Source organism: Flavihumibacter sp. UBA7668 (assembly GCF_002483205.1).
Lineage (GTDB): Bacteria > Bacteroidota > Bacteroidia > Chitinophagales > Chitinophagaceae > Flavihumibacter.
The window spans coordinates 461370-576712 of record NZ_DLHM01000007.1; the positions used below are offsets into that span (position 1 = coordinate 461370).

Sequence of the window (115343 nt, forward strand, 5' to 3'; positions counted from 1 at the left end):
CACTGCCGCTCCGTTAGCCTGTAGAGCCGCAACTACTAAGGGTGAAACGTGACTGCCACCTGAAATAAATGCTATCTCAGGATTAATGAGCCTTATTATTTCCGCGTTCAGGTTATTCGCACTGCCATGGTGTGGAACTTTGAGAAAATGCACGTCTCTCAACTTGTTTTTGTAATCTGGAATGTTGAGGAATGAGTCTATCCCTGCACGCGAGGCTATTGAAAGATTCTTGCAAAAGAGTATCAGAATCAGGGTGATTCCAGTAGATTCAGTCCTCGAAGAACTTAAAAAGCTGTTAGAGAAAGAATACGATCTGGTTCCGGAAACGGTAGAAAAGTTGGTGGAGATAGAAGTGCGTCCGTTTATGGATCATCTGAGGAAAGACCTCTACGCAGTGATAGAATATCCTTATGTAGATAAATTATACCGCGATTCTTACTATATTTTTTATTCTTCAAAACATACGCATCACCATAGAAATTCGGTAAGGATATCCTTCTTTTCAAATGAGCTGGAAGAAGCTGAATTTCTCGATAAAAAAATATATGAGGAAAAGCTATTGAAGAATTATCTGGGTTATCTGGTATTACGGCCTACTTTTCCGAAAGTTATTGGCAGAACGGCTATTTCCCCCGTAGCTCTTTCCAGAAGAAACTTTGCGTGTTGCGTTGCACCCTTTAGTGCAACTACTCTTTCAGATAAGTTTAAGATACATACGTTTCCACATTCGTCACAGGATAGCCATACTATTACTTGTGCTGAAACGACCATTTGGGGAATTATGGAATATTTCTCATCAAAGTATCCTGAGTATAAGCCTGTTTTACCATCTCATATCAACAAGATCATTCAAAAGATTTCGTTCAAAAGAACATTTCCTTCTGAAGGACTTACTGCAGAGCAGGTTACTTATGCGATCCGCGAGTTGGGGTTCGGCGCTATGATCTATTCCCGTAAGAAACATAAACATATATTTAATACACTTGTAAGCATTTACATTGAGTCGGGTATCCCGGTTATTGGCGTTTTAAAAGATTTTAATGGCGGTATAGGACATGCTGTCAATATCATTGGTCGTGAAATTCCAGACGCTTCTGCTGTTGCGGTTGCTGCTCATCATGAAAATACTGAACAGGGGGGGTGAGCTGATCGACTTTAGCCAAATTGACCGGAATTATGTTTTCATGGACGATAATTTTCCTCCTTTTCAACTTGGGCCACTTGACTACCCCTGCCAAAAATATTTTACGGATGAACAGCAGCTTGAGAAATGGAAAGATGTTAATCTTACACATATTATTGTACCCTTATACTCGAAAATTTATCTTGACGCAGCACGGGCCAGAAAGAACTTTTTACAGATTTTCAATTCACCTGCATTAAAACAGGAATTAGGAATTTCCGTAATTGGCAAACATGTTATTCGAATATTTCTGGCGTCAAGCCGCTCTTTTAAGCAGCATATATCGTTGCGTACTGATCTCCCAGATAAAGAAAAGGTTCTGCTTCTGGGGGTTCCCTTGCCTAAGTTCATCTGGGTAGCGGAACTGAGTAGCCCTGATGCTTTTGCAGAAGGTAAATGCGATGGTTTTTTTGTTCAGGACGCAACGGAGCCGGGGGAGTTTTCAGTAAAATCACAAACCTTCATGCATTCTTTAATATTGGGCATATTCAATAAAGTTATTTTTCGGCAGGATTTTGGTAAGTTTATAAATATTAAAGTTAATTTTGCTGATCCATTCAACCAATATGTTGATAACTTATCTGATTATCAATGAGTAACAAATATATAAGTCTTTTAGAGCGTTACGTAACCGAATTGTACGCCGCTGGAGATATTGTAGAATTATCTCCCGAAAAGAACATGCAGATCTTGAATGAACTTAGTGAAGGCATGGATACCTTCGTAGAAGATCAAAAGGTAAAAGAGCGGCTCACAGAACAGGAACTAGCCAGTATTGTACTAAGGTAGAGGCTGATTACTTGTTGTTTTCATTTAGCCCAGGCTTTCTCCAAACATTTCGCAATCCTTTTTACTGCAAATTTCTCCAGAAAGTTCAGGAATTCTATAAAATAGTTGAAACACCCAGAGTCAACCAACAACCTATACACGCCCGGAATTCCGGTCGCAAGTTGTCCAACATTTAGCATGTTTAATGCACAAGAGTTGCCTACTCACAGACGGTAATAGTCAATTTAAACTATCCAACCTTAAGCAATTCAGAGCACTGGATCGGCTTTACCCTGCCCAACAGAATACCTGCTGGTAATTAATCTCCATGTATAGGTTCAACTTCAGTTATGGTTATTGCATGATTATACCTACATAGGGTATTTATAGGGTTTTGGTAGGGTATTTATAGGGTTTATCTAGGGTATAAAACCAATATATACCCATTAAAAACTCATTAATTTTTCTATTAAGCCTATGACATAACGCTTTCATTACCTATCTTAAGAAGATAAACCAAACCTTTACACCTATGGCAAGTAGTACAACCTCCATTCTGAAGGATTTTAGTGGTAAACTGGGCGATCAGTTTGTATTAAAGAGATACGGCAACAAATCCGTGATCTGCATGCTCCCGCAAAGGGATAAGCGAAAAAAGAGAACGGAGAAACAATTGCAGAATAACCAACTGATGGCAACCGCCAATGATTTAGCGCATGATATTATTGATGATCCGGCAAAAAGAGATGCTGCTCAACTCTTCCTAAACGTTACGCGCAACAAATTATATACAAGCCTCATACAGCTCTATTTTCAGCAGGTCAAACAGGCAAAAGAAAATGGAGAGGAGATCCCCAATCGTATTACAATTAATCCCGCCTGAGGTCACCGCATCTTTTGTAAAGCGAAAAATTGTTTAATTTCACTACTTGAAAAAAGTAATAAAATACAGGAGCTCTTTGTCGAAGCAGGAAATTACTTTTACAATTGACGAAACACTCAACCAATTAAAAGGAAAAGTTCTTGCCCCTAAAAAACTAGCAGAGGCAAATCAGTTTTTAAGAACTATTAAATCGCCTTTACCAAAAGCTTCTAAATAATTAATGACAAGCCTCCTTTTGGAGGCTTTTTAATTTCTACATTTAAAAAGGCCGGAAAGAATTCCGGCCCTGCTATATATATACTCCTGACTTTAATATTCAGGTTCTAAAAATCAAACAAATCTCCCCAGGAGCTCTTTTTCTTCCTGTACTGATACTCTTTATCAGATTTATAATCCTGCCGGGGTGGATAATTATCAGGTTGATTAGTTGGCGTGTTTTGCGAAGAACGATCAATGATCTTATCCAACTCTCCCCGATCAAGCCATACGCCCCTGCAATCCGGACAATAATCGATTTCAATTCCACTTCGTTCAGTCATAACCAGACTTACATTACAATTAGGACACTTCATGATTCTTCTTTTGCATCTAAAATCGGCAAAAGAAATTATTTAACTGTTTTCAAAATGTTATAATTAAGGCCGGAAAAAATTCCGGCCTTATTGAAAATCAAAAACACACAATAGAGACTATTTCGCCACCAGTATTTTCTTCTTCAGATCCAATCCCTTACTCCCGCGAACCTGTATGAAATACAAACCACTGCTGAGGTTCTGCACTGTTTTGTTTAGTCTTAATGCACCACTGGCTACCGATCCATTATACAACTCCGCCACGCGCTGACCACCCGCAGAATACACCTGAATAACCAATTGCTGTGCCTCCGGTATATCCAATTCCAGATTGATGGTTCCATTGGTTGGAATAGGATACACGCTCCAGTTACCTGCCGGTTGTATACCGGGCTCCTCCGGTAAGCGTACAAAGGCTTCGCCCACGGTTATTTTGTTTTCCCTGTTACCCGTATTATCCATGGCTTCCATAAAAAACCGATAGGTTTTTCCCGGATCACCAAACAGGATGATGCTGTCTCCCTGTCCGCCCTGAATGGGTACCCATTCTCCTCCATCTTCCGACATATAGAGATGGAAATAATTTACTCCGGACCCCGCATCCGTTGCCGTATACGTCAACAGCATCATTGAATCTTCCAATACCTGCGCACGTATTTGCCCGGTAGGCTGCAATGCATCAATGGTATTCTTCCAGGTATTGGTAAGTATCGGCTCATTTGTATCAAAGATGATGGAGGCCCGCGATACCATTTCCGTTCCATTCGCCAGATTCGCAACCGGATTCACGGAATAGGATACTGACCCCTCACCCGACGGGTAGTCTTTATTCGGAGGAAGAAATCCGTCAAAATCAGGCAGATCACCAGTAACCGGATCAATGGAAGTGAACTGCCAGCTAACAATACCGGTGGTCGTATCCATGGATGCATTCACCCGTACCCGCATGTTCCGGTACGGCGCCAGACTGCGTTCCATCATAAATTGTTTACGCCCCTTCGGTACACGGAATGCTTTTTTGCCGATCGTAATATTGCCAAACTCAAAACTGCTGAGGTCAAATTTGGTTTTATCGAGGGTATCCAGGATCTGAACTATCTGCGCATCCGCTTTGGCGGTATCCACATTCTCAAATAGCACAACAAATGGCTGTCGATCTTTATTGTTTACATAGCGGGCTGCTTTATAACCACCCGGACCGTAAATCGCATTTGGATCATAGGAAGTACGGGTTTCGGTTTCCTTTTCTTTTTCTTCCTGGATGTCTTTTTCCTTATTGAGCATTTCCTTCAATTTCTCCAGTTGCTCCTTGTGCTCAGGACAATTCTCTTCAATGTAAGCGATCAGTTTTTCCAATTGTCCGGCTGCTGTTTTATAATCTTTGGCTGTTTGCAATGCATCGGTCCATTTTTCAAATTTTCGTAATTCGTCAATAGTAAAATCACCGCTTGCCAGGGCATCCTTAAACAATTCCGCTTCCTGAGCGCTCAATGCTTCCAACGCTTCTTTCCTGCCGGGATTTTTAACCTTGCGCGATCTGGACATATATTCTCTCGACTTATCAGCATGATTCAACATTGATTTATTCGCAGCATCTAATTGTCCGGTTAGTTTTTCGGCACGTTTAGTTGCCAAACCACCCACACCTAAATTGATGGTCTGATCAAAAGCTAGATCTTTCATCTCTTTGATCGCAAATTCATCCGCTGCCAGGCCTTCTTTATAATAGTCATAGTATTCATCATCCGTCAGGTCATCAGCACCATACCATTTTGCCCACATCCGATGGAACAGCACATTACTCGATACATCAATATGCTTTTGCGTAACCTTCAAACTCTTCACGGCCACCTGCGCAGGAATTTTAGTAGCAGGAGGAACCTTCGCTTCATCCACCAGGATATCCAGGGTGTTTATATATAATTCCACAGCAGCCGGACCAGTAAGGGCATTGCCGATATTAAAGGTTTCGCAGGATCCGAACTGGTTGGGTTTAACTGTATATGTTTTAAATTTATGCATACCCGAAGCGGTGGAAGATGCACGGAAAGGAATCTCTACTGTTGAACCAGCCGGCACCATCGGAATAGTAAAGTATTTTACATATCCATCAAATGGCTCTACGCCAAAAGTGTCAATCGGTCTGGTTGTGTTAACATCATAAATCCATTGAACCACATCGTTTTTTGTACGGATCACTTCACCATCATCCATTGTTATTTCTGTAAACTGATTGGGGTCTGGCCGGTGTTCCTTACCCAGCCACTCTACTTTTACATCTTTTGGCCAGGCAATTGCAACAATACCGCCTCTTGCCATGGTGTTACCACGATTACCAATTACGAGGTTGAAATTGGCCTCACGCCCCGTGCGCCAGATAGATGGACCGGTTACTTCTGACCAGGTTTCCGGATAAACCATATTGTTAATGGTAAATGCTTTTTCATATACAATGGGCGACTGATTGGGGAAACCAACTGTCAGATCATACACACCTGGTTGGGCAAAATGCAGATCAAACACCGCACCCAGTTGTTGCCCTTTTGCATCATTGATGGTTTCTTTTGGTGTAAGCGTACCACCGCTGCCCGATAAGGTAACACTGGTATTGGGAGCTAATCCACCTCCATAGATCGTCATGATGAGATCACCCCCCACACCTGCTTCTGTTGGCGTAAAGGACTCCACTCCCGATACCGTTATTTCCTGCCGCACTGTATCTCTGAAATTACAAACCGAATTGGTGGCGATTAACTGAATAGTATAGAAACCCGGTCTTAATTCCTGTAAGGGATAGTTTACCGTGCTGGTAAGATTGTTTCCAAATCGCCATAGAACCGTATTCGCATTCTGGCTCTTATTGATAAATCCAAATTCATTACCCGTACGGGTATACGAAAAGGCTGCTTCCGGTTTATTGTCCTGGATCTCCATCCGGATTTTATAGGTAAAAGAGCGACTGCTGTTCTGGTACATCAGAAGATACAGACTATCAGTACTATTACAATTTACCACGATGGTATCACGCAGTGTGGCACCTGCAGCGATGGCTGATCCAACCACTGATTTTGCTGCTAACTGGCGACGATTTTTATCATAGGCATAAAAAGCGAAACTTCCATTGCTGCCACCGGTATGTTCTGCTTCAATATAAACAGTAACCGTTGATTTTTCAGGCACAGCCATTTTAAAATAATCATTCCGGTCGGTCAGTGCATTGGAAACATAGCCCAGCAATCCAATAATGGTGTCCCTGTTGTTGAATACTGCGGCTTCTCCAAAACTGTTGTTTGGTTCCGGATCACCCTGCAATGCATCGGGCATCACATACCTGATTTTGTAGCTGAAGGATTGCGATGAATTATGATAGAGCAACAGGTAGAGGCTATCAGCCGCACGAGAAGGTAATTCAATTGTATCGCGGAAGGTCTGCCCATAGGTAATTTCCTTATTCCCCAGGCTGCGTTTCACCAATATCTGCCGGCGACTGCGGTCAAAGGCATAAAAATCAATCGATCCTGCTGTACCACCAGTTTGAACACCTTCTACATAAATGGTAACGGTACCATCCACCGGCAATAATGTTTTGAAATAATCATAGCGATCGGTTACACCATTGGCCACATAGCCAATATGTCCGGAGCGGGTTTCATTGTGATCGATTGGTTTGGCAATCGGAAAATCACCGTTTGGTTCTTGGTCGTTTTCACTTTGATCCAGTACATCAAAACTGATTTGGTAAGAAAAGGACTGGCTGCTGTTTTGGTAAGGATAGAAGTAAAGGGTATCTGCGGCGCGTGAATACACTTTCAATGTATCTCTGAATTCCTCATAGAGGGAAAGCGACTTGTTGCCTATTGATCTTTTCTGACTGAGCTGCCGTTTGCCCTTATCATATACATAGAGATCAAAATTTCCGGCTGTGCCACCCGTATGTTTTCCGCTGATGTAAATGGTTAGCGTTCCGTCTGCAGGCAACACGGCTTTATAATAATCATACCGGTCGATTGCACCATTGGTTACATAACCAATATGTCCCTCTTTAATTTCTCTTACCGGGATGAATACTGCTGTTGCATAATCGTCATTAAGTTCTGCATCATTCGTGCTTTGATCTTCTACGGTATATCGGATTCCATAGTCGAACGACTGACTGCTGTTTTGATATACGTAATAATAGAGCGTGTCGGCTGCTCTTGAATACACTTTAACCGTATCTGAAAATTGCTGATTAAGGGTGTGATTTTTATTGCCGATGGTTCGTTTTGAACCAATTTCCCGACCTGCTTTATCCAATACATAAAAATCAAAGCTGCCGGTAGATCCACCTGTATGTGTGCCATTAATATAAAAAGTCAGGGTTCCATCTGCCGGCAGGATCGCCTGGTAATAATCATACCGATCTGTAACACCATTGGCTACATTACCAATGCGGCCATAGACCATTTCATTGTAGGCAGCAGGTACCGCCTCAGTTCGCGTATTATTTGGTTCAGGATCTTCTGCACTCTGGTTAATCATGGCATACTTAACTGTATAATCAAAGGATTGAGAACTATTTTGGTACAAGGTAATATATAGGCTATCCGCATCACGCGAAGGAATCAGGAGCGTGTCAGTAAAGGTTTCGCCCAATGCATGCGACTTGTTGCCCAGGGTTCGTTTAAAAGCAATTTGCCTGCGGCCTTTATCATACACATACAGATCAAAACTGCCGGCTGAACCACCGGTATGCACACCCTGTACATATACTGCAACGGTTCCACTATAAGGCAGCAGTGTTTTATAATAATCGTAACGGTCGGTAGTGCCGTTGGTTACATTCCCGATTCTTCCATATTTCGTTTCTTCCTGCGCTAACGGTAAGGCCTGTTCGAATTCATTATTTGGTTCAACATCCTCGATACTTTGATCCACCACTTCATAAGAAATGGAATAACTGAACGACTGGCTGCTGTTCTGATAAGCCAGTAAATAAATACTGTCGGCAGATCTTGAATAGATCAGCATGGTATCTTTAAATGATTCACCCAATGCATGGTTGTCTTTTCCGATGGTTCTTTTCATTTGAATGTTTCGACCGGCTTTATCATAGGCATATAAATCAAAACTTCCGGCTGAACCTCCGGTATGTTTTCCTTCCACATAAACTTTTACCGTGCCGCTTACCGGCAGCAGGGTTTTATAATAGTCATACCGATCGGTAGTCCCATTCGCAACATAACCTATCAGCCCTTTCAACGATTGTTTCGATGCAATTGGAGTGGCCTGCTTAAACTCACCATTTGGTTCCGGATCAGTGGGATATGTATCATCCATTGAATAACTGAGCTGGAAATTGAATGTTTGGCTGGAATTCTGGTAGGCCAGTATGTATATGCTGTCTATTGCCCTTGAATAAACGCTGATGGTATCACTGAATTCCTGTCCGGCTGTAAAAGACCGGTTCCCCAAGGTGCGTTTTACTGCAATCTGCCGTCGGCTCTTATCATATACATAGAGATCAAAATTACCGGCTGATCCACCTGCATGTGTGCCATTGATATAAATGGTAATGGTACCATCTGCCGGAAGCAGTGTTTTATAATACACATTTCGGTTGGCTGCAGACACTGTTCCGGATACTTGTTCATCTGCTTTTAAAGGAAGTGCTGAGCTAAAATCTGCCTGAGCAAAAACGAGTTGTGCACAAAAAAGCAGGGTCAGGAGCTGTAAAATTGAACGCATAATAAAATGAGTTTAGGGGTTGGGGCTATAGGGAGGTAAACAATAAAGAAAAGCGGAGGGTATTGGAGAGCGGGTTCTGGTAAATGCCTGAACCGGTTGGAATGAGGTAGGAAAAATTCAGACCGAATTGATTATAACGTACACCTATACCTGTAGTAAGAAAACGGCGGTCGCCTTTATTCCGGGCTTCGGTATAATATCCTGCGCGTATGGCAAGTAACTGGTTGTACCAATATTCAATTCCGGCAGAGAGGCTGGCTTGTCCGGGTAGATCCCCCAAGGAATTTCCCCAGCTTTCAACCACTGTTTTACGACGATACGAATCCAGAGCGCCCTCCTCTTGCATATTCACCAGGGGCACCAGCAGTTTATTGACATCAATTGCAAAACTGATGCTGTGTTGTTCATCCATCAGTTTGTTCCAGGAAGCACCGATAGCCAGATTAGCCGGAATAAAATCTTTCTCTGTGGCTTCTTTTGTATAAGAAATTCGGGTACCCATATTGGTTAACGCTGCGCCGAGCGTGAAACCATCGCCTTCGTTGCGGTTATCGAAATAGAGTCCTAGGTCAGTGGCAAAAGCCCTCCCGGTTTGAAAGTCGGAGCCGGGCATACCGGCATTCCCCAGCAGGGCGGAATGGATATATCGGAGACCAAGACCCAATCCCAGTTTTTCAGAAAGCCGGCGGGAGTAACCGATATCCAGCCCCCATTCACGCGGATTGGAAGAGCCCATGTTATTTACGCCATCGGTGGTGAACTGAATATTGCCAAGATTAAAATACCTCAGTCCAACACTGATGGCCTGGTTTTCATCGGGCTTATAATAACCACTTGCAGCTGCCAGGAATACATCGCTGGTCAACTGTTTCATCCAGGGAATATACGAGATGGAGGCACCTGATTTGGCTTCATTAAAAACCAGTTTACCGATATTCCAGAAAGCTGCATTTGCATCGGGAAGGGTGGCTACACCGGCATCGCCCAGGGCTCCAGCCCTTGCATCGGGGGCTATCCGTAAAAAGGGTACGGAGCTGGTGGAAAGATTCAGTGATTTTTGTGCTCTGGATTGTTGCCAGACAAAACAGCCGGCCAGTGTGCAGGTAAGTAAAAGCAGTTTTGGTAACATTTGCTGGATATAAGTGTATACCTATATCACCGCTATTCAGCAAGAGTAAACAGCAGACGGGAATTATTTTCGGGTTTTTTTCTGATACAGCCACCAGGTTGTGGCAGCCAGCAGTGCAGCAGCAAGGATCCACCACCAGAAGCGGGAAGGATATACCGGATCAGTATCACCTACCAGGGTCATACCTGCCCAGAAATAAGGGTGACTTTGTGCACTTGCTTCTTTTATATGTTGCAGCTTGGCCTGGCGAAGCGCTTCGGATTTGCTGCTGCCATTCGCCAATTCTTTATAGAAATTGGTGATGATTTCTGCGCTTGATTTTTCATCAATCTTCCACAAACTCATTACTACCGACGGACAACCGGCATACATAAAACTATGCGCCAGAGAGATTACACCCTCGCCACCCACCCAGTTTCCCTGGCCGGTTTCGCAGGCGGTTAATACCGCCAGATCTGCCTGAAGCGGGAGTCCATAAATTTCATAAGCATGCAAATAACCATCATCCTTACCCGAAGAATCCAGTGGAACCGGTTTGGCCATATAAAAACGGGATTGCAAAGGAGCGCTGTGATTTACTTCGGCATGGGTGCCCAGGTGTAAAATTGAATAGGCTGCTGCGTTTGTTTTCACCACAGATTCAAGCGCATCCTGTCCGGCAAACAGATCATGATTCAGAAGTTTGCCGATTTTTTTGGCTGCCTGCAGCGTAAAGGGCTGCCGCAACAAATTGAGATAATAGGGATCAATTGCAGCACTGTCGGAATTGGCATCGCGATAGGCTTTTTTCATTTCATCTGTAAATACCGGCGTCAGCAGCAGGGCTTTGTTTTGCTTTGCAGCTGCTACTGATTTCATAAGCAGGGCATTGGTAGCAGATAACTGATAGGAGATATTGTACGTATTCAGTAAATAGGGCATTCCGGCAAAGTCATTGGCTTTATTATCAGAAATCAGCAATTCCATATTGAGGTAAAACAATTCACCATCGGGAATCACAAGAAGGTTTTTGCCGGAGAATTTTGCTTCCACCGGTTGAATCAGTTGCTGGTATAAGCGAAAAGCCGGGGTTTTAAAATTGGCAGCGCTGATCGTATACAATTCTTTCAGCGCAGCAACATCTTTGCTGATCCTGTTAGGAAGCCGATGCACATGAAATTGTTTTGCATTCAGGGTAAATAAAAAAATATGCTTATCTGTGAGTACGTACTCCAGCAGGGTTTGATCCTGTTTTTTTAAATAGCCCTGTAATTCCGGAACAGTAGCAGGATGCAGGTTGTATTTCAATTGAATTCCGGCAGTTCCTGTTTTAAGCAGACTATCCTGAAATTTACGGTAACCTTCCATTGCGGAAGTAAGAAGAAATAAAAGGGAATCGTTTTTGCGATCCGCATCCAGGTATTGTGCATTCAGAGAGCCGATTCGTTTGCGCCAATCAAGATCTGCTTTTGTTTCTGTGGGCGATTCGGCACGGGCCACATCGTTGAGCATATTATTGGCAGAGAGTCGCAACAACAATCCTTTGCTTCTTTCTGCAAATTCGAATGCTTTATGCAGGTGGCGGAAATTTCCTGATTGTTTGTACAAATCCCAACAGGCTTCAATGGCTGTATTGTAAATGGTTTTATGGTTGGACGAAACCTGCATAACGGATCCCTGAGTACGAAGGGCTGGCAAACTATTGGAAAGAAATCCACCGTATTCACCGGCCAGTTGGATCAATTGTTTTAAGAAAAGAGTATCTTTTTTTTGTTGATAGAGACCCTCTAAAACTTCCGCACGATTGCGGATATACAAAATGATGTATTGATTATACGGCAGTTTTTCAACCCAACCCTGCTTTGGCAAAGCAGATACCTGTAATAATTCCTGAAAGGTACTGTCGGAATAAACAAGTGCTTTGTTCAGCTGTTTATTCAGGAGAAATGCCTTGCTGATTTTGTTGTATTGTCCGGCCAGCACAATATCGCCCGCCGGATAAGTGGATCGATAAAGTTGCAGGACCTCGTTCAGTATCGGCAGCGCTTCGTTTATACGTCTCTGTTGAGCATAGGTTTCGGCCAGGGTGGTGCGGGTTTGAGGAACGGTGGAGGTATTTTTTATTCCGGCTTTTTTACTGTTCTCCAGCGATTTGAGGTAAAAGATCTCGGCTTTTGCAAAGTCTTTTTTCTCGTAAAACAGGTCTCCATACTGACTTTCAACATAAGCCAGGTTGCGCCAATCCTTGGGATCCACTTCCTGTTGGATGCGATAGGCTCTTGTATAAAGACTATCCGCTTCCTCAAAGGCACCCACCGCCATTTTCATATTTGCCAGATGGGTTAGAGGACGAACTATTCCGGCTCCTTCTGAACCGAAATTGATTTCGTGTAATTTTTTAGCCTTATCGTAATAGTCGAGGGAAAGTTGTGCTTCTCCAATGTTCTGATAAAAGCTGCCCATATTATTATAGGCGATGGCCATCAGTTGCGGGTTTTTGTGTTTCGCATAATCAAGCTGAATAATTCGCACCATTTCCTGTTTGTGGTAAAGTGCTTCATCATAGCGATGCATGGTTTCATACAGAATACCAAGATCATTGTGCACCAATCCCTTGTTGGGATGATGGGCGCTGAGGTTGAGATTGGCCAGGCGAAGCAGTTCCAGCCCATAGGTTTCAGCATCAGTATATTTTCCTGAATCATGACAGATGAGCATGAGGGACTGATAAACACCCAGCAATAGCCGCGCATCTTTACCATAGAGCTTTTCAGTTATTTGCAGGGCATTTTCTGCGTATTGCAGTGCCGGTTCAAAATCCTGCAGGGTCATCAAAAGCCAGGAAAGATTTTTATAAAGGGTGGCATAGATATTATTGGGAGGAGCCGTTTTATCAATATGTTCAAGTGCCTGGTAGAGTGTTTTTTTTCCTTTTTCGGTTTCTTCGTTATGAATGAGGATCTGTCCTTTTTTATCCAGTGCGGCTACCTGTGCGGGATTAAAAAAAGGCAAGCGGGAGGCAACCTGAACGGCAGATTCAGCAGCCGATAGTCCGGCTGCGTTTCCTTTCAGGCTCCAGATCATATCGGCTTTTTGCACGAGGGCGAAAACAAGGCTGTCGGTTTGGTTCAGGCTTTTATATGCGGATACTGCCTGATCGATATAGATCATAGCGCTGTCATACTGAAGCGCTTTGTAGGCGTTTACTGATTTTTCGTAATTGGTTTGTGCGAACAGTTGGTTAACGCAGCAAATGAGTAAAAAAATCAGGCCTTTTTTCATGGGCTTTGTTCGGGATTTGATTGATTTAGTTCTTCAAGCAATTCAGTGGCTTCCGGATAGGAAGGAATTGTTTTCAACCAGTTGGCCGCTTTTTTCGGCTGGTTGAGTTTGAGGTAGGTGATAGCCAGGTACCAGGCAGCTTTATCCTTCCATTTCCCTTTGCCTTCTGCAATTGGAAGCAATTGTTGAAGCGCATCATTGTACTGGTCCGTATTAAGATAGGCTACACCAATGAAGTATTGAACAGTATCGGAACTGTTATTGTTTTGAGCAATTGATTTCCAGATGGAAATGGCTTTATCATAATCTGCTTCTTTATAGCTGACCATGCCATCATAGAATTGGTATTGGCGGGTACTGCTCATGGTAACAGGCAAACCGGGATCGGGAATAAAATAATGATTGGCCAGTTGTTGGGGACTAACTGATTTGGATTGCAGATACCAGATGCCGCTGATCAATACCAGCATAGCGGCGGCGGCCCACCACCATTTATTGATGGGTTTGACAATAGCTGACGGGTTGGATCCTGCGGATGGATTTTCTATGGTGGCTTCCTGATCCAACTTAAACGATTCGATTGTTGCAATAGCGAGGAGCTGGCGTTGCAGGTCCAGTTCTTTTTGTAGGGAAGGATCTGCAGCCAGTTGTTTTTCAAAACGGGATCTATCTTCCTGTGACAGCGTGTTCAACAGATAGGCTTCGATCTGTTCAAAAAGTTCTTGATCAATATGGTCTTTATACTCCTCCATGTTGGCGGGATTTTTCCAGGAATAATTGGCGTAGTTGCATCATGCAACGGTACTTGATGGTTTTAATACTGTTTTCTGTATTGTTCAGTTTTAACGCGATTTCATTCAGCGATTTTTTTCGGTAATAGTATAGTCCGAGAATGGTGCGGCATTTATCTCCTAATTCCTGGAAGCTTTCCTGCAGCAGGGTTGCTTTTTCCGTGTTATCTGTTTCAGTAAGGTGGAAAATGCCGGCTGCTTCCTGATCGGGAACCTGATCTGTTACGGTAGTTTTTTTCCGGGATCGGCTGCGAAGTTCGTTTAGCCATTTATGTTTGGCAATCTGTCGGATATAGGCGTTGAATTGATCGCGTGATCCCGAGAACCGGCCGGTATGCAGGTTGATCCAGGCGCTGGTAATGGTTTCCTGAAAAAGGTCGTGCGCATCGGTACCGGAGCCGGAATTTTGAAGCACATACTGTTCCAGCCAGGGAAGGTTATCTGCATAGAGCTTTTTCAATACTTTATCGGGACTATCTGTAAACCAGTCGTTTAGGGGTTCCAATACGTATACTAACTTTTCAGGAAGATACAGCTTTTAGCACCTTCGGCGGTATCAAATTTTACTGCTTTTCATAGACTTGTTTAGAGTATATCACCGGAGGGGTGAAAAGGTAAACAGGGTTATGAATATTTCAAAAGTTGACTCAGTGCGTCAAGAATTATACCTCTTTATTTCGCCTTCAGCTTGTTCTTCACCAGTTTGCCATCCTTCATGATAACGAGAAATTTATTTTCAGGGTTTGACAGTAGTGATAAATCTTTCAGTGGATCACCATCTACGAGTAAAAGATCGGCATAGGCACCTTCTTCTATTACACCCAGCTTTCCGGGATAGGGACTTCGAAGTCCGGATAACTGCAGCAATTGTGCATTATCGTGTGTTACCATTTTCAGAATTTCTGCATTGGTAAACCATTGCTGCAATTTCAGGATATAGTCGTTTTGCTGTTTATTCAATTCTGGTTCAAACAGAAAGTCGGTGCCCCATGCCAGCTTCACTTTTAATTTTTTGGCAAGCGGCCAAATTTTTGCCTGGCCTTCTATAACGGGTTTCCTCTTTTCTCTTCGTAAGGAGTCCATATCCGGTGTATCTTCTATCAGGTTTTGCAAACTCAGCCAAATACCTTTTTTAGCCATCAGGCGGAGGGTGGCTTCATCTGCCAGTTGTCCGTGCTCAACACATTTTACACCAGCTTTAATTGCTCTGTTAATAGCTCTGGAGGTATAGGCATGAACGGTTACGTAGGTGCCCCAATCTTCTGCTGCATCAACTGCAGCCTTCATTTCATCGAGTGTATACTGGGTAACATCCACCGGATCGTAAGCAGAAGAAGTTCCGCCGCCACCCATGATCTTAATCTGGCTGGCGCCAAAGCGAAGGTTTTCCCGCACGGCTGTCAGCACTTCATCTCTGCCATCAGCTATAAAATTGGCGCCAAAGGTTTCGGAAAGGGAGGGGGTTCCGAAAAAACGACGCGATTTTTCATGGGGCATCCGGAAATCACCATGCCCCGAAGTCTGGCTGATTACAGCACCGGAGGGCCAGATGCGCGGACCGGAAATCTTGCCGGCATCCACGGCTGCTTTAAAGGGGAAGATTGGACCACCTACATCCCGCACACTGGTAAAACCACGCAGCAACATTTCTTCCGCTCCCTTGCTCATGTGTTGAAGAATGAATTCCTGGCTTAAATCCGGTGAAGTCATGTCCTTCTTGCTCATTGAACCAAAAGCCAGGTGAACGTGCACATCAATTAAACCAGGCATTAAGGTCTTTCCTTTTCCATTTATTCGGATGGTGCCTGCTTCCACTTCAAAGGGAGTAGGGCTTATTTTCTGAATTTTATTTCCAACAACCAATACATAGGAAGGTGGTGTAAGTGTCTGGGCATTACCGGTAAAAAGCTGCACTTCCTCAAATAAAACAGGATGTGGTGCAGTTCCTGTAAGTAGCTGGAACCATAGTAGCAATATAGTAAGCATGGCCGTATATTATGTATTTAAGATACATAAGAAAACCTAACGACCCGCAAAGGCTTTATCTCAGACTGGTACTGCTCTCCCGTTTGTTTAAAAAAATAATTTATCGGCAGGGATGATTTGTTTTTCCAAACCGGGTCCTTTGTAATAAGCATCCAGCCAAAGACCACCACCTCCGTCGAAGTATTCAATTTTAATGGCGTGTCTTCCTTTGGTCAGTTTGATCTTGCCTGATTTTTCTTCCATACCGTGATCACCATCATTGTCCACCACCAATTGTCCGTTTATATACAGCTTACTGCCATCATCGGATCTGGTATAAAACTGGTATTCTCCTTCTTTGTCGATTTCCAGCCAACTTTCAGCTATCAAACCAAAACCTCCTTTGTTACCCTGCTGTGCAATCTCCGGTTTTTCCAGATCGAGCTGGAATTCATAATCTGTCCAATTACCGGAAGGTTTCAAAGAGGAGAAAGCAGGAAGTTTTTTCCAATTATCTCCTTTGTAAAAATTATACCGGACACCGTTTTTCCGGCCGGATTTAAGTACTCTGAAATAAGCAGTGGCGATTTTACCCGGATTTCCGTTTTCGATCACCGCAGCTTTCACCACGCTGGTGGAGCCAAGCTGGAAGGGCCCTTCATATTTGGCACTGGTTGATGAGGGATTGCTTCCGTCAGTGGTAAAATAAATTGTTCCTGAAGTTTTTTCTTCTGCCGTTGTAATTTCAACCCGAGGAAGTGAATCAATAAATAAGCCGCCGGCTCTGGCATAATACTTAGCTTCCGGATAAATAACGGGAGCTTCTGTTTGTTTAGTTGCTTTCCATACAAGGGGAGGTTCTTCAAATCCTTTGAAAGCGGCTTTCACCGGGCGGCCAATCCATTCATAGGGGGTTTCCAATTGCAGGGCAAACGCGATGGTGGCTGCGGCATCATACTGATAAATCTGCTGTTGAATCTGGTAGCCATTTTTTATACCGGCACCAAAATAGATTACGGGAACGGTCAGTTCTTCCAGGTCTGTTCCTCCATGCCCAGCGCCTATACCACCATGATCAGCCACTATCATTACCATGGTGTTATTTTCCATACCGGCTTTCCGGATAGCATCGATAATTACACCGATGCAGGAATCTGCCTTAAGAATGCCATCAAAATAGCCCTTGGTACCATGGCCGAAATGGTGGCCAGCGCCATCCACTTCATCCAGGTGAACCCAGGATAGCACCGGTTTTTTTTCTATGAGGTAATTCGCATAGGCGGCAACGGTAGCATCCTGTGTTTCATAATGTTGGCTCAGATTAACCAGGCTGGAATCAAATAATCTACCGAAGCCTTCCCAATTATAGATAGCGCCGGCTTCCTCATTGGGGCGCTGGCTTCTGAAAATAGTAAAGATGGAGGGGAAGCGATTGCTGCTGTCAAATGCAACGGGTTCAAGGGTATGATCGTTCAGCTCCCAATCATTGCTGGTTATTCCATGTTGTTCGGGTCCGGCACCCTGTAGCATGGAAGCCCAGTTGGGACTGCTTACTGTTGGCAAAACCGTTCTTACCGTCGTAGAATAAGCACCCACTCTTAATAAACTATCCAGTACAGGAGCTTTTGCTTTTTTCAGTCCGCTGGCACTGAATCCGTCAATGCCAATAACGATAACATGTTTGATGTGCTCCGGGGTTTTGTTTGTAGTTGGGGAACAGGCGGCCATCAGGCAGCAAAGCAGCAATAGTTTATTCATACCTAAATCTATTAGTTAGATTGAACTGAAAAGCTAAAGCTAGAACATTCAGCAAAGTATTATAGTACGCAGGCTGCAAATCAATCATCAAAATGAGCAGGGAATTGTCCTTAAATAGTATAACATGCATCTTTAGGTAAATACCACCAAAATGTATTTATTTTGCACACTGTTTAAATATCTTCCTTTTTTTAATAAAGCTCAATTGGTAATGAATGTCGGAGCCCTACTTTAATCCCACTCAAGATTAAATTATAAGGCGTTTAAATAAATAAGAAATGTTTCAAGCCAATCCTACTCCAAAAGGCACAGGTGCGTCAATTTATGGCAGTTATGAAGACCTATGTTTTTTACATGAGTTTATTCATAATTTAATTGATGGTCTTAAGGAATCAGTTCCAGAACAGGAGGCCCAAAGTAAACTATTATTAAATTTTGCTTATGAATTAAGGAAAGCATATGAGGGGCAAAGGATATTTAAATCTGAAGAAAGTCCCAATAATAGATCAGAAAATATACTATATGGTTTTCAAATTGTCTGGACAGATCTGATCATATATTTAATCACAATAAGAGAATTAACTGCCTATTCAATTACTGACAAAGGTCAGCAAGGTATTTTATATCTTCTGGAATTTGCTGTTGAAAAAGCACTTGACAAATATGATCCAATCGGCGGAATGGAAATTAAAGCATTACTACTCCGACGAATTCCAACTTTCACACCATACGCTTTTATTCAATACCAGGCGTTGCACCGCGAATTTACTTTTGGTAAGGGTGGTAAAACCAGGTTTAGGAAGATTCCCAAATTAATAAATGCCTATTTTAATGAATGGGATCCTGCTCACAAATCATTCATTGAGGAACTAAAAGCGAGTGCAAAAAAAATAAACTGTGAAATTACTCAACTAACAACGAAAAGCTTTCCAAAGATTGAGTGGTGATCCAAACTATGTACTTAAAAAACAAATACCCGGATTTTGTTTCCACCTTCTTTGTCATACTTCTTTATTTTTTCTGATGTGGCTACTTCTATTTATAATGCGCAATTGTGGCTAGTAACTCAGATTTGAATTTATAGATATCATCCACAGAATCAAGCAGCTTCTTCTCCCCATTATCTTTTCCATTGTGAAACAATTCCAGATATTTATTGGAGGAATTAAAATGTAAGCGGCATAAAGGTTTTCGATTGTTATCGTCCAGAAGAATTCCAAAGTAAGACTGGGTGTCACGAAACGAGATTCTACTTGCCGGCAAAGATTCCCTCATTATTGCTTTTACAATCTGAGATCCTTCCATCTCTTCAATAGTGGTTGCTATTTTGGGTTCATCTGAATTTTCATCAATTGGATCCACTGGTGTATCTTCCTTAGTTGGAACTGCTTCATTGATATGTAAGGCACTCTTTAATCGAAAACTAATTGATTCATTGATTGAATTGGTAATTGCCTTCCTCGTGTATTCTCTGAAAGTACTTAACCTTGTGGCAGTTAAGGGCTTTTCAAAAAATCGATTCACCAATAGCCGAACCAGCTCATCAGAAGGCTGCTGCACTTCCTTTTCAAACTCAGTACGTATGGCCTTGATATATTTCAGTGCTTCAGCAGAATCCAGAATATTAGACAGATTATATCCATTTTTGGTAAAGTTTTCCAGGATCATCAGATTGTTGTCCTTCAAATTGGATAAGTCTAAAGAAAAAAATGGTTTTTCATCCATTATATTTGGCTTTTCCAGATCGGAATAAAAATTGTATTGATGGCCATTGGTTAAAACACCAAACCTGGCTTTTGAAACGTGGTAATACCTGTGAAGTTGAGAATTGTGGGCGTCTACCTGTTCTTTCCAATGTTTGCATTCTATAATCAAAATGGGTTCGCCATCCTTTTTAATTACATAATCAACTTTTTCACCTTTTTTAGTTCCAATGTCACAGATGAATTCAGGAATTACTTCGGTTGGATTAAAAATATCATATCCAAGGATTTGAATAAAAGGCATTACAAAAGCATTTTTGGTAGCTTCTTCGGTGTTGATTTGTGTTTTTAATTGATCCACCCGCTGGTGCAATTGTTCCAACCGAAATTTTAAATCATTCTCCATTATTGACAATTTATTTTTCCCAACCACAGATTGTTTTTCTAATTTTTTTTGCGTCTTCGAGTGATACATGAATAATCGGATGTTTACAGGCACGCAATCCGCGGCAATTTTCCACCAGATGATACTTGGTAGCATTAGGACTATCACATAGATATCCCCCCTTCTTTTCAGCACATTTGAAACTGCTGAGAAGTATCAACAAAAACCCTATTGGCTTCACTTCATTCCTGTGTTTTACCAAATCTACTGTATGTGATAGGATAATTTTTACGGGAACCCGTATTGGCTTAATCAGATGATACCATACTCTTTACAAAAAGCAATCAATTGCTCATTGGTAGTGAACTTATGCTCCTCTTTCAGAAAATTTAATTTCTTTTCGACACTACTCAATCCACTCGGACGAATACCCTGCCGTTGCAGGTATTCCGGTATATCTTTTTGCCTTATACCCTCGGAAAGCAAGGTTAAAATGGCGATATCAAACGAAGTGAATTCATAGACATTCTTCTGCTTTAGCAACTGCATGAGATGACGGGGATAATAGCGTTGATTTTTTTCAATTTCTTCAATCGCTATTTTTAATTCTTTGGCATCATTTCTGGCTTTTCGAACATAGCCGTCAATTTCAAGTTCATTATACAGTTTCTCAATGGTGCTCAGTTTACTTTCTGCTGAAAAAACAAGGACTTTTAATTCAGGTTGCAGTATTCTGGCCTCCTGTATCAATTCCTGTCCACTGTTAATCAGCTGTTCTTGTCCGTCCATCTCAAAACACAAATCTGTAATCAGCAAATCAAAGGAGTTGCCACGGCTAATAGCATGCCGGATACTTGCTAATGCATCATCGCAATAATACATGTACTCAATCTGAGTCACCCCTATTTCATCCAATACTTTTTGTAATGAAATAGTTGACATTTCGTGATCTTCGGCAATAAGGATTTTATTTATCATGCTTGCTATTCAACTGGCAGGTGAATCTGAATTTTTAACCCATTCAAAGGATTATTTTTAAAATTAAGCCAGCCGTTCAATCCAATAATCCGGTTTTCCGTATTCCTCAACCCATTACCAAATTTCAGCCTGGCTGGAAGTCCAACTCCATTATCTGTATAGTTAATTTTTAACACCCTATCCGTTCGTTCAAATTTTACAAGTACATTACTGGCTTTGCTGTGCTTGTCCATATTGACAAGCAATTCCTGAAGTATAGGTTCTACTTCCGATTTTAAACGCTGACCTATGGATTTCCACAAATCAGGATCATTTCCCGCCACCATAATTTTGGTACTGCCGCTGCCAAAATTATTAATCAGCGCACTTATTTTTTGGTGGTACCCTGTCATTGGCTCACGTAGCTCTTCCTCATCATAGGAGATATCTCTTGATTTTTCATAGAGGTATTCAACATCATCCAGTAAGGCTGCTTTATCCAGATCGGGATTGTGTTCAATGGAAGTCATGATCCGATACAGTCCATTCGCCACCACATCATGCACTTTTTGCGAGGTTTTTAACTGTTGCTCCCGGAGAGATTGCTCAAATTGTAATTGGAGCTGTTTTTTTCTTTTGCGTTGTCTGTTCATTCCAAAAATAAACAGGCCAAGCAGTGCCAAAACCAGGGCACCACCAATCAATTGTTGCCGAAAAAGCAACGATTCCTTTTCCGCATTTGTATTTAAGAGCTCCAGGTTTTCGGCTTTACTTTTTGCGGCTTCATAGCGGATCAGCGCAAATTGGTTTCGGGCAGTGTTGCGGGCAGCCTGCAGACTGTCTGATAAGTGCATGTATTCAGCCACAAATCCCTTTACCTTATCTGTTGAAGCTAAAGGAATAAGTTTCTTGAGTGCTTCGAGTTGATCGTCCACACTGTTCAAATCAGTTGCTACTGCATACATCCTGGAGGCATAAAACAAGGCGGAATCGGGACGTCTACCGGAATAATAATCCGCCAGATGAGAATAACTGGCATTCAATCCCCACTGGTCCTTTTCAGCAGTTCGGATCTGAAGCGCGGCCCAATAATCCGGTAATAGATTAAAGCTTTTATTCTGCAGCCACCTGGTTCGGGCCAGATTGGATTGTACCCTGGCCTGATTAACCGGGTTAGATACCGTATCCTTTAGTAAAATGGAAAATAATTCAATCGCCTTATCATTATCACCCATTTTCTGGTAGGCCATCGCAAGATTGTTCAATGCAATATTCTTAAAATTACGGTCAGTGGTGAGATCTGCGGTTTGCTGGTAATAGAGAATGGCATCCACATAATTCCCCAGTGTTAGGTTGTTAGAGCCCAGCAGGTTATAAACTGCCTGGTAATAAGGTCGCTTTTCTTCTGATTCCTCTTTTAGATAGCCCAGCGCAGCCAGCAGGGTTTCAATGCTTCCGAAATAATCTCCCGCGTTGTGCTGGATAATGGCCATATAGTTGAGTGCTGAAGCTATTTCGAGCGAATCGGCTGATTGGGTGGCAATTTCATTAAAATAATAAAAAGCCGAATCGGGTTGCGAGTTCAGCAGCTCCATGGCAGTGGTAAAACCTGCATCGGTAGCAGGAGCCTGCGCCGGATCAGGTTGTTTGCAACTGATCAGGACTACGATTATTAGGAAAAGGCTGTTGAATGAACCACGTATTAAAAACATAGAACAGGGAAATTAAAAAAAATAAGGCAAGCTTTCACTTGCCTTATCTGTTCTTATCCCTTCCCTTTGGGAGGTGGAGGTGGAATATGTCCGGTTTCACCGCCGGTATCGCTGGTGGTAACCACACCAGGGTCTTCATTAATTGGATCGTTTACGGGTTGAGTCGAGGAGGCCAATCCCAATAGAAGGGATATCAATATGTAAAACATTTTGTTTAAATTTTGAAATGAAGGAATCTTGCACCGGATTTTGCTGATCCAGCGCGGGTTTTGAAAACATTCCAGGAAGCGCTTCCTGGATTTTTTGGGAAGTAGGTGAGCGCTGGAGAGGTGGCGACCGGAAACTGCTTCCCAGGTCAATCATCCGACACCAACAATCCAACTCTCTGAAATCAATTCTGTATAGAAATCCAATTAGCCAGAAAGGAATCAATTGATTTCAGGATCAAAAGTATTAGGCAATACCAGGCTGATTATCAACTGATTCCGATAATTCCGGTAATTCCGGTGAGATTCCGAAAATTCGAATTCAATCAGCTATTATTTGATATGTTTCCAGATTACAGAAACCTCATTCTAGAAGATTTTAGAAAAAAATCGGAGCAACAATTGCTTCCGAATAGCCTTTTACTACCCAGTCCGGCCAAGTTGAGAGAGGAGTGTCTGAAAATATGTGAGGAGCGATATCAACCCCGCGACTTAAAAACCCTGCGCGATTTTTTTGGGGTGGTGGATGGAAAGGATAGTTGTCTGAAAGCAATTAGTCGATTTGAAATTGATAAGTTCAAACCATTGATCAATTACCTCAAGGGCGAAACCGAGGACACGAATGAAAAAAACATTGAGCTGTTAGCCTGGCTAATTGATTTTCAACCGAGGCCATATGAGTTGGGCAGAAAGTATATTGGGGAGAAAGAAGCTATAGAGGGTTTAGAACTTGCGGCGGCGGTTCAACCATTGGCAAAAACACCTCAAATTGAACCACGTGGTTTTGAACAAAGGAAAAATCAAAGATTTTTTAAATGGTTAGTACCGGGCGCTTTAGCTATTCTGGCAGTTACAGGTTTCTCCATAATGAAATTCAGAAAAACTCCACCTACTGTGCAGTCATTTGCAGATCTGCCCAGTTCATGTATGTATTGGACAGGGGAGCTATATAAAGTTGTACCCTGTGGTACCCGTCCGGGTTCCGCAATCGTATTACCACTTGATACCTTTTTGCTCAGGAATTTTAAAAAAGTTACGCAACCAGATACGATTAGTTTAAGATCAGCTGGAAAGCTTTGGTATATCAAGCGCAATAATAATCTGGACGTTTTTACTGTTAAGGGCAATCATCCGGAAGAGCTTCACCGGCAACTGAAGCCTTTATCAGCTTACATGATCAAAAAACATATACTGGGTAAACAAAAAATTCGGCAGAATCCAGAAAATTGAACGCCGATCCCGGAATTAATAAAATAGATATTATTTCTGATTCCCCTGAAGAGATTGTATTCCCCTTTGAAAGCGATACGGTATCCTGAAATATGCTTATTTTCAGGTATCATGAAAAAGCAATTCATTCTACTGTTGCTGTTGCTCACCTGCAGCCTGTTCTCGGCCTCAGCTCAATCAAAGGATACCCGTTTTTATGAATTACGTGTTTACTATTGCAATCCGGGCCGGCTCGATGCCCTGATTGAACGCTTCTCCAACCATACCACCCGGCTGTTTGAAAAACATGGTATGGAAAATATTGGGTATTGGCTACCAATAGACAATAAGGAAAATGCCCTCTATTATGTACTTGCTTTCCCAAGCCGGGAGGCAAGAGATGCTTCCTGGAAATCATTTATAGAAGATACCACCTGGAAAGGCGTTGCTCGCAGATCAGAAGAGTCGGGCAAAATTATTGCGCGGATCAGCTCCACCTTTATGGAGACGACTGACTTTACACCGGCAATTGCACCTTCAGGCAGTGCAACCGACCGGCTGTTTGAATTGCGCACCTATACCTGTCACCCCAATAAATTACCCAATCTGCAACAGCGCTTCAGTAAGCATACCTGCAAGCTGTTTACAGATGCAGGTATGACCAATATTGCTTACTGGACCAGTCTGCCTGCCGACACATCACAACCCAAACTGATTTACCTGCTGGCTCATAAAGACAAAGCCGCAGCAAAAAAATCATGGGACAGCTTCAGACAAAATCCGGAATGGATCAAAGCACGTGATGCTTCTGAAGCCAAGGGCCTCATTGTTGAACGTGTGGAATCCATCCTGTTGAAACCACTTCCTTTTTCAACCATCCGATAGTTCAAAAATGGAAACAAATACCGTTCTTAAACGAATTGAGCTAAAGCAGTTCAGCAACCGCTTGGCGCTTGAAATGGGCCTCGCAATTATTGAACTGGTCAAAAATCGCAACCAGATCATCGGGGTTGAAATTGCCCGACTTAACCAGCCCGTTTTCTTATATATTGACGAGTCGCTGCCGGTTGACAAACACCATTGGATAAAAAGAAAAGCCAATACGGCCAAACATTTCGAGGAAAGCTCATTATCTGTTCGTTTTGAACTGGAAAGAAAGAACAGAAGCTTGGAGCAGTTTTACGGACTTAATGAGAATGAATATGTAGCAAAAGGAGGCGCCATCCCTTTATTTGTGGATGGCGCCGGTTTGATTGGAATCATCACCGTAACTGGTCTGCCAGATACAGATGATCATCAATTAATTATCGATGCATTACAGGGGCGTTTTTTCTAGCCCTTATGAATGAATTTCAAAATATCGTTATTAATGGTAGCTGCTTCCGTAGTAGGCATACCATGTGAAAAACCAGGATATAAAATAAGCTCTCCGTTTTTTAATAGCTGATGTGCTTTGACTGCCGTGGTTGCAAAAGGCACAATCTGATCGTCTTCACCATGTAAGACCAACACCGGCACCTCCACTGCTTTCAGGTCTTCCGTGAAGTCTGTTTCAGAAAACACTTTAATACAATCATACTGGGCCTTGATACCACCCATCATTCCCTGTCTCCACCAATTATCCTGAATCCCCTTTTTTATATCAGCCCCTTCCCGATTATAACCATAGAATGGAACTGTAAGATCCTGATAAAATTGTTGTCTGTTATGACGGGTGTTGTGACGGATATCGTCAAAAACTGCCAGCGGTACACCATCCGGATTCCGTTCATCCTGAATCATATAGGGTGTAATGGCACTAATCAAAACCACTTTGGCTACTCTGTCTTTTCCATATTTTGCAGCATACCGGATGGCTTCTCCACCACCTGTTGAATGGCCAATATGGATAGCATTGGTAAGATTCAGGTGCGCTGTGAGCTCAGCAACATCCGCTGCATAGGTATCCATATCATTTCCTTTATACGTTTGGGTTGACCGGCCATGACCACGACGATCATGTGCTATTACTCTAAACCCATTTTCAAGAAAGAACATAACCTGTGCATCCCAATCATCAGAAGACAGGGGCCAGCCATGGTGTAGGAAAATTGGTTGGCCTTCGCCCAGGTCTTTGTAATAAATTTCTGTACCGTCTTTTACTGTTAGCTTGTTCATTGTTAGGTGTATTACTTGTTATGAATTGTTTGATGATGTAAAATTGCTACAAATCACAATGGCCAACAATGGACAGATTTCGCTTCGGATGGTACTTTTTTCCCACTGCGTTAATTTCAACTATTCAGGCTTCCGCCAGTTCCAGGGTGCTACCGGATTTGGTTCCTTCCACAAACCGGTCCTGGCTATACGGGCTGCTTTCTCCAAATTGCTATACTCCACACTTGTGGAATATTTGACGAAGTGCCAGGCCAGGCCCGCTTTAACCAACTCCTTATTCAGGTTCAATCCGTTGAATAAGAACAGTTCTCCAATCAGTCGTTTATTACGATCGACATCATTTTTATGCAGGATACGCACCTGCTTGCCAAAGCAAAAATCAGAGCTGAACTTTTTAGCTGCGGCTCCATAGGGTTGTTTTTTCCTGATCTCCGGACAGTCAATATGTGCCAACCGGATCCTCAGGGGCTTGCCTTCATACAGGATATCGATTGTATCGCCATCAACTACTCCAATAACTTTTCCAGTCACATTATCGGGATATTTTTCGATAGAAAGCGATAATCCGGAAAAACTTAATACAAATGCAATAAACAGGTGAATCATAGTCTATTTATTATATTTTGTAGCAACTTCTATTCGATTCCCGTCTGTATCTTTTGTTTCAAATTCATAATAACCATCACCAGTAACTCTTGGTCCACTTATTATTTCAAAACCATTATTTCGCAATTCCACGGCTTTCTCATCAACTTCCTGCATTGTATTTACACCAAACGCAAAATGTGCATACCCAATAAATTCGGGTTTTGTATCTGTTACTTCTCTATCAGTTACACCCTCTTTTGACATTATTTCAAGCCTGGCACCAGCCTCAAAACTTATAAAATAACTTTGAAATTTCTTTTTCTCATTAACATATTTAGTATTGGCAATGCCTCCAAAATAGGTACAATAGAACTCTTTAAGTGGTTCCAAATTGTTTGTCCATATTGCAATGTGTTCAATTTTCATACTCCTATCAAATAAATAAAACTGGGGTTAAAGATCAATCTTTAACCCCAGTTAGTATCAGATAAATATAAGTTTAAACTTACTGTGGTATGTTTATCTTTTCTGATGTTGCTAATGGCTTCCCAAAATCCGGAGTTCCATCCTCCTTCCACGTAAACGGTTGTGCCCGGGGTGAACGAAACTCTCCACATCCCTGTCCCGGTTCATCATTGGCATGGTAGAGTATCCAGTTCTCCTGTCCACTTGGTGAAACAAAAAATGAATTATGTCCGGGTGCATATACCTTATTCTCCGGACTTTGCGTAAATACTGGCTCAGGATGTTTTGTCCAGGCCGTGCTGTCCATCAGATCTGCTCCAACTTTGGTTGACAACATGCCCAATGAATACTGATCTGTCCAACAACCACTGGCAGAATAAATCAAAAACAACTGGTCCTTGTTCCGCAACAATTGCGGCCCTTCATTTACATTCACGTGCGGTACATCATTCGGATTATTCAAATCACCATGTTTCTCCCAGGGCAGGGTTGGTGATGAAAGGCGTACTCTTTCTCCGGTTACCGTCCAGGGATTGGCCATTTTGGCAATGAAAATATCCTGCTGACCATTTACATCCCCTTCCCAACCTGACCATAACAGATACAGTTGGTTTTCATGCTCGTAAACCGTACCGTCTATTGACCACTTATCATCCGGTGTGGATAAGCGACCCTTTAACTCCCAATTTCCCTGAAACGGATCAGTTGATTCATTTTCGAGTACCCATAACCGATGGTCTACATTATTTCCGCTATCCGCAGCAAAATAGACATACCACTTACCCTTCAGGAAATGAATTTCAGGTGCCCATAGTTCTTTTGAATAGGGGCCGGTAGCAGGCGGAGTGAAAATCACTTTCTTTTCTGCGGTAGCCAGATCAGCAATGGATTTGGTTTTCCAAACAGTGATATTTTTACCTGTTGTATTGGTATAATAATAAAAGCTGTCCTTATAAATGCACCAGGGATCTGCGCCTGAAGGCAACAGCGGATTACTGAATGTTGGAACCGGATCATCACTACATGCGACAAGGCAAAATAATGCAAGCACAAAAGTCAGATGTCTTCTTAACATAGGCCAAAATTTAAACTACTATTCTCCTGAAGGTACATTAATTGAGGAGGAAATTGCAACAGGTGATCCAAATTGCGGAACACCGTTTGAACTAAATGTAAAGGGTTGAATCCGTATATTTCTTTTTTCACCACAACCATCATTGCTATTATTATTGGCATGGTAGATGATCCAGTCTTCCGCTCCATCAGCTGATTTAAAGAAGGAGCAATGCCCGGGGCCAAATGCACGTCCGCCTGTGTTTTTGGTAAACACCGGAGAATTTCCTTTGGTCCAGTCTGCAGGGTTCATCGGGTCTCCATTTTCTTTAAGCGTAAGCATTCCAAGCGCATAGTCATCTGTCCAGCAACCACTGGCTGAATACACCATAAACACTTCTCCTGATGCATTCTTAAGTACCTGCGGCGCTTCATTCACCGGTCCGCCTGCACGCTCCCAGTTAAGATCAGGTTTTGTCAACAGCACACTGTTTCCTTCTATCGACCAGGGTGTATCCATTTTAGCAATGTAAATATTCTGATTCTGTACAGACTGATCCGGTCTTCCACTCCATAAAAAATACCGCTCTTCCTTATACTCCAATACCGTTCCGTCAATTGCCCAGAAATCTGTATCCTCTGCGAAAATCCTTCCTTTCATGGTCCACTGGCCGGTTGTTGGATCAGAAGCAGAATTTTCGAGTACCCATGTACGTTGCGTTTCATCCGGGCCACTACCTGCTGTGATATAGAGATACCATTTGTTATCAAGATAATGTAACTCCGGCGCCCAAACGTTGGACGAGTAAGCACTCCCCGGCGCTGCAGTAAACACCACAGAGCCGGAAGCACTTGCCATCGTTGTTACTTTACTATTTTTCCAAAGCATTACCCTGTTTCCAAGGGTATGTGTATAATAATAGGTTGTTCCCTGCTTAACTATCCAGGGATCTGAACCACTCATTATTGGATTTTTGAAGGTATTCTCTTCAGGTCCGGGCTCAGATGGTGAATCCTTTTCACCACAACCAAGGAACAGCATGCCAATGCTCAGCAGATAAAAAATTCCGGAACGGATATACATATCTTATTAAGTTTCATTTCAGATTTCTACCAGCCCGGGTTTTGAACCAGGTTTGGATTGATATCGATTTCAGTTTGCGGAATGGGCATGTATTTATTTCGTCCGATTTGGAAATTCTCAAACTCCGGATCTCTTGCCTTTAATTCATCCAGTTTGCTGTTGTCATCAAAATAACCCCAGCGCGCCAGATCATTCCAACGCAAAGACTCTCCGGTAAGTTCCATTATACGCTCATGCTCCAGTTGTTTCAAAAACTGCGTCTGATTCATTCCGGGCATTGCTACAGAAAGTGCTGTCAATCCTGCACGCTCCCGAACACGATCCACATACTGGTAGGCTTCCGCTGTCTGACCCAGGCCGTTTAATGCTTCAGCATACATCAATAATACATCAGCAAATCGGATCACACGGAAATTCACCGGACCATTAAATACTTCAAATTCATTTATGCGGAAATAATCATTCAGGTATTTGCGATACCAAACCCGATTGCCGATATCCTCATTGTAATTCTTTGATGTGAATGAGCCACCATATACTTGTGTGAAGTCTGGACCACGTTCATCCGTTGAATCATATAATGCAGTTGCTGCAAGTCGGGGGTCACGATCACCCGAGGCGGTTTCTTCTTTCAAAAATTCACCCACTACCCAACGACGCATATTTGCATCATTGAATCCATGTCCGGGTGGTGCAAAAAATGGAGACCTACTGGTACCCACATTGGAGGTTGGTCCGTCTTCTCCACTGTTTTCAGCCCGCATCTTAAACTGAATTTCAAATACAGATTCTCTGTTGTTTTCTGTTGTATGTAAAAAATTATCTGCATAATTCGGCATCAGGTCATACAAAGATTGACCTTCACCAGTAATGAGCCAGGCAAGTGCAGAAGCTGCTGCTTCATATTCTTTTTGCTGCAGGTGTGCCCTTCCCAGCAGGGCATAAGCTGCCCCTTTGGTTGCACGGCCAACTTCTTCACCTGTGTAGGTTTCAGGAAGGTCAACTGATGCTTCCGTCAGGTCTGTTTCAATCTGTGTCCATACCTCTTCCGGACTTGACTGAAAGGGTTTATCTGCAGGAAGAGATGGTTCTAAAACCAATGGAACATTTCCCCAAATTGTAACGAGGTTATAATAGTATAGCGCCCGTAAAAATTTGGCTTCCGCTATATAGCGCTTTTTCAAATTTTCATCCATGGATATGGACGGTACATTACTGATTACCTGATTGGATCTGTAAACACCTCTGTAATGATGCCACCAGGTATCATAGTTCACTTCAAAACTGTACTGGGTAATATTTAGTGCGCCAACACTTCTTAATTCATTCCAGGGACTGGTTGAATAGCCGTCATCGGAACGGATATCAAAATAAAAGGGCGTCCATCTTGATCCGGGCGATCCGTTGCGGTAAAAATTTCCATACACTGCATTAATCCCCTGCAATGCATCTTCTCCCGTTTTCCAGAAATTTGATTCATCCTTGCGATTTGGATTTTCGATATCCAGATCAATGTATTTTTTGCAGGAACCGGCTCCGGTTATAAGTAAGCCTGCGAGACAAATATTTATAATGGTTTTCATTGCTACTTTTTTAATAGGTAAATCTCAGGCCAGCAGATACCATACGAAGTGCGGGATACTGACCATTATCCAGTCCTCTTTCAAAAATGTTGACACCAACAATATCCGGGTCAAGACCCGTGTATTTGGTGATGGTCAGCAGATTCTGACCACTCAGGAAAACCGAAGCGGATTTAAAACCAATCCGCTGCATGTTTGCAGGTGAAAAATTATAGGCCACTTCAATATTGCGCAGCCGCAGATAGCTGCCGTTTTCCAGCCAGCGATCAGACTGTGGTAATACATTGTACTGAATTCCCTGATCAGGTGCACCTATAGCCGCTCTTGGCCATTCATTACTCTGATTTTCAGGTGTCCAGAAATTGGCTCCTTTCCGGAAATTGGTATTCAGATCCATCCGGTCAACCGTGTATCGCGGACGGTTATATAATTGATTTCCTACAACAGCATACCATTGCATTGAAAACGAAAACTGTTTGTATTGTGCATTCACTATCAAACCAGTTTCCCAATCGGCCCAGGGGCTGCCTGCATAGTGACGATCTTTATCCAGATCAAGCGTCCCATCATCATCCACATCAACATAACGGATATCACCTGGTCTTGCCCAGGGCTGTAAAAGCTCGCCAGTTTTACCACGGTGTGCATCAACATCAGCCTGGCTCTGAAAAATACCATCTGTTTTAAGCACATACCACTCACCAATGGAGCGTCCCAACTCAGTACGTGCATCTCCTATTTGCGTATACTTGGTAGATTCATTACCAAATTCCAGCACTTTGTTTCGGATTCTGGTAAAATTCAGCGTGGCATCCCACTTAAAGTCACCGGTCTTTTTGGAGCGATAGGTTAATGCCAGCTCAAAACCTTTATTCTGAATGGAAGCAGCATTAACAGCGGGATTACCGCCAGCATTTCCTGTAGTCAGATTAATGGGAAGATCAACCAGTACATCCTTTGTTTTAGCTATGAAATAATCGGCTGAAAAACTAAGTGCATTATTTAGGAAGGAGGCTTCAATACCAAGGTTTGTTGTGTTTTTACGTTCCCAACGGAGATCAGTATTCGCCAATTGAGTTACAATAGCCCCAATCTGCTCTGTACTATTCGGACCAAATACCGCTCTGGGGAAAGGATTAATAACCGCATAATACATCCAGGCATTCAGGAATTCTGCATTACCCAAAGAACCATAGGAAGCGCGAATTTTCAGGTCATTAACAGCATCCACATTCCAGAATTTCTCCTTTGAAATCCGCCATGCAACAGAGGCAGAAGGGAAATTTCCCCAACGATTATTGTTGCTGAATTTTGAGCTCCCGTCTCTTCTGAATGTGAGGCTGGTAAGGTATTTATCCTGATAGCTATAGTTAACCCTTCCAAGATATCCGATAAAATTGGATATTTCTTTATATCTGTCCAATACTTCCGGGTTGGAAGCAATCTGGCTGATCCGGTCAACCGGATGATCAAAGCGTTGCATACTTACACCAGCAACAGCACCAATTCTGTGATCTCCAATTACTTTATCATAGTTAAGGGTATGTTCTAAGAGTGTCGACTGGAATTCACCCCTGCTGCGAAAACGTCCGATTTCATTGTTATTGGGAGAAGGTGTGCCCTGGCGAACCGTTCCTGGCATTCTGATGCCATCACCCCTGTCCATCGTTTTTTCAATTCCGAAATTGAACTTGTAAAAGAACCCGTCTGCAATGGTAAATTCAACAAACGCATTTCCGCGAATTTTAAAATTACGCTGCTCAAACTGATCCAGTCGTTGTAGCGCGGGCACATTGGCAGTAAGCGTGTTCAGGTATGCATTATTTAATCCAATGCCCCAGCCTTCGGGGTTTTCCGGAGACTCATACCTGCTTCCTTTCAAACCAACCACAGGTGGCATGCTGATCATATCAACAAATGGATTAACACCCACCCCAGAACTGGCAATGGGATCTTCTTTTGTCCAGCTGAAGAGGACATTTTCTCCGAAATTGAATCTGCCATGCCGCAAGCTGGTATTAATCCGAAAACCAGTTCGGGAAAAACTGTTATCAATCACCGGCCCTTTATTGCTGAAATGGTTGGCACTGATAAAGTAATTAAGTTTTTTTACAGAGCCGGAGGCTGAAAGATTATAATCGCCAATGGCACCTGAACGTAAAAATTCATCCTGCCAGTCAGTATTGATGGAGGGATCAAACTCCGAGCTGATAGACGTCGGAACAGGCAGTCCGCCAGCCTCATGCAATTGTGTCGAAAGAGCGCGATATTCCTGTGCATTCATCATATCATAACGGTTATGCACAGCCTGAATACCGGCTTTAATGCTGCCACTGAATACAGGAGGGCCCTTTTTCCCTTTCTTGGTGGTAATGATTATAACACCATTTGCTGCGCGGCTTCCATAAATAGCGGCAGCAGATGCGTCTTTAAGAATCTGAATTGTTTCAATATCAGCGGGATTGAAGTCTGGTGTGGCATCACTGTACATTCCGTCAATAATGTAGAGAGGATTGTTATTGGCAAAGGTTCCTGCGCCCCTGATATCAATTTTAGCTCCTGCACCAGGCTGACCGGTATTCCGAACCGTTACACCCGGACTAAGTCCCTGTATACTTTCAGCAACCGAATTAGAGGTGTTCTTATTTGCAGTGCCGGGGTCAATTACGCTAACAGCTCCCGTAAGATCTCTTTTACGAACTGTCTGATACCCTATCACAACCACCTCATCTGCTACAGCTATTGCATTGACAAGAGACAGGCTCAAGGGGGCACCGGTAACTTTTATTTCCAGATCCTGATAGCCAACATAACTGACCACCAAAAAGGAACCGATTGCAGCATCAATAGTAAAATTTCCGGAAGCATCTGCAATTACTGACTTTTGAGTTCCCTTTACTTTTACAGTTGCACCTCCCAGTGGTTCTCCATTGACCGATCGTATGGTGCCGGTAACGGCTTGCTGGGCATACAGTCCTATACAAATCAGTAAAGCCAGTAATGTACCGCAGGCTTTTACTAAAATGTTCCTGGTTGTCTTCTTCATATGCAAGTTGTGATTTAGTTGATTTCTGCCTTAAGAAATGGCGTAGCGGTAGTGTAATACCTTGTATTTTGGAGCAGGCAATGCACAATCGTTACAAATGTGAAGGTTTCAATAAATAAGCAGACTGAAACATTTTTTTGTATCAAAAAAGGTGCTTTTTGTCTCGATTTTGCTTCCTATTTTTGAAACTCCATGCTTCGCTTCTCCTTTATATTGTTGCTTTTGCTTGCCTGTATAAACTGCCTGCAATCCCAACATTATTTCCGGCACTATCAGGTTGAACAAGGCCTTTCAAATAATACCGTGTTCGCTGTTGTACAGGATGCCAGGGGTTTTATGTGGATGGGTACTAAAGATGGGCTGAACCGATTCGACGGGTATAGTTTTAAGGTTTTTAGAAACAATCCGGATGATGGTTTGAAAATCGGTGACAGTTTTATCAGAAGCCTCTATCTTGATCTATCAGATACCTTATATGTTGGAACCCGATCAGGACTTTACAAATACCATGCTGAATCTGAATCATTCAATCTGTTGACTTCAAGCAAAGATGAAATCAGGGATATAAAAAAAGATGGAGAGAACAATTTATGGTTCATAGCGGGACAAACATTGTATTGTTTACCCAATGGTACCAAACGATTACAAATTTATTCATCGCAACGTTATTTTTCAGCAACCAGTTTATGCATAGATAAAAAAAGAAAATTATGGATTGGCACATCTGATGGTCGTTTGTTTAAGTATGAGCCCGATTCCAATAGTTTTAAACTGACCACACTATCTTTTTGGAATACCAAGGCAGCAAACAGATGGATTGAAAAATTGTATTGTAATAGTAATGGGAAATTACTGATTGGAACAGCAAGCGAAGGAGCATTCGAATATGATCCAATTTCTGGCAATACCATGCCGGTGCTTCGCAATCAGCAAGTCACTGATATATTTGTTAGGGACTTTGCAGAAGAAAATGACGGCACCCTTTGGATAGCTACCGAAAACGGTTTATTTATTCGTGATAAGGAGGGCACAATAACCAATCTTAGAAAGCAGCTAAACAATCAGTATGCACTTTCTGATAATGCGGTATATAGTCTTTATAAAGACAAAGAAGGCGGTATTTGGGCGGGTACTTATTTCGCCGGAATCAATTACTATCGTTGGCAGTATGCCAGCTTTTATAAATACCTGCCGGGTACGGAAGCCAATACACTAAGCGGTCAGGCTGTACGGGAAATTTGTAAAGATAATAGTGGCCAACTTTGGGTGGGAACAGAAGATGGAGGTTTAAACTGCATTTCCCCTGATGGAAAAACAATTTCACACCTTAAGGCAAATGGACAACCAGGCAATCTAAGTTATAACAATATCCATGGACTACTTGCTAATGGAGATCAGCTTTGGGTTGGAACATTTGAACATGGAGTTGATGTAGTGGATATCAAAAGCAAACGGGTAATTGCCCATTATCCAAATTCCTTGGACCATCGGATGGAAAGCAGTTTTTTTGTAGTGCTATACAGACTAAAAAACGGAACACTGCTTGCAGGCACAAGAAGAGGCCTATACCATTTTAATGAAGAAAGCAAAGGATTTGAACCGGTAACTGCGATTCCAACCAATTCCTTTGTACACCATCTTCTGGAAACAAAAGATGGCAGCATTTGGATCGCAACCATAGGAAATGGTTTATATCGCATGGAAGATATAAGAGGGAAATCTGTCCAGATGGTGCACCAGCCTGCTATTTCCACATCACTGCCCTCCAACTCAATTACCACAGTTTTTCAATCAGCAGATAATAAATTGTGGATTGGAACAGAAGGGGGCGGACTCGCACTTTATAATGATTCTACGCAAAACTTCCGGAGGTTCAGTATCCAGGAGGGCTTCCCTTCCAATACCATTTTTAAAATTTTAGAAGACGATAACAGACGGCTTTGGATTACCACTACCAAAGGGCTGGTATGTATGAGTTCAGAGTTCAGCATAATAAAAACATTTACAACAGCAAATGGACTGTTAAGTAATCAGTTCAACTATAACTCAGGATTTAAAGATGCCGATGGTAACTTATATTTTGGAAGTGCCCGGGGCATGATCAGGTTTCATCCGGATAATTTTATTGCAGGAAATTTTATGCCCGATATACATATAACGGGCATCAATATAGGTGGAAAGGAAGCCGGCGTAGGAAAGGAGCTTTCAAAATCAATTCTATACAGCAATAAAATAAAGTTGCGTCATAATCAGTCGACTTTTGCCATTGATTTTGCAGCACTCTATTTTTCCGCTCCGGAAATGACAGAATATCAATACATATTGGAAGGCCTGGAGGATGAATGGACTATTTTAAAGGCAAATCGCCGGGTATATTTCACAAACCTATCACCAGGAAACTATACATTTAAAGTAAAAGCTGCCAATTCAAATGGGAAATGGACACCGGAACCGGCGAGCCTGGACATCAGAATTGATCCACCTGTATGGGCAAGCCCGCTTGCTTATCTGGTATATGCAACAGTAATTGGGTTTTTAGTTTGGTTCCTTTTTCGCACTTATCATATTGCCATGGCAAACAAGGCAGCCAGGCAACTGGAAATGATGGAACATGAAAAAGAAAAGGAAATGTATCAGGCGAAAATTGAGTTCTTTACCAATATTGCCCATGAAATTAAAACACCGCTTACCCTGATTAAAGCACCTATGGAGCAGGTATTGAAGAAGGAAAATGAATACCCGGGTATTTCTTTTGAACTGCAGATGATGAATAAGAATACGGCAAGATTGCTGGAACTCACCCATCAACTATTGGATTTCAGAAAAATTGAAACATCGGGTTGGCCTCTGCAAATATCCCCCATTTCACTTCCTGATTTTCTCGAAGAACGATACCTTGCATTTCTTCCTTTGGCGAATCAAAAGAGAATCCGATTTGACCATTCCATTCAGTTGAATAAACTGATTCTTTACAATGACGAGGATGCCCTTCAGAAAACAATTGACAACCTGCTGAACAATGCAATTAATTATGGACACCGATTTATAATCTTAAAAGCCCGTCTTAATAATATGGAAGAGGTGGAGATTTTTATTGAAAACGATGGCAAACCAATTCCTGCAGATCAATGGGATAGAATATTTATACCTTTTGTTCGGTTAAAACAGGACAAATCCCGACCAGGAAGTGGAATAGGTCTGGCACTGGCGAAATCCTGCACACAACTAATGGGCGGCAGTCTTCAGATTATTCAATCTGATCCACAGTTAACCGTATTTAAACTGGTGTTACCTATAAATCCTCCCGTTTCTAACCCAATAAATTCAACCCTATGACCAAATCAACGATTTTACTGGTAGATGATAATGATGATATCCTGGATTATCTGCGGCATTTTTTACAAACACATTTTATTATTACCATGGCACATAATGGTAAGGAGGCCATTGAGAAACTTCATGAACAGGAAGTACAATTAATTGTAAGTGATGTTATGATGCCGGAAATGGATGGTTTTGAATTATGCCGGCATATCAAAACAAGTGTAGACTTTAGTCATATTCCGGTTATACTTCTTACAGCCAAAAATACCCTGCAGGATAAACTAGAGGGACTTGAACAGGGTGCGGATGTATACATAGAAAAACCTTTCTCGCCAGAGTATTTATACCTGCAGATCAACAGCCTTTTGGTCAACAGAAATAAAGTGTTGGCATTTTATGCAAATAACCCATTGGCGCATATTAAATCAATGGCCAATGATAAAGCGGATGAAAGTTTTCTGGAGCATTTAAACAATCTCGTCCAGGAACGCATCGAAAACCCGGATTTTGATGTGGATCATTTGGCTAAGCTTATCAATGTTAGCAGGCCTACCCTCTATCGGAAATTAAAAGAGATAACCAACCTGACCCCCAATGAAATTATTCATCTGGTGCGATTGAAAAGAGCTGCAACCCTTCTTCTGGAAGGTCAATTCAGTATACAACAGATCAGTGAAAAAGTCGGATACACCAGTGCCAGCATTTTTAGCCGGAATTTTCAAAAGCAATTTGGGGTACTGCCTTCTGATTATGTAAAACATCATTAAATTCAATCCTTTTTATGGAAGTACAAGCCTTCTTCAATTCACCTATTCAGATCCCGGATGAAAAAAATTTCTGGTATTTCCTTATTGTCTTTACCACCGCCTTTAATCTATTTTTCTTAAACGCTTTTGTTCCTTTCAATATAAATACCTGGAGAAACGATACTCAGTTGGAACAGCTTATTCATCTTTCCGGATTTGCGCTATTGGGGGGAACTGTACTTAGTTTTTCTCACCTGTTTATCCGGTTACTTCGAATCCGATCATTCGTTCTTCAAACCTATCTTGTCAGGTATTTTGTGGAATTACTAATCATGTCAGTGGTTTTTGTGATCTATCAGGAAGGGCAGTGGCTACCGGTATCCGAATTACTCAAAGAGGTTCCGGTCAGTTTTAAATATAGTTTTTTAAGCACTATTCTCCCTTATTCGATGTCCTTTTTGTTGTTCAACCATTTAAGAATGAAGGAGAAAAAAATAACTTATCAAGAAAAGCTACTTACCGGAATGGTTGATTTTCCCGATGAAAAGAATCAAATCCAGTTTTCCATCTGCTCAGATCAGATTACCTATATTGAAGCAGCTGATAATTATCTATATATACATTGTCTTGAGAATGGGCAGGAAACAAGGCATTTATTGCGCAACACGCTAAAAAATATGGAACTCCATTTTGCGGAAACCGGTCTGAAACGTTGTCATCGGTCGTTTATGGTCAATTTGCAGAGGATTCAATTAGTGCGCTATGAGAAAAACAAATGCCTGCTTTACCTGAATGGAATTGATCAGGTTATCCCTGTATCACGCGGTTACCTGGCCGCTTTTAGTGAATACATTCACCCCTGAATGGTTAGATCGCTGCAATTCACCCCTGCTATTACGATTTCACCCCATTGATTTTTAAACGAAAAGCTGTTCTTCTAGATTTACTCAAAATTTAAACGATGTATATGAAAAGAAAGCTTAATGTTTTACTGCTTACTGTTATCACAGTTTGCCTAAGTTGTTTCTCAAGTTATGCTCAGTCAAATCAATTCAGTGGTACCTGGCATTTTTCAGCGCCGGATTCACCGGAACCAGGCTTCTCTGCAGGCACCATTACATTTAGTAAAAGAAGCGGGACAACAATTGCCGATTTTAATTTTACCAATGGCGAAAAACTGACTGCTGAACCGGTTGCCATCAACCGTGATACGGCATCCTTTACGCTTAACATTCAGGGTGAGCTGGTCAGATTTAAAATGGTGGCAGTAAAGGAGCTTCTTAAAGGCACCGCTACTTTGACTGATTCTGAAATAATTCCTTTCACGGCCAAAAGAAAATAACAACCGGCAGATCAGTTAATTCCCTATATACCTTGCTTTAAGCAGACGCATCATATAAATATTGATTTCCCACTGATTCGCCAGCGGCTGGCGCGTATAGGGGAGGGTAGGCATATAATCAGCGGGACCAAACTCGGTGAGTATAGTCATTTTTTCACCTTTCTGTTTTTTTCGGTTGATTATTGTGTCCCACCAGATCAGGTGTTGCTTTACGGTATTTTCCCATTCCGGAGCCCGCGGATCATTCACCTGCGGGCCTTCGGGATGCCCAATGCGCGAATGAATATGTTCTGCTCGTTCAAGGGCTAAGTTCACCGTTGCTGCCTGATCTGCGAGCAAACTTTCGTGTACGGTGCACCAGTGAGAAATATCCAGTGTAAGCCTCATTTCCGGAACAGCTTCTAAAAATTTTCGGGTGACAGGCGCAGAATAGCACATTCGGCCCCGGTGTGTTTCATGATAAACGGGTATTCCTGTTTGTTTTGTTATTTCTGTTGTAAATCGGATAAACGAAAGATTTTCTTCAAAACTGAAATAATCCCGGCCTGAATGACAGTTGATATACAATGGCTTCTTCCTGCTATTGGAAGAGGCTGCATTAATGGAGTTCTTGAATGTTTGAAGATGTTCTTTGGGATCTGACTGCCATCCGCCACATAAAAAGCCGACCAGTAATTGATGTTTATCCAATGCATCAAACAGTTTTTTTTGTGCAGCCGCGTCCTGTGGCCACCAGACTTCCACACCATCATAGCCTTCTTTTTTAGCAGCTGCACAAAAATCGTCAACGCCTCCGTTAAACCCCCAATCAGTAGCCAAAAACTGAATAGAAAATCCGGGTGCTGCAGTAAGAAGCATGGTTCCCGCTGTAAGTACCAGACCGGATTGCAAAAAATCTCGCCGATTCATTTTCGATTTTTTATCTAGCAGACTCAAGCTACTATTTTCAAGGAGGCTGAACTGCTTTGGAATTGCCTTAAGTCACTATTAAATTCACCCCACCACATCGTTTTGTTGGCTTTCCCATAAATACGTCGCACCAATCAGGGCTGCTATCTCGCCCAAAACAGCTGTTTTAATTTTATATTCCGGTCCAAGTTTGCGCTGAACAGCAGGAAAGAATAAGTGCGCAGCCTTTGCAATATTTCCACCTATCACTATGGTTGTTGGAATTTCCGAAGCATACCGGCTCCTGATCAGTGCCGCCATATTTTCTCCGAATTCTACAAAACATTCCAAGGCAGTTGCTTCCATTTCACTTTTTTCAGCCAGTTCCTTTACTCCTTTCAGTACATGCCCGGTTTTCTCCCTATACTTATTAAGAAACCATCGCGTAGAGAAATATTCCTCTGCCAGATCATCAAGAAAAGGATAACAATAAAGATCACCGTCCTCAAATTTTCCATTCCGATATAAGGCGGATCCCAATCCGGTGCCAAGTGTAATTCCCAATACCTTGTCAGCTCCTTTTCCACTTCCCATTGCAACCTCTCCCCTTAAATAGGCGGTGGCATCATTCACCATCCGGATCTCAGCTATTGTTAAACCAAGTTCCTGAGCAAGTATTGCTTTAACCGGCAGTTCAAACAATGCATCATATTTACATAATCCCTTTATCAAACTGATACCGTTTTCATAATCAAACGGACCGGGCATCGCGATGCCTATTCTGGCCTGCGAAAGGCCGGCAATTTTCCAGCAATTCCGTACAGCGGATGCCCATCCAGCTATTATTTCCTCTGCTGATTCATTTGGATTCACAGTTTGCCGTACCAATGTATTTTCCATCAGACAGCCCTCTTCCTGATTCACTAGGCAAACAGTAATATGCGTTCCTCCAATATCTACCCCGGTAATCCAATTCTTCATTGTATTAGTAACTTTCTTATGAATGACTATTCCATGCCTGGCGGCAAGCCTGCAGTTCCCCAGCTTGTATTCGGCTTATCGCCCAGCCAGAGTTCAAGCAATCCGCCACTGGCAAAATTTTCATGCGTAAACCAAAAGGTAGTTAAGTCCTTTCCATTCAGCTTGGCTGATTGAATATAATCATAGCCCGGTTGATTGCCATAGGTTCTGATTATAAACTCTTTTCCTTTATAATAGCGATTATCCAGCTTTATGCGTACCTCATCAAAGATTGGCGAAGTAATCTCATAAACCGGCGCTTGCGCCTGATTACCCCGGATATCAAACAAACCGATTGCCATCAATGCGCTTACCGCACCCATCTGCCCCTGGTCCTCATCATGTCCGCCATAGCCCAGATCCGGAGTGATTCCTCCATAGGCCTGTTCTTTTACCCTCCGCACCCAGTACTGCGTTAACCAGGGCTTACCTCCATAACTGAACACGTGTGCATTACTACAGCCAGGCTGATTCGCATAACTCACATAGCCATCCGTATAGCCATATACAAAATCAGCGGACTTCGATTGTTCAAATGCATAATTCAGTTTGTTGCAAAAACTATCAGACCCGCCCATTCGTTTTACCAGATCGGGAATAGCATGGGATAATCCCCAGGTTCCCTGCCAGGCATTGGCTTCCACCCAGCCAGCACCACTCAGCAAATCTTTATGCAACCATTTTCCATTCTTGTCTTTTGGTAGAATCAGCTTAACAGAATCATCGAAAATTGTTGTCCATGTAGACGACCGTTTTAAAAAATACTGATAGTCTTTTTTCTTTCCCAAACGGCCAGCCATCTGTGCCGTTCCCCAATCCTGAAAAGCAGCTTCAATACTGATACCGGCATTACCGGGCCACCATCCTTTTTTAATATAAAACGCTACTTCTTCTTTGGGCCCCAGCATACCTCCGGGCAGTTGATTTCTTTTTATTGTTTCATATGCATGAGGGGCCGATGTTTTGGTTAGCAATCCCTTCATATAAGTACTCACAATTAAGTTAGCTGCCGGGTTGCCGGTCATTATGTAGGAATAACCACCACCAGACGGACCTCTTGGCAACAAACCTCCATTATTTGCATATTCAACCAATGATGCCGAGAACTCATCCAGCAATTCAGGCCATGCCAGACCCCATAGTATATTAATATTCCATTGGGTCAGCCAGAATGCATCCGAGCTATACATATTAAATGCAGGTTTGCCAGAAGCATCCTTCGGTATCGATTTAATTTTAAATACTGCATCTGTAAAATTCCCTTCCCTCTTTCCGGTAGTACGATCCGGATAATCACCATTAACATCATTGATTTTCTGCCGACCCAATAATACATGCCAGAGATCCGTATAGAATTTTATTTTTTGTTCTTTTGTTCCACCACTCACCTGCATGCGGGAAAACCATTCATTCCAGGTTGCCTGGGCAGCAGTCCGCACCTGATCAAAATTCCATTCCCTGCATTCCGTATCCAGGTTGTTTCGGGCATTTTCAATGGTGGTATAGGATAGTCCGATTTTCATCTCCAGCTGTTCGCCTTTTTTCACCTTATACGCTGCCGCCAGTATCAGGCTATCGCCGCCTGCAGTTGTTACGTTTTCATATTGCTGCTTACCAGACCATGCATCAAGTGATGCAAAGGGTTTATCAAACCGGATCACAAAAAACACTTTTACCTCTTTCGGGCCTCCCCAATATCGGTTCACGGTACTTACCGAACCCTGGATTTCCGTATCTGTTACCCGCTCAATTTTTGCATCCTTCATGGTGCAATTGGAAATGTGTCCATGCAGATTAATAATGATACGCGCGTCCGTATCCTTCGTATAACGATACCTGTAATAATTCACTCTTTCGGTTGCTGTTTGCTCCACCCAAACCTGATGATCCTGCAGCATGACGCGATGATAACCGGGTTGAACAATTTCATCATCATGATTGAAGCGTGATTTCCAACTGTGTAATCCCTTTGTCAGATCAACCTTGTTGGTAGCCGGCATAATTTCCACACCCGATTGCATCCAGGCATGCAATTGCTCAAATCCAAGAATTTCTGTTTCATTGTAATTATAACCACCGCCATACTGATTTTTATTACGGGTCATCGGTGCTGAACTGGCCAGCCCAAATGGAACACTTCCGGTAATGAAAAATATATAACGGCCACGATTGGATTCTATATATGGGTCTACCCAGGATACATAATCTATATCTTCTTCCGGCGCTGCAAATACCTCGATTTCAGACAAACCCAACTCTCTTCCTGTGCCATCATGTGTTATGAATTTTATCCACTCGGTTTTTCGCGTGGGGAAATGAACCGCCTTTCCTGTTCCATCAGCCGGAATCTGATTTACCCATACAACAGATCCATCACTGAACAGCAATTTACCTCCGGCAATATTGTGGCGAAGTGTGGGGCGATCATAAAACACCACTTTATTCACCATTCTTGCCTGCTTCCAGCGAAGCTCCAACCAGGGGAGCCGGATATGCCCCCAATCGGTTGTATCGCCCGCACAGGCCCATTCACCCAGGCCATCCACTCCTATGATTCCATCTGTCAGGTGGCTACCGGAATAGGCTGGTCCATCACTGGTGGAAACGGTTACTGTTGCTTCCGGTGCAATATTACCCGGACCTGCAATGCCCTGAAAAGAGGCAAGCAGAATCGTACTTAGTACAAGTGCAGTTCGTATCATTTAGAATTGTTTTTTTGTCCGGCCAGCAACAAACCAGCCTTATCCAATGAAAGTTTCGAAATATGCCACCTGCCCAGGTTGGCAATGAAGAGATCGCTATTATTTTTTCCTCCAAAAGCAATATTGGTTGGATTGCATATGGTGTGCGACTCCCAATCATGAAGCAGAACAGACAATGTGCCTGTTTTATCGAGCGAGTAAATTGTATTTGGTGCATAACAGGAGATCAGCATATTTCCTTCCTGATCCAATGCAATCCCATCCGGACAGGTTTCCGGTAGTTCAACGACGGTTGAGCGTTCGCCGGCAGCACCATCCGGAAGAATGCTGATCGCTTCCACACCCGGAAGCCAGGTGCTTACCACATAAAGTTTATCACCATCCGCAGAGAGCGCCATTCCATTGGCAAAAGCAAAGGGGCCAGGATGCCAGATCTCCTTTTTACCATCCACCGAAAATTTAAAAATGCAGCCATTCTCTTTTCTGAATTCACCGCTATCGGAAACATATAAATTTCCCGCTGCATCAAAGACAGGAAAATTCGGCGTACGAAAATGTCTGTCTTCCATACCCTTGGTAAATACTGATAACTGTCTGGTATCCGGTTGATATCGCCATACACATTTATTTTTCAGATCGCAAACAGCCAGCCAGCCATCCGGAGAAAATGCGATACCCAATACAAAACCACCAGTATTCGCTACTTCTTCCACAGCTCCTTCTGAGGCTATCCTATAAATTTGTCCGGCTTCTCCTCCTGCCCATAGTATTCCTTCAGAATCAATAGCGATGCATTCAGGATGATCAAGACCATCGGCCCAGATGCTTATATTTTCAATGGAGTAGGTTTTCATACGCGTAATTTTGCCCAGCGGTCATTGGTACCCGTTATGCTGAACCAGTCTGGTCTGCCCATATCACGATCATAGGTATAACCACCGGCTTCTTTAAAATATTCCTGGTATTGTTTGAGTTTATCCTCATCAATCTCAACTCCAAGTCCGGGACCTTCCGGCAATTGGATAGCACCGTTCTGATACTTCATTTTGCCACCTTTAATGATATCATCTTTCAGGTGGTGATAATGTGCATCTGCCGCAAAGGAGAGCGATGGAAGTGTTGCTCCCAGATGTAACATGGTGGCCAGTTGAATACCTAATTCTCCGGAACTGTGAACTGCAATACCCAGGTTCATTTTCTGGCAACAAACGCCAGCCATCCATGCCTGCCGCAGGCCACCCCAAAAAGTCGTATCCAATAAAATAACATCGATGGCGTCGGTGCGAAAACAGGCTGCGAGCTGCTCAAAATTTACCACTACCGTATTTGTTGCTGTTGGAATGGAGCACCGGGACTTCAATCTGCGCATAGCCTCCATGCCATAACAGGGATCTTCAAAATAATCATTGGGCAGATCTTCAATGGCTTTTGCTACCCGAATGGATTCCTCCACAGACCAGATGGCATTCGGATCTATGCGCACCCGATGACCAGGCAATGCCTCTGAAACCGCCCGAAATACCTCCACTTCATGATCGGGATGAAAAACACCTGCTTTTAACTTGTGCGATGTGAATCCGTGTTCCTGATGAAGCTGCAATGCATGCCTTACCATTTGATCCACGGTTTCTTCACCACCAATACCAGTTGATTCATCGGGATGCCTGAAAAATAAATAGGAAGCAAAAGGAATCTTTGTTCTGATCGTCCCGCCTAATAAATCACAGGCCCGAACACCCAGTTTCTTTCCCATGATATCCAGGCAGGCAAATTCAATAGCTGCATGAATTTGCAAGCGGTTATTATAAAGGGAGGCAGTTGGGTTACAAATTTTCCAAAACAGCTGTTCCAATTGCATTGGATCATGTCCAATCAGATAGGATTTTAACCCATGGATCGCAGCTTCTGCAGATTCTCCGCCGCCGCCCATTTCACCCAGCCCAATTATTCCTTCATCTGTATACACCTGTACAATGGTTCTGATAAATCGTCCCCAATGACAGCCATTGGCATGCCGGATGGGCGCTTCCAGCGGTACTGCTACAGTGGTTGCTTTTATATCGGTAATTTTCATACTTACTATTTTGCTGATCCCTGAATTACAATTCCCAATCCCCCATCTATGCGGATTGCCTGTCCGGTCATAAAAGCAGCATGATCTTCGCATAAATAAACAATCAGCTTCGCCACTTCTTCCGGCTTACCTATTCGTTGGGTCAGATGCATTTGTTCACAAGCCGTCAACATCGCTTCCGGGTCATCGGATAACTCAAGTGCATCTCTTAACATGGGTGTATCAACAGTACCCGGACAAACAGCCATACATCTGATTGCCGGCGCATAATCTACGGCGATGCTTCTTGTTAAACCTAGTATGGCCGTTTTGGAAGTGGTATAGGCAGCAACCTTCTGCTGACTATGAAATGCCTGTACACTGGAAACATTAATGATAACACCAGCTTGTTGCTGCTCCATTACAGGCAGAACCGCCTTGCTGCAGAGAAACATGCTTTTCAGATTTACATTCATCACTTCATCCCAAACTTCTATATCCGTATCAGTTACAGCGCCATAACGTTGAATACCTGCATTATTGACAAGTACATCAATCCGTTTCCATTTCTCAAGAATAGCATCAACTGCCGCTTTAATGGAGGGTTCCTTCGTAACATCGCAGGTATAAAAATCTGGTAATACCGGCCAGTCATTGATTGGTACCAGATCCAGCACGGCCACTTTTGCACCTGCAGCAAGAAATACCTGAGCAGCAGCGGCTCCAATGCCCTTGCTTCCGCCGGTTATAAGTACTACTTTATCTTTCATAAGAGGATGCATTTAATGTTCAAGCAGGAATCTACCCGCAGTATGAATTATTTCCATATACCCGCTATGCATGTTTACAGCCTGAATCGTGCTGCACCCGGAAGGAATGGGGGTCAGAAAAAAATGATAAGTAAAGGTTCTGGACTCACCCGCATCCAGGAAAAAGCAAGCCGGTTTTTCCTGAAAACGGCCATTGTGCTGTGCAAATAATTCTGTCCAATTTACATGTAATGCAGCTGTTCCGAATTCCATTCCCCGGTAAACAACCTCTTTGTTTTCTTCATGAATCCAATGATGGATCCATGCATACTCAGTTGCTTTCCAACAATAACCTAATAACAGATTACTACGTTTATCCATTGCAGTTATCCAGCCGGTTTCTTTGGCATCCAGAGAATAGGAATGGATAGTTTCAACAGGTTTTTGCCCATTTTCGAATAGCACTGCTGCTCCATTTGACTGTACACAGGTATCCGGATTCAAAAAAGGTGCTGCAATAGTTGGATGCTGCACCAGGTTACAGGGCCTGAAAACACCGGAGGTATTTTTTATTGTTTCAGATACCGTACAAACCGGAGCCGATGCTGATAAATTCACTTCCCGTGTAAACTCCAACTGGTCAATTTCGCTACTGGTAGCCATAGTCAATTGAAGAGGATTACTATTGATAAATTTCCATGTTTGCAAACTGAGATCCCCATGTTTAACGGCCTGATTATTTTTTTCTCCGGCACTCGGATCTCCCCACCGGGGTGTGCAGATAAAATGGCCTTCAAAACTGGCTTCCGGATTTTCCGGACGAGGAAACGTAAAGTTCAACGGATTGATAGCTGAACTGCAATGTGTAAGTGATAGCAGGGATCCACCTACTTCATCATAGCAAAGAGTTAGGAACCTGTTCTGCAGGATCCACTCCCTTTTTGTGTATGATGTTGAATTAACCAAAGCCCTCGTTTTTAAAAAGATGAGCGGAACGGAACCGCCGGAAATCCATCGATATTCTGAAAATTGGTAACCGGATAATTAGTAAATGCATACCGTACAGCAACCGGATTTTTTACTTCTTTACTTACCAATAAAACCTGGTTATTGCGGATCAGTGCCTCGGCTGGAAAAAACTGCTTGTTCTTTCCGGCCACAAAAAAATGCCTGGGTGGCTGGCCGTCATTTGTTCCCAATCCCGAACCAATACCTTCTTTCCTGAAAGAAACTACCAGCGTGTCTTTATGTGTTGATAGAGATTCGAATTCCGGTCCTTTATGCACCAGACCGGTCATACCGTAATTTTTTGCCAGGGCAATCTGTGCGAGCCGATAGCCAACCTCCTGCTTATTTCTTGGATGAATATCGTTGGGATCAGCAATATCCATGGTTACTACCATTTCTGTTGCCGGTGTATTTGTACGTACTGCTGCCTGCGCTTCCCTTAGTTCAGCATACTCGAACGCCAGCGGATTGTTTTCCTGCCAGGTATAGGGCGCTACCTGTACATAATAAAAAGGAAGGTTACCCTGCCCGAACAATGCACGCCAGTTGCCAATCATGGTGCTTAGCAACCGGGTGTAGATCGCTCCGTCTTTCCGGTTGGATTCTCCCTGATACCAGAGTATGCCCGTTAATGCTACATGACGCAATGGGTAAATCATGGCATTATAAAGGAGGGTAGGCCTTGCTACTTTATCAAAGGTTACTGTGGCATCCAATATTTCTTTGGAACGGGAACTTGTATCAAAAGGATACAGGTATTTCGTGTGTAAGTTTTTATCTGCCTGTAAACTATCTCTGGATGTCCAGGCTTCAGCTGTTGAAGCACCGATACTGCTTACTACCAGTCCAACCGGAATTCGTTTCTGTAGATAGACATCTCGCGCGAAAAAATATGCCACCGCACTGAAATCCGGAACTGTTTGAGGTGAACAGATATTCCATTGCCCCTTTCCATAACGCATAGGTGTAGCCGAGAAATTAGTCTCCAGATCAAACAACCTGATTTCCTGGTAAAAAGCATTTGCGATTTCCTGCTGATAATGCATGGTTCCCAATAGCCAGGGCAGAAATGGTTTGAGTTGCATATCCATATTGGACTGACCGCTGCAAAACCAGACATCGCCTATAAGTATATTCATCAGCACTAATTCGGTCTCTTTCGATTTAATCCTGATGGCATTTGAAATGGCTTTCCCTGGTATCGCTGCTGGTACGGGAATACTGATTTCCCAATGCCTATTCAGATCAGCCGTATCAATTTTCCAGCCTCCTGACCAGTCTGCCTGTACTTCAAGAATGGTACCCGGAGCTGCATCACCCCATACCACCAGTGGTTTGTTCTGCTGCACCACCATATTGGATTGAAGATGTGTACCCAGCCTGAAGGATTGACCCAAGCAAACCATACCTGTAAAAAACAGGACCGCAACCATTGATGTGGATCTGATTTTATTTTTCCAGTTCATATTTCAGGCGAATAAAACGTGGGCGATAGAGTTGAGGGAAATCACCGATTTCATCAAAGAACTTAAAGGAATTGATATTATAACTGATTAGCAGTTCTCCCGGCTTGGATAATACAGGATGTGCTTTTGCATTATAGGGAAAAAAGTTTGGCGAATCTTTCAGATCATCACTAACATCATAAATATTGATGATCGGTCCAAAGGGCCCATTGGGTGAAGTTCCAAGGCGGATACCCACTTTGTTACTGATTCCTTCGCGCTGGAATACCATAATATAACGGCCATCCTCAAGTGGAGTTACGCTCAGCTCATTGGAAGCATTGGTGGCGATTGGCTGTACCGCATTGGCATCAGCTACCCATTCTGTTCCATTCCAGAAACGCCATAAATCAAAGGATTCTATATCTGCTGGCTGAACCCTTGCCACCATCACCTGCTTATTCTGTCCTCTGCAACCATAGATATATACATATCCATCGGGATTCAATGCACCCGCTTCTTTGGTGTTGACCAATATTCCGGCACCAAAACTTCCGACAGAATCAACGGCACGATTTAACCAGAAAGGAATATCCACCTGCCGTTTACCCGGAAAGGGAGGTTGTTCTCCGGCAGGAATTATAATCATGGTATTACCCATCTCCTTAAATCCAAATACCGGTTGGTTGGGGATGTTTTGAATACGATATCCAAACAGATAGATATTGTTATTTTTTGCCGTGTTTACAAAACCATCGCCCAGCCAGTAATACTCACCTGCCGATGTTGCAGGTGTTTGCGGAATGAACAAAGCTGCGGGTTTTCCCTGGTTATCTTTATCCCAATGAAAACGGATAGCGCTGCTATCAGGCTTACCACCCTGCAGTATCCCAATTGAGTTATTGATCATGCTAAAACCAGGCTGAAGAGAGTCCCCAATAATTTCACCGAGCATGGTATCACTAAACCAGATAAGGGCTTCCTCTTTTTCAGCTGCTCCCGGTGCTTCATTTCCACTCCGAACCAATGCAAAAATTCCATCTCCACCAAACCATCCGGATTTTCGCTTAAATAAATTACTCCATTCAGGGGCTGCTTCAGCAGTGAATCGAATCGAATCAATATTGGTATTTATTGATAGGGCAGTTTCAGCCGGTTTGGAATTACAACTACCAATCAAACTGGCAAGTCCTATAACAAATGCTGGTTTCATGATCATGTTTTAAATGGAAAAATCAGGGTGCAGGTTCAAAGGTGCTGATAAATACTTCTTTATCAGTAAGCCCGAAAATTGTCAGATCGATCAGCTGTTCCAGCACCAGCCGCTCACTGGATAGAGAACGAACAGTATAGGTTTCAGTAGTGCGATTGCTCGGATCAAAGAGCGATGAATAAACCTGCGTAAATGTTTTTTCGTCCTCGCTTAATTCCCAGCTTTCAAATACATTGAAACCATCAAAAGTGCAGGCTTCTGATCCGAAATTAACCGTGTAAGTACTGTCGGATCTCCAGGTGAAAATATTATCCTTTTCGCAATCCTTCATATCCTCAACAGCGGGAGCAACAGATGTCCACATCCTGCTTTTCAATACCCAACGGCGACTGTAGATAGTCTGTTGTCCTGATGTGGTGGTATATACCGTCAGGTCTTTTTCTGCAGCTAATCCTTTACTGTCTTCAAAACGAAAATTGACACCTACTAACTGGTCAACCTCATCGTCTTGCAGCTGATAGGAAAAATGATACTCATAGTTGTCCTCACCCACATTTACCGGTTGCGCGGTAATAGTGCCGGTACCGCCAAAACTATTATCTTTTTGCAGATTAACCGTTTTGTACATAGTAACTGTACCTGCGCCATTAGGTGCATAAATCGACAAAGTTGCTTCAACTGTTCTTCCGGATTTACCGTTAACATTATCCGGACTCAATTTTAATACAGGCTGATTCGGATTGCCCTTATCTTTTTCACAACTTGATAATGTGAAGATGCCAAGCAGGCAAATTGCAAGGATGAAAGAATATGACCGCATAATCGTTTATTTAAAAAATTGTAAATCAGGTTTAGTTTTTAGGTTTCCAGAGGTCCTGAATTTCTTCAAGCGTTTTTCCTTTTGTTTCCGGTACCATCCGCCATATAAAAAGAAAGGCAAGGATGGACATAATCATATAGATCCAGAAGGTGTACGCACTGCCAATTGACTCAAGTAACATGGGGAAAGTCTGTGATACGATGTATACAGAAAGCCAGAGAAAAAAGATAGCTACTCCCATTGCCCTTCCCCGAATGGAGTTGGGGAAAATTTCCGCCACTACCACAAATGTTAATGGCCCAAGAGAAATGGCGAAAAAGGAGATATACAGCAGTATTCCGCCCAACACCCAATACCCGGTAGTTGCCTGCTGGTAAAAGGCGGCTCCAACAAAAGCCAGACAGACTGCCATGCCGGCTGATCCGATCAGGAGTAGTTTTTTTCTTCCCAGGCGGTCCACATAGCGGATTGCAACCAGTGTCATCAATACATTGATACCACCCACCCAAATGGTTTGCATTAAGGCAGATGAACTACCATCGCCGGTTGCTTTAAAAATTTCGGGTGCATAATACATGATTACGTTAATTCCGGTTACCTGGCTGAAGATGGATAAGAATATCCCGATAATAAGTGCAGTTCTTAAACCAGGTCGCAGCAATTCAGAAAAGGTTCCCTGTTTTTCGGAAAGGGAAGATTTGATGGCTTTCACTTCTTCCGCTGCACCGGTTTTACCATTTACTTTTTCCAGAATATCCGTTGCACTGTCCCATTGATTTTGGGCAGCCAGCCAACGCGGACTTTCCGGTGCTCGTAACAACAGCAGAATAAATACAATGGAAGGAAGCAGACCGGATCCGAACATCCAGCGCCATCCGGTATCCACATTCCATTGATGATCATGCATTCCTGCAATGGCTGCATTAACAAAATAGATCAACAAAATGCCGATTACGATACCCAATTGATAGATAGAAATCAGTCTGCCTCTGATTGAAGCAGGCGCAATTTCTGAAATGTACATAGGCGACAGAATGGAAGCGATACCGATACCAATACCTCCGATCATTCTGAAGAAAATAAACATATTCAGACTTAATGGTATCATAATACCGACAGAAGATATGGCAAATGCCCAGGCTGATATCATGAGCACTTTTCGTCTTCCCAGTTTATCACTTAGTCCACCGGCTATCATCGCACCAATCATACAGCCAATCAGTGCGCAGGATGCAGCCCATCCGGTCATTGCTGCGCTGAGCTGATATTTTTCTTCTATATAACCAATAGCGCCTGCTACAACGGCCGTATCATATCCGAACAGCAAACCGCCAATTGCAGCAACCAGCGTACATTGATAAATAAATCTGAGTTGTGCTTGCATAGGTTAATTAATTCTGTAATCAATCAGGTTTTCTTCCCGAACAAAAGCCTTTAACGTAGCACAGGTACTGCCTTCTGCAGAGCCGTACGGCCGAATGGTATACGCGCCAACCGAAGCAGGAACAATAAAGGTTTCCGCATAGTGAATGATGAAGGGTTCAAATGCGCCAGTCGGACTTTCAACAATCGCTTCCCTTCCTTCAATCAGGTTAATCACATTCACCACATTGCCCGTATGATGGTTCACTTTTTTGGAGAACCAGTGCCGGCGTGTTTCAATAAAAGATCCTTCATGAAGTCCGGTACGTTCTTCCTTCCAACCATCACCTTCCTTAATTGTTTCGAATTGATTGATGATATTGGCACGGGTCCATTCAGTTGTTCTATCCCACTGAATCGCGTGTTTACCATGCTCCAGTGAAATCGGACGTGGTTTACCATCGAGCCCCATTCTGCCCCAATCCCACAGCTTAAATGTGAAAATATAAGGCGTGGCACTGATTTCAAGCACAACACTGTTGGCACCGGAACAATGAATGGTACCAGCCGGTATCAGGATATGATCATGTTTCTGAATCGGCCATTTTTCCACATATTTATCGGCATCAAAAGAACCGGATACTTCCTGGGCTGCTGCCAGATCCGTCAGCATTTCTGCAGGCTGGATATTTTCTTTCAACCCCAGGTAAACAAACGAGTTTTCCTGCGCTTCCAGGAAATAATAACTTTCGTCCTGCGTATAAGGCATGCCAAATTTTTCGCGGATATATGCTTTCAGGGGATGTACCTGCAGACTCAGGTTACCCCCTTCCATGGTATCAAGAAAATCAAAGCGGATAGGAAACTCAGCACCAAATGCCTGTTCCACCTTAGAACCCAGTAAGGATTCTGTTTGGAAAAATACCAGGTTGATCGACGGCGTTTCAAAAAGAATATGATCAAACCGAATCAGCAAACTGTTTTCTTCCGGCACACAATCAAAGCCCCAGGCGAAATTTTTTTCATCCCGTTTCAGATCACATACTTCTTTCAGCCATTGCCCACCCCAGGGACCAGGATCAAAAAAAGGCACAACCCGAAACGGACGATTTACCACCTGTTCCAATGCCAGCAGGAGAGCCGCACCCGTAACCATTTTGGGTTGATCGGGATGGGTGGTATCCAGAATATAATCACAGTTGCCAAGAAGCGTACGTTTTAACTTATCACATACCCGCCAGTCTACAAAGAAGGCACGTTTGTATTGATAGGCAAATGCATCCGTCTTATTATCCGTACCAAGATTGCTGATTTCATTTCTCCGGAAACGCAACTGAATTTCCCATCGCGGCATATCTGCATATACCAGTAAATCTGCATCCAGCGGAACAAGACTTGCTCCGGTTCCATAAATAATGGTAATTGGAGCGGCATTGGATCTTACAGCTTCAGCAAGCGATTCCAATGCCCGGGCATCATAAAAATCTGCCATTGTTAGTGGGCTCAAATAGCCAAAAACCGGATCATCCGTAACAAAAGGATATACCTTTTTTTCCAGCTCCTCTGCATGCAGCAGCGCAGTTGAAACATCCAAAAATGCTGCTTCCGGAAAAATTAATTTCAGTTGATCAATTATAGGCGCCACCAACACACCATGATAGCATTCCAATTTCAATACTACCTGTTTTTTTGAAAGGCTTTCTATTCTGCCAGTCAGTTCATTGGCAATTTCATTCCATCCCATAGTACCATTGTAACCATGCATCACTACTTCGGGAAACTTATCAAAATTCGAATTGTACAAGACGATTTATTTTAGGTTAACTATAATTTTATCAATAGCCTTCATTCTGTCCCAGATTGGGATTCAGGTCCACCTCCCGCTGAGGTAAGGGAAATAAATAATTTCGGGGGGCTGGCGTTACTCCTGGTTTTGCCAATGGAACCCGTTGCTCCAGCTTTCCGGTACGTGCCAGATCAAACCAGCGCTGACCTTCAAATACCAGTTCCATACTGCGTTCTTTCAGAACAGCATCTCTGAATAGTTCCTGGTTTAGTCCTGCATAATCGGGAAGTGCATTTGCATAATTGGTGCCGTCAAACCTTGCACGTTTACGAACTTCATTGATATAATCGTGCGCAGTTTGCGAATTACCCAATTCGTTCTGGGCTTCTGCATAAATAAGTAACACATCTGCATAGCGGATAACCGGGAAGTCATTGGAGGAGTTATTTCCCTGAGGTTCCATTTGCCGATCCCAGTATTTTTTTACATATGGACGAATAGTGAAAGGTCCATTTGCACCATTGATTTCAGTTATGAACGTTACCTCCCTCCTGCGGTCATCCACATCAAACTGATTGTACAGGTACTCCGTTGGAAATTGCCATCCCTGTGCATTCTGAATACCTTCAGCACTTAAGGCAGCAGGTAAGAGACGCACATTAAACTGACCCACTTCCCAAAACACGATCGCACCTCCCGCATCACCAAACCCAACAGAAAAAATTGCTTCCTTTCCACCCCGACTGCTTAATTTGAACACATCGGCAAAATCCTGCCACAATTCATACTGTTCTGAATCAATAACTTTTTTAGCATAGATGGAAGCCTGCTCCCAATTTTCACGGGTCAGATATACTTTTGAAAGAATCGCATTGGCAGCACCGGAAGTAGCACGCCCACGGCCACTACCAGGATCATAACTTAGTGGAAGAACTCCGGACGCATCACTGAGATCCTGTTCGATTTGTGCATAGATGGCATCAACGGTTGCTTTCTCTGGCAACAGCGGATTATTTTCTTCGATCAACAAGGGCACCTGACCAAAGATCCGAACCAGATTAAAGTACATCAGCCCCCGTAGAAACTTTGCCTCCCCGACCAGTCTGTTGCGGAGGGTTGCATTCATTTCAATTCCGGGTATTCTTGCTATAGCAATATTTGCAAGTGTAATGGTTTTATAATCCATGCCCCAGATTTCCTCTATTGAAGGATTCTGAGGTGTATGCGAAAAACTGGAGATCTGATCAAAGTTTGCCGCTCCGAGCTGATTATTCAGCATTTCGTCAGAAGCTAATCCCATCATAACCCAAAAAGTGCTGTGGTAAACGCCTGCAGTATTTCCACCTACAGCAAAATTATCTACCGAATTCAGGTAAGCATAAATAGCATTTACTGCAGCAATGGCATCCGATTCTGTTTTATAAAAATTGGTAATGGTAACCTGATTTTTGGGATCCTCTTCCAGGAATTTTTTACAGGAAACAATACTCATCATAGCGGTGCTTATCAGAAGCAGTGTGATGATTTGTATGCGAAATGATTTCATATTAAATAGCTTTAATCGTTTAGAAAGAAGCACTCAGTCCTATCTGGTACACTTTTGCCTGTGGATAACCACCCAGATCCAGTCCCAATAATGTGGTACTTTGTCCAAATGTGTTGGCTTCCGGATCATATCCTGAATAGTTGGTAAAGGTTAACAGGTTGGTACCACTGATGTATAACCGAAGATTACTCATCCCGATTTTCGAAATCAGACCAGGCGCCAGGTTATAGGAAAGTGTGACATTCCTAAGCCTTATGTAAGAAGCATCTTCCACAATAGCAGAGGAAACCACACCAACATCCAGACTTCCGGCTGAAACGGCCCGAGGGTATTTATTACCCGGATTTTCAGGCGTCCAGCGGTTTAATCCGGCATCAGCTAAAACATTCTGCTGTCCGTTGAAATTAAGCAGGTCCAGATTGTTGAAGTTGGCCATCTTATTACCTTCGGAACCCTGGAAGAAAAAGGAAAGTTCGAAGTTTTTGTAGGAGAGATTGTTACCAAATCCCCAGGTAAATTTCGGTTGTGCTGAACCAAGAATGGTACGGTCATTCGCATCTATTTTACCGTCTTTGTTCTGATCTACATATTTGCGATCTCCTGCACGGGCACGGGATGCCGGATTCGGTGCACCCGCTTCCTGTCCAACTAAAACCGGACTGGATGCTGCTTCTGCATCGGACTGAAAAATTCCATCAAATTGATATCCGTAAAAAGTTCCAATACTTACACCCTCACGCAACAGAATGGCATTCTGAAGAATTACATCTGTTTCACTATTCAGGTTTACAATTTTGTTCCGGTTCAGTGAAAAATTGAGTGCGGAAGTCCATTGCAGTTTTCCTTTCATGTTGATTGTACGAAGATCCAGATCTACACCCCAGTTATCAATATTGCCAATGTTTAACAGCGTTGTGGCAAAACCAGACGATAAAGGAATGGGGCTGGACAATAAAAGGTCATTCGTTCTTTTCTTGTAATAGTCTGCTGTAAACGTAATCCTGTTATTAAACAGTGAGAGATCCATACCAAGGTCCAATTGTTTGGTTGTTTCCCATTTCAGGTTGCGATTCACAAAACTCAATGGTTCACGTCCGGTGAAAACCTCGTGACTGTTACCAGCATTAAATACCCCTTCTCCAAATGGACCAACCAATGCAAGTGACTGGTAGGGAGGAATCGCCTGATTTCCGATGATACCATAACTAACCCGGAATTTCATATCACTAATGGCCTTCACATTTTCCATGAATTTTTCATTGGACACCCGCCAGGCGAATGCACCGGATGGAAAGAAGCCGTATTTATTGCCTTCTGCAAACTTGGAGGAACCATCAACCCGGCCGGTTAAAGTAAACAGGTATTTATCATCCAATGTATAATTCACACGACCCAGATAGGATACCATACTCCATTCTGATTCACTGTTGGCCGGCTTCTGAGGATTTAAAGCGGCACCAATATTATGATACCCGGTTCTGTTATCCGGAAAATCAAATGCGTATACCAAGAGTTGTTCATTTTTAAATTGCTGCATGGTATAACCTACCACTGCATTCACCTTATGTCTGCTGCCAAAATAATTATTGTAGGAAAGCGTGTTTTCATTCAACCAGGTATTTCCGATTGACTTACCAAGTGATGCTTCTCCATTACTTGCTTCGGTACGCTTCAGGAAATTAGGGCCAAAACTATTTTCGCTGTTGGTGTAAGCATCCAGACCAAAACTGGTTTTGAAAGTAAAGTTTTTATTGAATGCATACTGCGCATAGGCATTTCCCAGGAACCGGGAAAGTGAAGTGGTGGAAGTGTATTCCTTTGCTTCTGCAATCGGGTTGCCCAGGATCTTACCACGATCATTTTCAAAAGTATAACCACCATCTCTGGTTGAATCATACACCTGCAATACCGGATTAAACAATAATGCAGAAGTAACAACACCCGGAACTATTTGTCCGCCATTGGTAAGTACTCCGGTACTCGATATTCTGGAATAGGTGATGGCGGTTCCAATTGTAAGTTTATCATTAACTTTCTGTTCAAGGTTGGTTCGGAAAGAATAGCGTTTAAAATCAGAGCTCTCAATAATTCCTTTCTGGTCGAACATGGACCCTGAAACAGTGTATTTGGTTTTATCGTTTCCTCCGGCAAAAGAAAGCTGATAATTTCCCATGGGTGCATTCCGAAAAAGTTCATCCTGCCAGTCTGTACCTTTTCCAAGATTAGGCGGATTCACATACACCGGAATCTGGTTGGCATTCAATCTACCTTCATTTACAAAATCGGCGTATTGTGCAGCATTCAGCAGGTTCAGCTTGTTGGTTACCTGCTGCCAGCCGCGGTAGGTTTCAAGTGTAAGGGTTCCTTTTCCTGAACGTCCTCTTTTGGTGGTGATCAGCACCACTCCATTGGCGCCGCGTGCACCGTACATGGCAGTAGCGGAGGCGTCTTTTAATATCTCAATGGATTCGATATCACTCGGATTGATGGAAGAAAGCGGAGATATCCGCGGACCTCGGGTACCACCCACACTAAGATCTGCGCCATCACTGTTCACCAGCATTCCGTCTATTACGTAAAGTGGTTCGTTACCGGCATTGATGGAACTGGTTCCCCGAATCCGGATAGAGGTTTCCGCACCCGGTTTACCGGAGATTTGCGTAACCTGAACACCTGCAGCCCGACCCTGTAACTGTTGATCCAGACTGGTTGCCGGAATAGCTTTCAGCTCGTCTGCACGAACCGAAACAACGGAACCGGTCAGATCGCTTTTTTTGGCCGTTCCATATCCGATTACCACCACATTACTTAATTCACCGGGATTTTCTGTAAGCCTGATTTCCATAGGCCCGGCTTCAACCGGAACTTCTCTGCTGATGTAGCCAACAAACGAAATGACGAGGATACTTTTACCAGGTACGATCTGAAGTGAAAATTTGCCTTCTGCATTGGTGGAAACCGAATTGGTTTCGCCTTTAAGTGCTACAGTTGCTCCCTGCAATGGCAAACCGGAGGCCGTTCGAATGGTGCCCGAAATAGATCTTCCCGCATCCTGGGCGATGGTAGCGGAAATTAGTAAAAGCAAGGCCATACCAAGAGCGGTCAGCCGTGAGATAAGTGCAATCTTTCTCATTTAGCAAGCATTAATCGTTAATAATCGTTGTTCGTTATGTTCGTATGTCTGTACATATTAACCGACAAAATCAGGCATAGGATTCCTTCTGCCTGTACTTATCGGGCAATATCTATCGTATAAGTAAACCGGTCGGCCCGGTAATAGCCAAGATTGTATTCAAAAGGCCGGTCTCCGGGATCACAAACCACGCGTTTCCGGAACAGGATGGGATCACCGGGTTTTACATTCAGCAGTTTGCTGATCTTTGCATCAGCAAGTATAGCACTGATCCCTTCTCTCGATAAAGCTGCCACTATATGGTGCTTTTTCTCCAGGGTTTCATAAAGGGGTTTGGAAAAATCATCGTCTGCTGTAAGACCTGTTCGCGGATGGAAATAGGATACAAAATGGACCACCGGACCGGATTCCGGACCTTTTACCCGTTCCATTTTCAGCACTTTGATACCTTCTCCTATATTAAACAACTGTTGGATTTCCTTATCAGGCAATACCATACTCACTTTGATGCTGTAATTCTTAAAGACCATGCCCTTTTCATCCATCTCATGGGTGAAGCTGGTCCATTTATTCAGGTGAGTACTGATATTATTCTTGGCAACCTTGGTCCCGACACCTTTTTTGCGGATCAACAGCCGCTCGTAAACCAATTTATTAGTTGCCTGCCGTACCGTACTGCGTGAAATGCCCAGTCGCTGTGCAATATGGATCTCATTCGGCAATAGCTTACCATTCTGGTACTCGGGCTGGTCAATCAGCTTTCGCAACATTTCTTCCACCTGAACATGCAGGGGTAAAGAGCTGGTATGATCAATTGCAAAATCCATTTACTTGTCTATATGTTCGTACATACCAAATGTAATGAGTTTTAAGATTGCATCAAATTTATTTTTTGGGAGGTTAATTTGTCTAGTTTAGCGTGCCCGAATAATAATGGTTATGACAAAACTTCCTGCCCTCTTTCTTTTTTTAATCCTTTGTCAATTGGTTTTCAGTCAGCATATTGAAAAGACTGAAGCACAACCCTTCAAACTTAGCGTAGGTACTTATGGAACGACTGTAATTGGTGCTGATGAAAACTTTCTATACCTGCAATCATTGAACACAAAACTGATGTTAAGTCAAACACAGAAAGTGGTCGATGTACCCACACTTTCCAGAATCAGTAAAAAGACACTGGAGCCGCAAAAAGAAGCAACATATAAAGAGCTGATTAAAGGGAGAGACTGGGTTGGTTTTCTCATGATTAGAAACCGGATTTATTTTTTTTCCAAAGAAAAAAATGGAAAAACCGGGCTTGATGTATTTGCAGCTGAACTGGACAAAGAAAGCTTACAGCCAGTTGGTGAAACTAAAAAACTTGGCACATTTAGCTTGAATCAGCACTACGAATCTGCTCAGGTTGCAATAAAAGTGGGCGTAGATTCCAGTCGGTTTTTGCTGATTGTTGATGGAGATAAAGAAAACAATGTGATTCAGGTTGTATTGACAGATCTCGATTTGAAGACACAGCCTATAAATTCTTTAACAGTCAGACCAACAGGAAAATCATTTATTCATTCCGGAGTCTGGTTGTTGAGCAATGGATTTGTATTAGTAAGGGGGTCGGTTTTTGATGAGGTACAGGAAGGAAGAAAAACAAAAAGGAAATTGAAAGGATTCAGTTCAAAATTATATTCTGATAAAGGTATATTGATTTCCGAACAGATGGAAGAGGCCAATCTCCAGGTACCAATGGTAACCTACATCAAGGAGAATAATGAAAAGCAGGTGGAAATGATTGGATTTATTGGAAACAATCCGGAAGAAAGAAAACTGACAGGGATTTATTATAAACTCATTGATATTTTTACCGGTAATCCAAAAGCTGAAATATTTCAGCCGTTTGAAGGCTTACATCCGGTTATCGCCAAAAAACTGAACGAAGACAATTCCTTTCGCTTGAAAAGTATCTCGCTTGCACCAGATGGAAAAAACAGAGTACTGATTGCTGAAAGTTATCAGGAAATGAATATGACCAGGAGGGAATCAAATAACCGGGATTATTACCGTACCGATCTTTTTTTCCGCGATCTTTTAATAATACAATTTAATCCTTTAGATAAAATTAACTGGGTAAGTTTAGTTCCAAGGAATCAAATTACGATGATGAATTCATCCGCAGATTGGTGGAATTTTTCACCCTGGACACCCATTGATCATTTCCCCGGTACAAGTAGTGGATTATATGGTTCAACAGCTACCATACCCAGAAAGGAAGCACTCTATCTTCTTTTCAATGATAACCCGGAAAATTCCGGGGTTATTTCTCCTGATGCAAAAGTTAGCAGATCCGGCGGAGCCACAGGTGTACCTAATTTGATCAAGATTGATTACATAAGTGGTAAACTTTCAAGATCTGTTTTAACAGGTATTCCCAAAGGTATGGGTATACTGTCTCCAAAAGTTTTTGGAAAGGGAGACAACTGGTATCTTCTTTCACGTGAGCATACCGGCTTTGGTCTGGCCAAATTTGAATACCATTTTAGTCTGCTGAAATTTTAAATCAGCATTCATAATTTAAGTAGCCCGAACAGCCGGAAAATCTCCTCAAAACCCTTTTAAACCAATAGGCCGCTTTAATATTTCTGATGCTTCAGCATCTTCAAATTTCTTACTGATTTTCGTCAATTCCTTTTTCATTTTTCGGGTTATTTTTTCGTACCCGGATCGACCATAGAGGTTTTTCATTTCAGAACTATCCGTATGAAGATCATACAGCTCCCAGCTTTCCACACGCTTGTAAAAACGGATCAGTTTATATCTTCCGTTACTTATACCAAAATGCGGAGAAACAGCATGTTCACCATTCTCATAATAATGATAGTAGAGATTTTTTCTACCTTTCACCCCTTCCTGTTTTAACAAAGGAAGGATGGATTCACCTTGTAATTTATGAGTGGATTTTACACCCGCCAGATCCAGCATGGTGGGAGCCAGGTCCAGATTCATAACCAGGCTGCTGTCTACCCGACCTGCCTGAATCATACCCGGAAAGCGCATAACCATGGGTGTTCGGAAGGATTCTTCATACATGAAGCGCTTGTCAAACCAGCCATGCTCTCCCATATAAAATCCCTGGTCCGATAAATAAATCACCAGTGTATTATCAGTGAGCTTATGCCGGTCCAGGTATTCCAACGCCCTGCCAATATTGCTGTCTAAGGATGCCGCAGTTGCCAGATAATCCCGCATATAACGCTGGTACTTCCACTCCACGAGTTCTTTTCCGGTTAAGTTACGCGCATCCAGGTCCTGTTTGATAGGACCATAATAAGCATCAAATGCTGCCCTTTGATCTGGTGTCATCCGACGAATATTTCCATCCTTGTCTGCCGCCTCTTTTGATGGAAACATTTTCAGATCATAGCCCATGATCATGGTCTTGTCCACCGTCATATCCTGAACCGCTGCTGCTCTGCGACCCTGGTACTCATCATAAAAATTGGCGGGTAGTGGAAAGTTTACTGTATCAAATCGCCGCATATCCTGTATATCCGGCATCCAGGTGCGATGCGTTGCTTTATGTCCGATCACCAGGCAGAAAGGCTTGCTGGTATCTCTGCCATCCAGCCAGTTTTCAGCAATATCTTCAATGATCGTGGTGGCATAACCGTTAATACGTTCCCGGCTGTTATCCATCTTAATAAAATCAGGGTTGAAATAGGATCCCTGTCCGGGTAACACTTTCCAATAACTAAATCCCTGCGGGGCACTTTCCAAATGCCATTTCCCAATCCAGGCAGTCTGGTACCCCGATTTTGTCAGGTCTTTAATAAAAGTGTGTTGTGAGCTGTCGAATCGCCCGCTGACATTGTCTTTGAATCCATTTTTATGACTGTACCGGCCGGTTAGTAAAACAGCGCGACTTGGTCCGCAGATAGAGTTGGTTACATAGGCCCGGTTGAAAAGCATGCCCTCTTTTGCGATGCGATCGATAGCAGGTGTTTGAGTCAGCTTACTACCATAGGCGCTGATGGTTTGAAAAGCATGATCATCAGAAATGATAATCAGGATATTCGGACGTTTTTGTTGTGCGTTTGCAACCACTCCATAAGATACCAACAGATATAACAGGAACTTTTTCATCTTACCTCATTTTATTGATAAACTCTTACCCAGTCGATACTCATTTTAACTGGTAACTGCTTCATATCTACTTTTCCAACCCAATTACCACCCAGTTGCTGATCCACCAATAGATAGAAGGGTTGATCAAATGGCCACTGACTTGGATCTACATCCGTTTTTCTGGGATAAGTAAATGAAGCTTTTCCATTAACCAGAAATACCAATTTATCGGGGAACCATTCCAGTCCATATATATTATAATCCGCTCTGTTTATGGCTGCTTTACCAAAATGCGGCGGGTTTCGTTTTTCCTTTAACTCCAGTGTATAGTAGGAATGAATCGTCTGATAAATACTGTCTTCAAAATTCAGGTGTTCCATGATATCAATTTCTCCTCCTCTTGGATAGGGTCCATATTTGGTTGTTGCAGGCAGCATCCAGATGGCAGGCCAGGCACCCTGCGAAGATTCGAGTTTGGCTCTTATTTCAACACGACCATATTGCCAGGCAAACTTGTCTTTTGTATAGACACCGCCTGTAATAAAGGGTCTCGGATCTTTCAACGTATCCTTATTAACAATACCGATTAATTCCAGCACCCCACCATCAAGGTTATAACAGGCAGGCTCAACCGCCGTCATATGTCTGTTCCAGTCTGATTTACCAGGTGGAATACGGGTCCATTTGGAACTGTCAAGTTCCGGTTTATCGAACTCATCCGACCATACCAGCTTCCATTTTTTTTCTGCCCGGCCTTTGGATTGCACATACATATAATGCTCATTTTTCGTGAATGGTTTTGGTCCACAACCACTACCAATATGCAGCATTACAATTACTAAAAAAAATACGGATTGCTTCATACTACAAGTTAACGTGAAAAGTAAAAAATGGAGCCGGTAAAATAACCGGCTCCTGTCTGCAAGAAAAAAACGACTGCTAACTGACCTTCTTTATTCTATTGCGCCTACATTAGCCTCCATTGGCCAACCCGGGTTTTGATAAATAACTGAACTTCCGGTTTCTCCCTGCGTTTGCGCCGACTGCAGAAAATGATTTATAGCGATGGGTTCAAGATAATGTGCATAAGCCCATTTATAACCTTCCACCCAAAAATTACTGGATGTCAGATTCACCCGATACGGACGCAGATACTCACTCTCTGATTTTTTGGAAACATTGGCGGTTCTTCCAGGTGTACCTGCTTCAATCAGCCGCGATTCTCCGGTACCTGGATTATCATACCAGTCCTGCATTGGTCCCCAAACCTTGAAGCCTTCAATATGATAGGGCTGTGATTTTAACTGATCCAATGCACGCCAGCGCTTCAAATCAAAATAGCGCATACCTTCAGCAATCAGCTCCGACCTTCTTTCTCTTCGGATATTATAGAGAATGGGATCATTTAAAAGCTGACCCGCAGAGTATGCCCCGAAATCATTTTTAGCTTCCTCAGTCATATCAGTTGCCGCTACGGTAGTCATATAATCCGGATTTACTCCTGCCCGGTTGCGCAAGGCACGCCAGTACTGATCAGCTTTACCATTTATGGTCTTTTCTTTCATATAGGATGCTTCAATGTAGTTGAGGTAGGCTTCTGCAGCCCGAAATACAATACTTCCGGTTGCTCCCACATTACCTTCAGCCTGTGCCGACAAATAGGACATGCCTTTTTTCAATGCATAGCCAGTTACGTAGCGGGTTTCAGCCAATCCTATGATATCCGGATTTCCTTCTAAAATAGGCGTTCCACCAGATAATTGTTTATCCGTAAAACGCAATTCACCCGGAACCTTCATAAAGAGCTGTAACCGATTATCTCTTCCAACCTTCACATCATTAACCATATCATCCCCCTGGTATCCCGATCCTACAGCATATATTGGAAGTCCGTTTGCCATTAGAAAATTATCCACTAAGCCTCTTGTAAATCCGGTGTTGCCACCATTCTGATTTACATAATGTCCAACGTTATGATTGATTCCCTTGCTTGCATCATAAGCTCTCCAAAGCAACACTTCCGAATAACCACCCAGATTCATATCACCAAACATTTTGAAATAAGGGTTGGATGAAGAATTGTACCCCTCATCCTTCGTGTTGCTCACCAGCTGTACTGCATCCGCTACCTGGGAGGCAGCATCCATGGCCTGCGTAAGGAAAAAATCAATTTCAGAATCAATATTGATAGTGAAATTCTCCACTTTTCCTGTTCCGGGCCAGCCTGGTCCGCCTGGCACCTGCGCTGTACCTTTATGATAGGTTAACCAGCTTGCTTCATGTAATGCAACTCTTGATTTGAAAAGTAGCGCTGCATTTTTATTCAGGCGATTTTTAGCTCCCTGTGGTGCAGTTACACTTAGCAGTGAGATAGCAGAATCCAGATCACTCAGTATGAAACGTGCTACCTCATTGCGCGGCTTCCGTTTGGAAGCTTCCACTAAGGCCTCTCTTACATCAGGGAGTGTTTGTTTAATAATGGGAAAATCTCCGAATGCCTGAACCTTATCGAAATATTCATAGGCTCTCAGGAAATAGCCTTCTCCAATATAATGAGTGATAGCAGCTGCATTGCCACTCAGCACCCCGGACTTCCATCTCGGTACAACTGTTTCGAGATAGTAATTATGTTGCCTGATATTTCCAAAATTCCAGCTTCCTCCATCCTGCGGCACCCTCCATTCGCCCGGTGCCCAACGGGTAGCAGCACCACTGGTAGCCTGATTATCGGTATGGTTGTCAAAGCTATGGGTACCTGGTCCCCATCCACTGTGAGTTGGGAAATTATAGCGGGTAACTGTATACGCAGCAAGGTCAGCTTCCCTTAAAAGATATTGATCTGGTGTGATATTTGACAGCGGCGGACGATCTGTAAATTTATTACAGGCTGTCGCAGACAAGGCCAGCAGGGCTATTATACCTGATTTCTTTATACTTAAAATTGATTGTTTCATGATGTTTCTTTTTCCGGATCAGCATTAAAAATTCACATTCAGGCCACAGGAGATAACCTTAGCAAGCGGATAGGTTTTTCCATCGTTCCAGCCACTCAGCGCAACTGTTTCAGGATCGAAGGTTTTGATCATCTTGGTAAACGTGAGCATGTTCTCTGCAGAAACGAAAATGCGGAGGTTACTAATTCCCAGTCGGCTAAGTGTTTGTTTGGGCAATGTATATCCTACCTGAATATTTTTCACTCTCATATAAGCCGCGTTCTGCAGATACCTGGTTTGTGTTTGCTGATTTTTTCCTGTATTAAAATAGGGACGCGGGAAATAGGAGTTCGCATTGACACCAGCTACACCAGCCTGTACCATTGTAGAGTTTTCATCGCGGAAATAATCCATATGGGTTTCAAAACCGGCAGACTGCCACATACCGCCACTGGCTCCCCAGAAATAAGGACCATTGGGCATCCAGTCGCGTTTACCAACACCCTGCAGGAAGATTCTCAGATCAAAGCCCTGGTAGTCGGCACCGATATCAAAGCTGTATCTGTACCTGGGAGCTGAAGAACCGATAATTCTCCGATCACCCGGGTCTGCAAGTGTATTGGATCCGCCATCCACTTTCCCATCGCCGTTCAGGTCTGCATACATGATATCGCCAGATTGCCAGTTGCCACCCATTGGCTGCTTGATTTTCGCAAGGTGTGCGTCCATTTCCTCTTTCGTCTGTGCAATACCGATAGTGGTATAGCCCCAGATTTCACCCACTTTTCTGCCATCATACCAATTGGCCAGTGAGCCTGATGCATTCGGATATCGTGTTACCCGCTGTTGATCATCTGCCAGGACTGCCCTTAGAGAATAATTCAGTTTGCCTATACGATCTCTCCAGGTAGCTTCCAGTTCAAATCCATAAGACTCCATATCCGTATTATTGATCTGAGGAACAGAAGTGCCAAGCGTAACTGGCAGTTCCGGTGCAGGCCCCACCATATCAAATGTTTTGCGGATGAAATAGTCAAAATTCACCTGCAGGCGATTGTTCAGCATACCCAGATCAAGGCCATAGTTCCAGGTCTGTACTCGTTCCCAGGTGAGGAAGGTAGAAATAAGTCCGGGTGCACTGGCTGTATTCGGACGTTCCCCATTGATCAGCCAGCCTCCATTGTTCACTCCTACTGGTTGTGTCAGATAAAAGGGATACCAGCTATTGGTATTCTGGTTACCCAGCTCTCCAAAGGAAGCGCGTACCTTGAAAACATCTACTTTATCCAGGAACCAGAATTTTTCTTCTGCAACATTCCAGCCCACAGATGCTGAAGGGAAGAAGTTCCAGCGCTTGTCGCGCATGTATCTGGAAGTGCCATCATAACGGGAATTGATTTCCAGCAGATAGCGGCTTTTGTAATTGTAATTGATCCTTCCGAAAAAGCCTGCAGTTGACCAATGCTGGTATTCACCTCCAATACCCCGGTTTTCACCAACTGCCAGGTTCAATACCGGAATGTCAGGAGAAATCAATCCATTTCGGCTTGCACTGATTGTTCTGTACTTATTTAACTCAGAATTGAAACCAGCCATCATTTTGAAGGAGTGATCTTGCTTCAGTTTGAATTCGTAATCGGAATAGATATTCGTGTTGAAATAGTTGCCTTTGTTGTTGTATTCAGCAGCGGAAGTGTAATTGGCTGAATTCCAGCCCACAGCCAATGGAAATGGATTTCCACTAACATCATAAGAATAAGCAGGCTTGTAATTCTGATGCCAGTTATTATTCGTGATACGGAAGTTCCCATCGGCCACAATGTTCCAGCCTTTTGCTGGTGTGATCACTAACTGCGCCTGCTGGTACAACCAGTCGGTCTGATCCATGGTTCTTCCACCCTGTTCAAGCTGAGCGATCTCACTCGCATCCGTCCAGTAACCATTTGGATCTTTCGCCGGAACGGTAGGCCATCTGCGCGCTATGTTATGATAGAATAAATCAAACATATGACTCGCTTTCTGATAGTCTTCCCGGATATAACGGCTGGTATAATTCAGTTTGATGTACTGGTTCAGTTTCATATTCAGCTTACCAGTAAGTGTGTAACGCTGGAATCCATCTTTAGCATGCCGGCTTAAACCATCCTGATCAAGATAGCTGCCACTGAAGAGATAGGTAACCATATCGTTCCCGCCACTCAGGTTGAGTGCATGCTGCTGGGCAAAAGCAGCTGGTTTATATTGCTCTTTGAACCAATCGGTGTTAGCATGAGAACCGGTATACATCTGCCAGCGATCTCCGTTGGCATTGGGTACCGTTGCATAGTCGATCTCCCCTTTTTGATACGCAACAATTCGATTCAGTACTTCTTCATCAAATTTGGGTGCTTCCCCATCATTGGCGGCTGCTTCATTCCAGTAAAGTGCAAACTTGTAGGAATCCAGCATATCCGGTAGCCCAATCGGTTTTGTCCAGCGGAAGTTATTGTTGTAATTCAATGTAGGTTTACCAGCCTTTCCTTTTTTGGTTGTAATCAATACAACTCCAAAAGCTGCCCGGGAACCATATACAGCAGACGCCGATGCGTCTTTCAATACCGAAATGCTTTCCACATCCTGCATGTTGATGGCATTGAGGTTACCTTCCATTCCATCAATTAAAACAAGCGGAGAGGAGCTGGTATTGCCGATGGTACCACCTCCACGAATATTAAAACTCATGGTATTGTTAAGTTCTCCGCCTAAACCCCCAACCTGCAAATTGAGTCCGGGTATCATCCCCTGTAGCGCCTGCCCCATATTCTGCACAGGCCTGGCTTCCAGCGATTTTGCATTGATGGTAGATACCGATCCTGTCAGATTAACTTTCTTCTGTGTACCATAGGCCACTACCACTACATCATCAAGCGTATTGGTTTGTTTTTTTAGCCGGGTTACTACAGATTGTGTAGGATCGGAAATTTTGACGGTGGATTTTCCATAACCGATGATAGAAAACTCCAGCACATCACCTGGTTGTGCAGGAATGGTGAATCGACCAAATGCGTCTGTGGAAGTACCACCTGATTTCCCAATCACCGTCACAGAAACGTCTGCCAGGGGATTGCCTTCCTCGTCGGTAACTGTACCGCTGATTTCAGCAAATCGAATCACATCTGAATAGGTTTCCGGAGGTGCTGCCTGCAGGATCAGTGGCGAACCACAAACAAGAAGAGGCAGCATTTTCAAGTAAAGCAGCGAATGGCGTAGCGTTCTCCCACGCGGGGAGGTGCTCATGCAAACAATGTTTTGCATAATTTTGGTTGCGTTTTAGTTATCAATAGCGATTCTAAAATCCGGCCGTCCTGTCTCTTACACAGGGCGGCTTTTTATGAATCAATCAACAAAATAGAAATTATTATGTATTACATTATCGGAAAGTTAAATAATTTCAAGCTTCTGTTAAAGTCTAGATAACATCAATCGTTTGCGTAAATTTTTGACTATTCTTATTTTCTCTAAAATCAATAAAATGAACGTATTGGTTGTGGTAATATGTAGTGTTTTGATGATTTCAACAGGTCTTTTGCAGGCACAGGAGTCGAAAACTGATAAGCTTTTGTGGAGTTCTGCTCAAAAATTGCATTTCGCCGACTTTCAAATAAAAACAGCCGGTCCTAAAGAACCTTCTTCAAATGCAGTGTTTTCGATTACCTACAAAATCGGAGGCAAAGAGTTGTTCTCCTCCAACCTGAACAAACGTGTCCTGAATGAATTCATTCGCAGCGAATCCTGGATTGATACCACCCAGGATGTGCAACAGGCTTTGAGGTATCAGCAAACTTCCTTCGATCTCTGTGAAGTGTATGTACGCCAATTCAGAAAAGCCTTGTACGATAACAAACCCAAAATCAAGCGACTTTCTTTTGTAGATGTACTCAATGAAACTTATACCAATGCCTATTCGAAACGCAGGCTGGTATACGATCAGGAAACCAAGGCAGGTACGGATCTGGCAGCACAGGAAAAATGGGAAACTGTTATTAAAAATGAACTCGATCAATTGAAAGAATACGCTGTAGAAAAATAATCAGTATGTTTTCTTAATTATTTAAGTTTAGCGCAAAACTGGTGTATATCACAAGAGAAGACCCGAATATAATTAAACGCTAATTTAGTGTCAGGCAGGTACCCAGAAAGTTCACACCCATCCAAACATGCAAAATTACCAGAGAGTTGTATTTCATTAACAAGGGGCTGCTTAGCATATGTTATTCTAATGAAAACGATTTTGTCTTCATAGATTCCTGATAATCCCGAAAAACGCTGGAAGAAATTTGAGTCCAACCACGGTGATCTCCTACTTCAGCTACCCCATCATATGATTGCTTCCTTCCTGCGGATACCCCCGGTATCATTGAGCCGTATCCAAAAAAGGATTAAAACTGAATCCGATAATTAAAATTGGGCCAGAAGCCTAACTGATGCTGTGTACGGATTTTTTCTGATCTGCTGTCATACCATTGACTGAACACATTTTTCCGATTCGTTATATTCTGAAAATCAACAAAAAACTCCTGCATGAATTTTTTATTATTCATCCGGTAACTGAGTTTCAGGTCCATACGATAATAGGCCTTTGTCTTCAACTCAAAAGAACGGGCCTCCTCATAAATTGCCGATCCCGCCTCACGGGATGCATCCACATCAATAGGAGTATACCGCTTTCCTCCGGCAAACACCCCTTTAAAATCAACTGCAATGGTATGCATATCATTCAGGCGCCATTCTTTTCCACCCAGCAGATTCAATAGATAGGATCCATTAAACACCGTATTATGCTGAACATCATTACTGCCCTTGTATTTTGAGTCATACAGGGATAAGGTCCCCAGTACATAATATCCTTTAGAAAATGGCTTTTCAGCAGTCAACTCCAATCCATAATTATATCCGGAACCCTTATTAACCAAACTGTCTTCCAATCCTGCTCCATAACCAGCACCAATATTCAGAGCAGACCAATCTGATGCATGGCGCTCCACCGGTACATTATTCAAAAATTGTCCATACCCCTCCAGCTTATATTTCCAGTTATTACGGGAATGCTCCCAGCCTGCAACAAGATGATGGCTTTTTGTAAAACCAAGGTCCTTGTTTGTTTGGATATAGCCACCATTAACCAGGGTCTCATGAAAATAGGTCATCAGCGATTGTATCTGGCTATGGCCACCGTAAGCAAGCGTTAACGCAGAATTGTTTCGAATTGCATAGCGCAAACCAAGTCTGGGATCAACGGATGATTTTTTATTCAATGCAAGGTATTGCGTATATAGCCCGCTGTTTAGTGTAAGTTTTGTGTTAAACCGATGTTGCCATTGAAGATAGGCTCTCAGCAAAACAGTTTGATTCCTTTCCTGCAAAAATGGGATGAAACCATGTTGCCAATCGCGAATGCTATCCGAATAATTATAATGCAATTGATCAGCAGTAACACCCGCCATCAACCGATCTTTTGCAGAAAACTTTTTATTGATAACCAAACTGGCAACATAACGCCATTCCCGACCATCTTCTCTATAATTTTTATGCGGAATCCGATCTGTATCCAGAGAATCCTGGCGGGTTATTACCTGGCTTCCCGTTGCTGCCACTGTGAATATGGAGGAGGTACTGCTATTGAAAAAATAGGTATGTTTTAATCCGATTACTCCCATTTTGGAGCTATTATACAAATTGCTGTAGGGATCATTATAAAAATTGCTGGTATCCTTCAGATCGCCTTTGAAATCGATATTACTGGAACCACCCATACCGAACAGGCTGAATTGTCCCGCTTTTTTAGTAGGCAGATCAATTTTCAAACTGATATCCTGATAGGCAGGTATTGCCGCACCTGTGCCTACATCCAGGCCAAGTGAACTTATTAATCCGGGTATACTGTACCTGTAGTATATCAAATAAGAGGCTTTACTCTTCTTACTAAATGGCCCTTCCGCTCCCAATTCCAATCCATTAAAACCAACCTGGGCCGTGAATTCTTTTTTGTGGTTATTCCCTTTGCGCAAATTCAGATCAAATACCCCTGCTGTAGCATTCCCAAACTGCGCCGGAAATGCCCCGGTGTAAAAGGCAGACTGGCCAATAACATTGTTATTCAGCATGCCAACCGGACCTCCGGTTGCTCCCAAACTACCGAAGTGATTGGGATTGGGAATATCAACTCCTTCCAACCGCCAAAGTAATCCAAGTGGCGAATTCCCCCGGATAATGATATCATTTCTGCCATCATTTACACTGTTTACACCGGCAAAATTGGAAGCCATCCGGGCAATATCGTTCCGGCTTCCGGCAAAACGTCGGGTATCTTCTGCATTAAATTCGGCCGCACTTACGGTAGCCATTTGGCGACTGGTCAATTTCTCTTTTTTAGCCAGCACCAACACACTGTCCTGGGTTACATCAAGGCGCTCCATCATTTCTATTGTGATCAGCGTCTCCTTTCCGGCTTCCATTACAATATTCTGCAGCTGGCCCGGTTCATACCCAATATGAGAGACCTGAACCGTGATCCTTCCCAGAGGTATATTGAAAATCGAAAATGCGCCGGAATTGTCGGTTATTGATCCTAATGCTGTGCCTGCAATTGAAACTGAAACATCGGCTATTCCGTTTTTGGATTGCTGATCAAGTACCCTGCCGCGCAGAGTCTGAACCTGCTGCTGTCCAATTGCCGCAAACGAAACTAAATGCATCAGGAAAAACAGAAAAACAGCTTTCCGTTTAAGGTGATCCTGAATGCTATACGTAGATTTGGGGATAAGGTTTATCATCGATAGATCATTCATCCCGCAAAGATGTTCAGGCAACAACTTTGGAAATGCCCAAAACAGCATGAAGTGCCGAAAATTTTGGTTGAAATGCAATAGAACAGGTCAAACTTATTTATGTTCCAATCGTTTTTTCAATATTGTTCTCCGCTTGTTTCTTTCACCAGGGAGGATAAACAACTAATAGAAACTTATTTCAGCTTTCGACAGGTACCCAAAAAATTCACACTAATCGCCAATGGAAAAATTGCAAGGGAACTTTATTTCATAAATAAAGGGCTGCTTCGATTATATTACACAAAAGATGGCGAGGACATCACTGCCTTTATTTTTCGCGAACATTTATTCTCCGGTTCTTATGACAGTTTTCTCCGACAGGCTCCCAGTATACAGGGACTCGAAGCCCTTGAAGATTCTGATTTACTGGTCATCACCTATGATAATCTCCAAAGACTTTATAAAAAAGTACCTAAAATGGAAACACTTTCGCGCAAAATTGCGGAACAGCGTTTTATCAATGCTCAGCTGATTCTCTCTTCCTATATCCTTGACAGTCCGGAAGAGCGCTGGAAAAAATTCGAAGCTGCCAATGGAGATCTCCTGCTTCGGGTACCGCATCATATGATTGCTTCCTTTCTTGGAATTACTCCTGTTTCACTGAGTCGGATAAGGAAAAGGCTGCAGCACCCCTGATTCTTTTCTTTACAAAAGTTAATGAGTTGAGCCTCGGTTCCATATTAGTTTTGTTTCATCAAATCAGGTTATATGAACAAAGAAATTAAAACGGAGATCATCCTTAATGGCACAAAGGAAAAAGTATGGAAGGTGCTAACTGATTTTGCTTCTTATCCGGAATGGAATCCATTTATTGTGCAGATTGAAGGCCATGTTACAGAGGGAACCCGTCTAAAAAATACGTTGTTAAATGGTGGTAAAAAATACCAGTTTAACCCAGTCCTGTTAACAGTTGAGCGGGGCGAATCCTTTTCCTGGTTGGGATCCCTTTTTTTCAAAGGATTGTTTGATGGTCTTCACTCTTTCAAACTGGAAGATGCAGGCAACGGGCAGGTTAAACTGATTCATTCAGAACGTTTCAGTGGACTATTAAGCGGTTATATTCTTAAAAAAATCGGTAATGATACCCGGAATAATTTCGTGAAAATGAATCAGGCGCTTAAAGAAAGAGTGGAATCGTTGTAATATTACACATGCAGTCAGATATCATTCAACAATTTGGGAATTTTACAGACTATGAAATGAAGCTGTTCAGTGTAGCTGTTCAGGAGAGAAAAATATTCAAAAATGAATTTTTACTGCAAGAAGGTTCCATTTGTCAGTCCTTATATTTTATCAGTTCGGGCTCCTTTATCCAATACAAAATTAAAGATGAAATTGACCAGCAGATCATCGATCTGCATCTTGCAAACGAATGGATGCTTAACCCACAAAGCTTCGTACGACAACAGCCATCGGAAACCTTTATTCAGGCATTTGCTGATGCAACCATCTACGAATTGACCGTTCATGCCATGCATGATCTTATTAAACAATCACCTGTTTTCTTTCAACTTGCTAAACTATTGGAGCCTGCCCATTCACGAATTCAATTGTTCGATAACCAATTAAGTCCGGGTGAAAAATACCGGTTTGTACTGGATAATCGCCCCGGATTACTCCTGGCCTTTCCCTTAAAGATGATTGCCTCCTATTTAAAAATTACACCTGAAACCTTAAGCAGAGTGAGAGAGAAATTTGCCAAATAATCGCTTCTTGATTTGAATCAAGGGATGATCCGACCAGCACCCTATAGATTTGTTGCAAATAAATATCATGGAAAAAGAGTTCGGTAAGCTGTCTGGTTACTCGCTATTAATCGGTGCATCCCTAATGGTGCTAACAATGGTTTTACATCCTTCGGGAGGCGATATGGACCATATTGTGAAAATATCCCGCATGGCCCTCCTTTCTCATTCAATTGGTGTCTTAAGTACTGTTTTTACATGTTTCGGATTTTATGGTTTGGCAACAGCCCTAATTACGAGGTCCAGGTTATCTATTCTCGGACTAGGCTTTTCCGTATTTGCACTAATGGCTGTACTACTGGCTGCCCTTCTTAATGGAATCGTACTTCCTCTCTATGTTCTCCAACAATCCAATACAACAGGACCTGCAAGAGAAACTGTTCTTTTAATCATTCAATACGGACTAACCATAAATGCCGCACTTGCCTATACTTTTATTGGGGGTTATACGATCGCAATGCTTATCTGGTCCTTTGGCATGGTTAAAACCATGAAATTTCCGAAATGGCTGGGTTATTGGGGGATTTTATTAGTTCTTATTTCGCTGGTAGCTGCTTTTTTACAGCTTAATTTTATCAGTGTTACCGGCTTCACGATCTATGTTGCAGGAATTGTAAGCTGGATTCTTATATCTGCTTATTTTCTCATCAATTTCACTATCAATAAAACGTATGAAGAATGAGTTTACAAACCAAATCCATCCGGCCCTTTATCGGCTCTCTTAATTTTGAACGGTCGCGTCAATTTTACCGTGATCTGGGTTTTGAAGAAACCCTGCTCGACCCCAATTTATCGGTTATTAAATTTGATGCACTGGCCTTTTACCTGCAAAATGCCTACGTAAAAGACTGGGTAGACAATACCATGGTTTTTGTAGAAGTTGAAAATGTAGAAGCTTATTTTCAACATTTATCCAAACTCAATCTGAAGGAAAAATATCCGGAGTCAAAACTTTCGCCCATCCGATACAATGATTGGGGCAATGAATGTTTTCTCCACGACCCCTCAGGTATTTTATGGCATTTCGGGACTTTTAAAAAATGAGTGCGTACATTAATTCTACGCAACGTACGGCGGGCAATATGGGTCATCCAGTAAAAGCCTGCCATGAAATATTTCTTTCATTCAATTATAATTACAATCACCCTGGCTGCATGTTCTTCCTGTAATAAATCAGGCAAATCCACACAAGTAGATAAAATCATCGGTACCTGGGAACTCCGATCCGCTCAATCAGGTATGGTTCCCGGAAGTAATTATAGTCCCGGCAATGGTAACCGCCTTGTTTTCACTGAAACTGAATACCGCCTTTATTCCAATAATCAGCTCACTAAAACGGGCATGTACTACATTGATGAAATTTCACCTGCCCGGGAAGGAGAATGTCTGGATACCAGTTTGCCAAGAATAACCTACGATCAAACGTCCTCCGATACCCGTCGGTTTGAATTCAAATCTGATGATACGGTAATTTTTTATGGTGGTTGCGCTGCGCTCGATTATGGAACCTATGCTGAGTATAAACGAATTCTGTCTGAAAAATAGTTTACTTCTTAAACAAAGAATCCGCTACCCGTAAACTTTCCAGAATAGCACCTTTTACTTTGTCCACTTTTTCCTGTTCTGATTTGAGGTAGCTAAGGCGAACCTCCTGATTATCTTTAGCAGAGTCTACATTAAACTCTTCCATCCAGGTATTCATGCTGTATTCGGCATAGTTCAGATCTTCCTGTACATCCATTAATGTCTGCTGCAGGGCTTCCTTGCCGGCTCCTGTAGTTTTATTCAAACTATCCAATGCTGCCTGAGCCAGTTTCTGCGCTTCCTTGATTTTGCCCATCTTAGCCATACCCACATCATGCCCCTCCATTACCAGTTTAAACAGACTGTCTTCCGGCGTTTTTGCAGTAGCAGAAAATCCATCCATTCGATGGCCGGCATGCTCATCACTACTATTATTGCAGGCAGTTAAAACTAATATTCCCGAGGCTAAAAGAAGGATCGCTTTCATACAATGTAGTTTTCGATAGTGCAAATATGCCCTATTTTGCAAGAACAAATGCTTGCTATGAATAAACTGGAAAATTTTATTGGCGGAAAATGGATCACCGGTGATGGAGAGGGACAAACACTTTTCCATGCCGTTACTGGTGAAGCCCTTTTTCAGGCCAGTTCCAAAGGACTTGATTTCAGGGCAATGGCCGAGTATGCCCGTTCTGTTGGAAATCCTGCCCTGCGGAAAATGACCTTTCATAAGAGAGGTCGCATGCTGCGTGCGCTGGCGCAACACCTTCAGAAAGAGTTACCCCAATTTTATGAAATCTCTTATCAGACCGGCGCCACCAAAGCCGATAGCTGGATCGATCTGGAAGGTGGAATCGGTAATCTCTTTTCTTATGCCTCCCTCCGCCGCAAATTTCCCAACCAGACCTTTGCCGTTGATGGCGAAAGCCATAACCTCAGCAAAGCTTCCAGTTTTATGGGTACACATTTACTGGTTCCAAAAGAAGGTGTGGCCATCCATATCAATGCATTCAATTTTCCGGTTTGGGGTATGCTTGAAAAAGTAGCTGTCAACTGGCTGGCCGGTATGCCGGCTATCGTAAAACCCGCTACCGTTACGAGCTTCCTTACTGAAGCCGTTGTTCGATCTATTGTTTCCTCTGGTATTCTTCCCGATGGCGCTCTCCAATTAATCTGCGGCTCAGCAGGTGATCTGCTCGATCATGTTCAGTCGCAGGACGTGGTGACCTTTACCGGTTCGGCTGCAACGGGATTGAAACTGAAATCGCACCCGGCCATTTTGCGCGAATCCGTTCCATTTAATATGGAAGCCGACTCACTCAATTGTATCATACTTGGACAGGACGTAGAACCGGGATCTCCTGATTGGGAGGTTTTTATAAAAGAAGTGCGGAAAGAAATGACGGTGAAAGCCGGTCAAAAATGCACCGCTATCCGACGGATTTTTGTTCCGGAAGCAAAAATGGAAGCAGTTTGGCAGGCTGTTGCCGTTGCATTGAAACAAACCACCATCGGTAACCCTAAAAATGATAAAGTGCGCATGGGGGCGCTAGCGGGACAAACACAAAAATCTGAAGTGCTGGAGCAGGTAAGCAAATTATTGGCCGGATCGCAGCTTGTATATGGTTCGTTGGATAGCGTGGAACTGATTGATGCTGATCCCGCTAAAGGTGCCTTTATAAGTCCACTTTTATTGGTGAACGAGCAGCCTTTTCGGAATACCGCATCGCATGAAGTGGAAGCTTTTGGGCCGGTTAGCACCATTATGCCGTATAAAACTGCTGAGGAGGCCGTGGCTTTATCGCGGATGGGAAAAGGCTCCCTGGTTAGCTCGATTGTTACAAGTAATCCTTCACTGGCCCGTGATTATGTACTGGGTGCAGGTCCCTGGCACGGCCGGATACTGGTACTGAACCAGGCATGCGCAAAGGAGTCAACCGGACATGGATCCCCTCTGCCACTGTTGGTGCACGGCGGTCCGGGTAGGGCAGGAGGTGGTGAAGAAATGGGTGGAGTTAGAGGAGTCAAACATTATATGCAGCGTGTGGCCGTGCAGGGTAGTCCGGATATGATCACGGCTATTACACAAGTATATCAGGCAGGCGCAGCAGGTAAGGAAGACCGGGTACATCCATTCCGTAAATATTTTGAAGAATTGGAAATTGGCGATCAATTATTAACAGGAAAACGCACCGTGACCGAGGCAGACATCGTAAATTTTGCTAACTTAAGTTGGGATCATTTTTACGCCCATACCGATCATACTTCCCTTGAAGGAACCCTGTTTGAAAAACCGGTTGCCCATGGATATTTTGTATTGAGTGCTGCTGCCGGCTTATTTGTAGACAGCAGTGCTAAAGGCCCTGTACTCTTGAATTATGGCATTGATGAATTACGATTTGTGAAACCGGTTTATGCCGGATCAACGATTCAGGTGCGCTTTACCTGTAAAGAAAAAATTGAACAGGAGAAAAAACTGGATACCGATTTGCTTAAAGGGATCGTTAAATGGATGGTGGAAGTGATGGATGAAACGGGAGAGCAGGTCGCCATCGCTACAATTTTAACAATGGTTCAAAAGAAATCCGATGAACCAAACAAATAAGACCGCGTTTAATAAAATTAAAATAGGAATCTATGATGCATGAAGTTCAGGGCGGCTATGTACAGGCCGAAATTCATAAAGGCATTGCAACTATTGAGTTTTTTCATCCGCAGGGAAATTCCCTGCCGGGAAAGTTATTACATGAGTTGGCAAAAGAAATTCACTCAGCCGGACATAATAAAGAAGTACGTGTTATTGTATTGAAATCCGCGGGCGAGAAAGCCTTTTGTGGCGGCGCTTCCTTTGATGAACTGATGACCATTAAAACTCCGGAAGAAGGCCAGGCTTTCTTTAATGGATTTGCGCAGGTCATCAATGCCATGCGCAAAGTTCCCGTGCTGATTATTGGCCGAATTCAGGGTAAATGTGTGGGCGGAGGACTTGGACTGGCCGCGGCCTGTGATTACGCTATTGCGCTCGAAGGGGCTGAAGTGAAATTAAGCGAACTGGCTGTTGGTATCGGTCCGTTTGTAGTTGGTCCGGCTGTTGAACGTAAAATCGGCACCTCCGCTTTTTCTCAACTGGCCATTGATGCTACCATGTGGCGCAATGGCGATTGGGCTCGTCGAAAGGGCCTCTTTGCTGAATTACATCCAACTACAGAAGGGCTGGACGAGTCGGTTTTCCGTTTATCCACCACGCTGGCAGCATCTTCACCCGATGCGATGCTGGAAATGAAAAAAATGTTCTGGAAAGGTACCGATCACTGGGATCAGCTGCTGACCGAACGCGCCGCTATCAGCGGTCGTCTCGTTTTAAGCTCCTTTACCCGCTCAGCCATCGAAAAATTCAAGGCCAAGGCCGTTACTGTTTGATCTTCCATTCACCCGACCGGTCGTACCGGTCGGGTGCCACCGGTCGGGTGAAAAGTTTACCAGCGATCTTCATCATCCTCCGGTGGCGGTTGCTGAAACTGCTGCCGGGTTTTTATTTTCTGGAGCTGTCGTTCGATGATGAGGTCTGCAATTATAAGTGCAGCATCCTCTCCCACTTTTTCCTTCAGCAGAAATTTTAATTTAGGTTCACTGATATCGATCCGGTAAAGGATACGAATCAATTCCTGCATATCGTGTTGAATCAGCTCATTTACCCAAACAGCCAGTGCTGACCGAAGCTCAGCCCAGTTGTTTGTTTGAACCAACGGAACCATCCCCTCCAACTCCTTTTGCAGTGCTTGCAGTTCCCCCTGCTCTGTTAATTTATCATCTTCCATAACCTGCAGATTTTCCACCCGACCGGTGCCACCGGTCGGGTGGAAAGGGAAGTTAAAACTTTTCGATGACGCCGAGAGCAAAGAGCGCATAGTCGTATTTGACAGGATCGGAGGAGTCGAGCCGGCGGAGCCAGGCGGTAAGCTCAAGCGCAGCCTGCCAGTCGATAGCATCCCGCTGTAAAAGCCCAAACCGTTTCGCCACCCGAGCAACATGCAAATCAATCGGAATCACCAACTGCGATGGCGAAATCGAAGTCCATAAGCCAAAATCCACCCCACCATCCGCCGGACGCACCATCCACCGCAGGTACATATTCAACCGCTTGCAGGTAGAACCACGGAAAGGCGCCGCAATATGCTTTCGGGTGCGGGCAGGTATCTCAAAAGCATCCGGAACCCCAGCCCAAACTCCATCAAAAAAGTAGCCATAAAATCCATTCAAACCCCCGGTCATATCCTTATCATGGGCGTCCATTCCTCGTAAAAAAGCCGGTTCAAGTGAGGCATGCATTGAATAATGCTGCTTCAATACTTCCACAAAATAAAGCAGGTCGGTGGCATTAAACGTACGATGCTTAAAGGATAACAATCCCCGCAAATCCTCCTCCCCATGATTCATCATAAAATCATGCGGACGCATATCCATCCGTTCCATCAACTCCCGGCTCTTGGAAATAATAGTAGTCCGATTCCCCCAGGCAAAAACTGCGGCAAACAATCCGGCAATCTCAATATCCGCCCGCGCAGAAAATAAATGAGGAATACATACCGGATCCGCTTCAATAAAAGAAGGCCGGTTGTATTCCTCCACTTTCCGATTTAAAAAATCTTTTAAGCGATTAATTTCCTTTTTCCGATCAGCCACGCTGTTTGATTTTGTTCCAAGCCAGGATCAGGGATTGATTTTCAATTGCCGAACAGAGGTTGGCAGCCAAATCTGCATCTCCCCTTTCCCTCTGTTATTCCAGACAAAATAAGGAATCGCTGTAATGGTTTTATGTACAGTTGATATCGATTGCCCCTCCGCATCCACATCAAATACATTGGCATCAAAGCCGATGGTATTTATTCCGCCGAGTTTTCCCGCTTCGTATTGAACTGAAAACTTGCTGCTGGCAGGTAACACAAAGTTCATTGCCTTATTTGCATTATCAGCTCCCTCCACACAATAAACCAATGGTCCATATTGCAATGCCACCCGATCCGCATTTTGTTTCAAACCAGAATGACTAATAACCCGCTTCACTTCCATCGGCGTCTTAATTTCAATCCGGTCACCTTTTTTCCATTTACGTACCAGCACCGCATATCCATTTTCCTCAGCAAATTTCACAGGCTGCCCGTTTACTAATACCTCAAATGAGGAAGTTCCGGCACCTTCTTCATACCTGTAGAGGTCACCCGGAACAGGTGCACTTAGCCATCCCGGAATCCTTAATCGAACCGAAACCGGCAACCTGCCTGATTCTGTAACAGTAATTGTGGTAGTCCCTTTCCAGGGAAATTCCGTTTGCATCGATAAGCCCAACGATTGTTTTTTTACAGGAATCTTCACCTCACTTCCAATATAAAGATTCACCCAAACCGCATCCTCCGAACTGCTGTATATATAATTACCAAGAGAGGCAACCAATCGCGCAATATTAGACGGACAACAAGCTGTCCCAAACCATTCACTTCGCTGATGGTTACCTGATGAAGCCAAAGGATTACCATAAAAGAAACGATCTCCCTGTAAAGACAAGCCATCCAGCGCAGCATTATACAGACTTCGCTCCAGTACATCCATATACTTTGAATCGCCGGTGAGCATATTCATCCGCTGATTCCAAAATACCATTCCAACTGAAGCGCAGGTTTCGCAATAAGCCGTTTCATTGGGAAGATCATAATCCTTTCCAAATCCCTCATTGGTACCCTGCGCACCAATTCCGCCGGTGATATACATATTCCGATACACCACATCTTCCCAAATCCGGTGCATGGCATTCATATAGCCGGAATCGCGCGTAACCGCCGCCACATCCGCAGCACCCGTATACATATACATGGCCCGAACCGCATGGCCGGTTATTTCTTTCTGCTCCTTTACCGGGATTCCATCCTGGCAATAATCCGGATCTTTCCACTCCTCCCAGATTTTCCCCTTCCCATATCCCCGACCCCGCTGCTCCAGAAACCATTGCGCCAAATCCAGATACCTGCGCTGCCCGGTATGATGATAAAGCCGCATTAATGCCAGCTCTATTTCCTGGTGGCCGCTAACCCATGGACGATCAGCCATCCGGAAAGTTGAATCAATATGATCCGCAAAACGGATTGCCACATCCAGTAAAACCCTTTTTCCTGTAGTATTATAATAGGCAATCCCAGCTTCAATCAGGTGGCCGGCACAATAGTCCTCATGCCTTTCCATATCCAGCCAGCGCTTATCCAGTCCGGTTAATTGATAATAGGTATTCAAATAACCATCCGGTAATTGTGCAGCAGCAATTTTCCGGATCCAGTCGTCTGCTTTTTTCTCTATTTCCGCATCCGGATGATTCTTCAGTGAATAGGCCATGGCTTCAATTGCTTTGTACACATCGGAATCATCATAATAAATTCCTTCATGCTCACCGTTCCCTATTGCCGCTTTTTCAAAATTCCGGATACGACCCGTTTTATTTTCTGTATATAAAACGCAGGCATCTAAAGTGCCATTGGCAACTGCCTCCATTCTTCCTTTCCAAAAATTATCCGTTACCGAAACCTTTGAAAAATTTACGGGACTTAACTTTTGGAAAGATGGTTGCGCCATGGCAGAAAAGGGAACCAGCAGGAACCCCACAGCCAACTGTCTAAATTGAATCATATTTTAACCAATTGCTTTTGCCAGGTCTTCTATCAGATCATCCGCATCTTCCACACCAACGCTTAACCGAATCAGGGAATCAGATAAACCATTTTTGATGCGTTCTTCCCTTGGAATAGAGGCATGTGTCATGGAAGCCGGATGATTGATCAGCGATTCCACCCCACCCAAACTTTCTGCAAGAGAAAACAAATGAGTCGATGACAATACTTTTTTCGCAGCCTCCACAGAATTGTCAGACAACTCAAAGCTCATCATGCCTCCAAATCCGCGCATCTGTTTTTTTGCCACGGCATATCCCGGATGATCTTCAAATCCGCACCAGTATACCTTGCCCACTTTAGGATGATTTCTTAACCAATGTGCAATTTTTTCGCCGTTTTCGCAATGGCGCTGCATACGCAGGTGCAGGGTTTTAATACCCCGTAAAACCAGGAAACAATCCATCGGTCCGGGTACCGCACCGCAGCTTTTTTGAATAAAATACAGCTGATCAAACAATCCTTTATCATTCACCACCAGCGCACCCTGAATCACATCACTATGTCCACCCAGGTATTTGGTAGACGAATGCATCACGATATCAGCCCCAATATCCAGCGGATTTTGCAGGTAGGGTGAAGCAAAGGTATTATCCACACAAAGCAGGGCCCCGCCTGCTTTTGCGATATTCGAAATGGCCGCAATATCCCCGATATTCATCAATGGATTCGTGGGCGTTTCCAGCCAGATCAGTTTGGTAGCTGCACTCATGGCCGCTTCCACCGCCTCGAGCGAACCCATATCCACATACTTGAACCTGATCCCGAACCGCTCAAACACTTTGGTAAACAGGCGATAGGTTCCCCCATATAAATCATTTCCTGTTACTACTTCATCACCCGGCGATAATAATTTCAACACCGCATCCGTTGCTGCCACTCCGCTTGAAAAAGCCAGTCCATACTGACCGTTTTCGATGGTTGCCAGCGCTTCTTCCAATGCTTTCCGCGTTGGATTCTGTGATCGTGCATATTCAAAGCCCTTGTTTACACCGGGGGCTTCCTGCACATAGGTAGAGGTCATATAAACCGGCGTCATAATTGCCCCGGTTGAAGGATCCGGTTCCATACCGGCATGAATGAACTTGGTAGCTATTTTCATTGGAAAACAAATTTTATTGTGCGATTAATCTCCCCAATACGAGCACCCGCCAGTCGGCTGCTGTGCCGGTATAAGGGCGATCAAGATAGCGCTTTTGCAAGATTCCCTTATCAACCAATTCCTGTCGGGATTGCAGTACGAATTCCTGCACGCCGGGTGCTTTCATCCAATCTGTCTGCGGAGGCTCATACCCGATTTTCTTCTTCTGCCAGGCAATCGAGGCAGGAAGGCGATTATTCATCGACTGCCGCAGTATCCATTTGGTATATCCATCCCGCATTTTGAATTCGGCAGGTAAACTAAAAACAAATTCCATCAAAGCCGGATCAAGATAAGGCAGCCGGATTTCCCGACCGAATGCCATGCTGTTACGATCGGCATAGCGTAATAATTCCGGTAATCTGCCCATGGTCAGATCAAAATAAAGAATATCATTCAGCGATGTAACGAAGGGTTTGAACAGGTCTTCTGTTCGTAAAGCAGCCGAAACGTATTCCTGATTAACATAGGGAATTCGCCGCACCGATGCAGCCTGTTTTTTTATAAGCTGTTCCTGCGCGGCCTGTGGAAACCAGGCAGCCAGGCGGTTTCGCCAGCCCCAGCCTTCTTTCCAGCCATGTTCGGTAAAAGCTGTTCGCTCTTTTAAAAAAGCTGCCCGCGGACCGGAGCGCCATTTTTCCTGCAGGAACCAATGAATATAGGAGGGATATCCCCCCAGTAATTCATCTGCCCCCTGACCGTCGAGCAGTACGGTTACCCCCTGTTCTGCTGCCAGTTGCATTACTTTATATTGCACCAGGGCACTCGCCGATTCAACCGGCATTTCCTGATGGAATAGTAACCTGTCAAGATCTTTCAGCAGGTCAGCTGCTGTTGGGGTACAGGTTTGCGACTGTATGTTCAGCCTGCTCGCAAGCTCTCCAATTAGTGCCGATTCATCGCGCTCAAATCCCGGAAACACTGCCGAGAAGCCGGTCCACTTACCCACTCCCAACTCTTTCACCATCGCTGCAATGGAGGAGCTGTCTACCCCGCCGCTTAACGATGAGCCCACCGGCACATCCGATCGTAGCCGCTTCCTTACCGACGCTTTCAGCAGGTCCTCAAACTCCCCCATCCACCGCGGCAGATGGTCACCGGTCGGGTGGCACCGGTCGGGTGGCACCGGTCGGGTGAGATCCCAATAGCGGGAGAGGATCAGTTCGCCCCAAACACCGGAGACATAGGAGTAGAGGGCCGTATGAGCAGGTGGAAGCTGAAAAATTCCGGAGTAAAAACTTTGTTCTGCGCGGAGCGGGATACCTGTTACACCAGCACCAAGATAGAGCAGGAGCTGGTGCGGATCCGGCTCTTTCGGCACCCCAACCGCCCAGAATGCTTTCATTTCAGATGCAAACAGAAGCCGCCCCCCCTGCCAGCAGAAAAACAGGGGTTTCTCACCCATCCGGTCACGTGCGAGAAAAAGCTCAGACTGAACAGCATCCCAGATGGCAAAGGCAAACATGCCATCCAGCTGCTTCACACAGTCCGCACCAAATTCCTGGTAAGCGGCAAGAATCACTTCCGTATCAGATTCCGTCTGGAATGTATATCCCCGATGCAACAAATCTGTGCGTAGTTCTTTATAATTATAGATTTCCCCGTTGTAAAGGATGGTAAAACGGCCGGCATAGTGCATCGGCTGTGCGGCACCAGGAGATAGATCAATCACCGATAAACGGCGATGACCAAAAAAAACACGGGCAGAATCATCTTCCCAAAAACCCGCCCCATCCGGCCCTCGATGGGCCAGCGCTTCCGCCATCAAATTAATAGCATGAAATTGCCTGTCCGCATCAGAAGCGGCAACTTCCGTTATAATTCCGGCAATTCCACACATGGTATAAAGATCAGAAAAAGCTGATGGGAACGCGCACCATTTCAGTATCCCATCCAATAAACAGACTCACACTACCATTGGTTTTTTCAAAATACATACTGAAGGATTCCAATGCATCGGGATTATGTTGAACAGGAACATCGGTTCGGGCAACATCTTTTTTCGGATCGTACAGAAAGGCACCCCAGGTATCGGTTTCCTTGTTCAATATAATAGTCCATTTCTCGGTAGTAGGAATGGCATACATCGTATAACGGCCTTTTTTCACGCGGGTAGCGCCAATTTTTGCATCGCGGTACAATTCAATTTCAGTGGCTTCATTCGCACCCAGTCTCCAGATGCTGCCGTATTCAACCAGTTCGCCAAAAACTTTCCGGCCATTTTTCTGCGGACGGCTATAAGCTACCCGAACCATCAGCGCTTCGTTGGCTTTTTCCTGAATCCGCAGAATCGGATAATTTACCGGATAATAACTATAGTCGAGTGGCGATTTATCTACCGGAGGAAATTTGAATTGGGCATTCAGGGAAAATTGAACCAAACAGCAAACTGCCAGTAAAAATCCTGTCTTGCGCACATTAAATCGATTTGTCATGCATTGCTTCCTTTACAATCCCAAAAATAATGAAGCATTACAACAATGTTCATTGGTTTTTATGACAGGAATCAGGAAAGAGGGGCATTTCCTCCTATATTTTTGCTAAAACAATTTTCATGCGTCCACCGATCCAATATGTTTCCGCTGAAGAAGCCTTGTCCGTAATACAATCCGGTAACCGGGTATTTGTTCAGGGTAGTGCTCAAACACCTTCTTATATGATGTCAAAACTGGCAGAACAAAAGGATCGCCTGCAACAGGTGGAGCTGGTTAATATCACAGTCTATGGCGATATGGTGGTTGATAAGCCGGAATACCAGGGTCATTTTCATATCAACTCGCTGTTTGTGTCAGCCAGTATCCGCGATGCAGTTCAGGCGGGAAGAGCGGATTATGTGCCGGTTTTTCTCAGTGAAATTCCGGAATTATTCAAACAGGGCATATTGCCGATTGATGTGGCCATCGTTCATGTTTCCGTTCCGGATACACATGGTTACTGTTCGCTTGGTGTATCGGTTGATATTGCGCGTTCTGCTGTTAATACAGCCCGCTATGTAATTGCACAGGTTAATCCGAATGTACCCCGCACACATGGTGATGGTATGATCCATGTAAAACGTTTTCATGCCATGGTCTATCATGAAGCGCCCTTACACGAAGGAAATTTTTCATCAAGATTGGGTGCGGCAGAAAAACAAATCGGTCAATACATTGCAGGTATGATTGAGGATCGCGCAACCCTGCAAATGGGAATTGGTGCAATCCCCGATGCAGTGCTTCGTTGTTTGGGTAATCATAAAGATCTCGGTGTACATACAGAAATGTTTAGCGATGGCATTATTGATCTGGTTGAAAATGATGTGATCAATAACAAGTACAAAGCTATACATCCAAATAAATCAGTAGTAGGTTTTGCCTTGGGCACAAAGCGTTTATACGATTACGTGAATGATAATCCGGCTTTCGCTTTTCTTGATATTGATTATGTAAATGAAAGTTCGGTGATCCGAAGGAATCCGAAAATGGTTGCCATCAACAGCGCAGTGGAAATTGATTTAACCGGACAGGTATGTGCGGATAGTATCGGAACCTTTCAGTATTCCGGCATAGGCGGACAAATGGATTTTATGCGGGGAGCAGCCTTGAGTGCGGGTGGTAAACCGATTATAGCACTGCCATCCCGTACAGCCAAAGGAATTTCAAGAGTTGTTCCCTTTCTGAAAACCGGTGCGGGTGTAGTTACCACACGCGGACATATACACTATGTGGTTACGGAATTTGGGATTGCCTATTTATATGGTAAGAACCTGCGTCAACGTGCCAAAGCCCTGATTGATATTGCCCATCCGGATGACCGGGAGATGCTGGAGAGAGCCGCTCATGAGCGGTTTAAAGTGTTTCCGGTCGAATAAGTTGCCGCCGGTATTCATCGTTGACGAATAACAGTAATTCCGGGAAAAAGCGCTGGAAACAATCCTTAAGTAATTGATAATCCGTTTCAAATGCTTTAAATGCGGGTTGAAAGTCGTCTATAAATTTAGCGCGTCGAACCAATCCCTCCATACTGCGTTCAATGCCCCATCGATCTTTATAATTCAGTAACCAGTTTTGTTCTTTCATATAAGGAAACATACGTGCAAACTGATCAGGGAAAAATGCCGCTTGTCCTTCCAGCGAACCGTACACCCATTGACTGAAATCATGCAGGCTGTTTCCGGGAAAAGCGAGTTCATCCGTTGCCAAAAAATGATCGTACACAACATCCAGAAAAGCAGATGAATACAATCCTACTGCCGGTTTAAACACCAGTTTTGCCCTTGCATTTATCGGATGGTCATCGGTAAACTTATCTATTGCTCTGTGTAAATCAATTCCCCTAAGTATTGCCGAAGGGTAATCGAATTTCTTTTTACCCTTTACAAAATCGCTGATAAGATTACCCAACAGCAGTTCCGGCTGGCGAAAAGATAGATAGGCGTGTGCTAGAAAGTTCATTTTTTAAAATAGGTGGTTTCCACTTCTCTAATTTAACCATGGATTAACCGCATTTTACTTTTTATTTAACAAATTTTCTCAACTGGCCGTCTGGCTTGAGTTTCAGCCGATTTTTCAGGACCCGGAAGACATAATCTTTTCAGGTATTTATCAAATATTTACTTTATCTGACCATCCTTCACTATTTGCTTGACAGGGGTTGTAACCTTTTTACTTTTACATCGTCAAACTATTCGAACAAGCATTAATCATTAAACCTTTAAATGTCATTTTATGAAAAAGTTCATCTTAATCGCCGCTACAGCTTTTGTAAGTCTGGCCAGTTTCGCAAATGTTGATCCTATTACCGGAAAGGTATTGGAATCTTTCCGTACAGAGTTTGCTGATGCAAAAAATGTACAATGGAAATCGCTCGATGATGCAGGTCTTTTCCAGGCCACCTTCAACTATCGTAATACCGAGTTGAGTGCATTCTATGATGCAGACGGTGCTCTGGTTGCAACTGCACGTTATATCGACAAAGCAAATTTGCCGATCATGGTATCAAAAGCAATTCAGGAAAGATATCCTGAGCATGTAATGAAAAATGTAATTGAGCACAACGCGAACGGAGCTACCACGTATCATGTAACCTTACATGGTGTGAAGTCAAGCATGATTGTATCTGCTTCTCCTTCCGGAAACCTCAGCATTTTCAAAAAAATTAAACACAAACTGTAACCTTAAAAGACGTTCAGCGTCTTATTAGCATCACTCACTTATTTAAACCTTAAGCAATGAAAAAGTTCATGACTACTCTGTTGGTAGTAACACTCAGCATCAGTTCTCTTTTCGCAAACAACAGCAAAAATCGCAACAACGTTGATGAGCGTGTAGAAAAAAGCTTCAAAAAAACATTTGCATCCGCACAGCAGGAAAGCTGGAGCCGCGTAAACAACCTGAACAAAGTTCAGTTCAACTTAAATGGTCAGGTATTATTTGCCTACCTCGATGATGAAGGTACCCTGGTTGGTGTGTACCGTAACATCCTCTCTACGCAACTTCCGATTTCCTTAATGACAGAGATAAAAGAAGAGTATTCCGATTATTGGATCTCTACTCTGTTCGAGGTTGCCAATGAGGGCACAACTACCTACTATATCACACTGGAAAATGCCGGTCAGCAGCTTGTACTGAAAAGTGAAAACAGCTCCAGCTGGTCAGTATTCTCCAGAACTAAAAAATAAACAGGACGGTTTTTTCTCTGAGGTTTTGTTGGAAAGTCAGCCCCACCCCGTAAGGTGGGGCTTTTTTATTTTACCTTTGGCATCCAAAAACCACGTTAACATGAGTAAAGGTCCCGTTTCTCAATTCATCGAACACCATTATCGCCACTTTAATGCGGCTGCTTTGGTGGATGCTGCCAAAGGTTATGAGCAACATTTGCTGGAAGGAGGAAAAATGATGATTACCCTGGCCGGTGCGATGAGTACAGCAGAGCTGGGTGTTTCCCTGGCTGAAATGATCCGCCAGGATAAAGTGCAGATTATTTCCTGTACCGGAGCCAACCTGGAAGAAGATGTTATGAACCTGGTGGCCCATAGTCATTATAAAAGAATTCCCAATTACCGCGATCTTACCCCACAGGAAGAATGGGATCTGCTGGAACAGGGGCTGAACCGGGTAACTGATACCTGTATTCCGGAAGAAGAAGCTTTCCGTAAGATCCAGCACCATATTGCCAAAATCTGGAAAGATGCCGATGCCGCCGGCGAACGTTATTTTCCGCATGAATTCATGTACAAATTGCTGAACAGCGGTTTGATGAAGGACGATTATGAAATTGATCCCAAAGACAGCTGGATGATTGCTGCTGCTGAAAAAAACCTGCCGATTATTGTTCCGGGCTGGGAAGATTCTACCATGGGTAATATTTTCGCTTCCTACGTTATCAAAAATGAAGTGAAAGCCACTACCATGAAAAGCGGGATTGAATACATGGTTTGGTTATCAGACTGGTATCGGAATAATTCTGCCGGTAAAGGAGTAGGTTTCTTCCAGTTGGGTGGCGGTATTGCCGGTGATTTCCCCATCTGTGTGGTACCCATGATGTACCAGGATCTGGAATGGCATGATGTGCCGTTCTGGGCCTATTTCTGTCAGGTAAGCGATTCTACCACCTCTTATGGATCCTATTCAGGTGCAGTTCCAAACGAAAAAATTACCTGGGGCAAACTGGGTATCGATACGCCTAAATTTATCGTGGAAAGCGATGCTACGATTGTGGCGCCGTTGATTTTCGCGTACATTTTGGGAAAGTAAAAAATAAAAAGTAGAAAGTTAAAAGTGGGCACCCCGAAATTCGGGAATCCCTCTCACCTCTCACCTTTCACCTTTCACCAAAAAACCGCTCGCATTAGCGAGCGGTTTTTTTAATTCTTCTTGTCTCTGCGATCTTCCCGGCGATCGCGACGGTTTTCTTTACGGTCGCGCACATTTTCCTTCCGATCGGCTACATCTTCTCTTTTATCTCTCACATCTTCTTTTCTGTCTCTCACATCTTCTGCTTTGTCGAGTACACCCCCGTCATGGCGGGCATCCCGTACATCTTCCCGCTTATCGCGGCGATCTTCCTTGCGATCGCGTCGGTTCTCTTTGCGATCACGTACATTTTCCTTTCGGTCAGCTACATCCTCCCGGCGATCCGCCACATCCTCCGCACGATCCAGTTTTTTGCGGGTTGATTGAGCTGCAACATCAGAAGAAATTCCGGTAAATGCCAGCACTAATGCTGCAAATGCAATTGTTTTCAGGGTGGTTTTAGTGTTCATGGTGAAGTTTTCTAAGGTGGTTTTATATATTAATTACGTATATATTGACCGCCTATTGTTCGCCAGGTTTAAACCACCATAAAAATATTTTTTGCTTACCGCTGAATAATTTATCTGGTCATGGTCGGGATTTCCAGGTCGCGCTTCATCATCTGCTCCCGATTGGCCATTTCCCAGGCAGTGTAAAATACCAGCTGGGCTCTTTTTTTCAACAGGGTATAATTGATTTTATCGGGGGTATCGGTCGGTTTATGGTAATCCGCCTGCAACATGCCATCATAATAGAAAATAACAGGAACCCCTTTACGGGCGAAATTATAATGGTCGCTGCGGAAATAGATCCGATTGCGGTCATTCGGGTCATTGAACTTATAATCCAGCGCCAGTTTGGTATATTTCTTATTGGCTGCTTCACTGAGTGGTTTCAGCTCCGTACTCAATTTGTCATCGCCAACCACATATACATAATTCAGGGTATCGGCAGATTTGCGTTCCGTATCAACCCTTCCAATCATATCAATATTTAAATTGGCTGTTGTTTTTTCCAACGGAACAGCCGGATTATCTCCATACCAGGCAGATCCCCAAAGACCTTTTTCTTCCCCGCTAACAGCCATGAACATAATATTTCTACGCGGGCCATTACCGGCTGCTTTTGCTTTCGCGAAGGCTTCTGCCATCTCGATAACTCCAACGGTTCCGGAACCGTCGTCGTCTGCACCATAATAAATTACATCGCCTCTTTTGCCAAGATGATCGTAGTGTGCAGTAACAACCAGCCATTCGTCTTTTTTATCCGTCCCTTCCACATATCCCAACACATTGGTGCTTTCCAGGAACTGCACTTTTTTGTTCATATGAAGCATCATGTTCGCCTTGTACACCTTTGCAGGAACAGCACTGTTTTTTGCACTGGCTGAAATCGTTGTCCATTCCGATCCCAACAGTTGTGCTGCAACTTTCTGAGAGATATTATACAGTGAAGCATTCTGTTCAGCCGAATACAGGTTTACATACATGTTGCCCGCAAAAGGACTTGGTTTCCGGGGGAAATCATTGGCAACAATCAATACGGCAGCAGCGCCCTTATCCACAGCTTTCTGATATTTTCCAAACATACTGGAGGGGGCCATCATTCCTTTTTGCTCAGATTTGAAATCTGCAGGCGCTCCATCCAGCAGCAGAACTGCTTTACCTTTTACATTGATACCATTGTAATCATCACGGCTTCCTTCAACTATGCCATGTCCGGCAAATACGAATTCGGAAAAATAATAATCGCCACTTCGACTAACTCTTGGGTTGGGTTGAAAATCATCATAAAACCTGAACTCAGTGCCATTCACTTTCATCTCCGCACCAATAATGGAATCTCTGTAAACCGGAAAACTCATTTGATAGGCACCGTTATTACCGGGTATCAATCCGAGTTTTTTAAACTGCTCTTCAATATAAGCCGCTGCTTTCCGCTGGCCTTCCGTGCCGGTTTCTCTTCCTTCCATTTCCGCTCCGGCAATAATGAATAAATGGGTTCGAAGATCCTCTTCCGTAATGGTTGCCGCAAATTTTTGCGGATTGGCTTTCTTTTGCGCAAAGCCCATGGCAGCCGGGAACAACCCCAGCACTAATAGCATTTTTCTCATTGTACTTAAACTGTTGAATTGGCAATTTAAGGGAAAGAGGGGAAAAGGGGGAAGGGGAAGAGGAGGAAGGGAAGAGGGGGAAGGGTGGAGGGAGAAAGGAAAGGAAAGGACAAAGGGGGGTTGTTCGAAACCGATTAAATGGTTTATTCAGCGCAGCTACCGAATTATTTGAAATGATGCAATCAACCCTTTTCCTCCAAGGCTAACTCGTTCAGCAGTTAAACTAGTGTAAACCTTGTACTATAATAAGTCTATCTACCGTTCTTGAACCGTTGTTTAACCGTTCATCTACCGTTCATCTACCGTTTTAATACGGTTCATGAACGGTAGATGAACGGTTGATAAACGGTGGATGAACGGTTGATAGCACTTATAGGACACTATGTTAATACCAGGATTACCCTAACTTAAACCCCTTTCCACATGGCGATTCAGCGAACCAATTATTGTTTTAACCCGATCCATCCTGTATTTGATAAAATGGACTGGTGCAAAACCCTGATACAGCATATAGGAGTAAATGAGGCACTATAATAAGTATCCCAATTTGATCCGTAACAGGGTAACAAAAGATTGATTTTCAATTGATTAATTCATTCAGAAAACAGCCTTGTACTAGGATACCCAATTGATAAGTAGTGGATAGGGTCAGGTCAAAACTTAAACCGGGTTGAAATTTTGAAAAGACCAGAAGTGCCAAATTATCAAGTACGCTGATGTTTCCCTGGTTGCCACGGGTTATTTTTTCTCCTTCCCCATAAAAAAAGTCCCGCTGGACAAGCGGGACAAACTCTTTTAGACGATAGACGATACATCAACTAATGGTTGCTTTCAGTAGGATTGGATGGACGGTTTGCGAGAGATCTACTGGTACTTGGTTTTCATAAGAACAGGGAAAAATTTTCTGCTAAATCAAGGGTGTTTTTTCAAAGGATCAGGATTTGTTGCTTCTACGGTTTGGGTTTAGAGATCTCAATAGGGGGTCGATTCGGTTTTTCGCTCCGGGCTTATTCCCTTTTGCTGATACAAAGATGTACTAGAGATAGTACTATTGAAAATCATTTCGACCCCCAAACAAAAACCGTCGATAAACGGGAGTTTTCGACGGTTTTTTGGAAAATTAATTGCGTGTAATTAGGCGCTACATGCAGGCTATTTTGTTCACCCGGTTGCCGTGACGGCCGCCTTCAAATTCTGTTGTGTAAAAGGTTTCAATCATCTGAATGGCATAGGGAAGTGCTATAAAACGTGCAGGCAGGCAGATGATGTTGGAATCATTGTGCCTGCGAACCAGTTTCGCTACCTCATTATCCCAGCACAATCCGGCCCTTACCTGTTGATGTTTATTTGCCGTAATCGCCACTCCGTTTGCGGAGCCGCATAACAGTATTCCAAATGCAGCTTTGCCTTCTGCCACAAAGGAAGAAGTGGGATGTGCAAAATCAGGGTAGTCAACCGAATTTGGACTGGTGGTACCAAAATCCTTAACGGTGAAACCGGCAGTTTCCAGGTAGGTTTTAATTGCTTCCTTATACTCGTATCCGGCATGATCGCAACCAATTGCAACCGGCAATGATTTATTGAATACTGTCATACTAATTCGGTTTTATTCAATTCAAAAATCGCATTAAGCTACTTCGTCCTCTGTCTCCATCTCCTTTCCTCCCCTGTCTCCTATTCCCCCTTTTCCCCTCTCCTCTTTCCCTTGCTCCTAACTCCATTCATCCGTTGGCTTCACAAAAAACTCATCCTTCTTATTTACACGGGCGGCAATTCCAATACTGATTTCATAGAGGAACCAGAGAGGCACTGTAACAATCAATTGGCTCAGTACATCCGGAGGAGTGATTACTGCAGCCAAAACCAGGATTATAACCACGGCAAATTTACGATAGGTGCGCAGAAACTGTGCCGTAACCAACCCGATTTTGGCCAGGAAATAAACCGCCAGCGGAAGCTGGAATACAACGCCCGTTCCTACTACCAGCGAAACAATATTATCGATATAATCTGCTACTGTAAAAGTATTGGCAATCATCGGACTAAGGGTATAGGCCGCAAAGAAGTTAACCGTATAGGGGGCAATAAGAAAATAACCAAACGCAACCCCGGTAAAGAATAGGAGGGAAACCCAAAAAATCATTCCTCCGGTCCGTTTTACTTCCTTTTCAGTCAAAGCCGGACGAATAAACTTCCAGAATTCCCAAAACACATAAGGAAAGGCTATAATGAACCCACCAACAAAAGCGATGGTAAAACTCATCATAAACTGGCTGCTCATCTGCGTACTGATCAGTTTCAGATTGATTTCTTCCATACACATAGCATCACCCAGCCCAACCCAGTTGCTGAATTTGCACAAGGCACGATACGTTATAAAATCCTTATCAGCCGGACCCATAACAATTGTTCCAAAGAAAAAATCCATTTTTACGAAAACAACAACGGCGCCGATCAGAATTGCCAGCAAAGCTCGCATGATATGCCAGCGGAGCGCTTCCAGGTGGTCTATAAAAGACATTTCATTAGCCGAACCTGATCCCCGTTTAAAGATACTTTTTGCCATAATAATGTTAGGAGCCCGCTAAATTAAGGAATCAAAAGCCTGCGGAAGTGCTTATTCCCGGAATCCCTGCAATAAATTCCGAACATATTCGTTTTTTTCAAATAAAACCACTCAAACCAATTGACCTATGGACAGAAAAGCCATGTACTACAGTACACATTCCATTAAAATCAATAAGGATAGTTACAGCCACAGCCTGCGGATTTTCCATTTCTTCCGGTACCTGGTTTGTGTTTTGCTTAAAGGCGAATCACCCATCCAGCACCGTCCCGGTTATGCCCGCAATGCCCGTCGTTACTAAGTTTCTTTACTAACCCAACTCCATATTCGAAGAGTGAAGCTCCGCAAAAAAAGCGGGGCTTTTTTTGCGTGAAAGGTGAAACGTGAAAGGTGAAACCAGAGAGGTGAAACCAGAGAGGTGAAATATGAAAGATGAGAAGTGAAAGGTGAAACGAAAACCGTTAAACCCTGCAGCCATCCACCTATAATCTCACCTCTAACCTCTCACTTTTCACGTCCAACCTTTCACTTCTCACCTTTCACCTTTCACCTATGAAAACAGATATTCCACATCCTCTCTCGTCAGATTCTTCACAAAGCCTTCATCATCCGCTATCAGATCACGCGCCAATACCCGCTTACGATCCTGTAACTGAAGTATTTTATCCTCAATAGTATCCTTACAAATCATCCGGTAAGCAAATATGTTCTTGGTTTGCCCAATCCGGTGCGTCCGGTCAATTGCCTGCTGTTCCACTGCAGGATTCCACCAGGGATCCACAATATATACGTAATCCGCTGCAGTTAGGTTCAGACCCACACCCCCTGCTTTTAAAGAAATCAGGAAAATCCGGCATTTATCATCGTTCTGAAAGCGTTGTATCGCTTTCTCCCGGTCTATTGCTGAAGTGCTGCCATCAAAATATTCGTATTCCACTTCCAGTTCCGTCAGCTTTTTCCGGATCAATGCCAGCATACCCAGGAACTGTGAAAACACCAGCGCTTTGTGATTGCTGATATTCTCCGTAATCTCTCTTCCCAATTCTTCCAGCTTAATCGAATGATTCTCAAACTTCTCCTGCTCATTCAAAATGGCTGGTGAATCACAGATCTGCCTCAACTTCATCAAGCCCTGCAAAATCGTTAACTGCGATTTCTGCATACCCTGACTTTCAATAGTGCCCAGTATCTTATCTCTGAAATCATTCCGGTAGGCATCATAAATCTTGCGCTGCTCATCCTCCATTTCACACCATAGAATGGTTTCGGTTTTTTCTGGTAAATCCTTGGCTACCTGTTCTTTGGTGCGGCGAAGTATAAAAGGAAATAATATCTTTCTCAAATGATCTTTCCGGTCCTGCTCACCAAATTTATCTATTGGGATTGCAAACTCCTGTCGGAAAAACTCCATGCTTCCCAGCATACCCGGATTCAAAAAATTCATCTGGGCATAGATGTCAAATGTATTGTTCTGCAAAGGAGTACCACTCATGCACAACCGATGTTTGGCTCGTAGAAGAGATGCTGCCTTGGTTACCTTACTGGATGGATTTTTAATGGCCTGAGATTCATCCAGCACAACACAGTCAAATTCCATTTCAACCAGCATTTTGATATCACTTCTCAACGTGCCATAGGTGGTAATGATGACATTCTTATTTTCAAGTAATGCCTTATTCCTCGTCCGCTCTCCCCCATGATGTATATGGTAGGTAAGCGAAGGAGCAAATTTGCGGATCTCATTTTCCCAGTTGAACATCAAGGTAGTGGGACAAACAACCAATGCTTTCAGACCGTCATGGGTATCGCGGTAGTGTTGCAGAAAACTCAGCGACTGGATGGTTTTACCCAAACCCATATCATCAGCCAGAATTCCACCCCAGTTCACCTCACTCAGATAGTTCAGCCACTGGAATCCAAATGCCTGATAGGGACGAAGTATCGGCTGCAAATGCGCTGGAGGTTCCACTTCCCGGATACTTTTGAACCCTCTTAAGCGATCGTATTTTTCTTCCAGCTGTACAAAAAGCTCTTCTTCATTCCGTTCATTGTACAGTTCATCGATCACACTCATGTGGTATTTCGACAAACGAAGACTCTGTGCCTTACCTTCCCCAATCCGGAATAACAGAGAATATCGCTTGATCCACTCTTCAGGTAAAATCCCAAGTGAACCGTCATCCAGTTGCACGAATTGCTGCTTATTTGCCAATGCACGTTTAACCTCTGCAACCGTAACTTTCTGGTCGCCAAAAACAATGTCGACCTTAGCATCAAACCAATCCGTATTGCTGCTGATCTGGATCCTGGTTTGCGGTTTGGCTGTATTAAAACGGAAATTCTTGAGTGCCTCAAATCCGTAAACCGGAATTTTCATCTCATTCATGGCATCCACAAAGAGGAAAAACCAGTTATTCCGTAATACGTCCGGACCTTTCAACACCAGGTTTTGCGAACCATCCGGACGTATAAAATTGGAATGAAGTGCCTCCAGTTTGGAAAGAAACTGCTGCTCCACTTCCTTATTACGATGCACAATCATCACTTTATCGCCATCCGGTACCACAATTTCATCCTTATCACCGGGTCTGGTCTCATATCCTTTATAGGAAAATATGGGCTGAAAAACCAGGTATTCTCCCTTTTCCTGTAACATCAAACGACGTTCCGGCTCTCCATCTTTATAAGAGGAAATAAGTGACGGATCAAAATCAACATGATATTGTTTTGCCAGGGGTAAAACCAGTTGTTTCAGCTGCATGGGCCAAACTGATTTCGCTATGGTGATGACACCCTTTGGCATGAAGGTCTCCACCCGGTTCACATCTTCCTCATTGCGCCAGGTATAGATATGATCATTGTGAAAAAACAGGAGATTGCTACTGAATTTATTATCGGTAAGTTTTAATTCTGCGCCATTAATTTTCACCCAGCAGCTTAATTCGTACTGCCTGCCTTTGAGCTGAACTTTAAAGTAGGGAACCAGTGGTTCGGTTACAATCCCGATGGAAAGCAGGTTATCCGTTTTAAATGGCTTTCCCAATGGTAACAAATAAACAAAGGGGCTATCTGCCACATCGTTCATTAGTTTACGCAATTTGGGCTGCATATATTCCACCACCAGATGTTTGGTTTCTGCAGGCAATTCTTCACTTTCATGGTGAATAATATTTTCCCAGATACCGCTGAAAGGAGAATTTCGGTTGAGGTATTTCGTTAGTTCCGACTCCTGCATCCGACGAAGTGCCGGAATCAGCGGCCTGTCTGCTTCCGGATACAATTCCAGATTCACATACTTCGAAAGATCTACTTTCTCCACTTTACCCAGAAAGCGCTGTTGCAATTCTTCTGTTTCACCCTGAATGGCATCCACAGAAAATCCGGGATAGGTTTTTTGCTGCAGATTAAGCACCAGTCCAACCCGCAATGCCGCTCCCGGCTCGGCTTCTGCAGTTTCAACCTCCGGGGTTTCAGCAGTTGCAGCTACCTGCTCCTGTGGCCTTGGCCTGCTGGTTGCCTGAAGCGGGTTGATCCGTTTAATGGAAGTGTCCAGCACACGCAGAAAAGGCTTGCCTTCTTTGTAAGCAAACTCAAATTTTCCTTTCAGGTCATCATTCAGACTGTACCCGTATGCTTCGAGCAATTTGTTCTTTTCTTTATCCCAATTGCGGATGGAATCAAAATAGTTGGGTCCAAAGGAATTCAACAACTGGAGAAATACAATCACTTTGGGTAAACAAAGTGGATGTTTGGTATCTACATAATCGCAACTGGTATCAAAATTCCGTTCTTCATTTTTTCTGATAACCACGCGGTAACTGGTACCATCCAGTTCAACGGTTGCTTTCACCACTTCCTCAGCAGCAGAATCTATATTGGCTTTATTGGTTCGCAGGTATTGTTCTGCCGCATTATAGTTTTCTGGTCCGCTTAGCAGTTTGATCGTTTTGAGATCAATGCTTTTCATTTTGATTACCGTGTGTCGCTGATCGTATTCAACTTCTTCTGCCTGCAATAAATTTTTATCCAGTAACTCCTGCAATTGAATCAATGCGGCTGCTTCATGGCGACAGATATCGCCAAGGTTATAGGGACAACTGCAACGAACCGATAAGGCTTTCGGATCTGCAAACTTCTGAACATACACTTTATAATAAGTGCTGTAGCTGTCGTCTTTCACCCGAAACGTTACGGAACCCAGCAATTCATCATATTCCACCATCTCTACATAACCAATCGCATGTATTTTCTTCCCTCTGCGGATCACTTCATCTGTGCCATTGGTATAAACATATTTGATAAGGTGCGGTAATGCCATTCAAGCTTTTTTAAGTTACCCTGCTTGCGAACAGGCCAATCTGCAAAAGTAACGGAAACTGGAGCAGATAACCATAATAAATATTCCCTATTGCGGCACGGTATTAGCAATGGCAATAATAACTTTGTCTTTAAAGCCCGAATTGTTATGAACTGGTTTCCCCGAGCACTCCTGGCCGCTGGCCTCATCAGCACGCTGCCCGCCTTCAGTCAACGTTTAAAAAAAGCCGATAAAATAGTGGTGGCACAACTGAAAGAACATGTGTATTTTCTGGCAGATGACCGCCTTGAAGGCAGAAGAGCAGGTACAAAGGGAGAACAACTTGCGGCTGATTATATTAAAAATCAATTAACAACAATTGGTCTTACGCCAAAAGGCAATCAGAATGGATGGTACCAGGAATTCCCCATTTACGATGGCAAAGACTATTCGCAGGGCTCTTATCTTTTTATTAATGGAAATGAAATCAATAAGAAGAATTTCTTTCCGCATCCTTTGTCGCCGGAACGAATGCTGGAAGCCATGCCTTCCATAGCACTGAAAGAAGAAGGAGTTCCCTGGTTTCTTGATTTTGGTGCTGAAAAGGAAGCCAACAAATCAAACCCCCATTTTGATGAAGAGGCAGCGCTTTTGGAAAAAATCAAATTGGCCGCAGAAAAAGGCGCAACGGCACTGGTGGTTTTCAATGATCCGGCACAGCAGTACAAACCCAAACAAAAAGGGGAGGAACTGCCCATTCCGGTTTTTTTCCTCAATAAGCAGGAATCGGATAAATACCTTCATGATGAAACCGATATGCTGGAAATCAAACTGAAAACAGGTTTTAACAAACTCGAAAGAACCGGTCGGAATGTTATCGGTTTCATGGATAATGGCGCGGCAAATACCGTTGTTATTGGAGCACATTATGACCACCTTGGATATGGGGAAGATGAAAACTCCATGATTCGCACAGAAAATCCCGGACTTCATAACGGAGCAGATGATAATGCGAGCGGTACTGCAGCGCTGATTGAATTGGCCCGTCTCCTGAAAAAAGAAAAAAAACACGCATTTAATTACCTCTTTATTGCCTTTTCTGCTGAAGAACTGGGATTGTTTGGATCAAAATATTTCACTGAAAACCCAACGATTCCACTGAACACCATCAACTATATGGTGAATATGGACATGGTCGGTCGCCTGAACGACAGCAGCAAAGCACTCACTGTTGGCGGATACGGAACATCACCTGCATGGAGCACAACTTTTTCATCTATTTCTGATAACCGCTATTTTTCCCTGAAATACGATAGCAGTGGTACTGGCCCAAGTGATCATTCTTCCTTTTATCGGAAAGATATCCCGGTTCTCTTTTTCTTCACCGGATTGCATACGGATTACCACAAACCTTCGGATGATGCGGACCGCATAAACTATGTGGGTCAATTAAGAATTGTTCAGTTGATTCAGACAGTTATTAAATCAACCGCATCGCAACCCAAACTGGCATTTACCAAAACCAGGGAGCAGCAAATGGGAACATCTGCGCGCTTTAAGGTTACGCTTGGAATAATGCCCGATTATGCATTTAGTGGAAACGGCGTACGGGTAGAGGGCGTGTCTGAAGGCAGACCAGCCCAAAAAGCCGGACTGAAGACTGGAGATATCATTACAAAACTGGGTGATTTTCCGGTAGCTTCGGTTGAACAATATATGCAGGCATTGAGCAAATTCAACAAAGGAGATAAAACAACGGTTGTTTACCAGCGAGATTCAACAGAACATGCTGCTTCCGTAGAATTTTAATACTTTACGCATGAAATTGAAACTGGACGTCTCGGAAATGACCGAAGATTTTTTTGGAGACGCTCATCTGCTGGGAATCGTAGCTCCAGTTCGCGATTACCAGTTTTGCTGGAACCTGAACAGACAGTTTCGTTTTGGTTTCAGAGTTAATATCGGGCTGGAAATCCAGTTGAATAAAAAGAACCGGAATTATTTTTTTCCGGTTTATGAACATAAAGAACCTCAATCCTTTCGAACTCATTATCTCTACAAAAATCACCACGATGGGGAATACCTGTTACCGGAATTCCGACACCTCGATTTTTTATGGTTGATAAAAGGAGATGATGTGCCTGCTGAGCTGATTGCTGATATCAAACTGGGTATTCGTTCCATTACCGGTGTACAACTGGTGGTAGAACTGACAAATGAAAAAATCAAAAACAAGGAACACCTGATATTTTAATATGGCTATTACCCAACAATTTTCAAACGCAATTAAACAATATGGATTTCCAAATGCGTTATATCTGGTTTTCACCAAGATTGGTGAAAAACTGGGGTACTACCATGAAGTTTATACCGTTTTTGAACAGGAGCTGAATTCAGCCAAAACAACCCGGCCCTTAGCAGCCGGATTTTACAGCAGAGAGCTTTCAATGGAGGATATTAATCAGCTCACCAATACATGGGTTCCGCAGGAACAATTACATGGTTTTAAAAACAGACTCCTAAAACCCGGAAATATTGGATTGGGAATTTTTGTAGAAACTACGCATGAACTTGCTTATTATTTCTGGCTTTCCTTTGAAAAGATAGAATTCCCTGATTATCTGGATGCTTTTCATACACTTCAATTGGGTGCAGCGGAAGCTTACCTGTACGATGGTTATTGCCATCCAGATTACCGGGGAAATGGTTTTCACGGATTTGCTGCGGTATACCTTATGAATCGCGCCAGGGAAGCCGGCAAAACAAACGTTATTACCATCATCCGGTCCATTAATCGCGCAGCCATTCTTTCGCAGGAAAAAGTAGGATTTCGCCCAACCAAAGAAATTCGTTTTAACGGATTTAAAACAAGGATTTCAAGTTCGGTGCGAAACCTCTAATCTTCAACTTATAAACTTCATCTTATGTGGCAGGAAACCGAAAACAGCTTGTATCGAAAATTCAGCTTCGCTGATTTTTCTGAAGCATTTGCTTTTATGACAAGAGTTGCCTTACTGGCAGAACAGATGAATCACCATCCGCGCTGGACAAATGTCTGGAACACGGTTGAAGTTTGGCTGAATACACATGATGCGGGGGATATCATCACTGAAAAGGATCGCAAGCTGGCTGCCAAAATTGATACGCTGCTGAATTGATCAGATCAGCTCAACTACCCTTGTCCCCGATTCATATAAGGTTCCTATGGGCTCTTTATAGGCAGCTAATCCAAATTCTGTCAATAGTTGTTGTACCTGCTCTTTAGATTCAGGATCCGCTGCAATCAGCAAGCCTCCATTGGTTTGAGGATCGGCCAGTAACCCGGTGATCCACGCATCTTCCTTACCTGTGGAGTTCTGGACTTTGTGGTAATAACTGGCGGCATTTCGCTTGGTTGCGCCTGGTTGAATACCCTCTTCAAGATAAAAGCTGGTTCCATCCAATAGGGGGATATCATCCATATTGATTCGGGCATGCAAACCGGCACCTTCAGCAACTTCAATCAAATGACCCAACAGCCCGAAGCCGGTTACATCCGTCATTGCATGTACTCCTTCAACGGCTCCCAGGGCTGCTCCTGCTTTGTTCAGCTGAATCAACTGATTCAGCAAGCCGGCGTAATGACTGGGTGAAAGTTTTTTTCTTTTTTGTGCAGTTGAAAGAATGCCTGTTCCAATAGATTTAGTGAGAAACAAAAGATCACCGGCTTTCGCCGTGTTATTTTGTTTAAGGTTGGCAATGGACACAAGTCCATTTACTGCCAGGCCGAATATGGGTTCCGGTGAGTCGATACTATGTCCGCCTGCCAGTGGAATTCCGGCTTCTGCACAGATGGCGCGGGCGCCTTCCAGCACTTTATTAGCAAGTTCCGCAGGTAATTTATCAATTGGCCAGCCAAGGATCGCGATTGCGAGGACCGGCTTTCCACCCATCGCATACACATCACTGATCGCATTGGCAGAAGCTATTTTTCCAAAATCCACTGCATCATCCACAATTGGCATAAAAAAATCTGTAGTGGATATCAATGCCTGGCCATTTCCAAGGTTATATACGGCTGCATCATCCCGGCTCTGGTTTCCCACCAACAGGTTTTCATAAGATTCAGCTGGTTTTGCCTGGTGCAAAATGGTATCCAGCACACTGGGCGCAATTTTACAGCCACAACCACCACCATGAGAATAGGCTGTTAAAGCATAATCCGACAAATTCATAAATTATAATTGATTCGTTAAAAGTAATTGGGTTAAGCGATCAGGATCTACTGAAGCGGCATTCAGCTGTACAATGGCGGGTGCATGGGCGGAGCGGCTTGCCAATCCTTTGCGATAAAATTTATCGTAATACTGTAACAGTATGCGGAAAGCATCCGTCAGGTTGTTTTCAATTATAAACCCGATGGCAGTTTTGGTTTCCAGTCCGCCTAACCGTTTCTGAATTTTTAATACACTGTTGATCAGTTCCTCTCTGGATGCCTTTCCATAATCCTGCAAAATGTATTGCAGTCTTTCTTCAAAAGGGATATCCAGAAAATAGCAGGCAGCTTCCCGCATCTGGTTGTAGAAGGGTTGGGGGATCAGTACTGATCCGATGCGCCAGCTTTCGTCTTCCAGCCAGCAGGGTTGGGAATTGATTCGTCTGATCTCCATTCCAAGCAGGTTTTCAAACATTTCCTGACTGGGTTGTTTATCCAAACCAAGATGACCAAAAGCGGATCCTTTATGATTGGCAAGCTGTTCAAGATTAATAACAGATTCACCTAAACGTTGTAATTTTTCCAGCACGGCAGTTTTAGCGCTGCCGGTATATCCACCAAGAATTTTAAGCTTTGCCGGAAGTTGAAAGCTTTCAACAATATATTGACGGTAGGATTTATATCCTCCTTTAAGGGTATATACCTTGAAACCATATAAATCAAGCAGCCAGGCAACTCCGGATGACCGCATACCGCCTCTCCAGCAATGGACCAGCACCTCTTCAGTTTTCATGGCTTCCACCTGTTCTACCATGGCACGCATTTTCGGGCCGAAATAATCCAGACCGATTTTGATGGCCGTTTCCCTGCTTTCCTGTTTATAGGCCGTACCTACCCGTTTTCTTTCTTCGTCTGTGAATAACGGTAAGGAATAGGCACCAGGAATATGGGCATGAGCATATTCAGCGGGACTGCGAACATCCAGTATGGGAATGCCGGCAGACAATTCCAGGAATCGGGAAAGCTCAATTGGTTGTACAGCCATATTGTTTGAAATGCGATGTTATATTACATAAAAAAACTGGCCTGCGTAGTGCGGACCAGTTTGCTTGTTGAACTATCTTTTATTAGCCATTCATACTGGCCAGGAATTCTTCGTTGCTTTTGGTGCCTCTCATTCGCTTCAGTAACTCAGACATCGCTTCTTCTGTATTCATATCGTTGAGATAGAGGCGGAGCAGGTTGATGCGTTGTAATACATCCCGATCAAGCAGCAGGTCATCGCGGCGGGTAGAAGATGCAACCAGGTCAATAGCCGGATATACCCGACGATTGGCAAGGCGGCGATCCAGTTGCAATTCCATATTACCGGTTCCTTTAAATTCTTCGAAGATAACCTCGTCCATTTTAGAGCCGGTATCAATCAGGGCAGTTGCCAGGATGGTAAGTGATCCGCCATTTTCAATTTTACGGGCTGCACCAAAGAATTGTTTTGGTTTCTGCATGGCATTTGCTTCCACACCACCACTCAATACCTTACCGGAGGATGGGGCCACTGTATTATGTGCCCTGGCCAGACGGGTAATTGAATCGAGCAGGATGATCACATCATGTCCGCATTCTACCAGACGCTTGGCTTTCTGCAAAGCAATGGCCGAAACTTTTACGTGTTTTTCAGCGGGCTCATCAAAGGTGGAAGCAATTACTTCTGCTTTCACGCTTCTTTCCATATCGGTAACTTCTTCCGGACGTTCATCAATCAGCACCACCATCAGGTAACATTCAGGGTGGTTGGCAGAAATGGCGTTGGCCACTTCTTTCAGCAGAACCGTTTTACCGGTTTTTGGCTGTGCTACAATCAATCCACGCTGGCCTTTACCGATGGGGGCAAAGAGATCAATCATCCTTGTACTGTAGCCGTTTGGTTCAGTAAACAGGTTGAGTTTCTCGAATGGGAAAAGCGGAGTCAGGTAATCAAAAGGAACCCGATCGCGGACATCTTCCGGAGAGCGTCCATTGATGGTATCCACTTTCAGGAGTGCGAAATACTTTTCACCTTCTTTTGGCGGGCGTACCGAACCGTTCACCGTATCACCGGTTTTAAGGCCGAATAATTTTATCTGGGAAGGAGAAACATATACATCATCAGGAGAGGAGAGGTAATTATAATCGCTGCTGCGAAGGAAACCATATCCATCCGGCATCATTTCCAATACGCCTTCTGCGGGGATGATTCCATCAAATTCAATATTAAAAATATCTCTTTGTTCTCTGCGGGGTTGTTGGAACTGGGGTTGTCGCTGATGCTGGGGCTGTTGAGGTTGTTGAGGCTGCTGCGGTTGTTGTTGTTCCTGTGGTTGTGCCGGAGCAGCTTGTTCAGCGGTTGGTTGTTGTGGAACCTGTGCGGGTGCTGCGGTTTCCTGTGTGTCCGGAACTTCGTTTTGTGCATTTTCCTGCAGGTCAAGCTGAGGTGCGGCTGATTTGTCTTCGGCTTTCTTTCTTCCGCGTTTAGCAGGTTGCTTGTCCTGACTGGCCGGAGCTTCTTTTCGTTCTTCCTGACGGGCAACCGGCTCTTCTTTTTTGGTAATTGGCTTGCGGGGCTCTTGTTTACGGGGCTTTTCCGGCTCTGATTCTACGATTGCCTCTTCCGTAGAATTACCTGTAGTTGCTTTTACAATGCGTTTACGTTTGCCTTTATCAGCATTGTCGTTTCCTTTGTTTTCACTTGCCATAACAGCCTGCTTGTCGAGGATTTTGTAGATTAATTCCTGCTTGTCAAGTTTTTTCGCATTGGAAATTTTCAGTTGCTCCGCAATATCGAGCAACTCTGGAACGAGCATGTCGTTCAGTTGCAGAATGTCATACATACTAAGACTTGTGCGTTTTGTGAGATTTCAATCAGCCTTGCTTGTTGAAAAAAATCGAAAATTGATGATTGGTTGGGTGTACTACAAGCGAGAAGTTGGTGAGCTGGGGAAGAACTAATCAGCTTGTTTCCGACTGCAATTCTATGCTAAAATGGCCAGATTCAAAAAAAAACGAGCGTGTTTTTTCATTTTGTGCTGAAATTCAGGGGGTTTTTATCGCTTTATTTCATTTTCCAGGGGCTGCTTGTTGGCGAATGCTCTTATGTTGTTTAAAGTGGTATGGGCAATTTCAGACAGGGCTTCATCGGTAAAAAAGCCCTGATGGGCAGTAACCAGTACATTCGGGAAACTGGTCAGCAGCATGATTTGTTCATCCTGAATAATTTCTTCGCTCCGGTTATAAAAAAATAAATGTTCTTCCTGTTCGTACACATCAATTCCCAGATAGCCGAGCTGGCCTGACTGAAGTGCCGCAATTACAGCGCCTGTATCTATGAGGGCACCTCTGCCGGTATTGATCAGCATAGCACCTTTTTTCATGTGCGATAGTGTATCACGATTAATGAGGTGACGGGTTTGCTCATTCAAAGGGCAATGCAGCGAGATTATATCCGATTGTTCCAGCAGATCCAGCAGTGGCAGGTACGATACGCCGTCTGCTTCCAGGGTACGATTGGCAATCAGATCGAATGCCAGCACCCGACAACCAAATCCTTTCATAATGCTGCAAAACACCTGGCCAATCTGGCCGGTTCCTATTACCCCAACTGTTTTGCCGGCGAGATCAAATCCGGTTAAGCGGTCGAGTGAGAAATTGCCATCGCGCACCCGGTTATAGGCCTTATGTGTTTTTCTGTTTAAGGTTAATAACAATGCTACGGCGAATTCTGCAACAGCATGAGGAGAATAGGCCGGTACGCGCACCACCCGGATGCCCAGGTCTGCAGCAGCCTGCAGGTCCACATTATTATAGCCGGCACAACGCAGGGCGATAAGACCGGTACCTCCTTTTTTTAATTGTTCAAGTACCGAAGCATCCAGTTTATCGTTTACAAATGCACAGATAACAGCGAAGCCTTGCGCTAGTCCGGCTGTTTGCTCTGTTAGCTGGGTGTCGAGGTATTGCAGGTCCATATCGCCCCCCAGGCGATTAAAATAAGACTTGTCGTAAGGCTGGCTCGAATAAAACAAAATTTTCATATCAATAAGGATGAAGGTTAAAGAAGAACGGCTAAACAGGGATTCGGCTTATCTTTGCCGACCTTAAACAGATGTCATGTTCAACAATCGAGTAAAAATAAGTCATTTGCTGACCTGGGAGCCAGCACAGCAGGAAGTTACGGTAATGGGATGGGTGCGTACTTTTCGCAATAATCAGTTTATTGCCCTGAATGATGGCTCTACGAATACCAATTTGCAGGTGGTTGTTGAACTGGGACAATTTGAAGAGGCGAAGCTCAAGCGCATCACTACCAGTGCTGCATTAAAAGTGACAGGGGTTGTGATACCATCCCTTGGAAAAGGACAAAAGCTGGAGATTAAAGCCGGATCTATTGAAATTCTGGGTGATTCGGATCCGGAGAAATATCCATTGCAACCTAAAAAGCACAGCCTGGAATTCCTGCGTGAAAAAGCGCATCTCCGTTTCCGCACCAACACATTTGCGTCGATTTTCCGGATTCGGCACAGTCTGGCTTTTGCCGTGCACCAGTTTTTTAATGATAAAGGGTTTCTCTATTTACATACCCCAATAATTACCGCTTCCGATGCGGAAGGTGCCGGTGAGATGTTTCGGGTTACCACCCTGCCTTTTGACAATCCACCGCGGAACGAAGATGGCAGTATCAATTTCAGGGAAGATTTTTTTGGCCGCAGTACCAACCTGACTGTTAGTGGCCAGTTGGAAGGGGAGTTGGGGGCTACAGCCTTTGGCGATATTTACACCTTTGGGCCAACTTTCCGCGCAGAGAATTCCAATACAACCCGTCACCTGGCGGAGTTCTGGATGATTGAGCCGGAGATGGCTTTCTCTGATCTGGAAGACAACATGAACCTGGCGGAGGCATTCATTAAATATATTATCGGGTATGTGATGAAGCATAACCGGGAGGATATTGAATTCCTGGCAGGCCGACTTGCGGAAGAGGAAAAACAATTGCCCGCGGATAAACGCAGTGAGTTTGGCCTGGTGGAGAAACTGGAGTTTGTTCTCAATAACAGCTTCGAACGCATCACCTATACGGAAGCGATTGAGATATTATTACAATCGCCGGCTTATAAAAAGAAAAAATTCCAGTACGAGGTAAAATGGGGTGTTGATATGCAGAGTGAACATGAGCGTTACCTGGTGGAAAAGCATTTTAAAAAACCGGTTATCGTTACGAATTATCCCAAGGATATCAAGTCCTTTTATATGCGCCTGAATGAGGATAATAAAACGGTTGCTGCAATGGATATTCTGGCACCCGGGATTGGTGAGATAGTGGGTGGAAGTCAGCGGGAAGAGCGGATGGATGTGTTGGAAGCGCGCATGAAAGATATGGGCATTCCCGCGGATGAGCTGTGGTGGTACCTTGATACCCGCCGTTTTGGTACGGTTCCGCATGCGGGCTTTGGTCTTGGCTTCGAGCGCATGGTCCTCTTCGTTACCGGCATGAGCAATATCCGTGATGTAATCGCCTTTCCCCGAACGCCAAAATCCGCTGAGTTTTAGTAGAAAACGTCAGACAGGTGTTAGAACGCTGTTAGAGAGGTGTCAGATAGATGTTAGAACGATCTTAGACATGTGTCAGACACCTGTCTAACTGGTGTCTGACACCTTATGGAAATTCATCGCCCTCCGCATCATAGAAGAAACAATTAATTATGGCGGAAATGCAAACCAATGCTGCCCAAAACAGCAAACGGGCTGGTGTTGCCCAAAGTAAAAAACGCTCCACCCGTGTAGACCTCACACCCATGGTTGATCTCGGTTTCCTGCTTATTACTTTTTTCATCTTCACCACCACCATGTCGGAAAACACAGCCATGAAATTCAATCTGCCGGCCGATGGAGAGCAAACCAATGTCGCTAACAGTACAACACTCACCCTTATCCCAACAGAAAACAATGAACTGATTTATTTTCATGGTCAATTAACCGAAGCAATTCAGTTGAATCTGCTCGGCAAAACAAGTTTTCAATCTACTAATGGTGTTGGCGATCTCCTTCGCGAAAAACGAAAAGCACTTACCGCCCTGGGTAAATTAAAAGATTTCACCGTATTGATTTATCCCGACCAGCTGGCCTCTTATAAAAATATAGTGGACGTGATGGACGAATTGCTGATCAATGCCGTGCCTGTGTATTGTTTATCAGACAACCTCCCAACTATTGAAAAGGCAAAGCTTGCTCTGGTTTCCAAATAACAGTTTAATGCGTATGTTCCTTCTCTCTGAACGCCCGAACCCTTGCCGCCAGATTCTCCCTGATATTCAAATAAAATAAATTGATATCGCCAATATGATAATTCTTCGATTTGTATAATCGGCTGCCGGGAAATTTGGGCCGGCTCACCCACAACAGATCCTTATGGACCTGCGCATCACTTACCTTGTAATATACTTTATTGAAATTCCGCAAAACCGCTCCTTTATGCAATGTCGGATCAGCATAAGAACTATCAGCCTTCCAGGTTAACGGATTCACCACCACCGAATTACGAAAGCTCGAATCAAATTCCGGCTCGAAGCCCTGTCGAAATGTTCGCCAGCCAAGGTAACATCCGGTTTGAACTGAATCTTCGCATAAAGGTAACTGGGAGAAATAATCCGGCTCAACCGGCAATCCGATTAAATAAGCAGCAACCAATTTATTTTCCAACTCCCTCCCTTCAAAAAATTCGCGCACCAATTGCTTTGCATGAAATGCACCCTGACTATGTGCAGCAATAATAATAGGCTTACCCTGATTCCAATTAGCCAGAAAATATTCAAAAGCTGATTTTACATCAGCATAAGCCCTTCCCAGCGCAGCTGCTGAATTTTTTTTCTGATCTGTATAAAAACTATGTATATGCGCCTGCTGATACCGCGGTGCATATAAATTGAATTCATTAAACGCACTGGCCTGAAATCGAATCGTACTAGCATCCGTTTTTTTGTTCAATCCATTATCCTTTACATCTGCATTCCAACTACCGGTAAAATCACCGGTAAATGTGGTAGGATGAATAAAAAACACATCCACTGTTGTGTCTTTCAGATAACCTGCAACCAGAGGTGCCGGAACCTCATCAGACGGATCTGCTTTTTGCGGAAGGGCCGCCCAGTTATCGGAAATGGTATAATCAGTAAGCTGGTAATTACCGGAAACAACTGATTGCACTGGCAAAGATTTGGTTGTACAGGAAACCAGACTCATCACAACCAGTAAGATCCAACTGCTATTTTTCAAGGATTTAGTTATTTTCACTGCTCAAAATAACTCTTTTCTCCTCTATAAATCGATTGCATATGGCAATTCCTGTTGTAAACCTCGCAGATTTTCTTAGCGGTGACCCAATCCTAAAAAATCAATTTGTTCAACAATTGGGCAAAGCCTATGAAGAAGTTGGATTTGTGGCCGTAAAAAACCACGGTATCCCCAATGAGCTGATAGACGATATGTACAAATACGTGCAACAGTTTTTCTCCATGCCAATAGAGAAAAAAAAGCACTATGAAATTCCCGAATTAGCCGGACAAAGAGGCTATACCTCCTTCGGTCGGGAGCATGCAAAGGGTAGTGATGCTCCCGATCTCAAAGAATTTTATCAGCATGGCCAAACTGTTTCGGATGATATACCCGAAAAAGATGAGTACCCCGATAATGTGCAGATTCATGAAGTACCCGGTTTCTCAGAAACTTTCAACAAGGCCTATCGCGCTTTTGAAAAGTCAGGCAAATCACTCTTGCAGGCGATCGCCCTTTACCTCGGACTTGATGAGCATTTTTTTGACAACCCCATCACCGATGGCAATTCCATCTTACGGGCAATTCATTATCCGCCCATAACCCAGGAACCAAAATCTGCAATCCGGGCAGAACAACATGAAGACATTAACCTGATTACCTTATTGGTGGGTGCCAGTGCAGATGGATTGCAAATTTTAACCAAACAAAATGAATGGGTTGGAGTAACCTCTTTACCTGAACAAATCGTGGTAAATGTGGGCGATATGCTTCAACGCCTTACCAATAACAAGCTCCGTTCTACGACGCACAGAGTGGTTAACCCTCCCAGAGAAATGTGGCATACCAGTCGCTTTTCAATCCCTTTTTTCTTACACCCAAAAAGCAAAATGAGTCTGGCCTGTCTGCCCTCGTGTATCGACGCAAACCATCCAAAAGCCTATCCTGATACTACCGCCGGCGAATACCTGGATGAACGCCTCCGTGAAATCGGCCTAAAAAAATAAAATCTGGCGTTTAATGCTTAATTTCTAAGCATAAATTCCTTTTTTATGTGCTTGAATCGTCTGCTGACCGCTGTTCCGGTCTGCCTCTTTTCTATGTTGAGTGTTCATCCCTTATACGCTCATCCCGCCCCAAAATTCAATTACAACCAGCCTCTAACAGATACCACCAAAAAGGACAGTATTCAATATACACCTTTCAAAAACCTGCCTTTAAAAGCAGCACGTAACCTTCCCATCAAAACCAATGAAGGCACCTGGCTCTCGGTAGATATGAGTCCGGATGGCAATACCATCGTTTTTGACCTCCTGGGCGATCTCTACACCATCCCTTCCTCCGGCGGAAAAGCCACACAAGTTACCCGTGGAATGGCGTTTGATACACATCCGCGTTATAGTCCGGATGGCAAACGAATTCTTTTCACTTCCGACCGTAGTGGCGGAGAAAACCTCTGGTATATTGATCTGGAAAAGAAAGACACCGTGCAACTTACGAAAGACAATAACATGAATTTCCCTAGTGCAGCATGGACTCCCGACGGCGAATACATCGTGTTTGCAAAAGGCCGTATCAATGTTCAACTTTACATGATCCATAAAAACGGAGGCGGTGGCGTGCAGCTGATTGATGCCCCTGCATCCCTGAAAACAATCGATCCGGCAGTGAGCGCAGATGGCCGGTACATCTATTTCTCAGCCCGGAATGGAGGATGGAATTACAATGCTTCCATGCCGCAATACCAAATTGGATTGTATGATCGGGAAAAAGCCAAACACCGCACAATCACCGATCGATATGGTTCCGCCTTTGCTCCTGTTCTTTCCAAAGATGGAAAATGGATGGTTTACGGAAGCCGCTATGAAGAAAAAACCGGACTCATCCTAAGAGACCTGCAATCAGGTAAGGAATCCTGGCTGATTTATCCCTTCCAGCGGGATGAACAGGAAAGCATTGCCACCATGGGCGTATTACCCGGCATGTGTTTCACTCCTGATAATAAAGCGCTGATTGCTTCAACAGACGGAAAAATAAAACGGATTCCGCTTGATGGCAAACCCGCCACTGAAATCCCTTTTCAGGTAGAAAGCATGCTGGAACTTGGGCCACAACTTGATTTTCAGTTTCCCATCACAGACACTTCGCATGCACTCGTTACGCAAATCAGGCAGGCTGTTCCATCGCCCGATGGAAAAAAACTGGCTTTCACAGCACTGAACCGTTTGTACATTATGGATTACCCAAATGGACAACCGAAAAGAGTGACCACCAATAATTTCACCGAAGCAATGCCCGCCTGGTCGCCAGATGGCAATGATTTAATTTTTAGCACCTGGACGCCTAAAGGTGGTCATATTTATAAAGCTGGTATCAATGGGAAAAAACCTATTCAGCAACTCACGAAGCAACCCGGACTCTATCAGTTTCTGGTTTTCAATCCGGCTGGCGATCGCATAGTTTTCCAACATGCCTCAACGGAAGCCTACCAGCAGGCAATCCGGCCTTTTTATAATAATGCAGAAGAAGAGTTGGCCTGGATACCGGCCAATGGTGGAAACATAACAGTAATTGATAAAGCACTGGGGCGATATCAACCCCATTTCACGAGCAGGGATAACCGAATTTACCTCACCCAAAACGGGCAGCTGGTATCCATCCAGTGGGATGGCAGTGACGAAAAAATCCATGCTAAAATCACTGGCATTACTACCTATGGCATCAGTCATTTTCAAAATGGTAATCCGCAACTGGATGCCTGTATGCTGACTGAAGCAAATGCAGCAGCCATGGAAATGCAGCTTCCTTCCAACGCTTCTCAAATAAGGATGGCACCTGATGGAAGCAGGGCCCTTGCACAAATCAATAATGAAATATACTGGTTAACCATTCCTCTTACCGGCAAAACAGTTACAATCAATCTGGCCGATGCCGCAACCGCCGCATTCCCTGCAAAAAAACTAACCACCATCGGCGGTGAATTTCCGGCCTGGGCAGGCAATAGCAAAAAGATTCACTGGTCGATTGGGAATGCTCATTTTATTTACGATATCGACGAGGCGCAACGCATCGAGGACAGCCTGGTTGCTGCAAAAAAACGGACGGCACTTGCAAAATCCGCCACGGATACATCAAAAAATGCTAAAGACAGTATTGCTGCAGCAAAAAAAGAGGCGGCATACAAACCCGAGGAAAATGCCATCAAAATTTATTATCAGCGGGATATTCCGCAGGGTACCCTGGTTTTTCGCAATGCCCGGATTATAACCATGAAGGGGGATGAAATCATTGAGAACGGTGATTTGCTTGTGGTAAATAATCGCATCAGGGCTGTAGGTCCAGCTGGCAGCTTGAGTATTCCGAATGGAGCGAAAGAAATTAATGCGGGCGGAAAAACCATCCTTCCCGGTTTTATTGATACCCATGCACATATGTGGCCCAACTGGACCATGCATAAAAATCAGATTTGGATCTATGCGGTTAATCTGGCTTATGGTGTTACCACAACCATGGATCCACAAACCGGTACCACCGATGTACTAACTTATTCCGATCTCGTTGAATCCGGTCAGATGGTGGGACCAAGAGTTTATTCTACAGGTCCGGGTGTGGGATTCTGGTCTTATAATGTAAAAGATTCCGCACAGGCCGAAAGTATTTTGGAACAATACTCAAAATATTACCATACCAACTATATTAAGATGTACCTGACCGGCAACCGCCAGCAACGCCAATGGATTCTGAAT

At 43.6% G+C, this 115343-nt stretch carries 92 protein-coding genes (1 of these 92 only partly in view); 35 read left to right on the plus strand and 57 right to left on the minus strand.

Translation table 11 applies throughout. The annotated features are described in order from the left end of the window. The first annotated feature begins 229 nt into the window (after window positions 1-229). The 4 genes from B2746_RS19500 to B2746_RS19515 all read left to right on the plus strand — a co-directional run bounded on the left by B2746_RS19500 (window position 230) and on the right by B2746_RS19515 (window position 3051). A complete protein-coding gene (locus B2746_RS19500) occupies window positions 230-1144 on the plus strand; it encodes a hypothetical protein (RefSeq protein ID WP_290797825.1) in 915 nt (304 codons plus the stop codon). Further along, a complete protein-coding gene (locus tag B2746_RS19505) occupies window positions 1119-1778 on the plus strand; it encodes a hypothetical protein (protein ID WP_290797828.1) in 660 nt (219 codons plus the stop codon). Before B2746_RS19500 ends, B2746_RS19505 begins: the two co-directional genes overlap by 26 nt. A 705-nt stretch (window positions 1779-2483) precedes the next feature. Beyond that, window positions 2484-2834, plus strand: coding sequence for a hypothetical protein (locus B2746_RS19510; protein WP_290797831.1), 351 nt, complete (start codon window positions 2484-2486; stop codon window positions 2832-2834). 46 nt (window positions 2835-2880) lie between these two features. Continuing rightward, a complete protein-coding gene (locus B2746_RS19515; RefSeq protein ID WP_290797834.1) occupies window positions 2881-3051 on the plus strand; it encodes a hypothetical protein in 171 nt (56 codons plus the stop codon). Window positions 3052-3157: 106 nt separating this feature from the next. On the opposite strand, the gene B2746_RS19520 is transcribed toward B2746_RS19515, so the two are convergent. From B2746_RS19520 to B2746_RS19555, 8 genes are all read right to left on the minus strand, one after another. Further along, the gene (locus B2746_RS19520; RefSeq protein ID WP_290797836.1) at window positions 3158-3406 is read right to left on the minus strand and encodes a zf-TFIIB domain-containing protein; all 249 of its coding nucleotides are present in this window, start codon (window positions 3404-3406) and stop codon (window positions 3158-3160) included. A gap of 117 nt (window positions 3407-3523) precedes the next feature. Further along, a complete protein-coding gene (locus B2746_RS19525) occupies window positions 3524-9133 on the minus strand; it encodes a T9SS type A sorting domain-containing protein (RefSeq protein WP_290797839.1) in 5610 nt (1869 codons plus the stop codon). 25 nt (window positions 9134-9158) lie between these two features. Next, on the minus strand, window positions 9159-10262 hold the full coding sequence (porV, locus tag B2746_RS19530) for a type IX secretion system outer membrane channel protein PorV (RefSeq protein ID WP_290797843.1): 1104 nt from the start codon (window positions 10260-10262) through the stop codon (window positions 9159-9161). Window positions 10263-10325: 63 nt separating this feature from the next. After that, window positions 10326-13523: a CHAT domain-containing protein gene (locus B2746_RS19535; RefSeq protein ID WP_290797845.1), complete on the minus strand. Its 3198-nt coding sequence runs from the start codon at window positions 13521-13523 to the stop codon at window positions 10326-10328. After that, entirely contained in the window at window positions 13520-14275 is a 756-nt protein-coding gene (locus tag B2746_RS19540) for a hypothetical protein (protein WP_290797847.1), read from the minus strand. Before B2746_RS19540 ends, B2746_RS19535 begins: the two co-directional genes overlap by 4 nt. Continuing rightward, window positions 14262-14819: an RNA polymerase sigma factor gene (locus B2746_RS19545; RefSeq protein ID WP_290797850.1), complete on the minus strand. Its 558-nt coding sequence runs from the start codon at window positions 14817-14819 to the stop codon at window positions 14262-14264. The genes B2746_RS19540 and B2746_RS19545 overlap by 14 nt, the downstream gene beginning before the upstream one ends. A gap of 167 nt (window positions 14820-14986) precedes the next feature. Next, window positions 14987-16300, minus strand: coding sequence for a metal-dependent hydrolase family protein (locus tag B2746_RS19550; protein ID WP_290797853.1), 1314 nt, complete (start codon window positions 16298-16300; stop codon window positions 14987-14989). Between the two features lie 87 nt (window positions 16301-16387). After that, complete coding sequence (locus B2746_RS19555) at window positions 16388-18037, minus strand: alkaline phosphatase family protein (protein ID WP_290797856.1); 1650 nt, start codon at window positions 18035-18037, stop codon at window positions 16388-16390. A 278-nt stretch (window positions 18038-18315) separates the two neighbouring features. Between B2746_RS19555 and B2746_RS19560 the strand changes: the two genes are divergently transcribed. Next, complete coding sequence (locus B2746_RS19560; protein WP_290797858.1) at window positions 18316-18984, plus strand: DUF6904 family protein; 669 nt, start codon at window positions 18316-18318, stop codon at window positions 18982-18984. 88 nt (window positions 18985-19072) lie between these two features. Here the strand turns inward: B2746_RS19560 and B2746_RS19565 are convergent, their stop codons facing one another. From B2746_RS19565 to B2746_RS19580, 4 genes are all read right to left on the minus strand, one after another. Next, window positions 19073-20146 carry a type I restriction endonuclease gene (locus B2746_RS19565; protein WP_349680618.1) on the minus strand — a complete coding sequence of 358 codons (1074 nt, stop codon included), beginning with the start codon at window positions 20144-20146 and terminating at the stop codon, window positions 19073-19075. Window positions 20147-20437: 291 nt separating this feature from the next. Then, a complete protein-coding gene (locus tag B2746_RS19570) occupies window positions 20438-21103 on the minus strand; it encodes a response regulator (protein WP_290797864.1) in 666 nt (221 codons plus the stop codon). Between the two features lie 5 nt (window positions 21104-21108). Then, the gene (locus B2746_RS19575; protein WP_290797867.1) at window positions 21109-22794 is read right to left on the minus strand and encodes a tetratricopeptide repeat-containing sensor histidine kinase; all 1686 of its coding nucleotides are present in this window, start codon (window positions 22792-22794) and stop codon (window positions 21109-21111) included. Window positions 22795-22847: 53 nt separating this feature from the next. Further along, on the minus strand, window positions 22848-23003 hold the full coding sequence (locus B2746_RS19580; protein ID WP_290797870.1) for a hypothetical protein: 156 nt from the start codon (window positions 23001-23003) through the stop codon (window positions 22848-22850). 339 nt (window positions 23004-23342) lie between these two features. Between B2746_RS19580 and B2746_RS19585 the strand changes: the two genes are divergently transcribed. The 3 genes from B2746_RS19585 to B2746_RS19595 all read left to right on the plus strand — a co-directional run bounded on the left by B2746_RS19585 (window position 23343) and on the right by B2746_RS19595 (window position 25545). Then, window positions 23343-24230, plus strand: coding sequence for a hypothetical protein (locus B2746_RS19585; protein WP_290797873.1), 888 nt, complete (start codon window positions 23343-23345; stop codon window positions 24228-24230). A 111-nt stretch (window positions 24231-24341) separates the two neighbouring features. Continuing rightward, the gene (locus tag B2746_RS19590; RefSeq protein WP_290797876.1) at window positions 24342-25094 is read left to right on the plus strand and encodes an NIPSNAP family protein; all 753 of its coding nucleotides are present in this window, start codon (window positions 24342-24344) and stop codon (window positions 25092-25094) included. Window positions 25095-25101: 7 nt separating this feature from the next. Beyond that, window positions 25102-25545, plus strand: coding sequence for a heme-degrading domain-containing protein (locus B2746_RS19595; protein ID WP_290797879.1), 444 nt, complete (start codon window positions 25102-25104; stop codon window positions 25543-25545). Here B2746_RS19595 and B2746_RS19600 read toward each other — a convergent pair. From B2746_RS19600 to B2746_RS19630, 7 genes are all read right to left on the minus strand, one after another. After that, entirely contained in the window at window positions 25542-26366 is an 825-nt protein-coding gene (locus B2746_RS19600) for an alpha/beta fold hydrolase (RefSeq protein WP_290797881.1), read from the minus strand. The genes B2746_RS19595 and B2746_RS19600 overlap by 4 nt on opposite strands. Window positions 26367-26486: 120 nt before the next feature. Further along, window positions 26487-26972, minus strand: a complete 486-nt coding sequence (locus tag B2746_RS19605) for a thermonuclease family protein (RefSeq protein WP_290797885.1) — start codon at window positions 26970-26972, stop codon at window positions 26487-26489. Between the two features lie 3 nt (window positions 26973-26975). Further along, window positions 26976-27380, minus strand: coding sequence for a VOC family protein (locus tag B2746_RS19610; protein ID WP_290797888.1), 405 nt, complete (start codon window positions 27378-27380; stop codon window positions 26976-26978). Window positions 27381-27459: 79 nt separating this feature from the next. Beyond that, the gene (locus tag B2746_RS19615) at window positions 27460-28494 is read right to left on the minus strand and encodes a glycoside hydrolase family 43 protein (RefSeq protein ID WP_290797891.1); all 1035 of its coding nucleotides are present in this window, start codon (window positions 28492-28494) and stop codon (window positions 27460-27462) included. Window positions 28495-28512: 18 nt separating this feature from the next. Beyond that, window positions 28513-29556: a glycoside hydrolase family 43 protein gene (locus B2746_RS19620; RefSeq protein WP_290797894.1), complete on the minus strand. Its 1044-nt coding sequence runs from the start codon at window positions 29554-29556 to the stop codon at window positions 28513-28515. Window positions 29557-29582: 26 nt separating this feature from the next. Further along, the gene (locus tag B2746_RS19625; protein ID WP_290797897.1) at window positions 29583-31139 is read right to left on the minus strand and encodes a RagB/SusD family nutrient uptake outer membrane protein; all 1557 of its coding nucleotides are present in this window, start codon (window positions 31137-31139) and stop codon (window positions 29583-29585) included. 10 nt (window positions 31140-31149) lie between these two features. Beyond that, window positions 31150-34185: a SusC/RagA family TonB-linked outer membrane protein gene (locus B2746_RS19630; protein WP_290797900.1), complete on the minus strand. Its 3036-nt coding sequence runs from the start codon at window positions 34183-34185 to the stop codon at window positions 31150-31152. Between the two features lie 192 nt (window positions 34186-34377). On the opposite strand from B2746_RS19630, the gene B2746_RS19635 reads away from it, so the two are divergent. The 4 genes from B2746_RS19635 to B2746_RS19650 all read left to right on the plus strand — a co-directional run bounded on the left by B2746_RS19635 (window position 34378) and on the right by B2746_RS19650 (window position 39597). After that, window positions 34378-37521, plus strand: coding sequence for a ligand-binding sensor domain-containing protein (locus tag B2746_RS19635; RefSeq protein ID WP_290797903.1), 3144 nt, complete (start codon window positions 34378-34380; stop codon window positions 37519-37521). Next, complete coding sequence (locus B2746_RS19640; protein ID WP_290797906.1) at window positions 37518-38276, plus strand: response regulator transcription factor; 759 nt, start codon at window positions 37518-37520, stop codon at window positions 38274-38276. The genes B2746_RS19635 and B2746_RS19640 overlap by 4 nt, the downstream gene beginning before the upstream one ends. Before the next feature lie 14 nt (window positions 38277-38290). Next, window positions 38291-39118: a LytTR family DNA-binding domain-containing protein gene (locus tag B2746_RS19645; RefSeq protein ID WP_290797909.1), complete on the plus strand. Its 828-nt coding sequence runs from the start codon at window positions 38291-38293 to the stop codon at window positions 39116-39118. A gap of 104 nt (window positions 39119-39222) precedes the next feature. Beyond that, complete coding sequence (locus B2746_RS19650) at window positions 39223-39597, plus strand: hypothetical protein (RefSeq protein WP_290797913.1); 375 nt, start codon at window positions 39223-39225, stop codon at window positions 39595-39597. A 15-nt stretch (window positions 39598-39612) separates the two neighbouring features. On the opposite strand, the gene B2746_RS19655 is transcribed toward B2746_RS19650, so the two are convergent. From B2746_RS19655 to B2746_RS19725, 15 genes are all read right to left on the minus strand, one after another. Continuing rightward, a complete protein-coding gene (locus B2746_RS19655; protein WP_290797916.1) occupies window positions 39613-40506 on the minus strand; it encodes a sugar phosphate isomerase/epimerase family protein in 894 nt (297 codons plus the stop codon). An 84-nt stretch (window positions 40507-40590) separates the two neighbouring features. Next, window positions 40591-41466, minus strand: a complete 876-nt coding sequence (locus tag B2746_RS19660) for an ROK family protein (protein ID WP_290797917.1) — start codon at window positions 41464-41466, stop codon at window positions 40591-40593. A 26-nt stretch (window positions 41467-41492) separates the two neighbouring features. After that, the gene (locus tag B2746_RS19665) at window positions 41493-44207 is read right to left on the minus strand and encodes a GH92 family glycosyl hydrolase (RefSeq protein ID WP_290797918.1); all 2715 of its coding nucleotides are present in this window, start codon (window positions 44205-44207) and stop codon (window positions 41493-41495) included. Beyond that, the gene (locus B2746_RS19670; RefSeq protein ID WP_290797919.1) at window positions 44204-45061 is read right to left on the minus strand and encodes an SMP-30/gluconolactonase/LRE family protein; all 858 of its coding nucleotides are present in this window, start codon (window positions 45059-45061) and stop codon (window positions 44204-44206) included. Before B2746_RS19670 ends, B2746_RS19665 begins: the two co-directional genes overlap by 4 nt. Next, on the minus strand, window positions 45058-46281 hold the full coding sequence (locus B2746_RS19675; protein WP_290797922.1) for an enolase C-terminal domain-like protein: 1224 nt from the start codon (window positions 46279-46281) through the stop codon (window positions 45058-45060). The genes B2746_RS19670 and B2746_RS19675 overlap by 4 nt, the downstream gene beginning before the upstream one ends. A gap of 5 nt (window positions 46282-46286) precedes the next feature. Continuing rightward, window positions 46287-47030, minus strand: coding sequence for an SDR family oxidoreductase (locus tag B2746_RS19680; protein WP_290797923.1), 744 nt, complete (start codon window positions 47028-47030; stop codon window positions 46287-46289). A gap of 12 nt (window positions 47031-47042) precedes the next feature. Next, window positions 47043-47975, minus strand: a complete 933-nt coding sequence (locus B2746_RS19685; protein WP_290797926.1) for a hypothetical protein — start codon at window positions 47973-47975, stop codon at window positions 47043-47045. Between the two features lie 11 nt (window positions 47976-47986). Then, window positions 47987-49483 carry a sialate O-acetylesterase gene (locus B2746_RS19690; protein WP_290797928.1) on the minus strand — a complete coding sequence of 499 codons (1497 nt, stop codon included), beginning with the start codon at window positions 49481-49483 and terminating at the stop codon, window positions 47987-47989. After that, window positions 49467-50675: a DUF4185 domain-containing protein gene (locus B2746_RS19695; RefSeq protein ID WP_290797930.1), complete on the minus strand. Its 1209-nt coding sequence runs from the start codon at window positions 50673-50675 to the stop codon at window positions 49467-49469. The genes B2746_RS19690 and B2746_RS19695 overlap by 17 nt, the downstream gene beginning before the upstream one ends. A 22-nt stretch (window positions 50676-50697) precedes the next feature. Next, window positions 50698-51495, minus strand: coding sequence for a hypothetical protein (locus tag B2746_RS19700; RefSeq protein WP_290797933.1), 798 nt, complete (start codon window positions 51493-51495; stop codon window positions 50698-50700). 31 nt (window positions 51496-51526) lie between these two features. Beyond that, on the minus strand, window positions 51527-52879 hold the full coding sequence (locus B2746_RS19705; RefSeq protein ID WP_290797936.1) for a sugar porter family MFS transporter: 1353 nt from the start codon (window positions 52877-52879) through the stop codon (window positions 51527-51529). 3 nt (window positions 52880-52882) lie between these two features. Next, window positions 52883-54661, minus strand: a complete 1779-nt coding sequence (locus tag B2746_RS19710) for a class I mannose-6-phosphate isomerase (protein ID WP_290797939.1) — start codon at window positions 54659-54661, stop codon at window positions 52883-52885. Between the two features lie 31 nt (window positions 54662-54692). Further along, on the minus strand, window positions 54693-56189 hold the full coding sequence (locus tag B2746_RS19715) for a RagB/SusD family nutrient uptake outer membrane protein (protein ID WP_290797943.1): 1497 nt from the start codon (window positions 56187-56189) through the stop codon (window positions 54693-54695). 19 nt (window positions 56190-56208) lie between these two features. Continuing rightward, window positions 56209-59322 (minus strand): SusC/RagA family TonB-linked outer membrane protein, encoded by a 3114-nt coding sequence (locus B2746_RS19720; RefSeq protein ID WP_290797946.1) that lies wholly within the window; start codon window positions 59320-59322, stop codon window positions 56209-56211. A 98-nt stretch (window positions 59323-59420) separates the two neighbouring features. Next, window positions 59421-60149, minus strand: coding sequence for a GntR family transcriptional regulator (locus tag B2746_RS19725; protein ID WP_290797948.1), 729 nt, complete (start codon window positions 60147-60149; stop codon window positions 59421-59423). A 112-nt stretch (window positions 60150-60261) separates the two neighbouring features. Between B2746_RS19725 and B2746_RS19730 the strand changes: the two genes are divergently transcribed. Then, window positions 60262-61866, plus strand: coding sequence for a hypothetical protein (locus B2746_RS19730; RefSeq protein WP_290797951.1), 1605 nt, complete (start codon window positions 60262-60264; stop codon window positions 61864-61866). 45 nt (window positions 61867-61911) lie between these two features. Here the strand turns inward: B2746_RS19730 and B2746_RS19735 are convergent, their stop codons facing one another. The 4 genes from B2746_RS19735 to B2746_RS19750 form a co-directional block, all read right to left on the minus strand. After that, a complete protein-coding gene (locus B2746_RS19735; protein WP_290797954.1) occupies window positions 61912-63450 on the minus strand; it encodes a sulfatase family protein in 1539 nt (512 codons plus the stop codon). A gap of 11 nt (window positions 63451-63461) precedes the next feature. After that, entirely contained in the window at window positions 63462-64295 is an 834-nt protein-coding gene (locus B2746_RS19740; protein WP_290797957.1) for a glycoside hydrolase family 16 protein, read from the minus strand. A gap of 90 nt (window positions 64296-64385) precedes the next feature. Continuing rightward, window positions 64386-66386, minus strand: coding sequence for a RagB/SusD family nutrient uptake outer membrane protein (locus B2746_RS19745; protein WP_290797959.1), 2001 nt, complete (start codon window positions 66384-66386; stop codon window positions 64386-64388). A gap of 24 nt (window positions 66387-66410) precedes the next feature. Then, a complete protein-coding gene (locus tag B2746_RS19750) occupies window positions 66411-69641 on the minus strand; it encodes a SusC/RagA family TonB-linked outer membrane protein (protein ID WP_290797963.1) in 3231 nt (1076 codons plus the stop codon). 235 nt (window positions 69642-69876) lie between these two features. Between B2746_RS19750 and B2746_RS19755 the strand changes: the two genes are divergently transcribed. Next, window positions 69877-70434 (plus strand): hypothetical protein, encoded by a 558-nt coding sequence (locus tag B2746_RS19755; protein WP_290797966.1) that lies wholly within the window; start codon window positions 69877-69879, stop codon window positions 70432-70434. Between the two features lie 349 nt (window positions 70435-70783). On the opposite strand, the gene B2746_RS19760 is transcribed toward B2746_RS19755, so the two are convergent. Further along, window positions 70784-73177, minus strand: a complete 2394-nt coding sequence (locus tag B2746_RS19760; RefSeq protein ID WP_290797969.1) for a TonB-dependent receptor — start codon at window positions 73175-73177, stop codon at window positions 70784-70786. Window positions 73178-73291: 114 nt separating this feature from the next. On the opposite strand from B2746_RS19760, the gene B2746_RS19765 reads away from it, so the two are divergent. The 6 genes from B2746_RS19765 to B2746_RS19790 all read left to right on the plus strand — a co-directional run bounded on the left by B2746_RS19765 (window position 73292) and on the right by B2746_RS19790 (window position 76521). Next, window positions 73292-73867, plus strand: a complete 576-nt coding sequence (locus tag B2746_RS19765; protein WP_290797972.1) for a Crp/Fnr family transcriptional regulator — start codon at window positions 73292-73294, stop codon at window positions 73865-73867. Window positions 73868-73939: 72 nt separating this feature from the next. Beyond that, window positions 73940-74374: an SRPBCC domain-containing protein gene (locus B2746_RS19770; RefSeq protein ID WP_290797975.1), complete on the plus strand. Its 435-nt coding sequence runs from the start codon at window positions 73940-73942 to the stop codon at window positions 74372-74374. Window positions 74375-74382: 8 nt separating this feature from the next. Beyond that, entirely contained in the window at window positions 74383-74937 is a 555-nt protein-coding gene (locus B2746_RS19775) for a Crp/Fnr family transcriptional regulator (protein ID WP_290797978.1), read from the plus strand. Between the two features lie 67 nt (window positions 74938-75004). Beyond that, window positions 75005-75658, plus strand: coding sequence for a hypothetical protein (locus B2746_RS19780; protein WP_290797981.1), 654 nt, complete (start codon window positions 75005-75007; stop codon window positions 75656-75658). After that, entirely contained in the window at window positions 75655-76020 is a 366-nt protein-coding gene (locus B2746_RS19785; RefSeq protein WP_290797982.1) for a glyoxalase, read from the plus strand. The genes B2746_RS19780 and B2746_RS19785 overlap by 4 nt, the downstream gene beginning before the upstream one ends. A gap of 63 nt (window positions 76021-76083) precedes the next feature. After that, on the plus strand, window positions 76084-76521 hold the full coding sequence (locus B2746_RS19790; protein WP_290797985.1) for a hypothetical protein: 438 nt from the start codon (window positions 76084-76086) through the stop codon (window positions 76519-76521). Between the two features lies 1 nt (window position 76522). Here B2746_RS19790 and B2746_RS19795 read toward each other — a convergent pair whose 3' ends face one another. Beyond that, window positions 76523-76987 (minus strand): hypothetical protein, encoded by a 465-nt coding sequence (locus B2746_RS19795; protein WP_290797988.1) that lies wholly within the window; start codon window positions 76985-76987, stop codon window positions 76523-76525. 57 nt (window positions 76988-77044) lie between these two features. Here B2746_RS19795 and paaZ point away from each other — a divergent pair, with 57 nt between their 5' ends. After that, window positions 77045-79105, plus strand: coding sequence for a phenylacetic acid degradation bifunctional protein PaaZ (gene paaZ / locus B2746_RS19800; protein ID WP_290797991.1), 2061 nt, complete (start codon window positions 77045-77047; stop codon window positions 79103-79105). Window positions 79106-79137: 32 nt separating this feature from the next. Further along, window positions 79138-79920 carry an enoyl-CoA hydratase/isomerase family protein gene (locus tag B2746_RS19805; RefSeq protein WP_290797994.1) on the plus strand — a complete coding sequence of 261 codons (783 nt, stop codon included), beginning with the start codon at window positions 79138-79140 and terminating at the stop codon, window positions 79918-79920. Window positions 79921-79976: 56 nt separating this feature from the next. Here the strand turns inward: B2746_RS19805 and B2746_RS19810 are convergent, their stop codons facing one another. Genes B2746_RS19810 through B2746_RS19835 form a run of 6 tightly spaced genes read right to left on the minus strand, consistent with a single transcriptional unit; the run spans window position 79977 to window position 86789 of the window. Continuing rightward, complete coding sequence (locus B2746_RS19810) at window positions 79977-80318, minus strand: hypothetical protein (RefSeq protein ID WP_290797997.1); 342 nt, start codon at window positions 80316-80318, stop codon at window positions 79977-79979. A 52-nt stretch (window positions 80319-80370) separates the two neighbouring features. Further along, the gene (locus tag B2746_RS19815) at window positions 80371-81183 is read right to left on the minus strand and encodes a TIGR02757 family protein (protein ID WP_290798000.1); all 813 of its coding nucleotides are present in this window, start codon (window positions 81181-81183) and stop codon (window positions 80371-80373) included. A 27-nt stretch (window positions 81184-81210) separates the two neighbouring features. Beyond that, the gene (locus B2746_RS19820) at window positions 81211-83172 is read right to left on the minus strand and encodes a glycoside hydrolase family 127 protein (protein ID WP_290798002.1); all 1962 of its coding nucleotides are present in this window, start codon (window positions 83170-83172) and stop codon (window positions 81211-81213) included. Window positions 83173-83175: 3 nt separating this feature from the next. After that, window positions 83176-84315 (minus strand): cystathionine gamma-synthase, encoded by a 1140-nt coding sequence (locus B2746_RS19825; protein WP_290798004.1) that lies wholly within the window; start codon window positions 84313-84315, stop codon window positions 83176-83178. Between the two features lie 13 nt (window positions 84316-84328). Then, window positions 84329-86194, minus strand: coding sequence for an asparagine synthase (glutamine-hydrolyzing) (gene asnB, locus B2746_RS19830; RefSeq protein WP_290798006.1), 1866 nt, complete (start codon window positions 86192-86194; stop codon window positions 84329-84331). Window positions 86195-86204: 10 nt separating this feature from the next. Then, entirely contained in the window at window positions 86205-86789 is a 585-nt protein-coding gene (locus B2746_RS19835; RefSeq protein WP_290798010.1) for a DUF2911 domain-containing protein, read from the minus strand. 119 nt (window positions 86790-86908) lie between these two features. On the opposite strand from B2746_RS19835, the gene B2746_RS19840 reads away from it, so the two are divergent. Then, complete coding sequence (locus B2746_RS19840; protein ID WP_290798013.1) at window positions 86909-88204, plus strand: acetyl-CoA hydrolase/transferase family protein; 1296 nt, start codon at window positions 86909-86911, stop codon at window positions 88202-88204. Here B2746_RS19840 and B2746_RS19845 read toward each other — a convergent pair. Beyond that, the gene (locus tag B2746_RS19845; RefSeq protein WP_290798016.1) at window positions 88182-88787 is read right to left on the minus strand and encodes an ACP phosphodiesterase; all 606 of its coding nucleotides are present in this window, start codon (window positions 88785-88787) and stop codon (window positions 88182-88184) included. The genes B2746_RS19840 and B2746_RS19845 overlap by 23 nt on opposite strands. 273 nt (window positions 88788-89060) lie before the next feature. Here B2746_RS19845 and B2746_RS19850 point away from each other — a divergent pair, with 273 nt between their 5' ends. The 3 genes from B2746_RS19850 (at window position 89061) to B2746_RS19860 (ending at window position 91088) form a co-directional block, all read left to right on the plus strand. Then, window positions 89061-89507 (plus strand): hypothetical protein, encoded by a 447-nt coding sequence (locus tag B2746_RS19850; protein WP_290798019.1) that lies wholly within the window; start codon window positions 89061-89063, stop codon window positions 89505-89507. A gap of 56 nt (window positions 89508-89563) precedes the next feature. Continuing rightward, window positions 89564-90013: a hypothetical protein gene (locus B2746_RS19855; protein WP_290798022.1), complete on the plus strand. Its 450-nt coding sequence runs from the start codon at window positions 89564-89566 to the stop codon at window positions 90011-90013. A 100-nt stretch (window positions 90014-90113) separates the two neighbouring features. Continuing rightward, complete coding sequence (locus tag B2746_RS19860; RefSeq protein WP_290798024.1) at window positions 90114-91088, plus strand: deoxyhypusine synthase family protein; 975 nt, start codon at window positions 90114-90116, stop codon at window positions 91086-91088. 110 nt (window positions 91089-91198) lie between these two features. Here the strand turns inward: B2746_RS19860 and B2746_RS19865 are convergent, their stop codons facing one another. From B2746_RS19865 to tatC, 4 genes are all read right to left on the minus strand, one after another. Further along, on the minus strand, window positions 91199-91597 hold the full coding sequence (locus B2746_RS19865; RefSeq protein ID WP_290798027.1) for a hypothetical protein: 399 nt from the start codon (window positions 91595-91597) through the stop codon (window positions 91199-91201). A 110-nt stretch (window positions 91598-91707) separates the two neighbouring features. Next, window positions 91708-93240, minus strand: coding sequence for a M28 family peptidase (locus B2746_RS19870; RefSeq protein WP_290798030.1), 1533 nt, complete (start codon window positions 93238-93240; stop codon window positions 91708-91710). A gap of 1141 nt (window positions 93241-94381) precedes the next feature. Beyond that, window positions 94382-94834 carry a ribose 5-phosphate isomerase B gene (gene rpiB / locus B2746_RS19875; protein WP_290798033.1) on the minus strand — a complete coding sequence of 151 codons (453 nt, stop codon included), beginning with the start codon at window positions 94832-94834 and terminating at the stop codon, window positions 94382-94384. Window positions 94835-94951: 117 nt separating this feature from the next. Beyond that, window positions 94952-95806, minus strand: coding sequence for a twin-arginine translocase subunit TatC (gene tatC / locus B2746_RS19880; RefSeq protein ID WP_290798036.1), 855 nt, complete (start codon window positions 95804-95806; stop codon window positions 94952-94954). Window positions 95807-95933: 127 nt separating this feature from the next. Here tatC and B2746_RS19885 point away from each other — a divergent pair, with 127 nt between their 5' ends. After that, entirely contained in the window at window positions 95934-96107 is a 174-nt protein-coding gene (locus tag B2746_RS19885) for a hypothetical protein (protein WP_290798039.1), read from the plus strand. Between the two features lie 249 nt (window positions 96108-96356). On the opposite strand, the gene B2746_RS19890 is transcribed toward B2746_RS19885, so the two are convergent. Next, on the minus strand, window positions 96357-100124 hold the full coding sequence (locus B2746_RS19890; protein WP_290798042.1) for a DEAD/DEAH box helicase: 3768 nt from the start codon (window positions 100122-100124) through the stop codon (window positions 96357-96359). A 147-nt stretch (window positions 100125-100271) separates the two neighbouring features. On the opposite strand from B2746_RS19890, the gene B2746_RS19895 reads away from it, so the two are divergent. The 4 genes from B2746_RS19895 to B2746_RS19910 are packed head-to-tail and all read left to right on the plus strand — an operon-like array spanning window position 100272 to window position 103261. Next, window positions 100272-101912 (plus strand): M20/M25/M40 family metallo-hydrolase, encoded by a 1641-nt coding sequence (locus B2746_RS19895; RefSeq protein ID WP_290798045.1) that lies wholly within the window; start codon window positions 100272-100274, stop codon window positions 101910-101912. 10 nt (window positions 101913-101922) lie between these two features. Next, complete coding sequence (locus tag B2746_RS19900; protein WP_290798049.1) at window positions 101923-102357, plus strand: IPExxxVDY family protein; 435 nt, start codon at window positions 101923-101925, stop codon at window positions 102355-102357. A 1-nt stretch (window position 102358) separates the two neighbouring features. After that, window positions 102359-103003: a hypothetical protein gene (locus B2746_RS19905; RefSeq protein ID WP_290798054.1), complete on the plus strand. Its 645-nt coding sequence runs from the start codon at window positions 102359-102361 to the stop codon at window positions 103001-103003. 24 nt (window positions 103004-103027) lie between these two features. Beyond that, the gene (locus B2746_RS19910) at window positions 103028-103261 is read left to right on the plus strand and encodes a 4a-hydroxytetrahydrobiopterin dehydratase (RefSeq protein WP_290798057.1); all 234 of its coding nucleotides are present in this window, start codon (window positions 103028-103030) and stop codon (window positions 103259-103261) included. On the opposite strand, the gene selD is transcribed toward B2746_RS19910, so the two are convergent. From selD to B2746_RS19930, 4 genes are all read right to left on the minus strand, one after another. Continuing rightward, window positions 103262-104317, minus strand: a complete 1056-nt coding sequence (gene selD, locus B2746_RS19915) for a selenide, water dikinase SelD (protein WP_290798060.1) — start codon at window positions 104315-104317, stop codon at window positions 103262-103264. A gap of 3 nt (window positions 104318-104320) precedes the next feature. Further along, window positions 104321-105343 carry a tRNA 2-selenouridine(34) synthase MnmH gene (gene mnmH / locus B2746_RS19920; protein ID WP_290798063.1) on the minus strand — a complete coding sequence of 341 codons (1023 nt, stop codon included), beginning with the start codon at window positions 105341-105343 and terminating at the stop codon, window positions 104321-104323. An 82-nt stretch (window positions 105344-105425) separates the two neighbouring features. Next, window positions 105426-107165, minus strand: a complete 1740-nt coding sequence (rho, locus tag B2746_RS19925) for a transcription termination factor Rho (protein WP_290798065.1) — start codon at window positions 107163-107165, stop codon at window positions 105426-105428. A gap of 213 nt (window positions 107166-107378) precedes the next feature. Continuing rightward, window positions 107379-108365 carry a 2-hydroxyacid dehydrogenase gene (locus B2746_RS19930; protein WP_290798067.1) on the minus strand — a complete coding sequence of 329 codons (987 nt, stop codon included), beginning with the start codon at window positions 108363-108365 and terminating at the stop codon, window positions 107379-107381. 76 nt (window positions 108366-108441) lie between these two features. On the opposite strand from B2746_RS19930, the gene asnS reads away from it, so the two are divergent. Together asnS and B2746_RS19940 are read left to right on the plus strand one after the other, a co-directional pair. After that, on the plus strand, window positions 108442-109878 hold the full coding sequence (gene asnS, locus B2746_RS19935; protein WP_290798070.1) for an asparagine--tRNA ligase: 1437 nt from the start codon (window positions 108442-108444) through the stop codon (window positions 109876-109878). Between the two features lie 152 nt (window positions 109879-110030). Next, window positions 110031-110573 (plus strand): ExbD/TolR family protein, encoded by a 543-nt coding sequence (locus B2746_RS19940; protein ID WP_290798073.1) that lies wholly within the window; start codon window positions 110031-110033, stop codon window positions 110571-110573. A gap of 4 nt (window positions 110574-110577) precedes the next feature. Here the strand turns inward: B2746_RS19940 and B2746_RS19945 are convergent, their stop codons facing one another. After that, on the minus strand, window positions 110578-111600 hold the full coding sequence (locus B2746_RS19945; protein WP_290798076.1) for a DUF3089 domain-containing protein: 1023 nt from the start codon (window positions 111598-111600) through the stop codon (window positions 110578-110580). 59 nt (window positions 111601-111659) lie between these two features. Between B2746_RS19945 and B2746_RS19950 the strand changes: the two genes are divergently transcribed. Then, entirely contained in the window at window positions 111660-112604 is a 945-nt protein-coding gene (locus tag B2746_RS19950) for an isopenicillin N synthase family dioxygenase (protein WP_290798078.1), read from the plus strand. A gap of 45 nt (window positions 112605-112649) precedes the next feature. Next, window positions 112650-115343: the 5' portion of an amidohydrolase family protein gene (locus tag B2746_RS19955; RefSeq protein ID WP_290798081.1), read on the plus strand. 732 nt of this gene lie beyond the right edge of the window; 2694 of the gene's 3426 nt are visible here — the first part of the coding sequence; the start codon lies at window positions 112650-112652; its stop codon lies off the right edge, out of view.

Bases quoted from the DNA above. Each gene is read 5' to 3' on its own strand.
- B2746_RS19600 (WP_290797881.1), bottom strand. From the start codon at position 26,366: ATGAACAAGCTAACAGTAAAAGACGGTACAGAAATTTATTACAAAGAC.
- tatC (WP_290798036.1), bottom strand. From the start codon at position 95,806: ATGGCAAAAAGTATCTTTAAACGGGGATCAGGTTCGGCTAATGAAATG.
- B2746_RS19535 (WP_290797845.1), bottom strand. From the start codon at position 13,523: ATGAAAAAAGGCCTGATTTTTTTACTCATTTGCTGCGTTAACCAACTG.
- B2746_RS19670 (WP_290797919.1), bottom strand. From the start codon at position 45,061: ATGAAAACCTACTCCATTGAAAATATAAGCATCTGGGCCGATGGTCTT.
- B2746_RS19505 (WP_290797828.1), top strand. From the start codon at position 1,119: ATGAAAATACTGAACAGGGGGGGTGAGCTGATCGACTTTAGCCAAATT.
- B2746_RS19585 (WP_290797873.1), top strand. From the start codon at position 23,343: ATGTTTCCAGATTACAGAAACCTCATTCTAGAAGATTTTAGAAAAAAA.
- B2746_RS19745 (WP_290797959.1), bottom strand. From the start codon at position 66,386: ATGAAACAATCAATTTTAAGTATAAAGAAATCAGGTATAATAGCCCTG.
- B2746_RS19840 (WP_290798013.1), top strand. From the start codon at position 86,909: ATGCGTCCACCGATCCAATATGTTTCCGCTGAAGAAGCCTTGTCCGTA.
- asnS (WP_290798070.1), top strand. From the start codon at position 108,442: ATGTTCAACAATCGAGTAAAAATAAGTCATTTGCTGACCTGGGAGCCA.
- B2746_RS19635 (WP_290797903.1), top strand. From the start codon at position 34,378: ATGCTTCGCTTCTCCTTTATATTGTTGCTTTTGCTTGCCTGTATAAAC.
- B2746_RS19565 (WP_349680618.1), bottom strand. From the start codon at position 20,146: ATGGAGAATGATTTAAAATTTCGGTTGGAACAATTGCACCAGCGGGTG.
- B2746_RS19835 (WP_290798010.1), bottom strand. From the start codon at position 86,789: ATGACAAATCGATTTAATGTGCGCAAGACAGGATTTTTACTGGCAGTT.
- B2746_RS19750 (WP_290797963.1), bottom strand. From the start codon at position 69,641: ATGAGCACCTCCCCGCGTGGGAGAACGCTACGCCATTCGCTGCTTTAC.
- B2746_RS19655 (WP_290797916.1), bottom strand. From the start codon at position 40,506: ATGAATCGGCGAGATTTTTTGCAATCCGGTCTGGTACTTACAGCGGGA.
- B2746_RS19885 (WP_290798039.1), top strand. From the start codon at position 95,934: ATGGACAGAAAAGCCATGTACTACAGTACACATTCCATTAAAATCAAT.
- B2746_RS19865 (WP_290798027.1), bottom strand. From the start codon at position 91,597: ATGAACACTAAAACCACCCTGAAAACAATTGCATTTGCAGCATTAGTG.
- B2746_RS19690 (WP_290797928.1), bottom strand. From the start codon at position 49,483: ATGAACTGGAAAAATAAAATCAGATCCACATCAATGGTTGCGGTCCTG.
- B2746_RS19525 (WP_290797839.1), bottom strand. From the start codon at position 9,133: ATGCGTTCAATTTTACAGCTCCTGACCCTGCTTTTTTGTGCACAACTC.
- B2746_RS19910 (WP_290798057.1), top strand. From the start codon at position 103,028: ATGTGGCAGGAAACCGAAAACAGCTTGTATCGAAAATTCAGCTTCGCT.
- B2746_RS19640 (WP_290797906.1), top strand. From the start codon at position 37,518: ATGACCAAATCAACGATTTTACTGGTAGATGATAATGATGATATCCTG.
- B2746_RS19645 (WP_290797909.1), top strand. From the start codon at position 38,291: ATGGAAGTACAAGCCTTCTTCAATTCACCTATTCAGATCCCGGATGAA.
- selD (WP_290798060.1), bottom strand. From the start codon at position 104,317: ATGAATTTGTCGGATTATGCTTTAACAGCCTATTCTCATGGTGGTGGT.
- B2746_RS19930 (WP_290798067.1), bottom strand. From the start codon at position 108,365: ATGAAAATTTTGTTTTATTCGAGCCAGCCTTACGACAAGTCTTATTTT.
- mnmH (WP_290798063.1), bottom strand. From the start codon at position 105,343: ATGGCTGTACAACCAATTGAGCTTTCCCGATTCCTGGAATTGTCTGCC.
- B2746_RS19805 (WP_290797994.1), top strand. From the start codon at position 79,138: ATGATGCATGAAGTTCAGGGCGGCTATGTACAGGCCGAAATTCATAAA.
- B2746_RS19590 (WP_290797876.1), top strand. From the start codon at position 24,342: ATGAAAAAGCAATTCATTCTACTGTTGCTGTTGCTCACCTGCAGCCTG.
- B2746_RS19580 (WP_290797870.1), bottom strand. From the start codon at position 23,003: ATGTTTTACATATTGATATCCCTTCTATTGGGATTGGCCTCCTCGACT.
- B2746_RS19870 (WP_290798030.1), bottom strand. From the start codon at position 93,240: ATGAGAAAAATGCTATTAGTGCTGGGGTTGTTCCCGGCTGCCATGGGC.
- B2746_RS19790 (WP_290797985.1), top strand. From the start codon at position 76,084: ATGAAATATTTCTTTCATTCAATTATAATTACAATCACCCTGGCTGCA.
- B2746_RS19625 (WP_290797897.1), bottom strand. From the start codon at position 31,139: ATGAAAACCATTATAAATATTTGTCTCGCAGGCTTACTTATAACCGGA.
- B2746_RS19825 (WP_290798004.1), bottom strand. From the start codon at position 84,315: ATGAAAATAGCTACCAAGTTCATTCATGCCGGTATGGAACCGGATCCT.
- rho (WP_290798065.1), bottom strand. From the start codon at position 107,165: ATGTATGACATTCTGCAACTGAACGACATGCTCGTTCCAGAGTTGCTC.
- B2746_RS19575 (WP_290797867.1), bottom strand. From the start codon at position 22,794: ATGTTTTTAATACGTGGTTCATTCAACAGCCTTTTCCTAATAATCGTA.
- B2746_RS19630 (WP_290797900.1), bottom strand. From the start codon at position 34,185: ATGAAGAAGACAACCAGGAACATTTTAGTAAAAGCCTGCGGTACATTA.
- B2746_RS19780 (WP_290797981.1), top strand. From the start codon at position 75,005: ATGGAAAAAGAGTTCGGTAAGCTGTCTGGTTACTCGCTATTAATCGGT.
- B2746_RS19895 (WP_290798045.1), top strand. From the start codon at position 100,272: ATGAACTGGTTTCCCCGAGCACTCCTGGCCGCTGGCCTCATCAGCACG.
- B2746_RS19770 (WP_290797975.1), top strand. From the start codon at position 73,940: ATGAACAAAGAAATTAAAACGGAGATCATCCTTAATGGCACAAAGGAA.
- B2746_RS19675 (WP_290797922.1), bottom strand. From the start codon at position 46,281: ATGAAAATTACCGATATAAAAGCAACCACTGTAGCAGTACCGCTGGAA.
- asnB (WP_290798006.1), bottom strand. From the start codon at position 86,194: ATGTGTGGAATTGCCGGAATTATAACGGAAGTTGCCGCTTCTGATGCG.
- porV (WP_290797843.1), bottom strand. From the start codon at position 10,262: ATGTTACCAAAACTGCTTTTACTTACCTGCACACTGGCCGGCTGTTTT.
- B2746_RS19950 (WP_290798078.1), top strand. From the start codon at position 111,660: ATGGCAATTCCTGTTGTAAACCTCGCAGATTTTCTTAGCGGTGACCCA.
- B2746_RS19905 (WP_290798054.1), top strand. From the start codon at position 102,359: ATGGCTATTACCCAACAATTTTCAAACGCAATTAAACAATATGGATTT.
- B2746_RS19725 (WP_290797948.1), bottom strand. From the start codon at position 60,149: ATGGATTTTGCAATTGATCATACCAGCTCTTTACCCCTGCATGTTCAG.
- B2746_RS19775 (WP_290797978.1), top strand. From the start codon at position 74,383: ATGCAGTCAGATATCATTCAACAATTTGGGAATTTTACAGACTATGAA.
- B2746_RS19605 (WP_290797885.1), bottom strand. From the start codon at position 26,972: ATGATTCACCTGTTTATTGCATTTGTATTAAGTTTTTCCGGATTATCG.
- paaZ (WP_290797991.1), top strand. From the start codon at position 77,045: ATGAATAAACTGGAAAATTTTATTGGCGGAAAATGGATCACCGGTGAT.
- B2746_RS19510 (WP_290797831.1), top strand. From the start codon at position 2,484: ATGGCAAGTAGTACAACCTCCATTCTGAAGGATTTTAGTGGTAAACTG.
- B2746_RS19765 (WP_290797972.1), top strand. From the start codon at position 73,292: ATGTTCCAATCGTTTTTTCAATATTGTTCTCCGCTTGTTTCTTTCACC.
- B2746_RS19610 (WP_290797888.1), bottom strand. From the start codon at position 27,380: ATGAAAATTGAACACATTGCAATATGGACAAACAATTTGGAACCACTT.
- B2746_RS19650 (WP_290797913.1), top strand. From the start codon at position 39,223: ATGAAAAGAAAGCTTAATGTTTTACTGCTTACTGTTATCACAGTTTGC.
- B2746_RS19785 (WP_290797982.1), top strand. From the start codon at position 75,655: ATGAGTTTACAAACCAAATCCATCCGGCCCTTTATCGGCTCTCTTAAT.
- B2746_RS19890 (WP_290798042.1), bottom strand. From the start codon at position 100,124: ATGGCATTACCGCACCTTATCAAATATGTTTATACCAATGGCACAGAT.
- B2746_RS19620 (WP_290797894.1), bottom strand. From the start codon at position 29,556: ATGTATATCCGTTCCGGAATTTTTTATCTGCTGAGCATTGGCATGCTG.
- B2746_RS19595 (WP_290797879.1), top strand. From the start codon at position 25,102: ATGGAAACAAATACCGTTCTTAAACGAATTGAGCTAAAGCAGTTCAGC.
- B2746_RS19795 (WP_290797988.1), bottom strand. From the start codon at position 76,987: ATGAAAGCGATCCTTCTTTTAGCCTCGGGAATATTAGTTTTAACTGCC.
- B2746_RS19850 (WP_290798019.1), top strand. From the start codon at position 89,061: ATGAAAAAGTTCATCTTAATCGCCGCTACAGCTTTTGTAAGTCTGGCC.
- B2746_RS19755 (WP_290797966.1), top strand. From the start codon at position 69,877: ATGAACGTATTGGTTGTGGTAATATGTAGTGTTTTGATGATTTCAACA.
- B2746_RS19820 (WP_290798002.1), bottom strand. From the start codon at position 83,172: ATGATTCAATTTAGACAGTTGGCTGTGGGGTTCCTGCTGGTTCCCTTT.
- B2746_RS19845 (WP_290798016.1), bottom strand. From the start codon at position 88,787: ATGAACTTTCTAGCACACGCCTATCTATCTTTTCGCCAGCCGGAACTG.
- B2746_RS19735 (WP_290797954.1), bottom strand. From the start codon at position 63,450: ATGAAAAAGTTCCTGTTATATCTGTTGGTATCTTATGGAGTGGTTGCA.
- B2746_RS19555 (WP_290797856.1), bottom strand. From the start codon at position 18,037: ATGAATAAACTATTGCTGCTTTGCTGCCTGATGGCCGCCTGTTCCCCA.
- B2746_RS19730 (WP_290797951.1), top strand. From the start codon at position 60,262: ATGACAAAACTTCCTGCCCTCTTTCTTTTTTTAATCCTTTGTCAATTG.
- B2746_RS19715 (WP_290797943.1), bottom strand. From the start codon at position 56,189: ATGAAATCATTTCGCATACAAATCATCACACTGCTTCTGATAAGCACC.
- B2746_RS19615 (WP_290797891.1), bottom strand. From the start codon at position 28,494: ATGTTAAGAAGACATCTGACTTTTGTGCTTGCATTATTTTGCCTTGTC.
- B2746_RS19705 (WP_290797936.1), bottom strand. From the start codon at position 52,879: ATGCAAGCACAACTCAGATTTATTTATCAATGTACGCTGGTTGCTGCA.
- B2746_RS19700 (WP_290797933.1), bottom strand. From the start codon at position 51,495: ATGCGGTCATATTCTTTCATCCTTGCAATTTGCCTGCTTGGCATCTTC.
- B2746_RS19860 (WP_290798024.1), top strand. From the start codon at position 90,114: ATGAGTAAAGGTCCCGTTTCTCAATTCATCGAACACCATTATCGCCAC.
- rpiB (WP_290798033.1), bottom strand. From the start codon at position 94,834: ATGACAGTATTCAATAAATCATTGCCGGTTGCAATTGGTTGCGATCAT.
- B2746_RS19520 (WP_290797836.1), bottom strand. From the start codon at position 3,406: ATGAAGTGTCCTAATTGTAATGTAAGTCTGGTTATGACTGAACGAAGT.
- B2746_RS19760 (WP_290797969.1), bottom strand. From the start codon at position 73,177: ATGATAAACCTTATCCCCAAATCTACGTATAGCATTCAGGATCACCTT.
- B2746_RS19740 (WP_290797957.1), bottom strand. From the start codon at position 64,295: ATGAAGCAATCCGTATTTTTTTTAGTAATTGTAATGCTGCATATTGGT.
- B2746_RS19680 (WP_290797923.1), bottom strand. From the start codon at position 47,030: ATGAAAGATAAAGTAGTACTTATAACCGGCGGAAGCAAGGGCATTGGA.
- B2746_RS19855 (WP_290798022.1), top strand. From the start codon at position 89,564: ATGAAAAAGTTCATGACTACTCTGTTGGTAGTAACACTCAGCATCAGT.
- B2746_RS19540 (WP_290797847.1), bottom strand. From the start codon at position 14,275: ATGGAGGAGTATAAAGACCATATTGATCAAGAACTTTTTGAACAGATC.
- B2746_RS19940 (WP_290798073.1), top strand. From the start codon at position 110,031: ATGGCGGAAATGCAAACCAATGCTGCCCAAAACAGCAAACGGGCTGGT.
- B2746_RS19660 (WP_290797917.1), bottom strand. From the start codon at position 41,466: ATGAAGAATTGGATTACCGGGGTAGATATTGGAGGAACGCATATTACT.
- B2746_RS19810 (WP_290797997.1), bottom strand. From the start codon at position 80,318: ATGGAAGATGATAAATTAACAGAGCAGGGGGAACTGCAAGCACTGCAA.
- B2746_RS19720 (WP_290797946.1), bottom strand. From the start codon at position 59,322: ATGAGAAAGATTGCACTTATCTCACGGCTGACCGCTCTTGGTATGGCC.
- B2746_RS19695 (WP_290797930.1), bottom strand. From the start codon at position 50,675: ATGAAACCAGCATTTGTTATAGGACTTGCCAGTTTGATTGGTAGTTGT.
- B2746_RS19560 (WP_290797858.1), top strand. From the start codon at position 18,316: ATGTTTCAAGCCAATCCTACTCCAAAAGGCACAGGTGCGTCAATTTAT.
- B2746_RS19570 (WP_290797864.1), bottom strand. From the start codon at position 21,103: ATGATAAATAAAATCCTTATTGCCGAAGATCACGAAATGTCAACTATT.
- B2746_RS19900 (WP_290798049.1), top strand. From the start codon at position 101,923: ATGAAATTGAAACTGGACGTCTCGGAAATGACCGAAGATTTTTTTGGA.
- B2746_RS19550 (WP_290797853.1), bottom strand. From the start codon at position 16,300: ATGCTTACTATATTGCTACTATGGTTCCAGCTACTTACAGGAACTGCA.
- B2746_RS19665 (WP_290797918.1), bottom strand. From the start codon at position 44,207: ATGATACGAACTGCACTTGTACTAAGTACGATTCTGCTTGCCTCTTTT.